Annotated in this window: 102 protein-coding genes and 1 other RNA gene (2 of these 103 only partly in view); 35 read left to right on the top strand and 68 right to left on the bottom strand. The window is 39.9% G+C overall.

What is annotated here, in order from left to right; all coding sequences use genetic code 11:
- Positions 1 to 62, top strand: partial view of a DUF3301 domain-containing protein gene (locus PAARA_RS15780; protein WP_062569953.1) — the final stretch only. The gene continues 238 nt to the left of window position 1, outside the view; 62 of the gene's 300 nt are visible here — the last part of the coding sequence; its start codon lies off the left edge, out of view; its stop codon occupies positions 60 to 62.
- Between the two features lie 656 nt (positions 63 to 718).
- Here PAARA_RS15780 and PAARA_RS15775 read toward each other — a convergent pair.
- Positions 719 to 1,366, bottom strand: a complete 648-nt coding sequence (locus tag PAARA_RS15775; protein WP_405128024.1) for a GNAT family N-acetyltransferase — start codon at positions 1,364 to 1,366, stop codon at positions 719 to 721.
- A gap of 146 nt (positions 1,367 to 1,512) precedes the next feature.
- Here PAARA_RS15775 and PAARA_RS15770 point away from each other — a divergent pair, with 146 nt between their 5' ends.
- The 3 genes from PAARA_RS15770 to PAARA_RS15760 all read left to right on the top strand — a co-directional run bounded on the left by PAARA_RS15770 (position 1,513) and on the right by PAARA_RS15760 (position 2,936).
- Positions 1,513 to 1,743, top strand: coding sequence for a DUF2789 domain-containing protein (locus tag PAARA_RS15770; protein WP_062569951.1), 231 nt, complete (start codon positions 1,513 to 1,515; stop codon positions 1,741 to 1,743).
- Between the two features lie 153 nt (positions 1,744 to 1,896).
- Positions 1,897 to 2,163 carry a hypothetical protein gene (locus PAARA_RS15765; protein ID WP_062569950.1) on the top strand — a complete coding sequence of 89 codons (267 nt, stop codon included), beginning with the start codon at positions 1,897 to 1,899 and terminating at the stop codon, positions 2,161 to 2,163.
- Entirely contained in the window at positions 2,163 to 2,936 is a 774-nt protein-coding gene (locus PAARA_RS15760; protein ID WP_062569949.1) for a Zn-ribbon-containing protein, read from the top strand. The genes PAARA_RS15765 and PAARA_RS15760 overlap by 1 nt, the downstream gene beginning before the upstream one ends.
- 61 nt (positions 2,937 to 2,997) lie before the next feature.
- Here PAARA_RS15760 and syd read toward each other — a convergent pair whose 3' ends face one another.
- On the bottom strand, positions 2,998 to 3,537 hold the full coding sequence (gene syd, locus PAARA_RS15755; protein WP_062569948.1) for a SecY-interacting protein: 540 nt from the start codon (positions 3,535 to 3,537) through the stop codon (positions 2,998 to 3,000).
- A gap of 59 nt (positions 3,538 to 3,596) precedes the next feature.
- Between syd and queF the strand changes: the two genes are divergently transcribed.
- Positions 3,597 to 4,442 (top strand): NADPH-dependent 7-cyano-7-deazaguanine reductase QueF, encoded by an 846-nt coding sequence (queF, locus tag PAARA_RS15750; RefSeq protein WP_062569947.1) that lies wholly within the window; start codon positions 3,597 to 3,599, stop codon positions 4,440 to 4,442.
- Positions 4,443 to 4,498: 56 nt separating this feature from the next.
- Here queF and PAARA_RS15745 read toward each other — a convergent pair whose 3' ends face one another.
- Together PAARA_RS15745 and PAARA_RS15740 are read right to left on the bottom strand one after the other, a co-directional pair.
- Positions 4,499 to 5,533, bottom strand: a complete 1,035-nt coding sequence (locus PAARA_RS15745; RefSeq protein WP_062569946.1) for an isoaspartyl peptidase/L-asparaginase family protein — start codon at positions 5,531 to 5,533, stop codon at positions 4,499 to 4,501.
- Positions 5,534 to 5,658: 125 nt separating this feature from the next.
- Positions 5,659 to 6,363 (bottom strand): SapC family protein, encoded by a 705-nt coding sequence (locus PAARA_RS15740; protein ID WP_062569945.1) that lies wholly within the window; start codon positions 6,361 to 6,363, stop codon positions 5,659 to 5,661.
- A 246-nt stretch (positions 6,364 to 6,609) separates the two neighbouring features.
- On the opposite strand from PAARA_RS15740, the gene PAARA_RS15735 reads away from it, so the two are divergent.
- Entirely contained in the window at positions 6,610 to 7,320 is a 711-nt protein-coding gene (locus PAARA_RS15735; RefSeq protein WP_062569944.1) for a DUF6445 family protein, read from the top strand.
- 34 nt (positions 7,321 to 7,354) lie between these two features.
- Here the strand turns inward: PAARA_RS15735 and PAARA_RS15730 are convergent, their stop codons facing one another.
- The 5 genes from PAARA_RS15730 to pgi form a co-directional block, all read right to left on the bottom strand.
- Positions 7,355 to 8,869, bottom strand: a complete 1,515-nt coding sequence (locus PAARA_RS15730) for a tryptophan halogenase family protein (RefSeq protein ID WP_405128028.1) — start codon at positions 8,867 to 8,869, stop codon at positions 7,355 to 7,357.
- A gap of 76 nt (positions 8,870 to 8,945) precedes the next feature.
- Positions 8,946 to 11,540 carry a TonB-dependent receptor gene (locus PAARA_RS15725; protein WP_157066218.1) on the bottom strand — a complete coding sequence of 865 codons (2,595 nt, stop codon included), beginning with the start codon at positions 11,538 to 11,540 and terminating at the stop codon, positions 8,946 to 8,948.
- Positions 11,541 to 12,146: 606 nt separating this feature from the next.
- A complete protein-coding gene (pgl, locus tag PAARA_RS15720; protein ID WP_062569942.1) occupies positions 12,147 to 12,857 on the bottom strand; it encodes a 6-phosphogluconolactonase in 711 nt (236 codons plus the stop codon).
- Positions 12,858 to 12,862: 5 nt separating this feature from the next.
- A complete protein-coding gene (gene zwf, locus PAARA_RS15715) occupies positions 12,863 to 14,335 on the bottom strand; it encodes a glucose-6-phosphate dehydrogenase (RefSeq protein ID WP_062569941.1) in 1,473 nt (490 codons plus the stop codon).
- 262 nt (positions 14,336 to 14,597) lie between these two features.
- Positions 14,598 to 16,244, bottom strand: coding sequence for a glucose-6-phosphate isomerase (gene pgi, locus PAARA_RS15710; protein ID WP_062569940.1), 1,647 nt, complete (start codon positions 16,242 to 16,244; stop codon positions 14,598 to 14,600).
- A gap of 353 nt (positions 16,245 to 16,597) precedes the next feature.
- Here pgi and PAARA_RS15705 point away from each other — a divergent pair, with 353 nt between their 5' ends.
- Positions 16,598 to 17,626 (top strand): LacI family DNA-binding transcriptional regulator, encoded by a 1,029-nt coding sequence (locus tag PAARA_RS15705; protein ID WP_062569939.1) that lies wholly within the window; start codon positions 16,598 to 16,600, stop codon positions 17,624 to 17,626.
- A gap of 101 nt (positions 17,627 to 17,727) precedes the next feature.
- On the opposite strand, the gene PAARA_RS15700 is transcribed toward PAARA_RS15705, so the two are convergent.
- Positions 17,728 to 19,983, bottom strand: coding sequence for an aminotransferase class V-fold PLP-dependent enzyme (locus tag PAARA_RS15700; protein ID WP_062569938.1), 2,256 nt, complete (start codon positions 19,981 to 19,983; stop codon positions 17,728 to 17,730).
- Between the two features lie 129 nt (positions 19,984 to 20,112).
- Positions 20,113 to 21,183 carry an AI-2E family transporter gene (locus PAARA_RS15695; RefSeq protein WP_062569937.1) on the bottom strand — a complete coding sequence of 357 codons (1,071 nt, stop codon included), beginning with the start codon at positions 21,181 to 21,183 and terminating at the stop codon, positions 20,113 to 20,115.
- 366 nt (positions 21,184 to 21,549) lie between these two features.
- Between PAARA_RS15695 and PAARA_RS15685 the strand changes: the two genes are divergently transcribed.
- The 5 genes from PAARA_RS15685 to PAARA_RS15665 are packed head-to-tail and all read left to right on the top strand — an operon-like array spanning position 21,550 to position 25,085.
- A complete protein-coding gene (locus tag PAARA_RS15685) occupies positions 21,550 to 22,215 on the top strand; it encodes a hypothetical protein (protein ID WP_062569935.1) in 666 nt (221 codons plus the stop codon).
- Between the two features lies 1 nt (position 22,216).
- Positions 22,217 to 23,677, top strand: a complete 1,461-nt coding sequence (gene bepA, locus PAARA_RS15680; protein ID WP_062569934.1) for a beta-barrel assembly-enhancing protease — start codon at positions 22,217 to 22,219, stop codon at positions 23,675 to 23,677.
- Positions 23,678 to 23,731: 54 nt separating this feature from the next.
- A complete protein-coding gene (arsC, locus tag PAARA_RS15675) occupies positions 23,732 to 24,079 on the top strand; it encodes an arsenate reductase (glutaredoxin) (RefSeq protein ID WP_062569933.1) in 348 nt (115 codons plus the stop codon).
- The gene (gene wrbA / locus PAARA_RS15670; protein WP_062569932.1) at positions 24,079 to 24,633 is read left to right on the top strand and encodes an NAD(P)H:quinone oxidoreductase; all 555 of its coding nucleotides are present in this window, start codon (positions 24,079 to 24,081) and stop codon (positions 24,631 to 24,633) included. Before arsC ends, wrbA begins: the two co-directional genes overlap by 1 nt.
- Positions 24,630 to 25,085 (top strand): DUF2069 domain-containing protein, encoded by a 456-nt coding sequence (locus PAARA_RS15665; RefSeq protein ID WP_062569931.1) that lies wholly within the window; start codon positions 24,630 to 24,632, stop codon positions 25,083 to 25,085. Before wrbA ends, PAARA_RS15665 begins: the two co-directional genes overlap by 4 nt.
- A gap of 61 nt (positions 25,086 to 25,146) precedes the next feature.
- Here PAARA_RS15665 and PAARA_RS15660 read toward each other — a convergent pair whose 3' ends face one another.
- Positions 25,147 to 26,484 (bottom strand): ankyrin repeat domain-containing protein, encoded by a 1,338-nt coding sequence (locus PAARA_RS15660; protein ID WP_062569930.1) that lies wholly within the window; start codon positions 26,482 to 26,484, stop codon positions 25,147 to 25,149.
- Between the two features lie 298 nt (positions 26,485 to 26,782).
- On the bottom strand, positions 26,783 to 27,376 hold the full coding sequence (locus PAARA_RS15655) for an MlaC/ttg2D family ABC transporter substrate-binding protein (RefSeq protein ID WP_062569929.1): 594 nt from the start codon (positions 27,374 to 27,376) through the stop codon (positions 26,783 to 26,785).
- Positions 27,377 to 27,611: 235 nt separating this feature from the next.
- Between PAARA_RS15655 and PAARA_RS15650 the strand changes: the two genes are divergently transcribed.
- Positions 27,612 to 28,148, top strand: a complete 537-nt coding sequence (locus PAARA_RS15650; protein ID WP_062569928.1) for an acyloxyacyl hydrolase — start codon at positions 27,612 to 27,614, stop codon at positions 28,146 to 28,148.
- Positions 28,149 to 28,187: 39 nt separating this feature from the next.
- Positions 28,188 to 28,331, top strand: coding sequence for a DUF2897 family protein (locus PAARA_RS20440; protein WP_083515332.1), 144 nt, complete (start codon positions 28,188 to 28,190; stop codon positions 28,329 to 28,331).
- 35 nt (positions 28,332 to 28,366) lie between these two features.
- Here the strand turns inward: PAARA_RS20440 and PAARA_RS15645 are convergent, their stop codons facing one another.
- Both PAARA_RS15645 and bamC read right to left on the bottom strand, forming a co-directional pair.
- On the bottom strand, positions 28,367 to 29,734 hold the full coding sequence (locus PAARA_RS15645; RefSeq protein ID WP_062569927.1) for a YjiH family protein: 1,368 nt from the start codon (positions 29,732 to 29,734) through the stop codon (positions 28,367 to 28,369).
- A gap of 71 nt (positions 29,735 to 29,805) precedes the next feature.
- Positions 29,806 to 30,867, bottom strand: a complete 1,062-nt coding sequence (gene bamC / locus PAARA_RS15640; RefSeq protein ID WP_062569926.1) for an outer membrane protein assembly factor BamC — start codon at positions 30,865 to 30,867, stop codon at positions 29,806 to 29,808.
- Between the two features lie 371 nt (positions 30,868 to 31,238).
- On the opposite strand from bamC, the gene PAARA_RS15635 reads away from it, so the two are divergent.
- Positions 31,239 to 31,772: a glycine cleavage system transcriptional repressor gene (locus PAARA_RS15635; RefSeq protein ID WP_062569925.1), complete on the top strand. Its 534-nt coding sequence runs from the start codon at positions 31,239 to 31,241 to the stop codon at positions 31,770 to 31,772.
- 10 nt (positions 31,773 to 31,782) lie between these two features.
- Positions 31,783 to 32,262, top strand: coding sequence for a thioredoxin-dependent thiol peroxidase (gene bcp, locus PAARA_RS15630; protein WP_062569924.1), 480 nt, complete (start codon positions 31,783 to 31,785; stop codon positions 32,260 to 32,262).
- A gap of 71 nt (positions 32,263 to 32,333) precedes the next feature.
- Here the strand turns inward: bcp and queE are convergent, their stop codons facing one another.
- Positions 32,334 to 32,999, bottom strand: a complete 666-nt coding sequence (queE, locus tag PAARA_RS15625; RefSeq protein WP_062569923.1) for a 7-carboxy-7-deazaguanine synthase QueE — start codon at positions 32,997 to 32,999, stop codon at positions 32,334 to 32,336.
- A gap of 121 nt (positions 33,000 to 33,120) precedes the next feature.
- On the opposite strand from queE, the gene queC reads away from it, so the two are divergent.
- Entirely contained in the window at positions 33,121 to 33,801 is a 681-nt protein-coding gene (gene queC / locus PAARA_RS15620; RefSeq protein ID WP_228074481.1) for a 7-cyano-7-deazaguanine synthase QueC, read from the top strand.
- A gap of 41 nt (positions 33,802 to 33,842) precedes the next feature.
- Here queC and PAARA_RS15615 read toward each other — a convergent pair whose 3' ends face one another.
- From PAARA_RS15615 to PAARA_RS15600, 4 genes are all read right to left on the bottom strand, one after another.
- Entirely contained in the window at positions 33,843 to 36,017 is a 2,175-nt protein-coding gene (locus tag PAARA_RS15615; protein ID WP_062569922.1) for an exonuclease domain-containing protein, read from the bottom strand.
- A 64-nt stretch (positions 36,018 to 36,081) separates the two neighbouring features.
- Positions 36,082 to 36,270 (bottom strand): DUF3185 family protein, encoded by a 189-nt coding sequence (locus PAARA_RS15610; RefSeq protein WP_062569921.1) that lies wholly within the window; start codon positions 36,268 to 36,270, stop codon positions 36,082 to 36,084.
- A gap of 63 nt (positions 36,271 to 36,333) precedes the next feature.
- Positions 36,334 to 37,740: a sensor histidine kinase gene (locus tag PAARA_RS15605; protein WP_062569920.1), complete on the bottom strand. Its 1,407-nt coding sequence runs from the start codon at positions 37,738 to 37,740 to the stop codon at positions 36,334 to 36,336.
- Positions 37,740 to 38,414, bottom strand: a complete 675-nt coding sequence (locus PAARA_RS15600) for a response regulator transcription factor (RefSeq protein WP_062569919.1) — start codon at positions 38,412 to 38,414, stop codon at positions 37,740 to 37,742. Before PAARA_RS15600 ends, PAARA_RS15605 begins: the two co-directional genes overlap by 1 nt.
- Before the next feature lie 167 nt (positions 38,415 to 38,581).
- Here PAARA_RS15600 and PAARA_RS15595 point away from each other — a divergent pair, with 167 nt between their 5' ends.
- Genes PAARA_RS15595 through PAARA_RS15585 form a run of 3 tightly spaced genes read left to right on the top strand, consistent with a single transcriptional unit; the run spans position 38,582 to position 42,567 of the window.
- Entirely contained in the window at positions 38,582 to 40,525 is a 1,944-nt protein-coding gene (locus PAARA_RS15595) for an LTA synthase family protein (RefSeq protein ID WP_062569918.1), read from the top strand.
- Between the two features lie 15 nt (positions 40,526 to 40,540).
- Positions 40,541 to 42,166: a phosphoethanolamine transferase gene (locus tag PAARA_RS15590; RefSeq protein ID WP_245219974.1), complete on the top strand. Its 1,626-nt coding sequence runs from the start codon at positions 40,541 to 40,543 to the stop codon at positions 42,164 to 42,166.
- Between the two features lie 20 nt (positions 42,167 to 42,186).
- Positions 42,187 to 42,567, top strand: a complete 381-nt coding sequence (locus PAARA_RS15585) for a diacylglycerol kinase (protein WP_062569917.1) — start codon at positions 42,187 to 42,189, stop codon at positions 42,565 to 42,567.
- On the opposite strand, the gene PAARA_RS15580 is transcribed toward PAARA_RS15585, so the two are convergent.
- The 11 genes from PAARA_RS15580 to PAARA_RS15535 all read right to left on the bottom strand — a co-directional run bounded on the left by PAARA_RS15580 (position 42,564) and on the right by PAARA_RS15535 (position 52,380).
- Positions 42,564 to 42,797 (bottom strand): hypothetical protein, encoded by a 234-nt coding sequence (locus tag PAARA_RS15580; RefSeq protein WP_062569916.1) that lies wholly within the window; start codon positions 42,795 to 42,797, stop codon positions 42,564 to 42,566. The genes PAARA_RS15585 and PAARA_RS15580 overlap by 4 nt on opposite strands.
- 64 nt (positions 42,798 to 42,861) lie before the next feature.
- Positions 42,862 to 43,611 (bottom strand): hypothetical protein, encoded by a 750-nt coding sequence (locus tag PAARA_RS15575; protein WP_157066217.1) that lies wholly within the window; start codon positions 43,609 to 43,611, stop codon positions 42,862 to 42,864.
- Between the two features lie 3 nt (positions 43,612 to 43,614).
- Positions 43,615 to 44,334, bottom strand: a complete 720-nt coding sequence (locus tag PAARA_RS15570; protein ID WP_062569914.1) for an SIMPL domain-containing protein — start codon at positions 44,332 to 44,334, stop codon at positions 43,615 to 43,617.
- 136 nt (positions 44,335 to 44,470) lie between these two features.
- Entirely contained in the window at positions 44,471 to 45,316 is an 846-nt protein-coding gene (locus PAARA_RS15565; RefSeq protein WP_062569913.1) for an HDOD domain-containing protein, read from the bottom strand.
- A gap of 244 nt (positions 45,317 to 45,560) precedes the next feature.
- A complete protein-coding gene (locus PAARA_RS15560) occupies positions 45,561 to 47,714 on the bottom strand; it encodes a TonB-dependent siderophore receptor (RefSeq protein WP_062569912.1) in 2,154 nt (717 codons plus the stop codon).
- 227 nt (positions 47,715 to 47,941) lie between these two features.
- On the bottom strand, positions 47,942 to 48,436 hold the full coding sequence (locus PAARA_RS15555; RefSeq protein WP_062569911.1) for a zinc-ribbon domain-containing protein: 495 nt from the start codon (positions 48,434 to 48,436) through the stop codon (positions 47,942 to 47,944).
- Positions 48,437 to 48,891: 455 nt separating this feature from the next.
- Positions 48,892 to 49,344, bottom strand: coding sequence for a hypothetical protein (locus PAARA_RS15550; protein WP_245219973.1), 453 nt, complete (start codon positions 49,342 to 49,344; stop codon positions 48,892 to 48,894).
- A gap of 184 nt (positions 49,345 to 49,528) precedes the next feature.
- Complete coding sequence (locus PAARA_RS20575) at positions 49,529 to 49,678, bottom strand: hypothetical protein (RefSeq protein WP_157066216.1); 150 nt, start codon at positions 49,676 to 49,678, stop codon at positions 49,529 to 49,531.
- Between the two features lie 372 nt (positions 49,679 to 50,050).
- Positions 50,051 to 50,503: a HEAT repeat domain-containing protein gene (locus PAARA_RS15545; protein ID WP_157066215.1), complete on the bottom strand. Its 453-nt coding sequence runs from the start codon at positions 50,501 to 50,503 to the stop codon at positions 50,051 to 50,053.
- A 78-nt stretch (positions 50,504 to 50,581) separates the two neighbouring features.
- Positions 50,582 to 51,247 carry a hypothetical protein gene (locus PAARA_RS15540; protein ID WP_062569909.1) on the bottom strand — a complete coding sequence of 222 codons (666 nt, stop codon included), beginning with the start codon at positions 51,245 to 51,247 and terminating at the stop codon, positions 50,582 to 50,584.
- Between the two features lie 89 nt (positions 51,248 to 51,336).
- Positions 51,337 to 52,380 (bottom strand): hypothetical protein, encoded by a 1,044-nt coding sequence (locus PAARA_RS15535; protein WP_062569908.1) that lies wholly within the window; start codon positions 52,378 to 52,380, stop codon positions 51,337 to 51,339.
- Between the two features lie 331 nt (positions 52,381 to 52,711).
- Here PAARA_RS15535 and PAARA_RS15530 point away from each other — a divergent pair, with 331 nt between their 5' ends.
- On the top strand, positions 52,712 to 52,975 hold the full coding sequence (locus tag PAARA_RS15530) for a hypothetical protein (protein ID WP_062569907.1): 264 nt from the start codon (positions 52,712 to 52,714) through the stop codon (positions 52,973 to 52,975).
- Positions 52,976 to 53,338: 363 nt separating this feature from the next.
- Here the strand turns inward: PAARA_RS15530 and cas6f are convergent, their stop codons facing one another.
- The 7 genes from cas6f to PAARA_RS15500 all read right to left on the bottom strand — a co-directional run bounded on the left by cas6f (position 53,339) and on the right by PAARA_RS15500 (position 62,668).
- Positions 53,339 to 53,941 (bottom strand): type I-F CRISPR-associated endoribonuclease Cas6/Csy4, encoded by a 603-nt coding sequence (gene cas6f, locus PAARA_RS15525; protein ID WP_062569906.1) that lies wholly within the window; start codon positions 53,939 to 53,941, stop codon positions 53,339 to 53,341.
- Complete coding sequence (csy3, locus tag PAARA_RS15520) at positions 53,938 to 54,966, bottom strand: type I-F CRISPR-associated protein Csy3 (protein WP_062569905.1); 1,029 nt, start codon at positions 54,964 to 54,966, stop codon at positions 53,938 to 53,940. The genes cas6f and csy3 overlap by 4 nt, the downstream gene beginning before the upstream one ends.
- Entirely contained in the window at positions 54,966 to 57,017 is a 2,052-nt protein-coding gene (locus PAARA_RS15515) for a type I-F CRISPR-associated protein Csy2 (protein WP_062569904.1), read from the bottom strand. The genes csy3 and PAARA_RS15515 overlap by 1 nt, the downstream gene beginning before the upstream one ends.
- Positions 57,018 to 57,020: 3 nt before the next feature.
- The gene (locus tag PAARA_RS15510) at positions 57,021 to 58,196 is read right to left on the bottom strand and encodes a TniQ family protein (protein ID WP_062569903.1); all 1,176 of its coding nucleotides are present in this window, start codon (positions 58,194 to 58,196) and stop codon (positions 57,021 to 57,023) included.
- Positions 58,197 to 58,270: 74 nt separating this feature from the next.
- Positions 58,271 to 59,866: a hypothetical protein gene (locus PAARA_RS20850; RefSeq protein ID WP_245219971.1), complete on the bottom strand. Its 1,596-nt coding sequence runs from the start codon at positions 59,864 to 59,866 to the stop codon at positions 58,271 to 58,273.
- Between the two features lie 6 nt (positions 59,867 to 59,872).
- The gene (locus tag PAARA_RS20845; protein ID WP_245219969.1) at positions 59,873 to 62,305 is read right to left on the bottom strand and encodes an NACHT domain-containing protein; all 2,433 of its coding nucleotides are present in this window, start codon (positions 62,303 to 62,305) and stop codon (positions 59,873 to 59,875) included.
- Between the two features lie 36 nt (positions 62,306 to 62,341).
- The gene (locus PAARA_RS15500) at positions 62,342 to 62,668 is read right to left on the bottom strand and encodes a helix-turn-helix domain-containing protein (RefSeq protein ID WP_010388182.1); all 327 of its coding nucleotides are present in this window, start codon (positions 62,666 to 62,668) and stop codon (positions 62,342 to 62,344) included.
- A 141-nt stretch (positions 62,669 to 62,809) separates the two neighbouring features.
- Between PAARA_RS15500 and PAARA_RS15495 the strand changes: the two genes are divergently transcribed.
- The 3 genes from PAARA_RS15495 (at position 62,810) to PAARA_RS15485 (ending at position 67,104) form a co-directional block, all read left to right on the top strand.
- Positions 62,810 to 64,399, top strand: coding sequence for a hypothetical protein (locus tag PAARA_RS15495; RefSeq protein WP_062569902.1), 1,590 nt, complete (start codon positions 62,810 to 62,812; stop codon positions 64,397 to 64,399).
- 123 nt (positions 64,400 to 64,522) lie between these two features.
- A complete protein-coding gene (locus tag PAARA_RS15490) occupies positions 64,523 to 66,088 on the top strand; it encodes an ATP-dependent nuclease (protein WP_010388178.1) in 1,566 nt (521 codons plus the stop codon).
- A complete protein-coding gene (locus PAARA_RS15485; protein WP_010388176.1) occupies positions 66,073 to 67,104 on the top strand; it encodes a DEAD/DEAH box helicase family protein in 1,032 nt (343 codons plus the stop codon). Before PAARA_RS15490 ends, PAARA_RS15485 begins: the two co-directional genes overlap by 16 nt.
- A 35-nt stretch (positions 67,105 to 67,139) precedes the next feature.
- On the opposite strand, the gene PAARA_RS15480 is transcribed toward PAARA_RS15485, so the two are convergent.
- The 5 genes from PAARA_RS15480 to PAARA_RS15460 form a co-directional block, all read right to left on the bottom strand.
- Positions 67,140 to 68,141: a TniB family NTP-binding protein gene (locus PAARA_RS15480; RefSeq protein WP_062569901.1), complete on the bottom strand. Its 1,002-nt coding sequence runs from the start codon at positions 68,139 to 68,141 to the stop codon at positions 67,140 to 67,142.
- 2 nt (positions 68,142 to 68,143) lie between these two features.
- A complete protein-coding gene (locus tag PAARA_RS15475) occupies positions 68,144 to 69,964 on the bottom strand; it encodes a Mu transposase C-terminal domain-containing protein (RefSeq protein ID WP_062569900.1) in 1,821 nt (606 codons plus the stop codon).
- On the bottom strand, positions 69,957 to 70,586 hold the full coding sequence (locus tag PAARA_RS15470; protein WP_062569899.1) for a TnsA endonuclease N-terminal domain-containing protein: 630 nt from the start codon (positions 70,584 to 70,586) through the stop codon (positions 69,957 to 69,959). Before PAARA_RS15470 ends, PAARA_RS15475 begins: the two co-directional genes overlap by 8 nt.
- A 132-nt stretch (positions 70,587 to 70,718) precedes the next feature.
- Positions 70,719 to 70,815, bottom strand: an RNA gene (ffs, locus tag PAARA_RS15465) — signal recognition particle sRNA small type.
- A 136-nt stretch (positions 70,816 to 70,951) separates the two neighbouring features.
- A complete protein-coding gene (locus tag PAARA_RS15460) occupies positions 70,952 to 71,824 on the bottom strand; it encodes a DUF3014 domain-containing protein (RefSeq protein ID WP_062569898.1) in 873 nt (290 codons plus the stop codon).
- A gap of 132 nt (positions 71,825 to 71,956) precedes the next feature.
- Between PAARA_RS15460 and PAARA_RS15455 the strand changes: the two genes are divergently transcribed.
- A complete protein-coding gene (locus PAARA_RS15455; protein WP_062569897.1) occupies positions 71,957 to 73,102 on the top strand; it encodes a patatin-like phospholipase family protein in 1,146 nt (381 codons plus the stop codon).
- On the opposite strand, the gene PAARA_RS15450 is transcribed toward PAARA_RS15455, so the two are convergent.
- Positions 73,103 to 75,076 carry a monovalent cation:proton antiporter family protein gene (locus PAARA_RS15450; protein ID WP_062569896.1) on the bottom strand — a complete coding sequence of 658 codons (1,974 nt, stop codon included), beginning with the start codon at positions 75,074 to 75,076 and terminating at the stop codon, positions 73,103 to 73,105.
- Between the two features lie 138 nt (positions 75,077 to 75,214).
- Between PAARA_RS15450 and PAARA_RS15445 the strand changes: the two genes are divergently transcribed.
- Complete coding sequence (locus PAARA_RS15445) at positions 75,215 to 76,111, top strand: GGDEF domain-containing protein (protein WP_062569895.1); 897 nt, start codon at positions 75,215 to 75,217, stop codon at positions 76,109 to 76,111.
- A gap of 26 nt (positions 76,112 to 76,137) precedes the next feature.
- On the opposite strand, the gene PAARA_RS15440 is transcribed toward PAARA_RS15445, so the two are convergent.
- The 6 genes from PAARA_RS15440 to lpxB all read right to left on the bottom strand — a co-directional run bounded on the left by PAARA_RS15440 (position 76,138) and on the right by lpxB (position 84,095).
- Positions 76,138 to 76,482: a hypothetical protein gene (locus tag PAARA_RS15440; RefSeq protein ID WP_062569894.1), complete on the bottom strand. Its 345-nt coding sequence runs from the start codon at positions 76,480 to 76,482 to the stop codon at positions 76,138 to 76,140.
- Positions 76,479 to 77,786 carry a tRNA lysidine(34) synthetase TilS gene (tilS, locus tag PAARA_RS15435; RefSeq protein ID WP_062569893.1) on the bottom strand — a complete coding sequence of 436 codons (1,308 nt, stop codon included), beginning with the start codon at positions 77,784 to 77,786 and terminating at the stop codon, positions 76,479 to 76,481. Before tilS ends, PAARA_RS15440 begins: the two co-directional genes overlap by 4 nt.
- A 92-nt stretch (positions 77,787 to 77,878) precedes the next feature.
- Positions 77,879 to 78,835, bottom strand: a complete 957-nt coding sequence (accA, locus tag PAARA_RS15430) for an acetyl-CoA carboxylase carboxyl transferase subunit alpha (RefSeq protein WP_054553102.1) — start codon at positions 78,833 to 78,835, stop codon at positions 77,879 to 77,881.
- A gap of 16 nt (positions 78,836 to 78,851) precedes the next feature.
- Positions 78,852 to 82,343 carry a DNA polymerase III subunit alpha gene (gene dnaE, locus PAARA_RS15425; RefSeq protein WP_062569892.1) on the bottom strand — a complete coding sequence of 1,164 codons (3,492 nt, stop codon included), beginning with the start codon at positions 82,341 to 82,343 and terminating at the stop codon, positions 78,852 to 78,854.
- The gene (gene rnhB / locus PAARA_RS15420; RefSeq protein WP_062569891.1) at positions 82,343 to 82,948 is read right to left on the bottom strand and encodes a ribonuclease HII; all 606 of its coding nucleotides are present in this window, start codon (positions 82,946 to 82,948) and stop codon (positions 82,343 to 82,345) included. Before rnhB ends, dnaE begins: the two co-directional genes overlap by 1 nt.
- Positions 82,938 to 84,095, bottom strand: coding sequence for a lipid-A-disaccharide synthase (gene lpxB, locus PAARA_RS15415; RefSeq protein WP_062569890.1), 1,158 nt, complete (start codon positions 84,093 to 84,095; stop codon positions 82,938 to 82,940). The genes rnhB and lpxB overlap by 11 nt, the downstream gene beginning before the upstream one ends.
- Before the next feature lie 422 nt (positions 84,096 to 84,517).
- Between lpxB and PAARA_RS15410 the strand changes: the two genes are divergently transcribed.
- Genes PAARA_RS15410 through cydC form a run of 5 tightly spaced genes read left to right on the top strand, consistent with a single transcriptional unit; the run spans position 84,518 to position 90,878 of the window.
- Positions 84,518 to 86,095 (top strand): cytochrome ubiquinol oxidase subunit I, encoded by a 1,578-nt coding sequence (locus PAARA_RS15410; protein ID WP_062569889.1) that lies wholly within the window; start codon positions 84,518 to 84,520, stop codon positions 86,093 to 86,095.
- Positions 86,092 to 87,231: a cytochrome d ubiquinol oxidase subunit II gene (gene cydB, locus PAARA_RS15405; RefSeq protein ID WP_062569888.1), complete on the top strand. Its 1,140-nt coding sequence runs from the start codon at positions 86,092 to 86,094 to the stop codon at positions 87,229 to 87,231. Before PAARA_RS15410 ends, cydB begins: the two co-directional genes overlap by 4 nt.
- A 12-nt stretch (positions 87,232 to 87,243) precedes the next feature.
- Complete coding sequence (gene cydX, locus PAARA_RS15400) at positions 87,244 to 87,396, top strand: cytochrome bd-I oxidase subunit CydX (RefSeq protein ID WP_036969707.1); 153 nt, start codon at positions 87,244 to 87,246, stop codon at positions 87,394 to 87,396.
- Positions 87,386 to 89,146 carry a thiol reductant ABC exporter subunit CydD gene (gene cydD, locus PAARA_RS15395; protein ID WP_062569887.1) on the top strand — a complete coding sequence of 587 codons (1,761 nt, stop codon included), beginning with the start codon at positions 87,386 to 87,388 and terminating at the stop codon, positions 89,144 to 89,146. Before cydX ends, cydD begins: the two co-directional genes overlap by 11 nt.
- On the top strand, positions 89,139 to 90,878 hold the full coding sequence (cydC, locus tag PAARA_RS15390; RefSeq protein WP_062569886.1) for a thiol reductant ABC exporter subunit CydC: 1,740 nt from the start codon (positions 89,139 to 89,141) through the stop codon (positions 90,876 to 90,878). The genes cydD and cydC overlap by 8 nt, the downstream gene beginning before the upstream one ends.
- Here the strand turns inward: cydC and PAARA_RS15385 are convergent.
- From PAARA_RS15385 to rpsB, 14 genes are all read right to left on the bottom strand, one after another.
- Positions 90,875 to 91,246: a septal ring lytic transglycosylase RlpA family protein gene (locus tag PAARA_RS15385; RefSeq protein WP_062569885.1), complete on the bottom strand. Its 372-nt coding sequence runs from the start codon at positions 91,244 to 91,246 to the stop codon at positions 90,875 to 90,877. The two genes, cydC and PAARA_RS15385, sit on opposite strands and share 4 nt — an antisense overlap.
- A gap of 111 nt (positions 91,247 to 91,357) precedes the next feature.
- Positions 91,358 to 92,128 carry an acyl-ACP--UDP-N-acetylglucosamine O-acyltransferase gene (gene lpxA, locus PAARA_RS15380; protein ID WP_062569884.1) on the bottom strand — a complete coding sequence of 257 codons (771 nt, stop codon included), beginning with the start codon at positions 92,126 to 92,128 and terminating at the stop codon, positions 91,358 to 91,360.
- Positions 92,129 to 92,130: 2 nt separating this feature from the next.
- Positions 92,131 to 92,583: a 3-hydroxyacyl-ACP dehydratase FabZ gene (fabZ, locus tag PAARA_RS15375; protein ID WP_062569883.1), complete on the bottom strand. Its 453-nt coding sequence runs from the start codon at positions 92,581 to 92,583 to the stop codon at positions 92,131 to 92,133.
- Positions 92,584 to 92,593: 10 nt separating this feature from the next.
- Positions 92,594 to 93,634: a UDP-3-O-(3-hydroxymyristoyl)glucosamine N-acyltransferase gene (gene lpxD, locus PAARA_RS15370; protein ID WP_062569882.1), complete on the bottom strand. Its 1,041-nt coding sequence runs from the start codon at positions 93,632 to 93,634 to the stop codon at positions 92,594 to 92,596.
- A gap of 9 nt (positions 93,635 to 93,643) precedes the next feature.
- On the bottom strand, positions 93,644 to 94,162 hold the full coding sequence (locus PAARA_RS15365) for an OmpH/Skp family outer membrane protein (protein ID WP_062569881.1): 519 nt from the start codon (positions 94,160 to 94,162) through the stop codon (positions 93,644 to 93,646).
- Positions 94,163 to 94,173: 11 nt separating this feature from the next.
- A complete protein-coding gene (gene bamA / locus PAARA_RS15360) occupies positions 94,174 to 96,645 on the bottom strand; it encodes an outer membrane protein assembly factor BamA (protein WP_062569880.1) in 2,472 nt (823 codons plus the stop codon).
- A 107-nt stretch (positions 96,646 to 96,752) separates the two neighbouring features.
- On the bottom strand, positions 96,753 to 98,105 hold the full coding sequence (gene rseP, locus PAARA_RS15355) for a sigma E protease regulator RseP (protein ID WP_062569879.1): 1,353 nt from the start codon (positions 98,103 to 98,105) through the stop codon (positions 96,753 to 96,755).
- A gap of 1 nt (position 98,106) precedes the next feature.
- Complete coding sequence (gene ispC, locus PAARA_RS15350) at positions 98,107 to 99,306, bottom strand: 1-deoxy-D-xylulose-5-phosphate reductoisomerase (protein WP_062569878.1); 1,200 nt, start codon at positions 99,304 to 99,306, stop codon at positions 98,107 to 98,109.
- Positions 99,303 to 100,169 carry a phosphatidate cytidylyltransferase gene (locus tag PAARA_RS15345; RefSeq protein WP_062569877.1) on the bottom strand — a complete coding sequence of 289 codons (867 nt, stop codon included), beginning with the start codon at positions 100,167 to 100,169 and terminating at the stop codon, positions 99,303 to 99,305. The genes ispC and PAARA_RS15345 overlap by 4 nt, the downstream gene beginning before the upstream one ends.
- A 22-nt stretch (positions 100,170 to 100,191) precedes the next feature.
- Positions 100,192 to 100,971 carry an isoprenyl transferase gene (locus tag PAARA_RS15340; protein ID WP_062569876.1) on the bottom strand — a complete coding sequence of 260 codons (780 nt, stop codon included), beginning with the start codon at positions 100,969 to 100,971 and terminating at the stop codon, positions 100,192 to 100,194.
- A gap of 105 nt (positions 100,972 to 101,076) precedes the next feature.
- Complete coding sequence (gene frr / locus PAARA_RS15335) at positions 101,077 to 101,634, bottom strand: ribosome recycling factor (RefSeq protein ID WP_062569875.1); 558 nt, start codon at positions 101,632 to 101,634, stop codon at positions 101,077 to 101,079.
- A gap of 17 nt (positions 101,635 to 101,651) precedes the next feature.
- A complete protein-coding gene (gene pyrH, locus PAARA_RS15330) occupies positions 101,652 to 102,401 on the bottom strand; it encodes a UMP kinase (protein WP_062570043.1) in 750 nt (249 codons plus the stop codon).
- Between the two features lie 152 nt (positions 102,402 to 102,553).
- Positions 102,554 to 103,405, bottom strand: a complete 852-nt coding sequence (tsf, locus tag PAARA_RS15325) for a translation elongation factor Ts (RefSeq protein WP_062569874.1) — start codon at positions 103,403 to 103,405, stop codon at positions 102,554 to 102,556.
- A 105-nt stretch (positions 103,406 to 103,510) separates the two neighbouring features.
- Positions 103,511 to 104,239, bottom strand: coding sequence for a 30S ribosomal protein S2 (gene rpsB, locus PAARA_RS15320; protein WP_062569873.1), 729 nt, complete (start codon positions 104,237 to 104,239; stop codon positions 103,511 to 103,513).
- Positions 104,240 to 104,487: 248 nt separating this feature from the next.
- On the opposite strand from rpsB, the gene map reads away from it, so the two are divergent.
- From map to PAARA_RS15300, 4 genes are all read left to right on the top strand, one after another.
- Positions 104,488 to 105,297, top strand: a complete 810-nt coding sequence (gene map / locus PAARA_RS15315) for a type I methionyl aminopeptidase (protein WP_228074483.1) — start codon at positions 104,488 to 104,490, stop codon at positions 105,295 to 105,297.
- 12 nt (positions 105,298 to 105,309) lie between these two features.
- Positions 105,310 to 107,928: a [protein-PII] uridylyltransferase gene (gene glnD / locus PAARA_RS15310; RefSeq protein ID WP_062569871.1), complete on the top strand. Its 2,619-nt coding sequence runs from the start codon at positions 105,310 to 105,312 to the stop codon at positions 107,926 to 107,928.
- 9 nt (positions 107,929 to 107,937) lie between these two features.
- Entirely contained in the window at positions 107,938 to 108,765 is an 828-nt protein-coding gene (gene dapD, locus PAARA_RS15305; protein WP_062569870.1) for a 2,3,4,5-tetrahydropyridine-2,6-dicarboxylate N-succinyltransferase, read from the top strand.
- A gap of 544 nt (positions 108,766 to 109,309) precedes the next feature.
- Positions 109,310 to 111,340: a BCCT family transporter gene (locus tag PAARA_RS15300; protein ID WP_062569869.1), complete on the top strand. Its 2,031-nt coding sequence runs from the start codon at positions 109,310 to 109,312 to the stop codon at positions 111,338 to 111,340.
- An 82-nt stretch (positions 111,341 to 111,422) separates the two neighbouring features.
- On the opposite strand, the gene PAARA_RS15295 is transcribed toward PAARA_RS15300, so the two are convergent.
- From PAARA_RS15295 to phhA, 4 genes are all read right to left on the bottom strand, one after another.
- On the bottom strand, positions 111,423 to 113,378 hold the full coding sequence (locus PAARA_RS15295; protein ID WP_062569868.1) for a methyl-accepting chemotaxis protein: 1,956 nt from the start codon (positions 113,376 to 113,378) through the stop codon (positions 111,423 to 111,425).
- A 154-nt stretch (positions 113,379 to 113,532) separates the two neighbouring features.
- Complete coding sequence (locus PAARA_RS15290) at positions 113,533 to 114,099, bottom strand: hypothetical protein (RefSeq protein WP_062569867.1); 567 nt, start codon at positions 114,097 to 114,099, stop codon at positions 113,533 to 113,535.
- Positions 114,100 to 114,197: 98 nt separating this feature from the next.
- On the bottom strand, positions 114,198 to 114,542 hold the full coding sequence (locus PAARA_RS15285) for a 4a-hydroxytetrahydrobiopterin dehydratase (protein ID WP_036969771.1): 345 nt from the start codon (positions 114,540 to 114,542) through the stop codon (positions 114,198 to 114,200).
- A 9-nt stretch (positions 114,543 to 114,551) separates the two neighbouring features.
- Positions 114,552 to 115,343, bottom strand: partial view of a phenylalanine 4-monooxygenase gene (gene phhA, locus PAARA_RS15280; RefSeq protein ID WP_228074484.1) — the 3' portion only. 42 nt of this gene lie beyond the right edge of the window; 792 of the gene's 834 nt are visible here — the last part of the coding sequence; its start codon lies beyond the right edge, outside the window; it ends in the stop codon at positions 114,552 to 114,554.

The raw sequence follows: 115,343 nt of genomic DNA, 5'->3' as shown, positions 1-115,343 counted from the left end.
GCGTTTTGATCATGGAAAATGAATTGCTTAAGAGTGTAGTGATACCACCGCACAAAATTTAAGCTGCGTCTAAACGCAGTAATTTTGATTGCGAAAAATGCAAAGCCCAGAAAGAACTAAGGCGTAGCTACTAGCCACGCCCCAATCTTGCTACTTCCATGATAAAGTGTCCCTACTCTTGCCGAAGCTGCCGTTTTTTTCTATCCCCTGAACGGGTATACATCCAGATACACCCACCATGCAACATCATGTCGCATTTAACACATCCCAGTGCCGTCCTCTTGCCATCAATGGCTATCCACTTCGTTTTCCAAACGCTCCTTTAGCTTCCTGCTAAATAATCCTTTGTTCAATCCTTTTCAACCGCTCCGCGATTGTACTGCATCCTAGCAGTTTCCTTATTCGTCCTTGCTTCCCTTTTAAATTGTCCTTTTGCTTCCTGCTAAGCATCTTTGCCAAATTGCCAGCGTCCTAATCCTTGGCATCAGTTCACTCATTGAACCTGTGTCGTCTTGACATGATTAAGTTTAGAGGAATAAGGAAATCAGGATAGGTACAAAAAGCAATTTTTTTGCGTTCATATTAAAGTAAGATAAGAGAATTCTTTTAAAAACATTAAGATAAGTAAAATTGGGTACAAAATTTGAGTGTTTATTCTGATAATACTTACAGCAATGTGAGATAAATCTCACATTGCAATTTCCAAAACGTCCGTTGGTTATTTTGCGCTCTTAAACATAAGGTCACCATTAACCTGATTAAAGCTTAGTGACTTAAATACTTCAAAGCTCTCTGAGGTAAAAAACTCGCGCTGTTCTGGGCGTGTCACAAATACAGCAAGACCCGATGTATTAGGACTGCTTTGTAGTAAATCATCAAGCCCTCTTAGTAAATATCGCCCAAGGCCCTGCCCCTGAAAGTGCGGGTCCACAGCAATAAAGGCTAAAAATAAATAAGGTGCTTTTTGCGATAATGCTTCTCGTATTGTGCGCTCTTTTTCAATCAATTGATTGGTTTGCAAATACCCTGCACTAAGCATTAATTTCAAGCGCCAGTGCCAGTAACGTTCGGCTTGAAGTTCACTGTTTGAGTCAAAAACACACGCAACGGCTTTCAATCTTTTTTGAGAGTACAATCCAATTAACGGCTGCTTTTCTTGCCAAAAGCTGGCTAGTTCTTCACGCACAAGGGCTCTGAGCTTACTTTCGTATTTAGTGGGGTTATCTGGTTGGTATCCAAGTACATTCTTTAACACAGGGTCATCATAATAAGCTTGGTAAATAAGACTTGCAGCTATACTGATATCTTCAGCACTGAGGTATTGCACACTGAATGTGTCGTGTTCGGCTATCGTTGTCATACTCATCCTTTATTTGGCTTTATTATTTTTACCACTAGACTATATATATACCTAAGCAAAGCTAAAAACAAATTCAGCGTAAGTTAAACTGACATTCTCCATTATTAATTTTAAGCAGTAATAAATTATCACCATACACAAGGAGCAGAACTATGGATACGACAAAACATGATATTTCAACCCTCTTTGCACAACTTGGTTTACCCTGTAAAGAGAGCGAAATAGACGCTTTTATAGCCTCACATCAATTGTCAGATACAACTTTGTTACAGGAAGCTCCGTTTTGGGATGAAGCACAGCAACATTTTCTAGCCGAGTCATTAGCTGAAGATGGTGCATGGAGCGAGGTGATTGACGAATTAGACGCAAGGTTACGCCAGTAGCTTTCGCTCCTTATTTACACACTAATATACCTAGTTTTAGCGTGTAAATAAGGAAATTAATTTCACTCCACCTCTATTATTGCTACCATACACGCGCACTGTGGCCCATATGCTACGGTGCTTTTTAGTCTTTATTAAAGAGTTTATACAAAAATGAATGCCGTTGTATTTGATGCAATTAAAACCCTTCTTGATGAAGGTAAAACCCCAACAGTTGCCCTAACAAAAAGTAAGCTAGCAGAACCTATGCCGATGCCAGTGATCATTGCAGCTGTAAGCCAATATAAAAACAATCCGGATTCAATAAAAAATTTCATTAATAACCCATCAAATGAGAAACTAAGTACACCAAAAGAAAGTCAATTGGATCGTATTGAAGCAAAATTAGATAGGTTATTAGCACTGCTTGAGAAAAAATAATGTTTGTTGTCGATCTGACTTTTGATTGCTACCAAGATACCACCTTAGAGCTTGCCGAGCAGGCAATAAACCGCTTAGTCAATGCGCTTCGTTTTAACGGCCAGATTATTGGTGATGAATTTCCTACTGTTCTAAAAGATGGATTTTTTATCACCCGCGTGATGTGCCCAACCGAAGATGCAATGCATCCTCTTAATAACAGCCCATTTGTAAAACACAGTATTGAGCAATTACACACTGCGGGCTTACTTGCTCCAAAAGTTAAAGTGATTGGCCAAGACATTCACTCAAATGGCGCAGATATGTGTGATGATCCGTCGTGCTATATTTTATACACCACCTACGTGCATACCTGTAGTCCTGTTTATTGTGGTGATGACTTTTTACCTGTGCCGTTATTTCGTATTCCTGCGATTGCCAATGGTGATTACAAAACACTGATAAAATGGCAAGAAGACTGGCAAGCATGCGATCAAATTCAGATCAATGGTGCAACCCGTTGTGAGTTTCCTGCTCTTGAGGAACTAACCAGTATCAACAGTGATTTATACCGCCGTGGGCGAGATATCACTAAGCGTATTAGCTATCTAACAAAGAAGCCAGTTTATTACTATTTGTATCGCGTTGGCGGCGTCGATAAAGAATCAGAGCTTGAACGTCGTTGCCCTAGCTGTAATGGAGATTGGAGGCTGCCCGAACCATGGTTTGGCTTATTTGATTTTCGTTGCGAGCCTTGTGGCATTGTTTCGAATATCTCTTGGGACTTTCAATAACTTAATAAAGGCAATAACCAGATACATGAAAGGGGCAATCGCCCCTTTTTACTTATTAAGTTTACACCGTTACTTTATCTAAAAACTCACTGATGCTGTTTGCTAGTACATGATGTGGCTTTTTACCCACATACTCTAAGCAAACCTCCCCGCTTTCAACCAGTACAGTAATAAGTAAGTCATCTTGCTCTGTAAGACCCATAAACACCGTTTCTGGCTGCTTTAACTTACGTTTCATGAGTACATGGCCAGTAATATTCTGCTGCAAACGGCTAAAATCGTCTTCATTCCATGCTTGCAGCAACTCAATATGATGATCGTCGATGCGAACTAGCAAGTTTCCTGCATACAGGTGGCCAAATAACACACTCAGCTCTTCAGGAAAATTAAGCGCTAAAGCATTTGCTAAATCATTTAAAGATCCCTTGGGCTGTTGCGGTGCTGCTCGCCATTGAATAAGGCCTTGCTCATCAACATCACCTTGCTCACACGGGCTAGGCCATGCTTCATCATGCTCAATAACAGGTAACCTTCCCGTGCGCTCTAGGCATTTTTCACTAAATGCTTGGTGTAGTTTTTCTAGTTTTAAAGAAACGGACATACTGCGAAACTCATTAGCTTTGGGTATAATGTCGCCATTGTAACCACAAAAGTGTAAAGATGACAGATTACAGCAACTCTCCCGAATTAAAAGACAGTGTGCTTGGTAAATCAACTGAGTATATAGACACCTACACACCTAACTTATTGTTTCCTATTGCCCGTAAACTTAATCGTGACGCGTTAGGTGTTAGCGAAAATAACTTACCATTCAAAGGGCAAGATATTTGGACTGGCTATGAGTTATCGTGGCTCAATAATAAGGGTAAACCAATGGTTGCTGTAGCGACATTTGTGTTTCCTTGTCAAAGCAGTCACATCATTGAGTCAAAATCATTCAAGCTGTATCTGAATAGTTTTAACCAGACACGCTTTGCAGCTATTGAAGACGTACAGCAAGCTCTTACTAGCGATTTATCTGCCGCCGTGAATGCGCCTGTCGTCGTCACTTTATATAAAGCTGACGATTATAACTGCTTGCCATTTACCGCGTTACCAGGCGAGTGTATTGATGATCTTGATATCGAAATCACCAGTTATGATATCGACTCAAGCTCGCTTCGTCACAGTGGCGATGACGTTATCTCAGAAACACTACACAGCCACTTGCTAAAATCGAACTGTTTAATTACCTCACAGCCAGATTGGGCAAGCGTGATTATTCGCTACAAAGGTCAAACAATCTGCCATGAAGCCTTATTAAAATATTTGATTTCGTTTCGTACTCATAACGAGTTCCATGAGCAGTGTGTAGAGCGTATTTACTGTGATTTAATGCAGCAATTAAACCTTGAAGAGCTTGAAGTGTATGCCCGCTATACACGCCGAGGTGGTTTAGACATCAACCCTTATCGCTCAACGAATCAAGATGAAACACCCTTTCAAGTGAAAATTAATCGCCAATAACTTTGATGACAATAAAAAACCGAGTTGAACTCGGTTTTTTATTGTCTGAAGATTAATTATTCGTCTTTAAAAATACCCACATACGTTGGTGATGTATTTGATTTACTCGCACGATACATACCCGCAGTATTAAACGGTAAGCTGATATTGCCTTTAGCATCAATGATGATCACGCCACCAGTACCGCCAACAGGCATTAAAACATCGTGGATTACCTCGTTACCCGCTTCAACTATCGTTTTACCTTGGTATTTTACACGCGCGCAAATGTCAGCAGCCACATTGTAACGAATAAAGTACTCACCATGCCCTGTCGCCGATACTGCACATGACTCGTTTTCAGCAAAGGTACCTGCACCAATTACTGGTGCATCACCAACGCGGCCAAAGCGTTTCGCCGTCATGCCACCGGTTGAAGTGCCTGCGGCGATATTGCCGTTTTTATCAAGCGCAACGGCACCGACGGTGCCCATTTTATAATTAACTGGCAAGGCTTGATGTGCTGCTTGATAATCTTTACTGGTTACTTGTTGCTTATCTAGTTTTTCTTTAGCTTTTAAAAGTGCTTCATAGCGACTTTCTGTATCAAACAGATTATTTTCAACCAAAGGAACACCTTGCGTTTTTGCAAAGTCTTCAGCCCCTTGACCGCTCAGCATCACGTGCACTGACTTTTCCATCACTAAACGAGCAAGGTTGATTGGGTTTTCAATGTGTTTAATGCCTGCAACTGCGCCAGCTTGTCGATTACGGCCATCCATTATCGAAGCATCTAATTCATGCGCGCCATCATAGGTATACACAGCACCACGACCAGCATTAAAAAATGGCGAGTTTTCAAGTACATTGATAGCTGCTGTAATTGCATCTAAGCTCTCACCGCCCTTCTCTAGCACTGTGTAGCCAGTTTCTACTGCCTCTTTTAATTTTGCCCGATAGGCTTTTTCTTGTTCTGCTGTAAAGCGGCTTTTTTCTATGGTGCCAGCACCACCATGAATGGCAATAGCAAACGGCTGCTCTGCGCTGTAAGTTGGAACACTGAGTGACAATGCGCTAAGCGCAATGGCTGAGGTGAGTAATGTTTTTAACATAATGGGCACTTATATTTATTTTGGTGATAAGCCCAATGTGAATAATTCATCGGCAATTTTCAAGTATTACCCGATGAAAGAAATAAAAAAAGCGCCAAATGGCGCTTTTCTTTAGCTGTTTAAAATTATGCTTTAGCAGCTTTTAAACGTGCCAGACGTGCTACTTGATGAGTAGACGTTAAGAATGAGTAGATAGGCGCTAAATAGCCACGCTTACGAAGCTCAAGGAACTCTTCATCGCTTAATGCGTTTAACTTTTTCTCATCTACAAGGTAAATACCACTGATGTCCTTTTTCTCACCTTTGATATCTACAGTTAATGTTTGCGCAACTAAAAGCTCTTTATCAGCTAAGAACTTAGTGAATGCGTCTGTTACTTGAGAAAACTCGATGAAAGAAACAAGTGCTTCTTTACGACGTTTAAGGTATTCAGTCTCTTCACCATTTTCGAAAAGTGCATTACCCGTTTCTTCACTTACAAGTGGGCTTGCTTCGTCAATAACGATACCAAATTGGTCACCCTCAGGGTGTTTTACTAGACCAAGAGGATAACGTGTCATCGCCATAGGTGCGAAAGCGGCTGTCCACTTGTCATCTTCGATAAATAAGTTTTCGCCTGGCTCTAGACCAAAGATCGCAACAGCTTGGAATTGACCTGATTCATTGTTTTTAACAAAAGCCATTGGAAATTCATTTGCGATACGTGCAAATTCGTGGGCAACCACAGGAACTAAATGCTGAGATTTCATGAACTCGACATGGATGCCGTTTTGAATTTTAGTGTTGGCATGTTTTTCGTTATGTAAAGGCTGTACTTGTTGCTCCGCCATGATACTGCTCCATTATAATTTTATATATGTTTTGCTGTTAGTGCCCAAAGCCTATCGGTTTTAGACACAAAAAGGAAGTGAAAATTTTGTGGCAGATTGTACATTATTTTTTAACACAAATAATTACTCAACAACGGTTAAAAAACAGCCTAGAAAAGCGGTAAATTAAGGCAAAATCCCCTCGCCTCTAACTAATTATTTTTGTTAGTATATTCATTAATGATGAGGAATTTACTGAGCATTTAAATGGAAAGTTATCAATTAAATAAAAACTATAAAGTGCAGGTAATCAATATTGAAAGTATTGATGAAAACATCATTATTATTGATGATTTTTTAAGCCATCTTCAAGGTGTTTATCATTTCGCATCAAACGTCGCATACTTTCAACCTATCGGCACAGATGGCACCTTGTACCCTGGTAAACGCGACGAAATGCCAGCCCCTTATTACCGAGTGTTTGAACAACTACTGCAAAGCTTAATAACGGAAGGTGTTATAGATTCTGGAAATAACAATCTCTATTTGCATAAATGTAAGCTCTCGGTTGTAACGCAATCTGCTAATGAATTACATGTCATGCAGCGCATGCCACATATTGATTCAACAGATGATAAAACCTATGCTGCTGTACATTATTTATCAAGTAAAGAATGGGGTGGTACAGGTATTTATAAATACAAACCAACAAATACAATTAAAATTACCGCTGAAAATCAAAATATCGTCCACGATATAATCAAAAACGTACAACAACATGAAAGTACACATCAAGGCTATTTAGATGAAAGTACTGAGCTATTTGAAAAAATTATTGATATAGAGGCAAAACCAAACCGTGTGGTACTTTATAAAAGCAACCTGCTTCATAGTGCGGCCTTAAAAAACAACCTACCATATAGCCAAGATATTAAAAATAGTCGACTCTCTATTTCATCGTTTTTTAGAATTGAATAAGTGGCTTGTTAATTAAAAGCCACTTATTTGCTGTTTACTGTTTTTGCATTCCAAACTTTTTAATTTTCTCGAGCAGCGCTCTGTGTGTTGGAAGCTCACCTAACAACTGATTAACTCGCTGTTGCTTTAACGACGTTAATTGCTCAAAACCGCGCACAGTATTTAGTGTGTCTGATGCAGGAAGGTAACGCATGCCAAACAATACATACAAGTAATTCTCAAGGTCGAACAAATCAAATTTACTTGCAAAGTCTTCTCTATTTGGCGCAAATCTTTGCCAACGCGCTAAGTTATTTTTCAATTGCTGTGATAATTGCTCATCTTTACGGTTATCAATCCAGAACTCAGAATCAGTTCTGTCTGAAATACAGTAATGCATTTTTATAAAATCAAACGTCTGCTCCCACACGTAATTAACATGGCGATTGTAGTCATCAATCACTAATGCAATATCCGCTTTACAGCGAGGAAAACGCTTTGCTAGTAGGTTTGCAGAAAAGTCAGCGATTAAAATTGCAGTGGCTTCGAGTGGTTCTACAAATCCTTGCGATAGACCAATGGCGACACAGTTTTTATGCCACATTTTTTCCCTTCGCCCTACTTTCATGGGGATTTTTCTGGGAGTTAGATGGTTAAACTTTTCACCTAAATATGTGTGTAATTTGTCTAACGCTTGTTGTTCAGTCATATATTTAGATGAATACACAAAACCAACACCTCTTCGCTGTGTGAGGGCAATATCCCAAATCCAGCCTGCTTGGTGCGCGGTTGCAATTGTATAGGGAGGAATTTCATCATCTGGCGAGGTAGGAACTTGTAGAGTGATCGCAGTGTCTGTTAGTAGGCAATCTGACTTATCTAAGAACTCAACTCCCAGCTTGTTGCCAAGAATTGCTGCAGAAAAACCGGTGCAATCAATAACAAAGTCAAATGCCATTGCCACATCATCTTCATCAACTAAGTGTGTTATGTAGCCTGCATCATCTACTACAACATCTTTTATATCTGCAAAATGATGTTTTACAGAAAAAGATTGCTCTGCATGACGACTTAAAAATGCAGCAAATTTTTTGGCGTCAAAATGATAAGCATAGCCATTAACACCCATAAATTCTGGGGTAGTAATCGTCTTGGGTGCTAAGTTTTTTTCACAACATAAGTGCTGCTTTGAAACAAACGAAGCATAGTCAGACGACTCATTTGCAGCAAGCCAAGCATCTGTTAGTTGCTCACCGAAAATATGAGGATGATCAAACAAATGATGATAAAAATTACTGCCATGTTTTGTTTTATCCAACCAATTAACAAACTTAATTGATTGCTTAAATGTCACATCACATTCATTAATAAAATCGCTTTCGCTAATACCAAACTTTTGTAATGAGTTACGCATTGAAGGCACTGTACCTTCGCCAACACCGATTGTAGGAATAGTCGGTGATTCTATTAAAGTAATCTCAATGTTACTTCCTTGCAGAGACTGCCCTAAATGGTTAGCAGCTAACCAGCCTGCGGTTCCGCCACCAACAATTGCGATTTTCTTTATCATTATTAACTCGCTTTCATTTACTCACAAAAAAGCCCAGTACAAACTGGGCTTTAATAGATTCGTTATCTAATTAAAATTAGAAACGAAGCGTAACACCTAGCTTGTAGCGTGCTTCACCTTCAAAGCTCCATGCTGGGTAGCCATTACGAAGTTCTGGAACCACTTCAGCATCGCTTGGTGCAACACCAATTTGAATGCTGTCTTCTTCAGTTAAGTTAACAGCTTCAAATGTTACATCAATATTCTCAGTTACACTGTAGTTCGCGCTGAAATCTAATGTACCGTATGATTGGTGCTCACGGTTACCATAGAAACCAGGAAGCTCACGAATCATGTACTCTGAACGCCAGTTATAAGCTAAACGCGCTGAGTAAGTATCTGTTTCATAGTAACCCACTAAGTTTACTGTATGCTCAGATGAATCAGAGAATAGAGGAATTTGATCTGGGTAATTTTCAGCCTCAGACGGTGCATCTACAAACGTATAGTTAACTGAGTAACCAAAACCACTGTCAAAACCATCTTGAATTTGTAGCTCGATACCTTCAATTTGACCGCCTGTTGCATTCAACTTAGTTGAAAGAGTCCAGTTATCACCTTGCGTATCAGGGTCAAATACACCAATCTGTTGGTTTAAGATTTGACTAGATGTAACAAATGAAGTGATGTCTTTAAAGAAGTACGTCGCACTTACCATGCCATCACCATCAAAGTACCACTCGATGCCTAAATCGGCCTGAGTTGCTTTGAATGGGTTAAGACCCACATTACCTTTTGTTAATACTTCGTTACCTGCTGTGCCATCTGAATAACCTGCAAATGAAGACGCAGAGAACATATCGGTATAGTTAGGACGTGCAATAACCTGTGCTGCAGAAGTACGTAGAATCACATCTTCAGCGATATCAAAAGCAATGTTAATGCTTGGTAGAATATCGTTATAGCTCGCTTTATCTGTGCTTAATGTGCTTTCATAAGTACCGTTGGCAAAGCCATAGTAGTCAGATTCAGCATCTGTAGAAATATAGCGTAAGCCAAAGTTACCACGAATAGATTCTGCAGAGAATTCTGCCATTGCATACACAGCAAAGTTTTCTTCTTCAATTGTACCATAGCCTGAACGATACACATCTGAGTCGTTATCAAAGCTTACAATTGCGGCACGAGCATCTGTAATCATTCTATCAAAGTCTGGCTCAGGTAGAGTAAAACCTGCACCTGAAGACATAGTACCTGAGAAGTATGTTTCACCATCACCTGTAGGTAATACATCTGTTAGTGTCGTTGAGTAAGTTTCTTGTTTAACTTCGTGATCAGCCCAGCGGAAACCTGTTTTGATAGCTGTAATCGCACCAAAATCTACTGGGAAGGTAAGGTCTAACTGTGCATAGGTTTCTTCATCTGTATTAGGCTGTTTCTTAAGTGACCAACCAGCTGGAGAAAGTGGACCTGTAAAATCTGATGGTTCAAAGTATTTATTATTGATATCAATTTTAATTACTTCGCCAGTTGCATCATACGTACCCGCATAATCAGAGGGTAAACCAATGAAGTTACCGTAGTTCGCTGTTAAGTCTGTACCACCTTCTGATTCAGTAGTACCGAAACGACCTTTTAATGTGAAGTTTTCACCTTCATATTTAAGGCTAAAATCAGCTGTATCTGATGTCATGCTCGCAATACGCGCCCATGTTTGTACCCAACCTGGATTTGCACCTTCGCCAGTACGACGGTAGAAAGTACACGTTCCTGATGCATTCGTTTGCTCACACGCTGCATCTTTATCATCAGGGAACATCACGAAGTTTGAGGTATTTGCGTTGTTTGCATCTAACTCTAGGCTCATGATATTCAAGCCTAATTCTAGATTTTCAGTTGGGCGATACTGGAATGTAGCATTTAATGCTGTACGCTCACGCTCTTGTTGGAAAGTGGTTGGAACAATGTCACCCCAGCCAATTAGTGACTCAATACCATTACGTTGATAGTTCGTTTCTGCCCATGAAACTGAACCTAGAACACCGAATGTTTCTTCATCATTTTTCCAGCTAAATAAACCTGAAATTTGCGGGTCAGTTTCTTCAGAAATAGTACCGTAATCTGCTTTAGCACTTAAGAAAGTAGTACCAGCATCAAGGTCTAGTGGTTTGCGTGTATTAACAATAACAGTACCACCTACACCACCTTCAACGATGTCAGCTTGTGACGATTTATAAACCTGGATTTCACCTACAAGCTCAGGTGGTAATAGAGTGTAGTTAAAGCTACGGTCGATAGACTGTTGGTCGTACCAACCAGTTGATGCCACTGTTTGACCGTTTAAAAGAGTACGTGTAAGTTGGCTAGATGCACCACGGATCGATACTTGCTGGCCTTGACCAAACTGACGGTTAACTGCAACGCCCGAAATACGGCCAAGCGCTTCACCTACGTCACCATCAGGAAACTTACCTACATCTTCTGCAGAAACAGCATCGACAACGCTGTCAGCAAAGCGTTTAGTATTCATTGACGCTTCAAGTGAACGGCGAATACCGCGAACTTCAATAACTTCAACGTCCTCTTGAACTTTTGTTTCATCTGCTGCATAGGCAGCACCAGTGAATCCGGCACTCATTACAAGACCGATATTAACTGCTAATAAGCTTTTCTTAAAATTTTTAGCTAACACAGGATTCCCCTTGAATCATTTTGTTGGTTTTATATCACTTCTGCCCAGTGATGATGACAACGCTGTCATCTAGTAACAAACCATACACTCTAAATTACATTTGTGCTACATCTTTTTGGCTGTTTTGTGCAAAAAATTTACAACAAAATAATTAAGATATTGAAATTAATGAAATTTAATATTGAGCATTTAAGAATTGTTACATTTAAACGGCGCAAATATAACATGAGATTTAAAGTATATGAAAAGCATAGTTGAGAGTTTTTAGGTACAAAGCACCTATTTTAAGCAATTTTTGTAAGCTTTACTTTCCAGAGGTTAATTATTAGCCATAACCAAAAGTTATAAAAAAAGGCTTAACTAACAATCAATTAGTTTTGAATTAAGGTGTATTTTTATAACCACGCCAACATTGATAAATTTTATTTAACTTTTTCTGGGCAGAAAGCGTCAAGGGGTTGAGAATAAAAATCAATACCAATGACAGCGTTGTCATTTTTAAATTATAACGAGCATATTATTTAATGTCTAATGCTTTTTGTTCCTTATTTAAATAAAAAAGCGAGCCTCAAGCTCGCTTTCGTTTAATGTTTTTAAAACAAGTAATTATGGAGCCCAATAAACTTCAATATTAATTGTTGGGTGATTCAAAACAGCGCGTAAAGGCATGTCTGCAACAGCCCCGCCCTGCTTTGCTTGTTTATACACTTCAAGCTTTTCTTCGCCACTGATTAATAACTTGACCACTTTAGAATCAGCAATTGCAGCAAGTGTTAATGTCATACGCTCAGTTATCTTACCTGTAACATCACTTTCAATAGCATTAATAGCGCAAACTAAATCATTTGTAGCTAAACCATGCTCTAAACCTTCAGCATGTGGAAAAAGAGAAGCAGTATGGCCATCTGGCCCCATACCTAAAATTGTTACATCAAAAGGACGCTTTAAAGATTGGTATGCTGCTTCACATTCAGCAACGCCCTTTTTTGCAGTCGCTGCGCTATTTTTCATCGTAATGAAGTTAGCTGCCGCGCCTTGGTTTTGTAATAACGTACTTTTGATAAATGCTTCATTACTTTTTTCATGTGATGCATCAACCCAACGCTCATCAACCATAGCAACATCAATATTTGCCCAATCAAGCTCAAGGTTAGATAAGTGTTCATACGCAGGTGCCGGTGACGAACCACCAGATACCATTAATACTGCACGGCCATCTTGTTTAATGCCTGATACTAAACTTTGCTCTAAACTTGAAGAAAGCTCAGCTGTTAACTCATCTTTAGTCGCAAAGAATTTTTCAACAATTGTTGCCATCGTATTTACGCCTTATCGCCAGTGTTAAACCATACATGGTTATTTTCATCTAGTAATTCATCAGCATCTTCGGGACCCCAGCTACCTGCACGGTATAACGAGGGAGCGCCTTTTTCTTGCCAACGTTCGATAATTGGATCAATCCACTTCCAAGCTTGGCGAACTTCATCGCGGTGGATAAATAGTGATGGGTTATTAGCAGCCGCATCAAGCATTAAACGTTTGTATGCATCAGAATGGAAACCATTACTGTATGCTTGAGACAACTCAATATTCATTGTCACAGGCTCTAACTGCATTTCTAAATTATCAAGACGCTTTGACATAAGCGTTAATTGAATTGTTTCTTCTGGTTGCAGGCGGATCACTAAGCGGTTTGGCTCAATATTGCCAACGTTATCGCTGTATACATTGTGAGAAACTTTTTTATACTCAACAACAATTTCAGCACAACGCTTTTTCATACGTTTACCAGTACGAAGATAGAAAGGAACACCTGCCCAACGCCAGTTATCAATGTGTGCACGAATAGCAACAAATGTTTCTGTTTTACTTGCGCCCTCGTTTAATTCTTCTAAGTAGCCTGGCACGATTTTGCCATCTAAATTACCAGGTACATATTGGCCTCGAACAATATTTGCATCAACGTCTTCCGCAACAAGCGGACGCAGTGATTCAAGCACTTTTAGTTTTTCTGTGCGAATACTATTGGCTGTTAATTTGTTTGGCGACTCCATTGCAACAAGACAAAGCAGCTGTAATAAGTGGTTTTGCACCATATCACGAAGTGCACCCGCTTTATCGTAGAAGCCAGCACGGCTTTCAAGGCCCACTGTCTCTGATAGACTGATTTGGATATTATCAATCGACTTAGCATCCCAAAGATTTTCAAACAATGAGTTTGAAAAACGCAGTGCCATTAAGTTTTGTACCGTCTCTTTACCAAGGTAATGGTCGATTCGGAAAATCTGTTCCTCAGTAAAATACTCGGCAATTTTTGCATTAATTTCTTCTGCGGATTTTCCACAGTAACCAATCGGCTTTTCAACAACCACACGCGATGTGTCTGTGATCAGGCCTTTCGATGATAAAATCTCACAACAACTACCGTACACTGCTGGCGGTAATGACAGGTAAAATACACGAGACTTGTCCGCTTCATGCTCATCTAAAATGTCTTTTAACTTATCCCAATCAGCATCCGCTTCTGTAACATTAGTCACAACAGGCACTAAGTAAGCAGAAAACGCTTTCCAGTCTTTGGCGTTATATTCACCCTTGCCAAGAAACTCTTGTAACGCTTTATCTGCTGTTTCGATGTACTCTTCTCGCTTACTTTGGTCACGTACCGTAGGGAGAATGCGAGAACCTTGAGGCAGGTTGCCTTCTTGATAAGCGCGATACATTGCAGGTAGTAATTTGCGTAACGCAAGATCGCCACCGCCCCCAAAAATTACGATATCAAATGGATTTAGCATATATCACTCTCTACATTGGCAATGCCATGTCTTCACTTCATGCAGTGTGGCAATGCGAATTGTTGTTTGGATGATTGGCGATGTTTAAAACATTTAACAAAGCCTATTGAATTTATGTAAGTAGCTTACTCATTGTTCTTATTTTGGCTGAAGTAAATGAGTCTTAGGGGCTCTGTAAATCCTCTCACAAAAATACAGGCCCTAAGAACTCCAGCGCTACCCGTTCAAAGGTATTTGGTTTACAGCTAATGCTGCGAATCTTTTACTGCTTACGATGTGCTTTATAGTAAGCGATCAGTCCATTGGTTGAGCTATCGTGTGGGTGACTCACTGCGTCATCAAATAGTTCAGCTTCAATTTTAGAGGCAAGTCCTTTACCTAGTTCAACACCCCATTGGTCGAATGAGCAAATCTCTAAGATAATCCCTTGGCAGAAGATCTTGTGCTCATAAAGTGCAATTAAACGACCCACTGTTTTTGCATCCACTTTGTCCAGTAGCATTGACGTGGTTGGGCGGTTGCCTTGGTGAATCTTATGATTCAGTAATTCTGCAATTTCGGCTTCCGATTTACCTTTCGCGGTTAAATCAGCCGTTACTTGCTCTGCATCAACGCCTGCCATCATGGCTTCTGTTTGAGCAAAAAAGTTTGATAATAAAATATCATGATGCTTGCCAACATTCACTTGCGGCTCAATAGACGCAATAAAATCAGCAGGCACAATTACATTACCTTGGTGCAAACATTGATAAAATGCGTGCTGACCATTTATACCAGTCATACCCCAAATAATAGGCACTGTCGTATAAGGTACTGTTTCGCCAGCAAAGTTTACATGTTTACCGTTACTTTCCATTTCACCTTGCTGTAAATAAGCAGGTAACATATGCAATGCTTGGTCGTACGGTAAGATTGCTTGCGATGTATGACCTAAAAAGCTGGTATTCCAAACACTTAATAGCGCCATTAATAGCGGTACGTTTTGTTCAAATTTAGCCGACTTGAAATGTTCATCAACTTCAAACGCACCTTCAAGGATCTCTTCAAACGCTTCGAAGCCTAAATACAATGCGATTGGTAATCCTATCGCACTCCACAGCGAAAAGCGACCACCGACCCAATCCCACATTGTGAATACGTTTTCATCTGCAATTCCAAACGCGGCTGTCTTTTCTAAATTAGTGCTCACAGCTACAAAGTGTTTGGCAATGTACTCTTGTGCTTGCGCCGATTGTAAAAACCATTCAACCGCTGACTTTGCATTGGTCATGGTTTCAGATGTTGTAAATGTTTTTGATGAAATAACAAAAAGCGTTGTTTCAGCACTTAACTCTTTTAATACAGAGGCAATCTGTACGCCATCAACATTTGAAACATAATGAACTTTCAATGTGTCATCGGCATAGGCTGCAAGTGCCTCAGTGGCCATTTGTGGGCCTAAGTTTGAGCCGCCAACACCAATGGCCACAACATCTTTTACGGCCTTACCTGTGTAACCTAACCACTCACCACTGCGAACCTTATTAACGAACTGCTTCATTTTTGCGAGTTCGTTGTTAACGTCATTCGTTACATTATCGCCATCAACCATAACAGGTGTATTAGCGCGGTTACGCAATGCAGTATGAAGTACGGCGCGATCTTCGGTGATATTAATTTTTTCACCGGTGAACATTTTTTCACGCCATGAGCTGATATCACATTCATTCGCTAGTGCAATCAGCTGCTCGAATACTGTTTTATCTATATGTTGCTTTGAATAATCAAATAAAACACCTGGGATTTGAGCGGAAAACTGCTCGAAGCGCGAGCTGTCATTGGCGAATAAATCTTTAAGATGAATTTGTTTCATCTTTTTTGCACTGTCACTCAATGCTTGCCAACTAGCTAACTGCGAACGGTTGCTCATAAATGAAATCCCCTAAAAAACTTGCAACAATTTGATATGTAACTATCTTTTTAATTAAAAATGAATAAAGACAGCAATTAAAAACACGAAGTTGGTTAACACTAAGTTAAAATGACAACGCTGTCAATGTCCTACTTTTACATTTTATAGTCGAGATAATAGCGCAATTTTTCTCTTTTGACACCGGTATCATAAAAATTATCTCAATTATTTTACTGCTAATTTGTTTGAACATTCGATACACTAAACAACTTATATTAAATATTAATGTATTTATTAAGAATTAAAGTGCATGGGCTAACCATCTTTCAGTATTATTATAATACAATTTAAACTAACTATAAAGTAACAGTATGAAAGTAACAATAAATGATGTAGCTAAGCTTGCGGGGGTTTCCATGAAAACCGTGTCGCGAGTCATAAATAAAGAGCCATCGGTTAGAAAAAAAACCTACGATATCGTCATGGACGCTGTTAATACGCTTAACTACCAACCGAACTTAGCAGCTCGTAACCTTGCCGGAACATCTTCTTTCACTGTAGGCTTAGTCTATGACAACCCTAATGCATATTATGTTATCGATATGCAAAATGGTGTTTTATCACGCTGCAAGGAAGAAGGCTATGAGCTGGTTATCCATCCATGTAATTACCTAGACAGCAACATGGAAGATGATTTTAAAACCATGATTAAGCGTTCTCGCTTGGCTGGTTTAGTCTTGACCCCTCCTTTATCTGAACAAAGTAGTATTATTGATATGCTCGATGAAATGGGGATTCATTATGTTCGTGTGTTATCTGGCCGTCCTACTGATGAAGAGCAAGATACCTGCATCTTTGTTAATGACTACGAGGCCGCTTACGAAATTACCTCTCACCTATTATCACTAGGCCATACTCATATTGGCTTTTTATGTGGTGACAAAGAGCATAAATCAACAACTGAACGTTTAGAAGGGTATCAAGCAGCATTAAAAGATCACAATATTGCCCTAAATGATGAGTTAATCTACGAAGGCCAATATTCGTTCGAGTCAGGTGTTGAAGGTGCGAAAGCACTCTTGGGAACCGATAACCCGCTACAAATAACGGCTCTTTTAGGCGGAAACGATGAAATGGCAGCTGGTGCTTTATTTGCTTCACGTTTAATGGGAATTGAAATCCCTGAGCAATTGTCTATTACAGGATTCGAAGACTCGCCTTTCTCGCGTCAAACATGGCCAAAGCTGACAACAGCTCATCAAGCCAATGATGTTATATCTCAGCACGCTGCTCGCCTATTATTTAGAAAGACACGAGGAGCACGGAACCAAGACAAAGAGATCATCACGACATTTACCCCGTCATTAGTTGTTCGTGAAAGTTCAGGGCCAAAAACCTAACGATTCAATACTGTTACGAAAAAGCCGCATTAACATGCGGCTTTCTTATACCAACTTGCTTAATTAAATGATTAAGTATTATTGGAAGTTGGTATTGTTCGCTACAATAAAGCTAACCCACCATCAAGGTTATAGACATTCTCAAAACCTAACTGAGATAGGTTCTTAGCAGCTTGTTTTGAGCGATTCCCACTACGACATATTAAGATATAACAATTACATTTATTTAGATGCCCCTGCATAATCTCATTAGCCATGCGGCTAAGTGGAATATTAATAACGTGAGAATCATCAATCTTAAACTGCTCTGCGATATCAACCACACTATGCTCATAAGGCTCGCGCGTATCGATTAGATAGGTGTCCTTTTGGCAAAGCATTGCTTTTGCTTCTGTTGATGTTAACTGCTTCGTGGGCGGGCTTTCTAATGTATCTACATAGCCGCACAAGCTATGATTTACAGCTTGTTTTTGCTGATCGTTTTGTTGCTTTAGTTCAATAAACTCGGCGTCAGAAATCTGCTCATTGAGCAACCGGCTTAATAGCGGATTTGTCGCCTGCTGTGCATGCCAATCCATTGCAAAGCACTGCTGATAATCATGGCCAGAGCAAATCACTGTTTTATCATCTATGGTATTTGCAATATACTTTAATGACTGAGCCATCTGAGCGGCATCACCACCTTCAAGTGAAGTATTACCTAACCCACCGGGTAAAATTAAGTCTCCACAAAAACAATAACTAATGGCCTTAGTTTTGTTATCTTTGAGCAAATAACTAACACTGTCTTGGCTGTGCCCTGGTGTTGCAACTTTGCTCAAACACATATCGGTTAGTTCAATCTGTTCCGCCTTAATCGGCCAGCCTAGTTCATCGACTTCACCAGCAATACAGTGTTCAGCCAATTCTTTACTTAATAAACATCGTGCAGAAAGTCGTTCTTGATGTTGATGGGTGTCTAAAATAGCGAGAACTGTTAATCCTTGTGTCGCAACCATTTTTGCTAAACGCGGAATAAGTTCAATAATAGGATCGATAATCACCGCATGCTTGTTACTATCAACATATAACCAGCAGCACGCAGCTTGATGTCTTAATTGAGTTAGACCAATCGCACACACCTCATGTTGGGGTGTTGTACTGTCTGAAACAACTAAACAGTTTGCTTCAAGAATCGGTTTTAATGAACGAATTTTCTCGCATGCATAATCAATTTCTTGCTGGCTTGCTGCTGGACCAAACGACATACGAATGGCATTCTCACTTTGCCAATCAGATGCACCCATAGAATCAAGAACAAAACTACGATTCGCTCCCGAGCTACATGCAGACCCACCACTGACACGAATACCCGCGGCATCAAATAAATCCATCACCTCTTTGCTTGTTAACTCATTAACTGCAAAGTTTAGTGTTGTGGGTACTGAGCATGAAAAGCGATGGTTAAATGTAATGTCACCAAAAGTATCCACTAATGCTGCATGTAACTGCTTACGATAAGCATCTAGCAGCTCAATAGGTTTAAAAACATCGTCTTCTTTATCTAACAACAATGAAAAAAGTTTATTTAATCCTGCAATACCTGGTAAGTTTTCTGTGCCTGAGCGCATGCCACTTTCTTGGCCACCTCCAGCAATAAATGGCGTATATGCACTGCCCTTGCGAATATACAAAACACCTATCCCTTTTGGTGCATATAGCTTGTGACCTGAGAATGGTGCGTAATCAATTGTCGTTTTACTGAGTGATAAGTCCGTTTTTCCTAGTGCTTGTACACAATCTACCATCCAAGCAACATCCGTATTTTTACTGCGGATCACTTTTTCAATTGCTGTTAGGTCTTGGAACACACCGGTTTCATTATTCACTGCCATAGTGCAAATCATTAACGCTCGCGAGGCATGACTAGCAATAAACTCATGATCTAAAATGCCATTTTTATCAACGGGGATAGCAAGAACTTCAGCATTGATATCTAGCACTGTATTCCAGTGCTTAAGCGTATTAGGAACTGCTTTATGCTCTGTTGCACCATAGAGCAATACAGGGTTATCTATTTTATGATGTTTTGCGGCAATTAAAGTCGATACGACAGCCGTCTGAATACCTTCTGTTGCACCTGAAGTAAACAAAATGTCGCCATCGGTCGCCCCAATTACATCACGGGCTTTACGGCGAGTCTGTTCCAGCAAATGCTTAGCTTGAATACCAGTAATGTGAGAACTTGACGGATTTCCAAAGCAAACTTGCATTGTATGAGAGACAACATCAGCAATTTCAGGAAGTACAGGTGTCGTTGCATTTGCATCTAAATAGATTTGCTGATTTATATCATCGGAGAAAAAAAAGTTAGCCATTAAACGCACCATATTACTAAAAGATATATCTTATAACGTATTTTACATTTTTACCGTGTATAAGAGTAATAATCAATTAAGCAGTAAAGTGCGTTTTCTATACTTTTTAATGCTAAAGAATTGGCTGAGCTATTGGCTTTCGATCAAATTCTCTTGCTTGCTCGACCAAGCATTTATCAGAGCTTTAACAAGTGATGCTAAAGGAATAGCAAAGAATACTCCCCAAAACCCCCAAAGCCCACCAAAGAACAGCACTGCAACAATGATAAACACAGGGTTTAAGTCAACGGCTTCAGAGAACAATAAAGGGACCAGCACATTGCCATCGAGCGCTTGAATAATGCCGTAGATTATCAATATGGTCCAAAATTGGGTCTCTAATCCAAATTGAAACAAGGCCACAGCCGCCACAGGAATGGTTACCAATGCAGCGCCCACAAACGGAATAAGCACCGATAGACCAACTAATACACTGAGTAATGCCGCGTAGCGTAAATCAAGCACAGCAAAAGCAATAAAGGAGGCCGTACCTACAATTAGAATTTCGAACACTTTTCCACGAATATAATTCATAATCTGCTGATTCATCTCTTGCCATACTTGCAGGATTAAACGACGTTGCTTAGGGATTAAACGCTCAGCACTTTTGATAAGATCTTGTTTATCTTTAAGCATAAAGAAAACTAACAGTGGTACTAAAATAAGATAGATCAACCATGCCGCCACATCTTTTAAAGAAGTAAGCGAGGCAGATAAAACAACTTGGCCAAATTCAATCACCTTGGTCTCTACACTACTGACAATAGACTTAACTTGATCTGTTGTAATCAAATTGGGGTAGTCATCAGGTAAATGCATTAAGAAGGCCTTTCCTTGCTCGACCATGTACGGGGCTTCTTGCACTAAATTACTTGTTTGCTGCCATAAAACAGGGCCCATACCAATAATGATCATCAACATTAAGCCACTAAACACCAGCATCACCAGCACAGTGGCCGTAAAACGTTTTAAGCCGAACTTTTCTAAATGCACAACAGGCCAATCAAGCAAATATGCAATCACCAATGCTACAAGTACAGGAACAATTAATGAACCAAAGAAATAAAACAGTGCAACTGTTGCTATTAAAAGTAATAACAGCGTCACTGAGTGAGGATCAGAAAACTTATTTTCGTACCAAGCTTTAACGTATTCAAACACAAACAGGCTCCACTGTTAATTCGCCTAAATTTAGGTCAAGTCTATATTGATAATGATGTTTATCTAAAAAACGCAGCATATCATGATTTGAATGGGCAACATCAAATGCAAAAATGACTGTTTGTTTCGCTAATTGTGCCTTTTTTAGTCCTAATTTAAACTGAACAAATTGTTGCGGGCACTTAAACGGCCTCAAATCACATCTCAACATAACGAGACTATCCCGTAATAACTATGAACAATTGGTATAAGCCCTATGCATATACCAAAATCAGATCAATAGAATGAATCTAAATTCATTTTTTTCTTAAAACACGCAAAACAATAGTTTATCCTTATTTAATAACTGGTAGTAAAGGAAACCTAATGCCTGGCACGCATAATAAAGCGCAATTACCTGCTAATCCAACTCTTAAAGAAATAAATTGGTATAAAAAGCAGATTAACTGGGGGGAGCTACCTCCGTTTTATCACATGATTGCATCCTCTGTGAGTGAATCTGAGGGGATTTTAAACCATGGTTTTGATAATGCAGTGAAGCGCCTTATTGATACAAGCAATTGGAATCTTGATACACTTGATGGGCACGTAACCAATTTAGGTGAAATTGTTTGCGAAAACAAACCCAGAATAGCGTTACATCAAAGCTTTACTGAGCGTGGTTTTGAGTTATGGGCTTCGCCATATGCCAAAGATTCACTTGTTGATCAATATGTCAAAGGTAACCGCTTTATGGAGTTTAAGGTATGGGATCCGATCACAATGAAAAACCTTATTCGCATAAATCAGCTACACAAATTCATTGCCTTTTACTTTGAGCGTGGCGATAAAGCCGACAAAGCCCTTATTCTTCACGCGCATAAGGTTGTGCATAAAATCATAACTTTTTTACAACGAGAGTTGAACGTTGTTAAGCTAGGTGGAGTCACAATAAAAGATTTCTATCAATTATGTGAAAAAGATAGCCGTGCATGTAGCGACGAAATAGACCTTGCTAAAATCATGCTTGGTGAGCAGATCAAAAAGGAATAAAATGCGATTTAAATCAGCCTTTATAACACTGTGCAGTGCGTTACTCACACTCGTGGTTTTGCACAGTGAGCCGTTAAAGGCACAAACAAATTTTAAACTTCCCGATTTAGGCACCTCGGCACTGCAAGCACTTCCGATTGAAAAAGAGCAAGCAATTGGTGAAGTAATGATGATGCAAATTCGAGGATCATCACCTGTTGTTAATGATCCTGTACTTGACGAGTATCTCACAACTTTAGGTCGTCGCTTAGTTGCAAATGCCAACGATGTACGTTTTCCGTTTTCTTTTTTCTGGATTAATAACTCTGAGATTAATGCATTTGCATTCTATGGTGGCCATGTTGGTGTTCACACTGGACTTATTGCGCAAGCTGATAACGAAAGCCAATTTGCGTCAGTGTTGGGCCATGAGATAGCGCACGTAACACAACGTCATTTAGCGCGTCGACTCCAACAACAACAAGACAATAGCGCTTTAACAATTGCAGGTATGATTGCTGGTATTCTGGCAACGGTTGTCTCACCTGATGCAGGTATTGCGATTATTTCGGCAAACCAAACACAAGCCGCATTTAGCCAACTCACTCACAGTCGTGCTGCAGAGCAAGAAGCTGACCGCATTGGCATGCAGACCCTTAACAATGCCGGCTTTGATCCACGCCAATCAAGCGAGTTTTTAACTAAACTAGCTGCGCAAATCCGTTACAAATACAAGCCCCCTGCTTTTTTGCTTACTCACCCATTACCCGAAAGCCGTGTCTCTGATGTACGCTTAAGAGCTGAGCAATACCCTAAAAAGCATTTCTCAGATAGCTTAGAATTCAATTTAGCAAAAAGTCGTGTTATTGCTCGCTATTATCAAAAGTCTGAAGCTGCTGAGGACCTCTTTCGAAAATTAATGCGTGAAAACACCGCGTATGGCGATACTGCTCTAAAATATGGTTTAGGGATTAGCTTATTAGATCAGAAAAAACTCGACGAAGCTGCCAGTGTACTTGAGCCATTACGCAAAAAAGATCCTAAAAACTTATTTTATATCGATACCCACACTGATCTGCTTATTGCGCAAGGCAAAGCTGATGAAGCCGTAGACTATTTAGCAAAATTAAATATTGATAGACCAAATAATCAAGTTATAACCCTCAACTATGCAAATGCGGCTATTGAGGCTGAGCAATACGATGTTGCGGAGCAAGTTTTAAAGACTTTTTTACTTGCTAAGCCTGACCATAATTTAGGTAAAGAATTGATTGCTAACGTTTATAAAAAGCAAAAAAACTTAGCGGCGTATCATGAAGCACATGCTGATGTTTTAGCGCAATACGGTGCCTACTTAAAAGCAGCTGACGAAATTCAAAAAGCATTAAATTTCGTCGAGCCAGAAGAGCTAGTGAAGCAGCAACGTTTAAAAGCATTGCTTACACAATATCGTCAACTACAAAAAGAGCTAGCGAGACTTTAAGTCTCGCCTTGCTTACCCTAAAATAAGCTAAATTATTAAATTAGAGAACACTCCATGTCTGTGACTATTTATCATAATCCGCGTTGTTCAAAATCACGTGAAACGCTTGCCCTTTTAGAAAGTAATAACGTCCAACCTAATGTGGTTGAGTATTTAAAAACACCTCTTGATGAGCAACAGATTGCCACGTTAGTAACGCAACTTGGCTTCACCTCTGCACGTGAATTAATGCGCACAAAAGAAGACATCTACAAAGAGCTTGAGCTTAAAAACGAACAAGACGAAGGCAAGCTAATTGCGGCGATGGCGGCAAACCCTAAATTAATCGAGCGTCCTATTGTAGAGCACAATAATAAAGCTGCGCTTGGTCGTCCACCTGAAAACGTATTAAGCGTACTTTAATGTCACTTAACATTGTTGTGTTATACCACTCAAGTCATGGCTCTGTAGAAGCCATGGCCCACGAAATTGCAGAGTCAATTGAACAGCAAGGTGCAACAGCCTTACTGCGCACCTTTGTTAAACGCCAAGCTCACGATATTGTCATAAGCAAAGACGACCTTATTCACTGTGATGGTCTCGCCTTTGGCACCCCTACCCGTTTTGGTATGATGGCATCGCAAGCGAAAAGCTTCTGGGAAACCACCAGTGATCTGTGGCTAAAAGGACAACTGATCGATAAACCAGCCTGCGTTTTTTCGTCATCAAGCAGTATGCATGGTGGTAACGAAGCAACCTTACTTAACTTATCATTACCTTTATTACACCATGGCATGATGTTACTAGGCGTTCCATATGATGTGCCCGAATTACTGAGCACAGAGACAGGCGGAACCCCATACGGTGCAACACATGTTGCTGGCACTAACAATAGTAATGTTCTCAGTAAAGATGAAATGAAAATTTGCCACAGTGTTGGAAAACGTTTGGCGCAGATTGCGAGTAAACTACAATGAGCACAAACTCAGAAGTAAACCCCCCTATTGCCAAAAAACCGATTACAAAACGTTTTCAGCGATTTGCATTAACAGGTTACATTGGCTTATTAATTTTAATGCCTATTTGGTTATTTCTAATTGCTCCTAGGGAAGGCCATAGTAATGCCTTTATATTTGTTGTTTATATAGTGCCATTACTCCTACCATTAAAAGGGATTATTCAAGACAAACCCTACACATATGCGTGGGCTAATTTTATTGTCATGTTCTATTTTATTCATGGCTTTACACTACTGTGGGTCGCCCAAGATCAGCTCATTTGGGTGCTGTTAGAGTTAACTTTTGCTAGCCTCATGTTTATTGGTTGCACATATTATGCACGCCATCGTGGGCAGGAGTTAGGGTTAAAAATACGTAAACTCAAAGAAGAGCTTGCTGAGGAAAAAGCAGCCCACGAGCACGACAAATAATCACACTATGTGTTTAACACAGTTACAAATAAAAACGGCAACTATAAGTTGCCGTTTTTATTTAAACCAGTTCGGATAAAGTTGCTAACGCAACGATACTGGCTAAGCCCACTTGAGCAATCAAGCTAAACAATGAGAATAACCTCAGTAAGAATAAGCCCCAAGGGTGACGTAAATGTGGATAAAGCGCACAACGCTTTAAGCTAGTTGCAAAAAAGAAACACAAAATAGCCACCAAAGTAAAGCTCAGTGTTAATTCACTTTTTATTGCAATACTGTCGTCAAAAAAGAAGAATAACTGCATTGGCAGCAACAAGGTAACAATTGCGTGGAGTAAGTGCACTTTCTTAACACGATCAAATTGCCCCTCAGGTGATAGTTCTTTAATGCCAAATTCACGCTCAAGACATTTTACAAGACTATCTGCTTTTATACTCACCGCGAGACGATAACAGCTTAAACCATCGTTATTGCGTACGCGATAATCAAAGCCTTGTTTGAGGAGTAAGACCAATAATGGTTCATTCTCAGCAAGCACTGCATAATGTAATGCCGTATTGCCTTTTATATCTTGAATCGTTTTATCTTGATGCTCCAGTAAAGTCTCAACAACATTGACATAGCCCTTCTCTGTAGCCCACATAAATGCTGTTTTGCCGTTGTCATCTGCTAAAGTGCCCGTTGCTCCTTGCTCAATAAAGCGTTTCGCCATTGTTTGCTTAGCATTCTCATGGCTTAAGTGAGCTAACAATGCTTGTTCAAGAAGCGAAGCTGAATCAACATCCGGCGAGACTAATTTTAATAACGTGAAATAATCTTCACCTAGGGCGACTTTTTCTGCGGCAAGCTCTGTTAACTGTTCAAGATCAGTGACTGAATCAGGTATAAAACCACTGAAACGCTCTCTGAAATCAACTTCCGTCCACAGAACTAGTACATCGTCCGCGGACATTTTCGCACCTTGACTTAAAACATGTTCAATAACAGTAAAATAGCGGCGGTTAAATAATTGGCGAATGAGTGTAATTGGGGTTTTAACCGCAGATTGCGCAAATGCACTCGCATACTGCTCTAAACGTTGGCAAAGCATCAATACAAGCGTTTCAGGGGTGTAATCATTTTCATAAAAGTGCGACTTCATCGCATTAATATAATGCTGCGCAGCTTCATCAAACTCAGAAATATGCTGAAAATAACACTCCTCAAATGGCTCAAGAGGTGTAAGCCAAGAGAGATAATAAATAGGAGGTAATACAGTGGTGCATACACCATCGTCTTCATTGGTAGAATGGCATGCAGGCCAAGCTTCTAAAGCATCTAAAATATAGGCCCCATTTTGTTCAACTAATCCTTTGATCAGTAACGGGTATTCCTTTGGCCAAATCAGTACATTTTCCATTAAAAAAACACAACTCCGCTGCACATTATTAGATGTCTTATTAAGCTGCAAATTATGCCAAAATTTAACTGACACTGCGCTTAATATCACGACCAATAAAAACAGTATCTAATGATACTAAGGTAAGAAGAAAAGTGTCTTAATTCTACCACAGAGGTTAACAGGTGCTAGCGTAAAGTCAGTGATTTTTAAAGAAAATAGAAAAGCAGCAGCACATGGATATACTGACTGCTTGGTTGGAGACTAAATAAACCTAGACTTACTAACATATGCCTTGAATGTAAGTCTAGGTCTAAGCCTATTTGCTGGCTAATTCTTGAGTAACTTCGTCAATACCAACTTGGCTGATACGTTGCAAAACCTCTTTTTGCTTAGCACTCAGTAAAGAAATCCCTTCAGCAACGATATCGTACACTTTCCATTGCTTATTCTTACTCTGGCGTAGCTTAAAATGAAGGTCTATAGTTGGCGCATTCTCATCCACAATTTGTGTTTTAACGGTCGCGTAGTCACCATCTACTAATTGGGCTTGATCAAAGATAACTTTTTGACCTGTGTATTTCATTAACGCACCAGCATAAGTAACAGTTAAATAATGCTCAACCGCTGAAATAAAGCTAACAGCTTGTTCACGGCGCAACCCTTTAATATGCTTGCCAAGTAACTTATATGAAACAAACTTAATATCCATATGCGGTAGCAAACGTTTCTCAACAATGTCCGCCATGGCTTGTGAGCTTGCATCACCTTTTGCGTTTACACTTGCAATGTCTACAAATAAGTCAGCGGTCACTGACTCTAACAACTGTTTTGGAGAATTCAGTTGGCTAGCAAAGACACTTGAAGCAAATAGCGCAGTAACAAGTAAAAAGGCGTTAATTAATTTGGTCATGATGTGCACTTACCGTTGAAAATTTGAGCCAATATACCGATATTAGCCCCAAATAAAAAGAAACAATCCGACACCTTTTTAATGCCAAATCCGCACCAATCGATTTTTGTTTTAGTTTTCAGTTAATTGCTAAAAAAACTAAGTAAGTGCACAGTAGGTGTGTATTTTTGCACATTGAAAAGCCCCCTTGGCCACCCCTATTTACATGCTCATAGTCACTATGAGAAGTCCCGATATGAAAACTACACACATTTTAAACGCCCTAACATTCGTTATAACAGCTAGTTTAACAGCGCCTGCTTTTGCAAATTCAAATCATGGTTATGCCATAGACTATATTCAAGGCGAAGGAGATGTAAAAGGGGTAAAACTTGCCTATCAATATCACATCCCCCAAGAGAAACTCCCTTTTCAACATGCACGCCTCTACTTCGAATCAAGCTTTAATATTTGGCAATATGGTAAAGAAAACAACCATCAAACTAACCTTGTTTTAGCCATGTCTCCTGTTATTCAATATCCTGTTTTTAATGTTAAAAACATCCCTATTTCAGTGGAGTTCGGGATTGGCGTCTCTTTGTTAGATGACACCCATTTTGCAGGTAAGAACGTTAGCACTCACTACCAATTTGAAGATAGGTTAGGGCTCGTCGCAGACTTAGGTGATAATACTAGTTTAGCACTAAGATACTTACATTATTCTAATGCAGGCTTCAAAAGCCCAAACCCTGGCCTTGATTTTATATCTCTGTCTTATGCCAAACGCTTTTAAGTGCTACTATTGATCAAAATTAACTAGTTGGGTTTGAGCATGGAAACATGGCAAAAAATTGCAATTGTTGTTGCGGTTTTCGGCGTTGTTATTGGTAACCTCGCCTTATTAAAACACGCTGCAAAAATGGATTTTAAAAAACCACAAAACGATGATGATTCAGATCAAAAAAGCCCTGATTAACTATCAGGGCTTTATAATAATACCTAAAGACTCAATCAGACTAACCAATGAGCCATTAAAACGATAACAGGCAGTGTCACTAAGGTTCTTAAAATAAATATTAAGAACAGCTCAACGATATTCACAGGAATTTTGCTACCTAGTAGTAAGGCACCTACTTCAGACATATAGATTAATTGTGTCACACTCATTGCCGCAATAATGAAACGCGTTACATCACTTTCAATACTACCCGCGGCTAAAATAGACGGAATAAACATATCAGCAAACCCCACCATGATAGTCTGTGCAGCGGCTTCTGCCTCTGGCACTTGCAATAACTCTAAAAATGGCACAAATGGTTTACCCATATACTCAAAAATTGGCGTATATTCCGCAATAATAAGCGCAAATGTACCTACTGCCATCACCACAGGTAACACAGCAAACACCATATCAAGGGCATTATGAATCCCCTCTTTTAAAGTACCAACGAAACCAGGTGCTGTTCTTGCCTTTGCAAGTGCAACATCAAGCGAGTGAGTTATCAGTGTTTTTCCTTCTGGCACTGCTTCTGCGTGCTCATCAGGTTGAGTACCATCAACATATAAATCTTTCTTAAAACGCAAAGGCGGCAAGCGAGGCACGATAAGTGCAGCAACAAAACCTGCTAAACACACAGTCAAATAGAACGGGGCAAATAAATGCTCTAATTTAACTTGGCCAATAACAACTAAACAAAAAGTGATTGATACGGCAGAAAAGGTGGTGCCGATAATCGCCGCTTCACGTTGAGTGTAATGTTTATCTTCATATTGGCGTGCGGTCATCAAAATCCCCACGCTACCATCGCCTAGCCAAGACGCTACACAATTAACCGCACTGCGTCCTGGCACGCCAAATAATGGTCGCATCACTTTAGTCAATAACGTGCCGACAAGCTCTAACAGACCAAAATTTAATAACAAAGGAAGTAACAATCCTGCCAATATAAACACAGAAAACAACACAGGAAGTAGATCATTTAGAACTAGAGCTCCCGTATTTTTAGAAGTAATCATTTCGGGCCCATACTGGGTATAGGTCAGTAGAATGAACACCATTCCGAATAGACGCACACTGAGCCACAGCCAACTCACATCAAACAAATGCTTGATTACAAACACCTTTAAAAGCACTTTAGGCTGAAATAGTTTAATAGTTAAAGAAAGCATACCCGTTATACATACAATGGTGGTTATTAAACCTAATGCGAATGGTGCTATCCATTGCTGAACTCCCTTTGCCATTACAGCAATAGGAATAGTCATTGCTTCACCTATAGGCACTGGCGTCATAAACAAAAAGACACCGATAAGTGAAGGAACGAAAAAGGTAAACAAAGTTCGCAAGTTACTGCGATTTGCAGTGTTTAAGTTAGACATATTTTCAACCTGTAAAAACCACAAAAAGAGCGGTAAGGCTCTTTCTGTGGTGGTTTTAACTTTTATAATTATTAAATATTGATACCGCGCTGGCGCAGCGCATTTTCTAGTGCTTGTTGTAGGTCATTCATTGTACCTGGCTCTAATGTAGTCCCTTCAGAGTCCATCCATGTCAAACTCGTACCACCTTCATTTGTGCGGCTTACAAGTATTTGGTATTGGCCATCCTCGATTGGTAGCTCTGCTAATTCTTCACCCCAAATTGAATCCCAAACGCTTGACTCAGGCTTCTTATAATCAGCCGTAATCAAACCTCTTTCTTGGTCAATTTCAACTATAGTGAAAGATAAACGCTCTAAGAAGCCAGAAAAACGGTCGAACACCACAAAGTAATCTTGTTCAGTCACTAATGCAGCATTGCCTTTGTTATCAAAACCCATCTCAAGAGAAATAATACCTTGTTGCTTACGCATTTCGACTTCAAGCTGGCGATAACGGTAATCAAACTCAGCAATCACTTGATTAAGTGCTCGCACTTCAAGCTGTTGCTTTAAAAGTGGTGTCAGTTCTTGCGAATCACTTTTAAAATCAATCAATTTGCTGCTTAATGATGCTGTGCGCTGGTGAGACTTTTCTTCAATTGTAAACAAGAATCGCTGCTGTGAAACATCCGCTTCGTCTTCCCAAAACCAAACATCTTCTGGTTTTATAATGCTATACCAATCCGTTTCTATCTTGCCAAGCAACTTATCTTCCTTTGTTGCGCTGGCATTTTCTTCATGTAATACAGCGTTAATTGAGTCCCAAATAAACTCGTCTAAATCAACAATGCCATCGTTTTTATCAAAGTAAACGCGTGCATCTTTATCACCTTCTTCTACCCAGCTACCTTGAGCAATAGTGATAACTTGTGCGGGTGGACGATAATTTTTTGCTTCAGGATCGTTGTCATATTGAGCAACATCCATTTTATAAGTCAGATCTTGAGCTGGCTGCGCAAGTCCTTCAGGCGCTTTAACCGGTTCGTTAGCACGATAATTACGTTTGTGATGTGCCTCGTCGGTAAAAACACCGCACCCTGTTAAACTAACCATTACGCTTACTGCAAGCGCCTTTGAGATCCAATACTGCACAGATATTTCTCCTTAGCAAACCCTTAATTTTTTTAACAAATGTATGAGTGGGTAATGCCGATTTGGTTCACTGTAAAATCACTTTTGACTTTACATTTTTTGTTTTTATGCAAAAAACCCTAATAATATGGGTTAGCGCGTAACCACTATGTTTGCTTATCGCCTTGCAAAATTTTAACTATGGTACTTTCAGATGCCCCTAAAAACAAGAAAGAGCGCACTTTATTAATGGCTTAATTAATCACCGCTATCCTCTATTAGGTTAATTATGTTAAACTTCGCCGCCGTGCGGTATTAAACTCACGTGAGATCAAAGCTTATTCTGGCTTATATCCGTTGGTATTTATTAATTACTAGGTACTTAAAATTCCATGACTGCTTTTACGAATCATCAGATAGTGCTCACTGCGATCGGTGAAGATAGACCCGGTATCGTTAGCGAACTAACTCAATTAGTGAGTGATTGTCATTGCAATATAATCGACAGTCGAATTGCTATTTTAGGCAACGAATTTACCTTCATCATGTTATTAGCTGGTGACATGTCAGCCATTAGCCGAATTGAACATACACTGCCAACTAAAGGGATGGAGCTAGGCTTATTAACCATGATGAAGCGCACAGCAAGCCATGTTGCAAGCGAGTTTTGTGCAGGTTATACACTCGAATACACAGGTATCGACACACCAGGAACACTCAGTAAAGTGACACGCTTTTTTGCTGATAACAATATCAGTATTTGCTCATTAAAATCAGATACATTTGATGAAGATGAAGATGTGAAAATGCGTTGTGAGCTAGAGTTTAATATTCCAGTAGAAGTTGATATTGATAAATTTAAAGTTAGTTTTGAAGATCTTTCTCGTAGTTTGAACGTAGACTATATTTTCAGACGCATTCGCTAAGGAGCTAAGCATGAACAAAATTAATCCTCTTCAAGCAGGTGATACAGCCCCAGCTTTTAGTTTACAAAACCAAAACGATGAAACAGTCGTACTCGCTGAGCTATTAAAAGAGCAGCAAGTGCTTGTTTACTTTTACCCAAAAGCATCAACCCCAGGATGTACAGTACAAGCTGAAAACTTACGTGATGAAAAAGCTGAGCTTGCTAAATTCAATACACGTGTTGTTGGTATTAGCCCCGACCCTATTAAACGTTTAAAGAACTTTGAAACCAAAAAAGAGCTTAACTTTGATTTATTAGCCGACGAAGATCACGCAATTGCTGATGCATTTGGTATTTGGGGTTACAAGAAGTTTATGGGTAAAGAGTATGAGGGTATTCACCGAATTAGCTTCCTTGTAGGCCAAGACGGTAAAATCAAACACGTATTTGATAAGTTTAAAACTAAAGACCATCATCAAGTCGTGCTTGATTATTTAGCTCAGAACTAATAATTGAACTGAGTATGAAATATAAAAGCGTTGCCAATGGGCAACGCTTTTTTGTTCTACAGAGTAATAAACTAACTAATTCCCAAATACTTGTGCACTTGCACTGACAGGCGCCAGTTTTTAGCGATACAGGTCTCAATAGCCAGTTTGGTCGCTGAGGTTTTTTGGCTAATTGGTTGCAGGTACACTAAACGTGGGTTCACACCTGTTTTCAAGAATAAGTCTTCAAGTTCTTCAACGTGCTTTTGCATCGCAACTGGGTGTTTAATTTCGTCTGCACGTTGCATGGCGCTGCGCAGTACTGTGTAACCGCCGCGCATATTAATTTTTGGTGATACAGTAACCCATGTTTGCTCGGGTGCTAGCACTTCAAATGTACCGCTGGTTTCAATTTGAGTCGAATAGCCATTTGCGTGTAATAATTCACACACTGGGTTTAAGTCGTACATGCAAGGCTCACCACCTGTGATCACCACATGTTTTGCGTTATAACCACGCTCTTTAAATAATGCGAAAACTTGCTCAGCCGTTGCTTCTGCCCAATGATCTGAGTCGGCTTTTTTCTCAACCGTGTCATCTAAGGACACTTTATATACATTATCAACATCCCATGTTTGCTTTGTATCACACCAAGCACAACCCACTGGGCAGCCTTGTAAACGTAAAAAGATTGAAGGTGTGCCTGTAAAACTTGCTTCACCTTGAATTGTTTCAAACACTTCGTTAATTTTGTACAAAAGACATCTCACTTACGACGCAACGGTATAAAATATATACCATCAAAAAACCAAAAACACGCGCAAAAATTGTTATTTAGGCCCGAGCCGTGTAGTATATCGCGCCCTGAAGTAAACCTCTATCAAAAGTAAGAGCAAAACAGATATGACGCAAAAAGTAGTTGTGATTTATTCCGGCGGTATGGACTCATTTACCGTATTAAATAAAGCCCTGCAACAAGGCCATGAAGTATATGCCCTGTCGTTCGACTACGGCCAGCGTCATGTTAAAGAGCTTAAAGTAGCTGCTCAAGTGTGTGAAAATTTAGGTGTTTCTCACAAGATTGTTGATATTTCAGCTATTAACCAGTTAATTGGTGGCTCATCTTTAACTGATGATATCGAAGTACCAGAAGGTCACTACGAAGAAGAAAGCATGAAAAGCACAATTGTGCCTAACCGTAATATGATCTTACTTTCACTTGCAGTGGGTTATGCGGTGTCTTTAAAAGCAAGCAAAGTCTATTACGGCGCGCATTCAGGTGACCATGCAATTTACCCTGACTGTCGTCCAGAGTTCGTACAAAAAATGGATGATGTTTGCCGTATTGCCAACTATGACGCTGTGGAAATTTTCAGCCCGTATTTAAATAATACCAAAATCGATATTTTGACAGACGGTTTAAAAATGGGTCTTGATTATAGCCAAACGTGGACATGTTATAACGGCCGTGACAAAGCTTGTGGCAAATGTGGTGCCTGCCAAGAGCGTTTAGAAGCTTTTGCATTAAATAACGTTACCGACCCTATCGAATACGAATAACCTTATTTTGGATGGGGACAGATTAAGTTTGAAAGGCGAGTTTAACTCGCCTTTTTTGATTGTGTTTGTTGAATCAAATTTAACAGCTCGGCTGTGGCAGTTGCATCAGCTAATGCTCTATGGTGGTTAGTTAAATTCAGTTCAAAATGAGCCGCTAAGTTACCGAGCGAATAAGACTTGAGCTTTGGAAATGCTCTTCGTGATTCAACAACAGTACATAGCTTGGGCATTTTAAAGCCTTGCCCAAGTGCAGCGTATTCTTTACGAATAAAGCCATAGTCAAAATTCACATTGTGAGCAACAAACACACTGCCTTTTAATAGTGAGCGCAGTGTAGCAGCTATCTCCTCAAAGCGTGGGGCATCACGAACCATGGCAGCATTGATACCGGTAAGTTTAGTAATAAACGGTGGAATGCTGCGCTCAGGGTTAATTAAGCTTGCCCATTGATTTATCACCTCGCCGGCTTGCACTTGCACAACGGCTATTTCCGTAATTTTGTTATTACCTTGTAAGCCACCTGTGGTTTCTATATCAACCACGCTGTAAATGCGATTCGGATCATTAAACCAATTTACCGCAACAATATTCACAGTAAAGCCATGCTGTTTTAACACATCAATACTGACAAGTTGGTTGCGTCTGAGTTTGTCGCCTGGGGCTTTTACTTCTTCAAAGGTGAGCTCGCCCTCTTTGAGCACCATTAAATCTGGGTAACCATCTTTTAGCTGCTTAAATGTTTTTGTCATTTGCAAAACATGTGACTTTAAACTTTGTAACTCGCTGTATTTTATAAGCAACTTTAACGGTTCTAAAATATCACTGTGCCATTGAAATAAACCTGTCGGTGTATCGTAAAACTGCCCTGCCGCTTTACACACATGCTTAAACCAAGCATCACTTGATGTTAAAAATGCTAACTTTTGTTCTATTTGTTTTTGCTGTGAGTCGTAAAAGTTATCAGCAAGAAGAACTTTGGGATAAATATCAAATTCGTTGCATGGTGGGTGTGGCGTATCAATAAAAAGCTCTTGCCAAAATGTCAGTGTAAATAAGCTCAACCAAAGGTTATTTTCACTAAAAAAGACAGTGCATTCCTGTTGCTGGTAATGCTCGCTCACTCCTTGCTCTACGTCACCACGATAAATGTCATCAATGTTTAATTGATGCTCTGTATCAACAAGCATTTGCGTTAGACGCGAGCGTTGTTGTTTATTGTATTTGCGTTGTAAGAAATCCTCAGCAAAATACAAAATGCCATCATCAAGTGGATCATGAATTATTTGCTCAAGCTTTTGCTCAACCCACTCTTTATCCCCCTCTTTATAGCGCTGGCGAATTGCTAGCTCTTGCGCTTCACTGCTGCCTTCACAGTGTTCGAGTAACTCACATGCAAACGCTAAGTCATGCTCCTTCAGCTGCTTATGTAAGCGAATAAGTAATTTGTTTTTGATACTCTGGGCTAATTCATCCTCACAGCTAATGGCTAAAAGTGCCTTTGCTAAGTTTTGATACTGCGCTGCTGACTCGCTTTGCTTAAACTGCATGCGCAATTGGTTTAATTGATAATGTGTTTGTGCTTCAGCCAAGGTTTGAAAACGCGACAGCGCTCCGCTGACATCACCACGTACTTTGGCTATTCCTAAATCACGCATCACAAAGCGATTTTGGTGGTTTATATCACCACCACTCAAGCGACCACTATATAAAAACTCAAAGTACTCGTAATACTGGCTTCGGCTATTCACCACAAATTGACTAAAAAGCGTTTCTAACTGGTTACTCGTACGATCGATGTGATCTTTGCATAGTTGAATTAATGCCCCTTTGCTTGCTGACTTTTTAAAAACAACAGTAGATGACATTAGCTCATCATTCGCTAAAAGGGTCACCAACTCCGGCTTAGTTAAATGTTCAAGTACTAAATCTAAATCTTCACCTGTGGGGTGTGCCACCAGCGCTTGTTGCTTAAGCTTAAAAATAGCACCATGGAGATTGGGGATCTCTTCATAATTAAGTGAAGATATTGCTACAAGCCTAGGCTTACGCGAGTAAATGCGCAATAAGGTACACAAGCTTTGCTCATCAAGTTGAATTAACCTTGATAGAAATAACTGCTGCTTAGCCGTTAACAGGCATGTACACTGAGTTTGGATAAACTCTGCAAGTTCAAAAAAGTGACTTAAATAGTATTTTGCTGGTAATTGTTTCTGCATAGCTAACACCAAAACTGTATATACATACAGTATCAGGTATTAGCTTGCTAATTTCAATGTTTGATTACTTAACTTTTAATATGCCTACAACCGCACAGATTGCACCACCTACCATACCTAACCACGCTTCAATCGGTGTATCACCACTTAGCGTACGACTTACTTGCGCACTGGCAGAGTCATATACGTTATATCCCCACACAGCAAGTGCAACACCAATGACGATAAGTGCAATGCCAATTATTTTACCCATAGTTTTTATTCCTTATTGTTGTTCATAATCAGTGTTGCACATAAACACGAAGGCTGCAAAATTTCACTTTAATATCAAACTAAAGGTAATTGTTTGCTCACTTTGCTCAACCAATAGTTCTGCATCAATAGCTTTCGTTAATGCATTTGCTATCGATAACCCCAGTCCAAAGTTATCATTTGACGTTCGCGCGGTGTCTTTTTGCCAAAGAGGGTGAAATAACTGGCTCATTTCTTCTTTACTTAAAGCCGTTGCAAGCGTATTTCTAACAGTTAAAATGATTAAACGCCCTTTTCTTTTAGTTTTAATCAACACATGCGTGCCTTCAGGGCTATATTGCTTAGCATTATTCACCAAGTTGGTAATAATAGACTCAAGGGCAAATATATTACTGACTAGAGCCGGCAGGGTTTTATCGAGTTCAAATTCGAGTCTCGATTTATCACCGTTTTCCAACACTCGCATAGTCACCTGATTTAAATCACACGCCTCATTTTTTGGCAAAACCTGATCACTGTATTTATGCAGTAGCAACAAGTTAGAAACAATGCTTTTTAGACGCTGGCCAATGTTTAGCACTTCCGGCTTAAAGTCTTCATTGAGTTGTTGTTCTTTGGGAAAACGAATGGCCACTTCTGCCATATTAATTAACTCTGCTATGGGTGTTTTAAGTTCATGGGCAATATCTGACGTTAACCGTTTCTCACGAAAATAAAGCTGCCTGTTTTCTTGTATGAACGCATTAAGACTCTCAACAATAGGCTGCAACTCTTTTACAGGCTCTTTAATTACAATTTGAGCACTTTTATCGGCAATGCTGAGTAGGCTAATATCTTTATTGAGTTGATTTAATGGCGCAAGCGATGAATCAACTGACTTACGGACAAAAAGTCGAATAAATACAATGACGGTGACGGTCGTGACAACAAAAATAATATCAATGAGCCAAAGAATAAAATCCACTTCCTCTGATGAGGCTGCGTACGCTAGGGTAAGAGGCATTTGCACAGCAGACTTATTACTTTCGTAGTTACCGGCTCTTACATGCAATTCAGCCTGAGGAAAAAAGCGAGTATAAATGATTCTACCGTCACGGCCATCGGGCAGTTTAGCAGCAATAATTTTCGATTCGCCAACATCTAAACTCTGTAATGTAAGGGTCTTTACTTTAAATAGATTAAGGCTTTTAGAGCGTGTAAATACGCCTGCTTCTGTCCAGATTTGAAAATATTCCGGTTCAACCTTACCATCAAACTCTGGCATAAATTCACTTGAGAAGTTAAATGCCAGTCCTTGCTCATCTTCATGTACCAAGGTCATTAACATCCCTGCTTTTGACTGCAGGCCGCGATTAAATTCGTTATCAATCCAACTATCAACCGCAATATCGGTGGCTAATAAAATACTTAAAACAAGCCCAGTAATAGCAATTGATAAAGTGACAACCAGCTTACTTCGAATTGATTTCATCACTTACCTTGTACTATGTAACCAAAACCACGTTTAGTTTGAATGGGAAGTTCTCCACCAGCCGCTCTTACTTTTTTACGGGCAGATGATAAATGTGCTTCGATTGAATTCTTTGATACTAAATCGTATTGACCTGCAATATAACTACTCAGTTTTTCTGCAGTGATGACTTTATTTTGATTACTAAACAAGCACTCGACTATTTTATACTCGTTAGGTGTTAAGTCGATGACGGTATCGCCCACTTGTAATAATTTAAGCTGCAAGTTAAGCGCCAAACTATTTATATAAATCACATCACTTTTTGCTTTCAAATGCCCACGACGCGTTAAGTTTAATAACCGTGCATGTAATTCATCAAACGAAAAAGGCTTTGTTAAGTAATCATCAGCGCCTGTAAGCAGCCCTTTAACTCTATCTTCTGGCTCTTGTTTAGCCGATAAAATAAGTACTCGCACATCAAGCTGCTTTGCTCTGATGGTTTGCAGTAAAGTAATGCCATCAATACTAGGCAGCATTAAGTCAAGAACAATCAATTCATACTCTCCTGACATAGCCATACTGAGCCCTTCGGCACCATCTCCTGTTTCGTCAATGGTAAAACCTAAGTTTTCAAGACCTATTCGTAAACTGCGTCGCAAAGACGCCGAATCTTCAATGAGTAATAGCTTCATAGCTCTCTCTTATAAAACATTCTAAGCGCAGCTTACGCTGTAAAACTTAAGATTTACTTAAGGTTTGCTGAATTTTAGCTAACCCAGTAAACATTAAGTTTTCCATAAGTATTTCTTAAGCTTTGCTTCCTAGTATTGCGGTACTTTTCGATTAAATAAGTACAACTATGCAAGCAATCACATCCGTTCTAAAGCCACTATTTCGTTTTACGCTACTCATTATGTCAGTTTTTATATTGTCGAGAGTGGGCTTGCTAGTATGGCAACAACAAAGGTTAGCTGATGGCGACAGCCTTGCGGTTTTATTTGGCGGCTTAAGAGTCGACTTGAGCAGCTTAGGCTACTTGTCAGCCTTGGCTGTTTTAGTGTTACTCGCTCATGTATTTTTACGCAGTAAGACTGATTTATTTCGCCGTGCGTTTACTCTTTATAGCAGCGTAGTTGTGACTTTAATCGTGGTTGTTGAGGCTTCGACCCCCGCGTTTATTACTCAGTACGATGTGCGACCAAATCGCTTATTTGTTGAATATCTTGATTACCCTCAAGAAGTCTTTTCTATGTTAATACATGGCCACCTACTTGCCATAATAAGCACCTTAATTATTGCAACGCTTAGTTGTGTAATTGCATATCGCTATATCAATGCAGCATTTAGCAAACAGCAAAACGTTAAAATGGTTAGCCAAGTGGTGATACTCGTTACCACCTTATTCGTTTGCTTAATTAGCGCAAGGGGCACTGTAAGCCACCGCCCTTTAAACCCTGCATTAGTGTACTTTTCAAGTGACTCACTGGTTAACTCCTTGGCCCTAAATTCAACTTACAGTGTTGCGTTTGCTATTAAAAATATGGGCAATGAAAAAAATGCCAGTAGTTTATACGGCACCATGCCACGTAATGAGATTTTACAAACAGTAAAGCAATCAGCCTACAGGCCGCAGTTTTTAACTGAGCGTATTCCTACTCTAGCCAACAACACACCTTTTAACACAGGCAAACAAAAGAATTTAGTGATTATTTTAGAAGAAAGCTTAGGTGCTCGCTTTGTTGGTGAACTGGGTGGCATTGGTGTGACTCCTGAGCTTGATAAGCTTTATCAACAAGGCTGGAGCTTTGATAACTTATACGCAACGGGCACGCGCTCTGTTCGAGGTATTGAAGCGGTTACAACTGGGTTTACCCCGTCTCCTTCTCGCTCGGTGGTCAAACTTTCTAAATCTCAGCGTAACTTTTTCTCACTGGCTGATGTATTAGCCCGTACAGGCTATACCACCCAGTTTATTTACGGCGGTGAAAGTCATTTCGATAATATGAAAAGCTTTTTCTTAGGGAATGGCTTTAGTGATATTGTAGATATTAATGACATGCAAAACCCTGAGTTTATTTCGTCGTGGGGAGTAAGCGACGAAGACTTGTTCAATCAAGCTGATAACGAGCTGAGCGAGTTAAATAAATCAGGCAAACCTTTTTTCAGCTTGGTGTTTACGTCAAGTAACCACGACCCATTCGATATTCCAGAAGGTAAAGTAACACTACCTGAAGACCACGACCCAGAAAACGTCAAACGCGATCTAGCAATTAAATATGCTGACTACGCACTCGGTAAATTCATCGCCAAGGCAAAAACGCAAGATTACTGGCAAGACACCGTTTTTTTAGTGGTTGCAGATCATGATGTGCGCGTGTTTGGCTCTGAACCCGTGCCGCTTAAATCTTTCCACATCCCTGCTGTAATCCTAAATAGCGATATAAATACAAAGCGCGATACTCGCTTAGTCAGCCAAATTGATTTACCAGTTACTTTGTTGTCGTTATTAGGTGTTGAGCAAGCAACCCCGATGCTTGGTTATGATTTAACGAAACACTACCCCGTTGAGCGCGCCATGATGCAGTACTACGACAACTTTGCTTACGTAGAAAATGGTGAAGCCGTAATACTCATGCCAAATCAAAAAGTGAGTTATTGGCGCTATGACCCTGCAAGTAAAACCCAAGTTGCCGTTGATAAAGCTGGCAGCAACCTTGAACTTGCCAAAAAAGCCTTGGCGCACGTCTTATTTAGCAATTTAGCGTATACCGAACAGTTGTATCGCTTACCAAATAAATCGTAGCGATGAGGAATGATTATGATCATGCAAATTAAACAACTCTTTGCTAAAAAATGGCACGTTAGCTACAGCCAATTTGTCTGGCTGGTGTCGTTGTACTTGGTTATTGCATTTAATGGCCTGTTTTTATTTAACATGCTTGAAGCAGCCAGCAAACCTGAACATGTCGATTGGTTATTTATAGCAAGCGTACCGTTTTTCTTATTAGCAATGACGGCAATGGTATTAAGTTGGTTATCGTTAATCACCTTTGTAAAACCCGTGCTTTTAACAAGCATCGTGGTTTCATCATTGTTGTTTTATGCAACCTTAAATTACGGTGTTATCTTTGATAAAAGCATGCTGCAAAATATCTTAGAGACAAATTCAGGGGAGGCATTTTCATACCTCAATGTACAGGTTGTCGCCTTCATTAGTGTGCTTGGTGTACTGCCTGCTTACGTATTTTCTCGTTTTAATATTGTCGGAAACTTTCGTGTTCGCCTTAAAAGCTTTGCGTTTCTTAACGTTACAGCGTTTATTGCTGTAGCTGTTATTGCCGTCCCATTTTATAAAGATTACGCCTCCGTAGGACGTAATAATCGTCAACTAACCAGCTATATTACCCCTTTTGCATTTTACACTGCGGGCTATAAGTACCTGCGCGATAATTATTTTTATCCTCCTTTACCATTTAAAGTATTAGATAAAACACCGCACTTAATAGCACAACAACAAAGTTCACTGACAATTATGGTGGTAGGTGAAACTGCTCGCGCAGCAAACTTTTCGCTGCAAGGTTACAACAAGCCGACTAATCAATATACCCCTAAGCTTGGCGTTAAATATTTCAGTGATGTCAGTTCATGTGGCACGGCGACTGCCATTTCTGTGCCTTGCATGTTCTCGCGCTTGGACCGCAATCACTATGATTCGCGCATAGCGCAAAGCCAAGAAAATGCTCTAGATATTATTCAACGAAGTGGTGTCGAAGTGACGTGGATTGATAACAATAGCAGCTGTAAAGGGGTTTGCGTGCGAGTAAACTCCCAGACAATAGAACCAACAAAGACAAACCCACTTTGTGACGGACGTTATTGTTTTGATGAAGTACTGGTTGCAGAGTTAACTGCCAAACTTGCCAAGAGTCATGCGAAGCACCAACTAGTGGTGCTACATATGATTGGTTCACATGGGCCAACCTACTATCGCCGCTATCCAGAAAAAGACAGTAAGTTTTTGCCTGACTGCCCACGGAGCGATATCCAAAATTGTAGCAGTGAGCAACTGATAAACACCTATGACAATACCATTGCTTATACCGACTTAGTGCTGAGTAAACTTATTAATTTACTGCAAAACAGTCAGGCGGATGATAAAGCTCTGCTGTATGTCTCTGATCATGGTGAATCATTAGGTGAAAAAGGCTTGTACTTACATGGCTTCCCATACGCATTAGCGCCTAAAGAGCAAACCCAAGTGCCTATGCTGTTTTGGAGTAACAAACTGGCCGATACCGGTTTTAATCAATGTATCGAACAACAGCGTAATCAGGCTTTTTCTCACGATAATATATTTGACACCCTACTTGGCTTAACCCATGTACAAAGCACTGAATACCACCCAGAGCAAGATATCTTTAATACTTGCTCAACACAAAGCTAACGTAAAAGAGACTTCATACTATGCAATTTGATAGCACTAACAAGCCCATCGGCATTAAACGTATTCGCCTAGCATTTAAAAATTCCCAACGTGCATTTTCGTGGTTAGCAAAACATGAGTCTGCTTTTAAGCAAGAGCTGATACTGTTGGCCCTTTCCATAGCCGTGGTTTTTGTGTGGCAAATTAGTCTTTATGAGAAAGTTATGCTGCTTGTCTCTGTGCTATTTGTGATATTTGCTGAAGTCGTCAATACAGCAATTGAAGCCACAATAGACCGTATAGGCCTTGAAATTCATCCACTCTCAGGCCTAGCTAAAGACTTAGGCTCAGCAGCCGTACTGATTGCTCTAACGATTTGTACATTGGTATGGGGCGGCGTATTTGTTAACAACCTAAGCTAACTTGCTTTTTTATCATCTGGGGTGTCGTTACACAGTGAACAATGGCGCCCTTTTGATGAATGGTATAAACGGGTTGCGATAAAAATTGCTGTAACAATAAAAGACCAAAGTAACGCAAAAGCCAATGCGCTTGATGGCTCATGGCCTTTCAAGATTTCTACCATAAATAATAAAATAGCCACCAGCGTAAAAACTTTAGTGGCTCTTAATACCCAAAATTTTGTGCCCATAACTTACTCCTTTAAAAGAGACTCCTTTGAAAAAGTAAGTGTAGTTCAAAATAAGAAAAATACCTTACAAACTTAAAACAGGCTCAGATAATATCTGTACGTTATTTTTAAATACCTCTAAAAGCCCTGGTGGTGACTGTTCAGTACCCAGCACTATTACATGACATACATAACGATAACCGTTATTAGTAAAGGTATAAAAATGATTGCCCCCACTGCCATCAAAACTCAATGTGCCCCCTGTGATCACAAGGCTTGGCTCATCTTGCATAGATTGATCAATTTCCCATGCGGCATAACGGTACTGATTATCAGCCAGTTCATCGATACGAATTAAATGCTTTTTTGTTTGCCACGTTAATATCGGTTTTCTAAATTCACGAAGGCTTTTGTGCAACGCTTGTTTTTGCTCATCAATCAGCGCTTCGCGTCGTGCTTTTTCAGCCTCTGATTCATAAGGCACAGCCCAAATAGAGCCATCAAAGTCTAACCACAATTTGCCTGAATCAAACATAATGCCGCGCCAGCCCATCATTTCCCAGTCATGGCGAATGTTTGAGCTAGCTATTTGTTCAATAAATTCTTTATCAAAAATTTGCTCAAAGTTTTCTATAAACATTTGCTCATTTTCAATTGCTTGCAGCGGCGCTTTACGCTGCAGTGGATAATGCACTCGCCCAGCAATGGCGGCTTTATCACCTGCCTTAAACGCCGCAACCACAGGTTTGACGATATTTATGTGCTTTGTTGCGGCAAAACTACTGAATGCCATCAACAAAAGAAATAGATAAACGCCATGCTTTAAAAATCTCATCAATTACTCTACTACCAAATCAAACACGACATTGACACTTGCTCTGAAGGTAATCGATTCTTGTAAATACTTACCTTCTGGGACTGTATTAATACGTGAGCCCACGACCATAATTCGTTCAATATTTGTGTTGCTACCATAGCCGAAGTGACTACTTACCTCTTGCGATTGAATACTATACACTCGACCAAGTTTCGCTTCGAATGCGCTAGCAAGGCTACTTCCCTGCTGTTTGGCATTCGCTACTGCTTTATCAAGAGCGGCTTGCTCGTAATCTGAGGCTTTGGTTGATAAAAGTTGAATTTGCTCGATTTGATTGACGCCTACTTTAAGCGCAAAATTTAAAAATCCGTCCAAAAGGGAGAGTTTTTTAAGGCTGACTTTGACCTTACGCGTGGCTCGAAAACCATCTTTAACTTGGCTATCGTTTTCGTCATAGCGCATGTTCGGCTCTACGAAAATTCGCCCCGCAGAGATACTTTTTTCGTCTATAGAGAAATTATTTAAGCCCGCAAGGAGTTCATTTACTTGCTCATCGACTTGCTGCTTAGCCTGCACGCTTTCGGTTTTTACAGCTTCAAACTCTAACATGATATCAGCCCTATCGGGGGCAGTACGCACAACAGTCTCACCTTTAACAACAATATGGCGATTATCCGGCAGACTTGTTGCAGCCATCGCAGAACTGGTACATAAAACCAGTGACAACAAAGATTTAAGCATTATAGCCTCTCCTTAGAAAAAAGTTATGATGCCTTGCTATGGCTTGAAAGTATAGTAATGCATGCTTTCTTTAGATGTAAAAAAGCGAGCAGTGAATTAACACCACCCGATTGCTTATCGAAGGTTTTTATTAACTTTAACTCGCCATTGAATTGTCGAGGTAATCTTCTAGAAGATCGGCGTATTCCTGTTCAATAACTCCTAACTCGATAAAGCACTGCTCTTTAATTTTTAGCCACTCGCTTGAATGTTGCCTGTGTCTGGCATAGTCAATCATACTTTCTGCACATTTTAAAATAGCAAAGGCCATTCGCTGGTGGTCATTATCACTTAGCTGTAAAAAATGACTATTATGATGGTTCAAAATAACATTACATAACGGCTTAGGTAAGTGCCACGATGTGGCAATAAAATAACCTATAACAGCATGGTCGCACTGATAACGAGCTTGTTCAAGTTCGGTTATTACTTGCTCTTTTGCATGATTTTCGTGTTGTAATACGTCAATATAGTCACGGTATTTTAGGGCCATTGCTGCAATGCCAACATTGTGGAAAAGACCTAACGAGTAAAGCTCATCAACTGGCATCAGCGACTTGTAACTGTGCCCAAGCCAGACACAAGCGTTTGCCACTTCAACAGACTCATCCCAGAATCGCTCTAAACTGATGCAGGCATCACCAACAAAGTTGTTCTTGAGTAATGCGAGTGTAACTAAGCGATTTAGTTGCTCTAAACCCAAAAACATAGCCGCTTGTTTTATATCACTGATCGTTCTTTGTAAGCCAAAAAAAGGGCTGTTGATGGTTTTTAATAATAAAGCAGAGAGGCTAATATCTTTAGAGATCATGCTGGCAATTCTATCTAAGCAAGCATCGTCTAATTCCATTTCACTTGCAATTTCATCGAGCAGTTCAGGCTTAGGTGGTATATGAAAACCACGTTTTAACGATGTTAAACGCTGCTCATCTAACGTAATCATTTATCTAAAATCCCTCAAACAAGCGAGTAGCTCGTTACTTAATTTGGCAACAGAGTAAGCCAGTTTATTTAAAAGGGTATTATTTAAGATCAATAAGATTAAAGAAGGAAATGAGTTGTCATAAAATGAAACAGCTCGTCGCTGTTTAAAGCTAGAATAGCGAAGAAGCCCTGATAATCATAAAACTAAAGGTGCAAATGCACCTTTAGTTGCAACTCGATATGAGCCTATCCCGAGTAATCAATTAAAAGTTATAGCTAAAGCTCAGTGATGCATTACGTGGCGCACCATAGCGGTAAAGGTCATAGTAGCCTGCTGTCATGTAGTTATAGTATTTCTTATCGAATAGATTATTAACATTTAACTGTAAATCCATTGATTCATTAATATTATAACGTGCCATCAAGTTTACAATTGTATAAGCATCTTGCTCAACATTACGTGTTGTGCCTTGCGCATACGACTTGCTTTGCCAGTTAAGACCACCACCAACTGTAAGCGCTGGTAATTGCTTTACAAATTGGTAGGTCGTAAATAACTTAAATTGCTTACGTGGTGAATCTGTATTTACCTTGTTGTTATCGGCATCCTCAGCTTTAAACTGTGAGTAGCCGGCAGAGATATTCCAACCATCTACAGGCTCCCCCATCACTTCAAACTCAAAGCCGCGACTTTGTGTTCCTTCAGCGCCATAATATGCTGACATTTGTTCAGCGGTTGGCAAAAAGTTGGGATCTTCTGCTGCTAAGTTATCTTGTTGAATATCAAAAATAGCCAAAGATGTTTGCAAACGCTCATCAAAATAAGCACTCTTTAAGCCAATTTCACTTGCTTTACCATCAACAGGGTCTAAATACTCCCCGTTCGCATCTAAGCTATTTTGCGGACGAAAAATTTCTGTGTAGCTGGCATACATTCGATGCTGATCATTTAAATCAAAGAGTGCGCCAAAGTAAGGCACAAAAACCCCTGAATCGCCGTAATCTTGTTGATCGCCATAATAGTAGCGCTCTCGCTCCCATGACGAAACACGCCCACCAGCAATCACTTTAAACGCATCAGTTAACGAAACTCGGGTAGCTGCGTAAAAGCCTTTTTGTACTGTGTCGTTATCATCTTGTAGTGTCACTTCTTCAGTCCAATTAGGTTCTGCAATATCATCCCCTTGGAAATCAAAAAAGTTATCAATAGGAACCGCATCCCATGCGCTACCACCAATGATAGGATCGGGATCGCGAGTACTTGTTTCACCAGTTTGCTTAGAGTAAAGCGCACCAACCACAAAGTCATGACTCTGTTCAAACAAAGTGTATTGACCTTTAAGCTGCACATCGACACTGTCTTGCTCTGTTGAGCCAAACGCAAAATAACGTTGCCCTGTTAAGCCTGCCCCTGTTTCTTTATCTAATGCACCAGAAACATAAAATAAGCGGCTTTCTTTATAATATTTTGAGTGATTATAATTCGCTGTTAACTGCCAACCATTTGAAAATAAATGCTCAACGGTTGCAAAATAGTTTTTGTGCGTTGTTTCCCAACGAGTCCAATCAAGGGCCGTGGTTTTAGAGTCATCCCACTCAGCTGCTGTGCCGTCTGTATAGTATGCAGGTAAAGCGCCCCACACAGGACCATGCGGATCACTGTTCTGGTAACTCGCCCCTACACGCAGGGTAGTATCAGGTGTTAGGTCAGTCTCTAATACACCGTAGAAGATATTTTTATTCTCTTCGTATAAGTCGATATATGATTCACTATCAACCACTTTTGCAACCACCCGACCGCGCACTGTACCGCTATCATTTAAGCCATTCGCGATATCAAGGGTTAACTCTTTTTTATTCCAACTTCCTATTGAAGCATCAACATAACCAGTTAGGTCGGTGTTACGCGCGCGTTTGCGAACAAGATTAATTGATGCAGATGGGTCGCCCGCCCCTGTTAATAAACCCGTGGCGCCTCGTACAAACTCTACTCGTTCATAAATCGCAACATCCGCTGACGTTTCACCAGAATCCCCTGCCAAACTCCATGATAAAGGCACACCATCAATTTGATAGTTAGACACATTAAACCCGCGTGATTGCATGGTGTTACGTACGTTATCCATTTTTGAAGATGACAAACCAACCGTATTATCAACTGCGTCAATAATCGTGTCTAAATCTTGATCTCGAATACGCTCAGCAGTAAAGACCGTTACAGACTGTGGAGTCTCACGAATAGATAAACCAAGGCCTGTCGCTGTATCGATATTTTCGTTAACGATGTACTTACCATTTACAGTAATTTTTTCTATGGGGTCTGTGTCTTTTTTATTAGTTTGTTCTGCTGCAAAAGCACTGTTTGACAGAAGCGCTAAGCTCACCGCTGTGGCTGTAGGAAGTAGAGAAAAATTCATAATAACCCTTGTTATTGAAATAGCACAAAGATGCTATCACGAACAATTCCCATTTGCATTACATTTAATGTTAATATAGTACAATTCACACTAAATAATAACTATCCCCCCTAATGCTAATTTAAAAAGCTAATTCTATTAATTTGAAAATATTGAGTTTAGCGGTAACTCACCACTTTCAATTCCATACCTCTTAGGTCTAGACGACAAATTAGTGACTTAACTCGTTAGATTCCGATGTCAATATTCAGCTTATTTGGATTTCGTATATACCCCAATTTATAAAGCTTTATTGCTATTTGCTTGAGTTCTTTACTCTGTGGATTCGTTCGCTCCTTTAAAACGATAAGTTCTTGATATCGTTTGTGCATAAAGCGAGTGCCTTGATCTTTTTTTCTGCATTCAACACATCTAGTGCAGTGTGCATCAATCCAAAAGCCTAAGTCTTCAAACCAATGTTTCTGCTCTTGTGCATAGAAGATAAAAGGCCTGCCACATATTTCACACATTTCTTCGATATCTACATAAATCTTGCGGGGGTAAATAGCAAAATTCTGCTTAGAAGTATCTGCAAAAATCGCCGTTTCAGGAAAATATTTAAGGCTTGAGTAATGCCAGTGTGCACTGTCTATTGTGCATGCTGGCACTTCATCTTTGGAAACCAATGGAGCACTGCCATACCTTGGGTGAGTTACATAGTTCGGAATATTTTTTCTCGCCATATGCTTTGAAAAGTGCCGTTTAAAATTTTAATGATATCGTCATTTTAATCACCCAAGAAACTTTTTCTTATTGATACTGCACCGCAGTAATTAACACAGAGTAAGCTTGGCATTTTCATGCACATAAAAAGCTGATTAAACAAGTAGATCTATTCTTAGCTTACAGATTTATGGAAGGTTTATAAGAGAGTGTTTAGCTTTGAGTGGAAATAGGTTGATTTGTCTTTTGGAAGAAATGTCATCTTATACTTCAAACGACAACCCATGTTGTTTGAAGTATAAGTTGGCATAAGAACATATGCTTTTACTGAGCTACAGCGTAGCAAGTGAAGTGTAAGCTGGCATAATATTGAAGCTTATAATGGCATAAAGTTACCAAATACAGGCTTTATGAAGCCAACCACATAAAAATACTGCCAATTATAGTCTTTGGCAACCCCATTATTAACAGCTTGTTAACTATGTGCTGAATACGGAACCACTGTAATTATTTCATCAAGTCGACTGACAACTAAATCACCAAGCGAAGCGGTTGAAGTACACTCAGCTATAAAACTATCAACGGCGGTGCAAACATCGATAACCAATGACTTAGTAGAGATAACCAATGACTTAGTAGAGATAACAACCGTATTTTCTTCTGCGTATAATTGATGCATAAGATGATTACAATCATGATATAAGAACTTCATGATATCAGATTTATCATGTAATTCAGCTGTTGTGCCATAAGTATGAAGTAACGCACATCTAGCAGCATATACATCTTTCCCCGAATATTGATACTGTTGTTGAGTATTCGACTTTAAGTACTTATCGCACCAGCCAATAAAGTCTGCGCGCGTAACTCTACTTTTACCTGATGGCCTAGCAAGACTAGCCATTGCATCGATACAAATAAAACTCATAGCAATACTTGGAGTAACTAATCCTTGAGCATCGCATTGCTTTATTTGTTCAGTAAGACCTATCAAAACTGACCAATCTTCTTTTTTATTCATAGTTGCCTTTATTATCGCTCAAGTAGTTTATGCGCTTGTGATTTGTAAAATGAGGGCGGCGCGCCAGCCTAACTGAATACGCACCTAAGCATTACAGCTTGGCTAGTACAATTGATGCTACTAGTGTCAACGCGAACGCAACAGCTGGTACGAATGCCACAGACAAAGCTGTAAACAATACACCAAAAGCACCTAACCGAAGATGCAAGCTTGCTGAACCCGCCAAAGTAGGTTTTGTCATAGACTCACTCCTTTAACAATGCCTCAGTCTCATGTTGGATCGGGAAAGAGACGGCTCAGACTTTGCTACCATATTTAGGTTTAAAACCGGTCATGCTTTGGTGGTAGCAACCCGACCGGACGGTTGTTGGGAGGAGTATGACTCTACTCCCAAGCATTCTTTACAAATAACGAGACTGTAGAATAACTCCAACAGCCAAACTCAATTAAAAAACGGGCTCCTATAATTAACTCTAAGCGTTTTTAAAGCATTAGGTAATGTATTTGTTGCATTTGGCCCCATAAAACAGGCGATTTTTCTTAAAAATGAGTAATTCTACAGCCTCAACGCCACTAAAACGGGGTTAGCCGTTTGAAGTACTTATTAGCATACCTACTTTTTGGGTAACCCTTTAAATGTATTTTCAACCCATGCGTCAAACTTACTTTCTTTGTGAGTGCTAAGTACGTCATACATTTCAGGGTTTATGTCTTTAAACCCTGTTTTGAATTGTTCAAGGTCAAACTCTTCTATATTTTTCTCACGCTTAACTCTAAGAAATAGTTTAGTGATATCTTTAGGTTTAAATCCGATATCTTTTTTGCCTAAGCTGATTGCTTTTCCATTTTTAGTAATACCCAACGCTTGAGCAGCTCGAACAGCTTCTTCTTTAACTTTGAAAACTTTATCGTGTAAAGCCAATCTAGTTATAACATCTCGGGATTTTTGACAATCATACTTTTTTAGTTCTTCTAACGCTGAGAATCGAGTTTTCCAATCATGTTTACAATTGGCATTTTTAACAAGCTCATCGATATTAGCTGGCGTTTCCATAATTAGTGACATTGATTTTCCTTAGTGATGAATGATGCATAGTGGACAGCGTACTTAAACCTTGCGTCCTTTCGTTGAAGCGTTGTATGTTTAATTACCTATTTCGAAATTACCATCTCGAAAATGTAATTTTTTTTCTTGTACATTAGTAACATCAGAAAGCCCTGTGCTTTCTATTCTAAATGTTATAAAACCATTATCATTAACAAGCTTAGGGTCTAGATGTAGAACGAAATCAAAACTTTCATCAGGTGCCAACTCAGATAAGGTCTCCCAATATCCTATTTTCTTTTCACCTTTTCGATGAGCAACTGGCTTTATATTTTTAATCGTTTTCACTAACTCAACATTAACTTTCCGAGCATAATTTTTACTCACATTTTTTATAGTTACAATGGCAACTCCATATGGCTCCCACTGACTTACACTTCTCTTAGAGCAATCAAAAAAACGTTCGGAAGAATGATTTTCCATATAAACAACTGACAAATAGGTTTCCGATTCTTTTTCCGAGCAGTTCTTCTCAATATGCCATGTGAGCCAACATCTTTCAGATAGTGATTTTTGTTTTATAAATAAAACATAAGCGGAAATGAACGCCAAAAAACCACCTGAAAAACCACCTGAAAAACCAAGCCAACCATCAATAGAGCCTACTTGATACCCAGGCACATAAGTAATATATAAATTTATGAAAAGAGGAGTAGCTAATGGAATAGCTATCGCTATTCCAATTAAAATTAACAACTTACGCATCAACCCTCCCTTTAAATATAACGCCTTGCTCACCGGAAATCATGAGCGTAGCGAATGACTTTTCCGAATGCAGCAACTTGTTATACCTTTTAAATTAATAAATTAATGGTCTCACTAACTTTTATGCTTTTCTGAAAGTCAGTATAAAAACCACCAAAAAACCAATTACCGCTGGGGTTTAATGAGTTATCTGAGAAAAAAGATGCTGAAATTATCCTAGGTCTGTCAAACTCCCAAGAAGGAATCAAGATCTCCTTGATTTTTTCCAACCATGCAGGATTTTCCGTATCTAAAAAACCCATAAATTGAACATTGTAAGTAGGCTGAAAATATTTAATCAGGGATGCCTCTAATACCTCAGCCCAAGGTTTCATGCCGCACTGGGTTTCAATTATTTGGCTATTTATTATAAAGTGACCAGGAAATGGCTCTATTGAATACTGAGATTGGTAGCCAAAAATGTAAACCTGACGATTAGGGTAGTCTCTTTGAATATAACCGCTTATTTCTCTTACTTTTTCATGATTCCAAAGCCTGTCCGCAAAGTCTCTATTTCCATCTTTACCTGTAGAAATTCCAATATATTCAATTCGAAAGTTTAGATCTTCGTTACTTAAGTCATTCTCAAACTCGATGAAGTGTAAAAGATCAGGCTCAAGAAAAAAACCATACATATTTCCGCTACTTGATGTAAACAACAAACGATTAGGATAACCCTCTTCACTAGATTCTACGCGGCAACATTCTATGTCTTTATGACTTTTGAAGTCTTCTCCTTGAGCAGGGAAAGGATAGGGAGATTTACCATTTAGAGAAATCTTAAATGGAATTTTTAGGTACTTTTTGTATCCGGTTTCAAACTCAATTTCACCAGCCCCAACTCCTTTTTCTACATCCCAACCAAAAGTGTCATTTACAAACATGCAGCGTGGTCTTGTGGCTATAAAATAATGATGGTATCCAGCTGTCACGCCAAAGTTTGTGATCTTTTCTCCATTAGCTTTTGTAACAGAAACTTTATCATCGGGGCTTGCGACTCGGACTTTTTTCAAGCTCTCAAAATGCTGAAGTCCAAGCATTAATGGAAACCCGGTGGTGTAATTTAGAACAGAAGGTATTTTTTCAAATGACATTAGTCGACTTCTCAGTACTAGGTATAACAGCTTATTGAACACCACTTTGGTGGTTTATAACACACCAGAACGACGTATATTACAACCCTAATAATTTCACCAATAATTACCTTTGTAAACAAGTAATTAAAATAGCTAGGAATTAAGCTTGTTATTTTGCACCAAAGCGGCGATTAATAATGTTATTGGACAAAATTAGACTCCAACTCAAAAAAGCGGGAATTAATTTAACTTTTTCAATGTCCGGACTTCGCTCATAGCCGAACTTCGCAAATTTTTAGAATTACGTTATGGTTAGATAACATCATCTTTTATATTTTGGGAGTTTAATATGGCTAAAACAATAAAAACCAGCAACACCAAAGATAAATCGGCGAATTTCGATTGCGAAAATGTAAAAACTGCATTAGATGGTCGACTTTCGGTAGATGATCTTAGCGCCGCTGAACAAGCTGTATTTATGAATAATTTTGATGAAGCTATAAACTCTAACCTAGAACAGGATTTTTCTAAGCATTTTGAAAAACTGAGCGGTAACGAAAAATTTTATGGCTTAGATGATAAGGGTAAAATTATCTGTGATAACAAAAAATAGCTCATACCTTAATTAAAGTTAAATAAAAAGACCCCAGCGTTTGCTGGGGTCTTTTTATTTAGCCTCTGCCTTTTCGGCAGTTAAAAGTCACAATTTGTGGTTGTTCAATTCCTGGCCTAATTTCAGCTGCCTACTCGGCAGTTCACATCCACATAACAACTATTGCCAATGCGCTTGAATTTCCAGCTGCCTACTCGGCAGTTCACGCTGTCTGCACTGTGTATGATTTCAGTAATAGATTTCCAACTGCCTACTCGGCAGTTCACTATAAAAAATAGTTTAAATTTCTATAAATACCAAACTGTTAAACGAATTTAAATTATTTACCCTTATTTTTAATCAATCAAATAACTCATTAAAAAATTAAAAAAGGGGATTCAAAGAGGGCACCGTGCCTTGAAATGTTTGATTTGTAGCAAAGCCATAATTGTTGAATTGATTTTTTATGGATTCAGCATTTTCAATTTTTTGTATATGAAGTATAAAATTTTCTCCGTTGTCTTTGCTTGATAAGGGTATTGAATGAAAGTGGCCTATGGCTTTTGCCTCAAATTGATATTCAGGGTTGTAAACTTCACCTCTAGCTTCAGCTCGTTTTTTAGCTCGCTTTAATCGCCTTCGCTTTTCACCAACAAATGCTTTGGCTACTGATTGGTTGCGAATAAACATAACCTCATTTTGCTCTGTTGGTACTTCGAGTATTGTTGATAAGCCAAATAACTTATCATGAGCCATCATCTCAAAATAGCTTTGCTGAGATAGGTTGGTTAATTGTTTTTTATCTGTCGATACAAACGCTATTTGATTACCTATGGTTTGCTCGTTCCATTCAGGAAAACACACACCAATATTACTAATTTCGCGTGAACTCATAAACCCATGCAAAATGCCAATACACCGGCCAGCAAGAAGGTTTACATCACAATTTTTGGGTAAATAAGTAATATTAAAATAATAGCGCTTCAACCTTTGCTCCTTTGAAATAAGCCACCTTTGATCAGCACTGCCGCAATAAAGTGAACTGCGTCTGATTCTTCACCTTGCTCTAAACCATGCTTTTCCATGTGTTTAATATGCAAAGCAATGCGCGGGAGTAATGAATAAAAGTCTGAATGGCTCTTAGGTGTTCTGTGTGCAACTAATATTTGCTTATCTGCGCCATACTCGTGAGTGCGTAAAGGTTTGTAGCCTCCCTCATACCAATCATCAATAGTTTGGATAGCCGCCCCTACTTTTTGTGAGTTTAAACTTGCTGCTTTTTTATCGCCCACTTGGGTGTACGCAAGTTGTTTAGATGACATGCCCTGTTCAACAGCATCTACAAACTTTTGACTTGGGTGAACCTCTTGGCTAAATGCATTTTTAATTTTTGCGGTTATATCTAAATAACAATAATTTTGAGGGTTACTAAGCCCTTCTTGAATAACTTCTGATAATGTTATTAGTGCTGTTTGATTATTTTGCCAATTGCCCTGCCACTTTAGCTTTTGTATACCTTCAACGATGATCGGGGCTGCATGTTCAGTAAGTATTTCAATATCAACATTCGGTGATTGACGATTACGCCAAAGCCAGTTGCCCATCAGTATATTTTTAGCATAGCGAGTTGCAACTTCATTAAGGCCATTGTGTTTTTTGTAGGTTTCAAAAAAACGTTTTAACCAATAAATAACTTTAGGATCATCACAAACATGTGGCTCAATACCATTAGCCTCAACTCTTAGTGAAAAACGGCAAAATAGCTCATTTACTATTGGAGGCACGTAGCACACATCAATTGTTTGTGGGTTACCAAAAGCGAGATCTTGTGGCGCTAAATTTTTAGCCACATTTTGCTTTTGATACGCATCGCCAAACCCTGACTTTTGCCCAACTAATTTATTTTGCTCTATTTGTAACGGTTCAAAATCAGACTCTGGTGTTTTATAAAAAAAAACCGCTTTACTTGGTGAGAGCGAACGCGTGTAACTTAAGTGCCGAGGTAATTGCATTATTCATACTCAAACTTAGACTTTTTCATAAGCATAGACTCTTTTTGAACATCCATAACCCAAAATGCGTCATGAAAGAACTGCTTAGCCCCTGCGTACTTAACTGACGTATTGCTAGTACACTCTAACAACCCAATTACGGGCTCAGCATAACAATGGTTCTCATGTAATGCTCCACCTCGCTTTATGGGTTCTTCAAGCGCAGCAAAGCCAATTGCAGCGGGTCGTAAATTAAAGTTACCGTTAAGGGCATCAATTAATTGTTCAAAACTTTTAACTACTTTTTTTGAAGGATATAACCAACTACCATTTGACGATTTTGCTTTAAGGTTTTTAAAGAGCTCACTCGGTTTACTATACACATGACACCAGTCTATATTTTGATATAACGAAGGTGGATGCATAGTGCCACCTGCAAACGAAGATGGTAGTGCGGGCTTTATAAGCTGACTATTTAACTTATCTAACAGCTCAGTATTTGGTACAAAAAGCCTAAATATTAAATCGAGTGTTATGTCGCATTTAGGTTTATCGATAATTCCTGATCTTATTACATGACTACGCCCTGCAACTTGTTTTAACTTGCTTGGCTCAGGTAATGGTTTACCTGTATGTAATTGATAACTTTCAATGTAAATGGCACTGCCGATACACTTTATTGAAGGGTCTATAAAGCTTTTTAGCTTACGCTCAAAGTTATGAGCAAGTCCATTTAAAGCAGTAAGTGACGGCATACCTTGAATATACGGGTTAGCCATTGCTTCAGCATCGAACACTCGCATATCTTGGCAATGTACATATACTACCTGCTCATCATTTAATGTTTCTTCTTCTGCTACACAATGAGTAAACACATAGTTTAACTGCGCTTTAAACAGCTCCATTAAATTAGGGTGATACGCAAAGCGTTTGAGCTTACTTAAATTACCAAGGCTCTCATTTAGTACGTTACTAAATTGGCTAATGCAGTTAGTAATACTCTGATCTAAGTAATGCTTTGTCCACTCAGGGTAAGCTTGCCCTTGAGTGTTATTTTTAGCTTCAAGAATGTTATCAAGCCATAACTGCAAGCTAACACGTACTTGCCTAATAGCCGCTACTCGCGCTAATCGCTTTTGCCTTAACGTATTAAACTGTTTAATACCAACCAATACCAAAAGCGCCTGTTGAAATTGACTACTTAATAGCGCACGAATTTTAAATGCTTTCTCAATATCATTATTGGCTACTTTGGATCGGTTAATAGCCTTTGAATATGTTTTAGGAAAGTAACGCAGCACTCTTATATTGCCGCCTACTGAGCTTGCTAAATCGCCAACATTGGCAGGTCTTGAGTGCTCAACTAAAGCAAAATTTAACTTACGTTCTGTTGTTAATTGCTGAATTTTAGCCAGCATTGCGTGGCTTACTACAGGCGTAACCGCAAGGTAGCTTTGCTGAAATGGCATTTGTAATTGTGGTGAAAAAGAGCTTACTTCTAATGGGAACTCTGCCACTGGCAACAGCTGTTTCATTTTGCCCGCGATGTCTAAAACCGCCTTTTTAGCAAACCCATATGCTCTTATTAAATTAATCCAAACAGGCTCTTCATTAATTAACAGCCTTGCTAAACAAGTCACTTCATCTTGCCAAGTAAATGAGGTTAAAAATAGCTTTGCATGATTAATTTCAGCACTGTTGTGCGACCAGCCAAAACTAAAAGGTAATGACCGACTGCAAATACCCGCAATATCTTCACTTACAACTGCACTAATTAAACGTTGATGGCTTACTCGTATATCTGGGTATTTTAAATTATGAGTATGAAACCATTTGACTTCGTTAATACACTTACTCAATAACACTTCATCGCATAATACACTTTTAGCAGTTCTTACACTTGTTAAATCATCAATCTCACTTCGCTTATAAACAAGATTAATGAGCACAACGAGAGCTTGTTCTTCAAAGCCATCTACCGCAACATGAGGCATGTATGGAGCAAACAACTTTCTAAGGGCTGTGGTTTTTTCTTTTAGTGATTCAATTGCAAATGCATCTTGTAAGTCCATAAGTTACCACGGCGCTATAAATTGTTTTTTTGTTTGAGGCTTTTCAGCTGCGAATGCTTGCTGTAGCTCAATTACCTGGCGTAAATAAAATACATGGCTATCAGCTCTGAGCTGTTCGTGCTTTTTTTGTGGATAAGCACAGTTTAAAAAGCCTTCTTGATGAAGCCTGTAAACTTGCTCTATGGTAGTGTTTAATAATACTGCGGCATCAAAAGTACAAAACAGTAAATCTGCAATATTTGGATGTTTAGCTTTAGGGTTACTATCAACTAATTCGACAAAGTAATTAATAATCTCATCAATTACTCTGTTTTTACGGTTGCTTGTTGCAGCAATTTGACCATCACGGATTAAATCGCCATACACAGAGTTGAACTTAGTTTTATTAAAAGGGTTAAGCTGTTTGAGCCGCGCATTATTTGTGAGTAAATCTAATTCAACGGTAAAGCCATCAGGCCAAGTACTAAAGTAATCAACAAAAGCGCAGTTAAAGTCTGCATCGCTTACATCAAGTTGTTTAGCCTTCGCAAACCACGATACCAACCCCACTATTTTTTGGCTGTTACTACTTGCAAGCGCAGATGCAATTTTAAAGTCTGCATCGTTTAACTGTTCACTACTGGTTAGTTTACAACCACAGCCACACTCTAAAAACGCCTCAGAAGCTCTATAATCAATTAATTTATGGCATTCCCTATATTGTGAGGTTAATTGCATTTTATGCTTGTGGCATGCTTTATAGGGCTTTAAATGCCAATAAAAAGGAATATATGGAGACTCAGACAAGCATTCAATGCAAACAGGTATGTTATCAGTATGAAGTAGCTCAAGGGGAATTGTCAGTTCATTTCGGCTTACTGCGGCCAGGTTGCCAAATTTAAAATTACTGCGCCGCCAAGCAAGTGCAAGAATGTCACCAGCATTTACATCTGCTAATTGAGCAACCAACTTAAGCGCTCTTATTCTAAAGCTACTCGCTTGCCTAGCATGATAAACATCAACCTTGCTAAGCTCTAACGGCAACGCACCTTCAAGATCATGATCTTGCTCTGCAAGCCATTGCCACAAAATATCAGCAAGCTCACTATAGCCATTGTATGAGTTATCACTTGCAAGCCTTAGCAAATAGCTTTCAAGCGCCTCATCAGGATAAGGTTTTGTTTGAACTAAAAAATGCATCGCCAACCTAAACTAAGAAAATCTTAGTTTAGGTTTAGATTAAAAGTAATACTTAGGTCAAGCTTAAAGAGAAATTAATCTTTTGAAACATCTAAAACAAATATATCAATCAGCCCTACAAGATTTTTAGGTAAGTCATTTTCTAATTTTACTTTAAGTTCATCTGCGCTTTTCAAGCCATGCTGCTTTCTATTCGCTACCTTTTCTTCAGCCCCAAACCAAATAACAAGATAAATACCTTGTCCTTCAGCGTCAGGATGAATTGAATATCTTTCTGCCAGTTGGTTTCCTGCTGCTGAAAACAGTTCTGTATGCCACTGCCCTTTAGCTTCAATCACAAGTAATCTTCGAATACCATCCATTACTTTGGAAGCAGTAATATCAATTCTATTTTTATCTTTTGTTTGATGCTCTGCATTGATAACTATGCTGTCTGCTTCTAAGCGAGGCTTCAAATACTCTGCAATAATTTCTACTGAGCTAACTTCATCAAGGCGAACTCCTCCTTGTGAATAAAAACGATTTCCTGGGTTAAACTCCCCACCCTTAATATCTTTTTGATATTTATCTAGCTCATACAAAACTCTATCTCTAAGTCCTTCAACAGTAACAACATCACAATTATCCAAAAGGTCTATAACCTTTGAGATATTCGGAGGAATAAAGTTTCTCAAAGCTAAAGCACGAATTTGATTTGCTCTCATACTTTTAAGATTTTGGCGCATAACTTGAAAACGAGAGTCCTCAATTAACTGTTCAATAATATGAATTGTTCTCTCAGAAGCGTCCAATTCAATTTGCCTAGATATATCAACCAGAAATCGATATGCTCTTTCTCCGTCAGGACTAGAGGTGCCATAAAAGGAAGGCAAGTTAACTTGTGGCCAATCTTCAATAAAGCGATCTAATAATAGATATATTTTATCGCTAGATAAACTTGGAAAAGTATCGCGACTTCCTGAGTTTAAACTACTTGATATTCCCTCGAATAAAAATATTGAGCTTTTCTTCTGAGTAAGGAAATAAAAAAGCTTTTGGGAATCGCATAAATTCAAAAAATAAAAAGCTCTTAAAAACCAGAATTGTATGATTTTCTCTTCAGGCTTATCAATATGAGGTGATTCAATTCGACCCAGCCATTCATCGCAACGAATTAAGATCAAATCTTTAAGCTGTTCTTCATCACCATAATGAACGGCTAAATCAAATAAAATATCCAACACATAATAGCTCAGGCCAGAATACTTGTTTAACCACTCTAAGGGTAAATTGGCTTTAAAATCACTAAATATTTCATCGTCTCTTAGTACTTCTACTTCGGGGTGTTCGCATTTAAACCTGTCTAATTGAGGCTCAACATACTCTTTTAAGTAACTCTCTTTGGAAGTTACATCAGGAAATAACAAACGATCAATTTCACACTTAAGAAGATCACGTTCATCTTCAGTTACTGCGTCATAATAAGTATTACATCTAGTTTTCACAGCAGAAAGTATTTGCTTACTAATATTGTCTAGAGTTCCCTCCATACGTATTGTTTCTAAGCACAAAGCATACAAAACTGTTTCAACATGTAACCTCTGCGATTGACTCCTCAACTCCGCAAGTTTCTGTAAGTTAGGTACATCGGGAGCAATCAGGCTAGTGCAGTTTTTTAATGAAGTTCTCATTAGTTCTTAATCACCAAACTCTTTTTGTATATTTTCAGGTTCAAATAACAAACACTCTGAAAAATTAACTAACCACCCGAAATGCCCTCCAGATTCGATTAAAGCGCGGTTTCTCTGGATAAAGCTAATGTTGTCTGCACGATTTTGGCTCTCACATTTTTTGTTCTTTCTATCTAGTCTATTAAACTTCGAATTTCGTTTTCGTATCTGTAATCCAATAGAGTAATCTGTATTATTTGCTTTTGCCCACTCTCGCATAAATTCTAGCTTTTGATTAGCTTGTTTACGCATGATACTGCGTATCTGATTATTCAACTTGAGCTTATTATGCTGGAAGTAATAATGCCTCGTAATAAAAGTTGACCACAGTTCTAAATTGTTTTCTTCAAATGCTAAATTGATTAGGTATTCAATATCTTCAACGGAAAAACATAATCCAGAATGCGCACCGCAATGTGGTTCAAACCTACTTTGTTTAAGATTGTAGATTTTTTTACGTTCAGTTATACCAGAAAAAGCGGTTTTAAAAAGTCCTTGTCTTAAGTCTTTATTTTCTCTAATTGCTTTTACAGACTTACAGAAGTTTTCACTTTCGTCCCTGTGATAATTTAAGTTTTTTAGCCACCCCCATATCTGTTCTGGGTTATAAGGGAGGCTAGTAATATCAAAGTAATGATTGAGCAATTTACCTACAAGCTTGCTTATCCCGTCTCTACAAAAACATTCATAGTACTCTTTACCACAACTGCAAGTTAACTCATCGGTTAAAAAATTTAATAATCGTTCTGTATTTTCAGCACTTAAAGTCCATACCAATTTATTGATGAAATATCGATTGCCTTGTAACCGTCTATCATCTAGTGAGGTTTTTTCAGTAGGGTAGAGATTTGAACATGCTCGAAAGAAGCGTTTTAGTATGCCTAAATCAATAGAATTAGCACCTAAGAATTCAATCCCTTTAGCTGCGATGTTTAGAGAGGTATTACTAGACTCAGATATTAATGTTTCGAGTATTTTAATATCATCAACAAGCGAAAACAAACATTCCATAGCAAGCCTTCGAGTATCTAATCTCTCATTAGGTTCGAATAGTATGTTTATGAGATTGGGGGTTAAGTGCTCAATAACCTGAGATTCTTTGATTATAGTTAATACTAAGTCTCGTAAATGCCCATCACTTTTATTTTCTAAAATTGGCTTAATATCTTCAGCCATATTTTTATCAAAAAAACTAACTGTACTGTATCGCCGCCAAAAATCACCTCTTCTAAAATACGGGTCATTTTTTTCAATTTGTGTTAACTGTGATAAAAGCAACCTTTTAGATGAGCGATCAAGTTGTGAGGGGTCTCCATTAGCTAGCACAGCATAAGGATCAAGCTTTATAATTTCATGTTGTAGCGCTAACCCGCCGAGAGTAGCCATCCAACCAAGCATTCCTCTCAATTCATCACGAACAATATTATTTGAAGCTATTACTGTTTTACAAACTCTTAAAGTTAGTGGATCTTGATTACTCTGTATTCGCTTTACTAAATACTGGGCGGCACAATATTCAGCAATAATCTTGTGAACAGCTCGATGCTGATCAACATCATCTGCAAGTTTAAATAAGCGAGAATCTATAATGCTCGATAGATCTAAGCCCTCTCTTATTAGTGCATTGATATTGGGGTATAAGTATTCCTCTGATAAATCACTAACACTTACTCCTTCAGCACCTGATAAAAGAGTTTTAGAAAATACTTCTGAAGCGAGCTCTATTTTTTTCTTATACGGGAAATCTATTCCAGTTCTTCTTTTTGCCGAAGGGTTAAGCTCTTTAGCTAAGTGCTCAACTGCTTTTTCAAAGATAGAGCTTTTACTTTTAAATTTTCGATTACTTTCAATGTAGGCATCTGCAAACATTTTCAAAAACTGGGGGTTCGGAAGCAAAACATCTAAATTAAAGCGTGATACTTCTGTATAAAAATTATCAAAATCTTCATCAGGCAAGTGGTGATCAAAAATCTTCCTTTGTTCTAATTCATTAAACTCCCTCAGCCTTAATACCAAAGGATCACATTCTAAATACTCTATAACTGCTTGTGTTGAGTCACTGCTCCATTCACTTGAGCGACTTGATATTATTAAAGTTTCAGGTTTTGACTCTATGACTTTAGCTAATAATTTGTGTATACCACAGTTGTCAATCTTGGATAGTTCATCCAAGGCATCTATAACAAGAAAATCCCTAAATAATTTACTAGAATACAAGTACTTGCTAGCAGTGACTGGGTTAGTATTAGCCTTACTTGCTAAGCTTTTAAGAAACTCAGTCTTACCTGCTCCTGGTTCTGCTAAAATAATTACGCACTTAGAGACACTCAAGAGTTCATCTTCAGCATAAATTTGCTCATCATTTTCAAGAGTACGCTGAAGATAAATATTTGAGGTCATAGATTCTCTGTATATTCACAAATTAAAGTAAGGTATTTACTCTTTAATTAAGCCTAAAGATATTTTGGAAGTTTTCATACTATTAAGTAATTTCGCCTTATCATGCTGGTCTGCTTTACCCCATGCGCAAATTAGTTCAGCTAAATCATCTTCTTCACAATAAAAGTAAGCTACTGGCACATCTAGCTCTTTAGCAATGCGTTTCATGGTTAAAAAATCAGGGGCATGTTTGCCTTTTTCATATTGGTTCATGCGTGCACTAGCCGTATTTGGCTCCATTCCTAATGCCATACCTAGCTGTTGCTGAGTAAGGCCAGCTGCTTTTCTTGCAAATTTTAGGCGTGAAGGTGTTGGAGTTTCCATGTGAACCTTAGCTATAAAACATATCTTGCTAAGATTCTCTTAGTATCTAACCCATAAGTGTACTAAGGATATTTTAGTTTTTAAATATACACTTAATTAGTAATGTCTTAAACTATACATTTATGAGTTAAAAGGGATTTTATGCTTGTTTTTGCTAGCGATGCTTCTGGTAAGGTTGTTTCAATAAATAATGTCAAAAATGGTAAAGCATGTAATTGTTTTTGTATCGCGTGTAATGACCCTTTAGTGGCACGCAATGGCGGCACTATAAATGCTCATTCATTTGCTCATACTACAAAAGAAGAATCTAGAACATGCTTAATGACCGCTTTGCATCGGTACGCTCAAGAATATTTTTTAACGGCTAAAACAATAAACCTCCCAGCGATTACTATTTCCCATAGAGGTTACAGCAAAACTGAACCTAGTAGAAAAGCCTTAATAAACTCTGCCAAACTTGAATATAGCATTCATAACAAATACATAGCCGATGTGAAGTTAGAAACTGATGTCGGTGATTTATTAGTTGAAATTAAGGTAACATCGCCTTGCTCAGCAGAGAAAATTAACTTTTATCGTGAAAAGAAAATCGCTTCCTTAGAGTATGATTTATCAGTTTATATTGATTCGGATTATGCTGATGTAAATTGTGCTCTTAAGCATAATGATGATACGTCTAGTTGGTTATTTGGTTGGTGTGAGGATCAATTTAGAGAAGAAATAAATCAAAAAGTTGAACTCAACCAAATAGAAATGAATAAAAAAATTCGACAACAAATTGAAGAATCAAGACAGCGAGCACTTCGTAAATTTAATAACTTAAAAAAGCGACAGCAACTAAAAATCCCCAGTCACAGCATTGAATTTAATCATGATATCAATGGTAAAAATTACGATTTATCAGCCCAAGTAGTAAAAAGTAAAAGTATAAAGTTCGAAAAAGTGTCACTTGAAGTAGAGCATGAACATTTTTTACTTTTAAAATGCATTGCTTTCAATAAATCTAACCAAGAACGAGTGCTAAATATTGCTCTTTTATTTCAACATGATATTCCCGATATCCTCAAAAAAGAATCAGGCCAGATCATCGTAGGTCGAATAAAAAAATCAAAACATTTTAAATTCGAATGGCTTAACTTTACACCTCCACGTTCGGCTTTAGAAAGAGCAAAATTTACAGCTATTACTGAAAAAGAAAAGCAACTAGAAAAATATAAGTTTATAGAGCAGGTAACAAACTATGCTGACATTTATGCATTAGAACAAGATAGATATTTTTCAAATGATTACCCTAAATGGAAAATATGGCTAGCTTCACAAAGCGATATGGCTCCCAACGAAAACTTTAATGTTAAAAATCCCAAGTATCCAGCTTTATTAAAAACAAATAATTCACACCCTCAGCTTTGGATGTTTGATCGCTGGTATATATTAATATTTAGTAAGTTAGCAGAGTTTATTGACAGCTACCCAATCAATACCCCCATAGATACAAAATACATATTTGAGCTGTTAAAAAACGAATTTCCACCTTCCCATAATTACAATTTTTTTGTCGAGCAAGCAGATAAAATGAATGTTTCATATAAATTAGAGCACTTACTAAAGCCTGAAAGCATTATAAATACTTGCTTATCATTTTTTGAGGAAAAGCTAGCAGTAGTAAAAGAATCCAATTACTTTGTACGCAAGTACGATTTAAAGATACAAATGCTACCTGCGGGAAACTAACTATATGAAAATGATTTGTGGATATTTAAATTTATAGGCTTAAAACCTACCACTTGCTAATTAGCTGGCTATTTTGCACAATGATTTAGTACTTCTTATGAAATGAATAGAAACAGGGATGCTATGAAGATCATTGAAAAAATTAAGCTATTTAACTTTAAGAGATTCTCAAATTTTGAAGTTCAATTTACTGAAGAAATTAATTTATTAATAGGCGATAATGAAGCTGGAAAAAGTAGTCTACTCACAGCTATTGAGCTTGTTTTAAGTGGTAGTAAATCCAAAATCGACTCAATAGGGATTGATAACTTATTTAATAAGCAAATTATTAATGAATTTTTAGTTTCAGATAAAAGCATTGCAAACCTTCCCACGTTACGTATAGAGCTATACTTAAATGAACAAAATAACCCTCACTTAAATGGCAAAGTTAATTCCGAAGGTGTTGCTTGCGACGGGCTGGTTTTAACATGTGAGCCAAATGAAGAGTTAACACATGAAATATCAGAAGTTTTAGCTCAAGAAGAAAGTAACTTCCCTTATGAATATTACGTTGTTAATTTTGCAACTTTTTCAGGTCAAGCATATTCGGGCTATCGAAAATTCTTAAAATTTCTAGCATTAGATAGCTCACAGATAAACAATGACTATGCAACCAAAGAATATATAAAAGCAGTATATGACAACTTTGTCGAGCAAACAGCCAGAATAAAGTTGAAAAATGAGTACCGCCAACAAAAAGTAGCTTTTAAAGAAACAAACCTTAAGTCAATTAATGACAAACTTGATGAATACCAGTTTTCGATTAGATCTAGTACTAAATCAAACCTAGAGACAGATCTAAATATTGTTGAAGATGACGTTCCCATCGAAAATAAAGGAAAAGGCAGACAGTGCTTTATCAAAACAGAGTTTGCATTAAGAGAGCATGATGCAGATAAACCACTAGACGTATTATTGTTAGAAGAGCCAGAAAACCATCTTAGTCATACGAATATGAAAAGGTTGGTCCATAGAATATCAGAGTCACATGCTAAACAAATTTTTGTTGCTACTCACAATAGCTTAATAAGTACGAGATTAAATTTACGTAACTCAATACTCCTCAATAGTTCTTCTCCTGAGCCTCTTACAATGAGGGACTTGCCAGAAGATACAGCTAAATTTTTTATGAAAGCACCTGATAATAATGTTTTAGAATTCATACTATCAGCGAAAGTCATATTAGTAGAGGGCGATGCTGAATACATTCTTTTGGACTCATTTTATTCATTGGTAACAGGCTCTTCATTAGAAGCCGATGACATTCATGTTATCTCAGTTGGTGGTACAAGTTTTAAAAGGTATTTAGACATAGCAAAAGTTTTGGGAATAAGAACCGCTGTGATACGTGACAATGATGGCGACTATCAAACGAATTGTATTGATAATTATCTCGGCTATGTGGCAGATAACATTGGTATTTTTTATGATGCTGTTAATACCAGCACTACATTTGAGATCTGCCTTTACGACTTAAATCGAGAAGTTTGTGATGAGCTTTGGCTCGCTGATCGAAAAACACTGTCAGTACAAGAGTATATGCTGAAAAATAAAGCTGACTGTGCATTTGAATTACTAGATAAAAAAGCAGACCAAATTATAATACCTGACTATATAGAAAGAGCTTTCCAATGGATAAACGAGTAGTTTTTGCTGTCGCTGGCTCAGGTAAAACAAGCCACATAATAAATGGGTTAGAAAGTGACTCCAAAACTCTGATACTAACTTATACAGATAACAATTTATCGAACCTGAAGCATAGGATATTGCAAAAGTTTGGGGAAATTCCTTCCGGAATTAAAGTGTATTCATATTTTCAATTCGTATATTCATTTTGTTTTAGGCCTCTATATGGTCACGAGCTAAAAACTAAAGGTATCAATTGGCATGTCCCTCCATTTAATACATTAAAGATGAAACGGAATGATCCTAGGTTCTATATCGATAGCCATAGTAGATTGTACTCCAATCGCATTGCAAAACTAATAGAACAGCTTGGTATCAATGATGAAGTTATCAAGCGCATAGAAAAGTATTTTGATAGTATTTGCGTTGATGAAGTCCAAGATTTTGCAGGGCACGATTTCAACTTTTTATTAAGCATTTTTCCAGCAAATATAAACCAATTATTTGTTGGGGACTTTTATCAGCATACATTTGATACGTCTAGGGATGGAAACGTTAATAAGTCGCTCCATGATTGCTATGACAAATATAAAGCAAAATTTACTAACGTTGGTTACGTAGTCGATGAAGAGTTACTTTCTAAGAGCCACCGTTGTAGCCCTATAGTGTGTAGTTTTGTTAGTGAGAATCTATCTATACACATCGATTCTCATCGAAGTGACAAGACCAACATTGAGTTTATTGAATGTAAAAATCAAGCTATCGAAATAATGAGTTGCCCAGACACTGCTAAACTTTTTTACCAAGATAGTAGAAAATATAAGGGATACACAGAAAATTGGGGAGCTACTAAAGGGCTAGATTGTTTCGAAAATATTTGCATCATTTTGAATCCAACAACACTAAAATTGTTTGAAAATGGGAAGCTCGAAGAGTTAAAACCTCAGACCAAGAACAAGCTTTATGTCGCATGTACTAGGGCTAAGCATAATATTTATTTTATTCCTGAAAAACTTATTAAGTATATGAAAAATTAGTATCCGAATAACTATGAGCTCTGTAAGTCAACACTTCACTTTCTCAACAGCTGACTAATCGGCATCCGGTCAGTAAACTTTGTTGTTATAAACGGATCTTCATCTTGGGCGCTTTCAGGTTTATAGAGTGAATAGCGCTCGACTTCACTTGCTGTAATTTTTGCAACTGGCAAGGTAAATGAATTTGCTAAATCAGGGAATAGTACATCAAATGCTTTAACCAAGTGTTTGGTCGTGAGGGTTTTTGCGTTATCCATTAATGCATAAAGTACGGCATCATCTAAAAAGTATTTTAATGTTCTAAAGCAGCCTTTTGATAGTGAGAACAAGGCAAATACTGTTGCTTGCTCACTTAAACTTGGCTTTTCGGTAAATGGCATACGGTTGGCTAGGCCAATTATCAGTTGTACAAAATGCTTTGGATTTTCTGATAACTTAAAATAAGGCAGCTGCCGCCTTACTAATAAACGCGATGACCACTGTGGTTCGTCTGCTATTTTTTCTGCCCACGGCATACCTACCAATACAATTGATACACCCGCTTCGTCGTTAATGTATTTTAATCGATTAGCAATCTCGCGGCGCTTTTTACCTTGGTTGTGCTCAATCAGTTCTTGAAACTCATCAATAATTATAAGTTCTGTACCACACGTTTTTAGGCATTTTATTAATGATGTCGTTAACCGAGTACCATTTACTCGCAGTTTGCGCTCTGTGCTACCTACTTGCCCTAAGTCTTTAAGAAGCTCGGCTAAAGTAGATTCTAGTGTCGGGTTACTAGGTATGCGGCTTACTAATACGGGGTGGTTCATCACTCCATTAATAAATTGCGGTAAATGTCGTTCTTTGTATTGCTTGATCAGTGCTGTTTTGCCTGTGCCTGTATCACCATTTAAAAGCATGCAGGGCTTTTCGCCCGCTAACCCTTTACCAAGTCTTAATCTGTCGAAGTCGTTAAATACAGTGGTTATTATTGGGTATTCAATAAATACATCGCGAAATTCATTCAGTTTTTCTTTTTGTTTGTCGGTCAGCATAATTAAAATCCATCTAGGTCTGAGATAAAGTCATCCCAGCTATCAGTTACTTGCTCTTTAGGTGTAACCTTTTTGGGTTCTACTGGCTCGCTCTGAGCTATTGATTTTTGTGAGTCACTACTTACATTTTGATGCTTAGCTAACGCTTTCCCCCCTTTTACCTTTGAGTTTTTTGGCGCATTTTTTAACTCTTCAAACTCGTTTTGAATTTTATTATGAATAAACATCCGCGCTTTTGCTAAGCCTACATTATCGATAGAGCCCGAAATAAAATCACGATGAATGCGCATATTTATTTTATGCTGATTCAAACTCAAGCCTTGAGTATATTCTTGATCTTTACATGGCACTTTGATGTAGTGCTCTAGCTTATCGAGGTAAACGTATATATAAGAAATATCATCGGGATTTAATTTAATTAAAACTTCTTGAGATACTTTATGGCTAAATTGCTTCCTATAGTTGGCTAATTCAGTACTGTCATAGCTTGAATTTTCTAACTGTATACCTCCTTTTCGAAGTACCCGATGATATGAAATACTGAGCACAACATCTAATTGTTGAAGATCATCATTACTCAGCACTGTTGGTGGTAACGTATTAAAGCCTTGATCCCATAATTGGCTAGGTATGTACTTAAAGCGGCTGTCGGCATCTTGGTGGTAAACGTCTACTACCCACTTATGAAATAGCTGCATAAAGGTCGTAAAACGCATGATTGCATCTTTTTTGGGGTTATATTCATGTTTTTGCAAAATATTAGAAAAGGTTTTACCTGGAATCGGATCTAATAACTCAGTGTTAATTGTGCCAAACATACGTTCTACAAACGGTTTTAACCACGGCTTTGCAACAGGGTTATATTGAGTATTAATGCCTATTTCTTCACAAGCTAACTCAAGGCTGTTACTCCAAAATTCAGCGCCGTTATCAACAACAAGTGTTTCAATTTTACCTGCACACTTCCACTCATTAATCGTATCTGGGTATCGTTTTGCCACTTCATTTTTAGGTTTCATCGCATTTAGCATTGCTCGCCTTACTGCATCATAGCTAGGCTCACTGAAGCTAAAGTAATAGCCAACAATACAATGGCTATACACATCGACTAACATGGTGAGTGTTGGCCGACCAAGTGGGATATGCAGCTCATCATCTAATAGAATAAGATCAAGCGGTGTATGGTCAATTTCAACTTTTTCGAGTACTCGGGTTGGCCGTGTATGCCCTTCTACTTTATTAAAAGCAATATCAGCAAGGCGCTTACCATAACGAGCAATCATTACTTCGTATTGCGGTAAGTTATCTATTCTGTTTTTAAACGCTTTGTATGTTAAAGGCTTTAAAACACTGCCCACAACACTGTCGTTTTCAATAATAACTAAGTCTGCATAATACTTGTAAGCCGAAGCCACTGATGGCTTTTCTTTTACTAAGTAACGTTCAAGCGCTTTTTCAAAAAACTTGTCGGTGGCTGTATCGCGCTCCCTGTTACCCTTTTTTTGGTGGCTTGGTATTAGCGCCATGATGTTTTTGTCTGCATTTGTATAAGCGCTATACCATCGTGCGGCGGTTCTCCAGCTGGGCTTTTTTTCTCCCTCAACTTCGGGCATTACTTTTAATAAAGGCTCAAGGTTTTTTTGTGTCCAACCGCCTTGAATATTAGCCTCAAGCCATTGAATATATTTAAGCTTAGCAAATGTTGTTGTTTTTATTTTTTCAGGAAGGGCTTGTAAATCTTTGGCGTAATTTTGAGGTAGTTTGGTTTCTACTTTTGGTAATGGCTGGTTAAATTCATCATCAAACAAACCGCCATTAAACATTATTAGACCAAATGGCTGTTTCTATTGATATTTCATTTGTAGTTAAATCAGCAAATAACTGCCCTAATGATAATAAGCGTAGCACCGTAGCAAGTAGCTCACCGGCAGTTACTCTTAAAAAGCTAACTAACTGACCCACTTTGATAGAGCCGTATTGCTGAACAAGCTTTAGCACAGATAATTGCAGGTCTGTTAAAGACTGAAAGCCAGAGTAGCGATGCAAAAGCTTTAAGTTATTAAGTGTTGGGTATACACGAATTTGCTTATCAGTAACCAGTATTAAGTCACGTCCATCTTGCTTGGCTATGGCTTGCTTTTCAATAAAACGAGCACGAAAGTCTTCATCGGCAATTTTGCTTTGTGGTTTTACTTCGATAAATTTTTGCGTGCCGTCTGTGTGGGTAAGTAAAAAGTCAGGTGTGTAACGGCAAATACGGTTATCAAACTCATATTCGTAACCGAGTGGTTGTGCTTCAAATGCGGCTATTGATGGTGAAAATTCAAAATGGAAACAGGCATCAAATTCTAAAGAGGATTCAACTAAACAGGTAGATTTATTTTTTTGACTAGCAAATTTATGGAGGTTTTTAACACGGGAGTGTTTGAGTTTTCTTCTGTACATGTGAGTCAACCATCTAACCATTTGGTTAAATACTAGACTATGCCACCTTATACTTCCAATTTATGCCATCTTTTAGTACAAATATGTCAACTTATACTTCAAACAACAACCCAAAAAGAATTTGGGTGGCAGTCTTACCAGCCACATCTCGGCACACACGTCACACGCTGTGGCTGCTCCCTTCCGGGCCTGACCAGGTTCACCTGCTAGTGTTGCGAGAGGACCAATAAGACTACCATTGAGGGCCTTGTTTGGCGCGGGAGGGATTATCTCTAGTTTTGGCCTGTTATTCAAGGGGTATTCGAAAAAGAAAGTGCGATTGCATACTTGCTGTACAATCGCACTGTATTTAATGGTTTAAAAGCTTACTTTTCTAGTTCAGCTTTTATGTTACGTAATGCCGCTTTTACCTTTTTCATATTTTCAGGGCCCATACGTAAAAGCTGCTTTTGTGCTTGTGGGAGGTTTTCCCACTCTGAATAAGCATATTGATAAGTCACTGAGTTGCGCACTAATGGCATGTCACCTTTTGGTTCTGGTGTATCAAGTAAAACGTCAATCGCTTCTTCAAGAGTTTGATTAAAGGCATCGCCTTCGTAGCCAATCTCAGCGTATGCTTCGTTTATCAGTGGTTTATATTCATCATAAATGCGAATAGCCTGAGCAGCACTTAAACTAGTAAATAGTTTCACATAAGGGGTGTAACGCTCGTAACTGTTCGGATCAATCGTTAAAATATCACCTTCAATAACTTTAAATGACTCTTTTGGACGTTCAACAGGTGCATGGCTAGCTGCTACTTTGCCTTTTGCAATGTTATCTACATACACGACACCGCGACGAATAAGGTCATCGGTCACCATTAAACTCATAACCTGATCGCTCAACACTTCGTCCATGCGAGCAACAACCACCTCATCGCTTTCGTTTAATGTAGGTAATGGTTCTACCTCTGGCACTGGCTCTTCTTCACGTGCTACAGGCTGCTCAACAACAACGGGCTCTGGTTCTGGCTCTGCAACTGGTTCGGGTTCAGGCTCTGGTTCGGGCTCTTGAAACTCCGCCATAGGTACTTCTTCAGTTACAATATCCTCTACGGTTTGCGTCGGCTTATCGTCTGGTTGGAGTAAAATATACGCTGCAACACAGGCAACAATAATTAAAATAACAACACCAAAAATAAGGTTGTTATTAACTGGACGCTTTTGTACTTCGGTCTCTGACGAATGCTCTGACATACAGACTCCTTTAAAAAACAGACATAAAACTCGACAAAATAACGTGAGCAATTAGGTAAACTTTGCTTCTTCTAGCTTAAAGACTTACAGTTGATAAATAAAGTAAAGACGCACAACAATTTAAATGCAACTATGAGCAGTAAGTTAAAAAAAACACAGCACTCTAAAATCGCCTTATTATTAACAGGTGGTGGCGCGCGTGCCGCTTATCAAGTCGGCGTGTTGAAAGCAATAACACAAAGTATGCCTCGCACTGCCCCATTACCTTTTACTATTATTAATGGGACATCAGCGGGGGCAATTAATTCCGCCGCACTTGCATGTTATGCGTCGTGCGCCCATTTGGCGAGTAAAAAGCTCGAATGGGTCTGGAAAAACTTTTCCACCTCTCAAGTGTACAAAAGTGATTTTTTAAGCGTGTTTTTACATCTAACACGCAATATTTTAACGAGCTTCCAGTCTGAACACATTAATCACCCACCAGCAAGCTTGCTAAATAATAAACCGCTGAGAAAACTCCTCAACGAGATTTTAGATTTATCACGCATAGAACGTAACCTACATAAAAACTACCTAGATGCTGTGTCTATTACTGCGTCAAGTTACACAACCGGTGATTCTGTGGCTTTTTTTCAATCGCTTACGCAAAAACCATGGCAACGGGCGAAACGCGAAGGTCAAGCAGCGCGTATTAATGTAGAACATTTAATGGCATCAAGTGCTATTCCCATGGTGTTTCCAAGTGTTAATGTACATAACCATTATTTTGGCGATGGGTCTATACATCAGTTGTCACCATTGAGCCCTTCTGTGCATTTAGGCGCTGAAAAAATCTTTATTATTGGTGTTGATGAACCTAAAGAAATGCATCCACCTGGGTATCAACCCCATTACCCTGGGCTTTCAAATATTGCAGGTCACCTGCTTGATAGTGTTTTTACCGACACGCTGCAATCTGATTTAGAGCGATTAGAACGCATAAACAGAACACTTGGCTTGTTACCTGCGCGTGACAAACATCAAGAACTTAAACAGATTGATACCTGTATAATTAACCCCTCACAAAATTTTAATATGATTGCAGCACAATTTTATGACGATATGCCAATCGCGATTAAAGTGCTACTGCGTATGATAGGTGTAAAAAAACGCTCACAATCGAGTTTAACCAGTTACTTACTGTTCGAAAAACGCTATACCCAAAAGCTGATTGAAATAGGTTACCAAGACGGGCTCAATAAACTACCCGAAATTCGTAAATTCCTAGAGCTTGACTGATTACTCTGTTCCGTCGAGTAAGTAATGCTCTACACGCTCTACTCGACGCGGTTTACCTTGTAAAACAAGAATATCGCCAGCCATTAATACTGTTTGCGATGATGGGGCTTCTATTTCCCTGTCTTGTCGGCGCAGCGCTCTAACCGATACTCGGCGCTGTTCAAGCTTTAGCTCACTGATTTTTTGATTCACAGCAAACGCATATTCAGGCAATGCAATAACATGTAAATATTCTAATCGATCAGAACTGGTTTCTTCGCTATCAAGCTTATCCCCTGTAAAAAAGCCATTTAAAAATTGATAGCGGTTACGGCGCTCTTTACTCACTCTGCGAATAATTCGTGTCATGGGTACACCAGACATATAAAGCACATGCGAGACTAGCATTAAACTCGCTTCTAGGGTCTCTGGCACAACTTCTGTAACGCCTAACTCTTTGAGTGTTTCCAGCTCAGAATCATCTCGCATTCGGACTAAAATTTTTACTTTGGGCGCTATTTGTTTTATAGCATCAACAACGACTTGCGTTTGTTCAAAGTCTGCGAATGTAATAATAACAAGCCGTGCTCGCTCTACCCCTGCTGATTTTAAAATATCTTTTTGTTTTACATGACCAAAAATAATCGGTTCACCCGCAGCTTTTGCTTCTTGCAATAAAATAGGGTTACTTTCAATAGCCACGTACTCAATGGCCTCAGGCTTAAGAAAGCGAGCAACAGTTTGCCCTACACGCGAAAAACCACAAATCACCACATGATTATGATAAAGGGGACTACTTGTTGCAGGCTGTTGCCAGTACTGACCTGCATGGGAAAGTAAACCAAAGCGCTTTAAAAGTACGGGAGTTTTCTCTATCAAATAAGGAGTGAGTGCCATTGATAAGACGCCCACGGCAATAAGAAATGATGCTTGCTCTGTGCTGATCAGCAAATGCTGCGATGCCAGTGCGATTAATACAAAACCAAACTCCCCCATTTGCCATAGCATAATACCAGCAGCCACGGCATCTTGTTTACGCTCACCAATCACTTGCGCTGAAATTGCTAATACGGCAATTTTAAAAAAGAGCAGCCCAACTAATACGGCTAAAATCCAATACCAACTATTTAGCACATATAACACATCAAGCTGCATGCCGACCGTAACAAAAAATAGCCCCATTAAAATATCGCGAAACGGTCTAATATCAGCTTCTAATTGATGACGATACTGGCTCTCGCCTAGCATCATCCCTGCTAAAAATGCACCCAGTGCCATAGAAAGGCCAAATAAATACGTAAGGCCAGCTGCAAATAGCGCGACCAATAAGGTTGTTAAAACAAATAACTCATCGGTACGAACCAGTGCTATCTCACTGAATACCTTAGGTAAGATCCATTTCCCAATTGCCCACAATAAAGCGCATACAAATGCCCCTTTAGTTAATGCAAAAGCCAGTGCGCCGGCAATGGCATCTGAGCCACTTTGCGCTAAAAGCGGGTAAACAATTAACAACGGCACAACGGCAATATCTTGAAACAGTAATACACCCACAGCCAGCTGACCGCGTCGTTGATTCAGCTCACCAGACTCCTTTAACAGCTTAACCACAACGGCTGTAGAAGATAGCGCCATAAGTGTTGCAATCGTAAAGCTGTTTAACAGGCTATGCTCAAGCAATAGCAAAATAATGATAAAGACAATGCTAGTGACAACGACTTGCAATGATCCCAGCCCAAATACGATATTGCGCATTGCCATCAAGCGTGGAATCGAAAACTCAAGCCCAAGGCTAAAGAGCAAAAATACAATACCGAGTTCTGCGACAAAGTGCATTTCATGACTTTGTGCCATCCAGCCAATACCGTGACTGCCCGCCAACACGCCCGTTGCCAAGTAGGCAAGAATAGGAGGTAAACCAATTCGTTTGAAGAACCAAACGAACACAACGGCAGCAACAAGCAAGCCAAACACTTGAATCAGTACGTTTTGCAAGCAATAAACTCCTTTCAACTTGATGACCAGCTATATCTTTCTTTAAATATAGCAACCATTTGTTTTTCAGCCAGTTTAAAAAAATGGCACAAATCTCGCTTACTCACAGTATCTAAACACTCCGGGGGGAGAATTATCGTGGAAAATGTCCATATTTTGACGCAGCGAGTGTCTGCACGTGGCGAATTCATGCCATTTTCGGCAGAATATTACCGAAATAATGAATTAAACAATGCGCATAGCCTTGTAGCGAAATTACAGACAACGTTATCAATTGAGGAAATTCTTACAATTTTTGCTGAGCATGCTAAACAGTTAATCAATTTATCAGGTTTGCAATTTCAGTCTTCCCTTGGTGTTTGCCAAAGTGCAGAAAGCGATACCAGTCAGACGCCTTATTCATTTGATTTAGATATCGAAAATGAGCGCCTTGGCCAGCTAATATACTTTAGTAAGTTTCCTATGGGACAAGCTATAAAAAGCAAACTACAACAGCTGCACGGCGCACTTATTTACCCATTACGTAATGCGGTTATGTATAACCGTGTATTACGACTTGCAACTAAAGATGCCTTAACCGGTCTCAATAATCGCAGTCAATTTAATGACAGCTTGGCACAAAGGCTTGAGCGCTGTCGCAGGCAGCACCGCCCGTTTAGCTTGATGTTGCTGGATTTAGATAACTTCAAACAAGTTAACGATAATTTTGGTCACAAAATTGGCGATGATGTACTGCAAGAGTTTTCTAAGGTGCTGGGCAAAAGTGTACGCGGCACTGATTCAATCTTTCGTTTTGGAGGTGATGAGTTTGCTTTGCTTATCGATGACCCTGAGTTTACAACCAACAAAGTCATTGCCGATCGCATTATGCACTTAGTTGCTCAGTCTGATTTAATGGCACAATACAAGGTTACATCTAGCATAGGTTTTACACTTGCTAATAACCAAGATTGCGAAAACGAAGTATTTGCCCGTGCTGACAAAGGTCTTTATAAGGCGAAAGCAGCAGGCAGAAATTGTGCCAGAGCCTACTAATTAAAAAGAAAGCCTAACATCCCCCGTTAGGCTTTTTTAACCATCAGCTTATAGCCCAGTAATAGCAACCAAAAGCCAGAGAAGAAACCACTCAATAAATAAAGTAATGCAGCCATCGTGGCAAGGGGCGATATCACTACTAACGCCAGTGGTGTAAGCACGCCGAAAATAAAGAAAATACCGCCTTTACCTGACCAATAAGCTAATAACAACAACGAGCACACGACTCCGCCCACTAGCGCATAAAAGAGCGTATTTAAAGTCAACTGTGTGAAAACTAAACTCGTAATTACTGCAACTAACACCGACAACACAAATCCAAGCGGTGCCTTGTTAACTAGTGATAAACCAGCATGTGGTTGTTCACTCATACATCTATCTCCCAAAAAATTCCATCATCAGCACTGTGCTGAGCACTAACAAAATAGCCAACCACCTGAACTAGCTCATCGTTATAATAGATAAGCGGCACTTGCGCACGTAACCAAGGAGCTACTTTGGCATCTTTAAACCAATGCTTTAAGGTATTTGAACCTGGTTTATGCAAAGGCTTTATTTGCGCTTGTGGCTTATTAAATTCAACCCTTACTTGCTCATTCGGCTTTGGTTTTCTAATACCCTTGCCCAATTTCACTGTTAGCTTTCGGCCATCTGTCAGTTCAATACTCTGCAAAGCAATTTCCATCGCCTCAGGTATTGCCTGCTCCTTCACAAAATACCAATGCTGCTGGTGACGACGCACATCACCGCTTTGTAAACTAATTTTTAATTGTGCATCAGCTTTTGCTGTTAAGCCTTGTTCAATAATTTGCCGCAGCTGATTTTCAGAAGGCAATTGGTGAGTAAATTGATTAAGCCACGCACGCACAAGGTTGGCTTGACGAGCTTCACTAAACTTTGCAACAGACTCACAACTTAAGCCCCCGCGCAGATTTTGACACTGTTCTAAGTCACTTTGAGTGTATTCATCGAGTAGCGACTGTTGCTTCTGTAGCAACCGAATACTACGCGCTGCACTTTTTTCAAAGCCTTGAAAGCGCATCGTTAATAACGGCATCACTTGATGACGTAAAAAGTTACGATCAAAACGCTCATCGCTATTTGAATCATCGGTGATATGAGTAATGGCAAATTCATCGGCAAACTGTTCAATTTGCTCACGAGTAATATTAATGAGTGGTCTAAAACATACCCGTTCTGACGCGAGTAATCGCAGCTGTTGCATTGATGCTAAGCCTTGCAAGCCTGAGCCACGTTTGAGTCGCAACAAGAAGGTTTCAAGCTGATCATTTAAATGCTGACCAAGCAGTAACACACTGCCTGCTAAACAGTTTTCATCAAGTGCTTGGTATCTTGCTTCTCGGGCTTGTGCTTCAAGAGAGGTGCGCGAACGCTTAACAATTTCAACGTGCACCGCTTTAAATGCTACATCAAGCTCTTCACATAGCGATTGGCAGAACCTTTGCCACTCACCAGCATGTTGACTCAAACCATGATTGACATACACCGCTTCGATTTCAAGTTCAGGATACTGTTTTCGCACAGTCGTCATTAAATGTAATAACACAACCGAATCAACACCACCTGATAAAGCCACACTAAAGCGCCTTTGCTGATTATTCAGTAAAGGCTGTAATTGAGCTAAAAAATGATGATATAAATCTGATGTTTGCATTAAAAACCAATCAATATACAAGCTTAGTAGTTACAGGCATTATAAAACAAAAAAAAGCCGCAAAAAGCGGCTTTTTCGATTATAAGCTGTGTTTAGCAATAACCAAACGACATTAAACGTTTGTAACGCTGATCAAGCATTTCATCAAGTGAAAGGCCTTGTAGGTCAGCAAGGTCACGCTTAAGTTGGTTTTTAAGGTTACGTGCCATCGCATCGTAATTACGATGTGCGCCACCTAGTGGCTCATCAATAACGTTGTTGATTAAATCAAGCTCTTTAACACGTGCAGCAGTTACACCCATTGCTTCTGCAGCTAATGGTGCTTTATCTGCGCTTTTCCAAAGGATTGATGCACAACCTTCTGGTGAAATTACAGAGTAAGTACTGTATTGCAGCATGTTTACACGGTCGCCCACACCAATGGCTAATGCGCCACCTGAACCACCCTCACCGATTACGGTACAGATGGTTGGTACTTTTAACGCCGCCATTACTTTTAGGTTACGTGCAATCGCTTCACTTTGACCACGCTCTTCAGCACCAACTCCTGGGTACGCACCAGGGGTGTCGATAAAAGTCATGATTGGCATTTTGAAACGCTCAGCCATTTCCATTAAGCGCAATGCTTTACGGTAACCTTCAGGCTTTGGCATACCAAAGTTGCGTTTGATTTTTTCAGCCGTGTCACGCCCTTTTTGCTGGCCAATAACCATAACTGGTTGACCTTCAAAGCGTGCAACACCACCTAAAATAGCAGGGTCGTTAGCAAAAGTACGGTCGCCTGCTAGTTCGTCAAACTCCGTGAAAATGCGCTCGATGTAATCACGAGTATAAGGACGCAACGGATGACGGGCTAACTGAGAAACCTGCCAAGCACCTAATTCAGAGAAAATTTTCTCTTTCATTTCAGCGCTTTTCTCTTTTAATCGACTGACTTCCTCTTCTAATCCAAGGTCTAATTCGCCAGCGCGGCTTACATTTTGTAATTCTTCAATTTTTGCTTCTAATTCTGCGATTGGAAGCTCAAAATCAAGATAATTGAGGCTCATGCTCTAAACTACCTAATTAATTAAATTCTAGTTCTACATCTTGCGCCGCCATCAGTGATAACTTATGAATTAAGTCATCACTAGGCGTAACACACCATTCGGTTCCTAAGGTAATCTCAGCCAACGCATCCGGACGTTGATAGAATACTTTTATAGGACAAGTACCAAACTTATAAGGTTCCAGTACTTTTTGTAAATTATCGAAGAAGTTCGCCTCGATTTGCACCATATTCAACGTCATTTTAATCGCTTTAATACGTTTTTCTCGCGCTTGAGCAATGGTGCATATGTCTCTAGCGGTCATTGTAATGCCACCGGAGAAGTTATCAAAGCTGACCTGTCCAGATATCACCAAGATATTATTAACTTGTAGCATATCTTGGTACATTTCAAACTGTTCTGGGAATAAGCGTACATCAATACGGGCACTCTTGTCATCTAAAGTTACAAGACCCCACCGATTTCCTTTTTTATTAATAAGGGTTCGTGCATTAATAACAAGGCCAGCAGCCGTTGACTGCACATCGCGGTTTGTTGGTTGTAAGTCAACCAGACGGCCCGATGTGTAGTGTCTTAGCTCTTTTCTATACTGATTTATAGGATGACCAGTTAAATAAAGGCCCAATGTTTCTTTTTCGCCATCAAGCCATTCGTTATCAGTTAAACCTGTTGCTTTTATAAATGCTTGTTCAACTTCATCAGGCTCTGTGGCTAATAACCCAAATAAATCGGCCTGCCCTAGTGACTCAGCCTTATGATGCTGATCCGCTGCTCGCATGGCATCTTTTAAGCTGGCTAATAAAGTCGCACGACCTGGCTGGGTTTTATCTGGTCCTAATTGGTCAAGTGCACCGGCATAAATAAGTTTTTCAACCACGCGTTTATTTAAGCGTTTTAAATCTACTCGCGCACAAAAATCAAATAAGTCTTTGAAAGCCCCACCTTCACTTCGCGCTTCTAAAATGGCTTCAACAGGCGCTTCACCTACTCCTTTAATGGCGCCAATACCGTATACAATCTCACCTTGTCGGTTAACCGTAAACTTGTACTCACCCGCATTCACATCAGGCGGTAACAAGGTTAGTTTCATGTTTTCACATTCATCAACCAAGGTAACGATTTTATCGGTGTTATCCATATCCGCCGACATTACCGCAGCCATAAACTCTGCTGGGTAATGAGTTTTCATCCACAGCGTTTGATACGACACTAAAGCATATGCAGCAGAGTGAGATTTGTTGAAACCGTAACCTGCGAACTTCTCTACCAAGTCGAAGATTTTCATTGCAAGTTCGCCGTCAACTCCGTTATTAACAGCTCCTTCTTCGAAGGTTGAACGTTGCTTTGCCATCTCCTCTGGCTTTTTCTTACCCATCGCACGACGCAGCATGTCAGCGCCACCTAGCGTATAGCCAGCCAGTACCTGCGCAATCTGCATTACCTGCTCTTGATAAAGAATGATACCGTAGGTCGGTTCTAGAATCGGTATCAAGCTATCGTGTTGCCACTGCACATCTGGATAAGATAACTCTTCTCGACCATGCTTACGGTCGATAAAGTTATCTACCATGCCTGATTGCAATGGACCTGGGCGGAATAGTGCTACCAGTGCGATCATATCTTCGAAGCAGTCGGGCTTTAGACGACGAATAAGATCTTTCATACCACGAGATTCTAACTGGAATACCGCGGTGGTTTCGGCGCGTAGCAATAACTCAATACTTGGCTTATCATCAAGTGGAATGGCGTTGATATCAACCGGCTCTTTACCCTCACGGGCAAGGCGCTCGTTGGTCATATCAAGCGCCCACTGCAAGATAGTAAGTGTTCTTAGACCTAAGAAGTCAAACTTAACTAAACCCGCCGTCTCAACGTCGTTTTTATCAAATTGAGTGACTGGGAATTTACCCTCATCATCACAATAAAGGGCGGCAAAATCAGTAATCGTTGTTGGCGATATTACAACACCACCAGCGTGCTTACCGGCATTACGTGTACACCCTTCAAGGATGCGACACATATCAATAAGTTCTTTTACTTCCTCATCACCGTCGTAGGCTTCTTGTAACCGCGGCTCAACATCAAAGGCTTTAGCCAAGGTCATACCCGGATCGCCCGGTACTAATTTCGAAATACGATCAACAAAGCCGTAAGGGTGACCAAGTACACGGCCTACGTCACGGATAACCGCTTTTGCAGCCATGGTACCAAAGGTAATAATCTGAGATACCGCGTCACGACCATAAAGCGCCGCTACGTGATCTATTACCTCATCGCGCCTATCCATACAGAAATCAACGTCGAAATCGGGCATTGAAATACGTTCAGGGTTCAAGAAACGTTCGAATAGTAAGTCAAATTCGAGCGGATCAAGGTCGGTAATTTTCAGCGCGTAAGCCACCAATGAGCCGGCACCTGAACCACGCCCAGGACCTACCGGAATATTATTATCTTTACTCCACTGAATGAACTCCATTACGATCAAGAAGTAACCAGGGAAACCCATTTGGTTGATTACGTCGAGCTCTATTTTCAGACGCTCGTCATACTCACCACGTTTTTCTTTTCGCTCTTGCTCATCTGGGAATAAAAACTGTAAACGCTCTTCAAGGCCATCTTCAGAGACCTTAACCAAGAAGTCTTCAATTTTCAGCGAACCGGTTGGGTAATCTGGTAAGAAGTAAGTCCCGAGCTGCACGGTTACATTACAGCGTTTGGCAATTTCCACAGTGTTTTCCAACGCTTCAGGAATATCACTAAATAGCTCAGCCATTTGCTCCGCTGTTTTTAGATATTGCTGATCTGAAAAGCGTTTAGGTCTGCGCTTATCTTCAAGCGTGTAACCATCATGAATTGCTACGCGAATTTCGTGAGCTTCAAAGTTTTCTGGTTTTAAAAACACCACTTCGTTTGTTGCCACCACAGGTAACTGCTCTTGTGCGGCAAGCTCTACGGCTAGGTGTAAATAATCTTCTTCTAATGGGCGCTCTGTTCGAATTAATTCAAGGTAGTAATGATCTCTGAAATGCTGTTTATAAAAGCTTACTACTGACTCAATAAGCCCTGCATTACCTTTAAGCAGTGCTTTACCTAAATCGCCGTCTTTCGCGCCAGAGAGAATAATCAAGCCGTCTTTTAGTTCAACTAACCATTCACGATCAATAACTGGGCGATGAAATAAATGCCCGCGTTGATACGCCTTAGAAATCAATAATGTGAGATTTTTATAGCCGTCATTATCTTTCGCTAATATGGTTATACGACATGGTTCATCTTCAAACTCAGGGCTTCTTAGCCAAAAATCAGCGCCAACAATAGGTTTAATACCCGCGCCATGGGCAGCACCATAAAAACGCACCAAACCACATAAGTTCATTTGATCGGTGATTGCCAGCGCAGGCATTTGTAACTCTTCAGCCTTTGCAACTATTGGTTTAGTTTTAGCAAGACCATCCACCATTGAGAAGTCGGAGTGAACACGTAAGTGGACAAATTGCGGCGTTGGCATTAGCGTTGCTCTCCTTTTAACGCCAAAATGCGCTGCACAGGTTTAAAGCTTTTACGATGCTCTGCAATTGCACCATATTGTTCAAGTGCCGCAAAATGTGCTTTCGTCGGGTACCCCTTATGGCCTGCAAAACCATAATCTGGATAACGTTTATCAAGCTCGATCATTTCATCATCGCGGGCAACTTTAGCCAAAATGGACGCTGCTGAAATTTCAGCCACTAAACTATCACCTTTTACAACAGCTTGAGCGGGGACCGTTAATTGAGTTGGCACACGATTACCATCAATAAATACAAACTCAGGCTTTACACTCAAGCCTTCAACAGCACGACTCATTGCCAGCATAGTGGCATGTAAAATATTTAATTCGTCAATTTCACTTGGGCTACAACGGCCAATAGCATAGCAAAGTGCTTTTTCTTTTATTTCGGTTGCAAGCAATTGACGCTTTTTATCGGAAAGCTTTTTTGAGTCGGTTAAGCCTGCAATAGGTTTTGCAGGGTCTAAAATAACCGCGGCTGTGACTACATCACCGACTAATGGACCACGACCAACTTCGTCGACACCCGCAATAAAGTTAACATTGGGTCGTTCAATCTGCATCTAGTAACTCCGCAACTGCAGCCGCAGCTTGTTCATTGGCATTTAATCTAATTTCTTTGTGAATAGCTAAAAAGCGTGCTTTGAGTTTTGCATTATCGGAATTTAACATGGGGGTTAATGCAGCAACTAAGTTCTCAACATTACACTCTGTTTGCAAATATTCAGGTACCAGTTCTTCATCTGCCAATAAATTTGGCAATGAAAAATATTTAATATTGAAAGTGAATAATGTTTTGAAAATCCAATAACTCATTGGCTTTATTTTATATCCAACAACCATGGGCTTTTTATAAAGCATGCCTTCAAGTGTTGCCGTACCTGATGCCAGTAAAATAGCATCCGCCGCTTGCATAGCGAGGTTTGATTTACCGTCTAGTAACTTTAACTTTAACGTGGGTGCTGTTTTTTCTAACACATCGCAAAATTGAGCTTTTCGTTTTTCATTAACTAACGGCACCACAATTTTCAGCTCAGGGTTCGCAGCTTGTAGCTTTGCAGCAGTTTGAATATAAGTTTCGCTTAACAGGCCAACCTCTGAGCCACGACTGCCTGGTAATAACGCAAGCACCTTATCCATTTGAGCTAAACCTAACTGATGGCGTGCATCATTTTGGTCATGTTCAAGCGCAATATCATCTGCAAGCGTATGCCCAACAAATGTACAAGGGACATTATGCTTATCATAAAATGCTTTTTCGAACGGTAACAGTGCTAACACTAAGTTAGTTGCAGCACTAATTTTGTGAATACGTTTTTCACGCCATGCCCACACCGACGGACTAACATATTGAACCGTTTTAATACCTGCCTCTTTTAAAGGTTTTTCAACACGCAAGTTAAAGTCTGGTGCATCAATACCAATAAATACATCAGGCGGGTTCTCGATAAAATGCTGTACAAGCTGTTTACGAATTTTAAGTAAACGCGGTAAGCGGCCTAAAACTTCGACGAGCCCCATAACCGATAATTCATCCATATCAAATAGTGTTTTGCAGCCAGCCGCTTGCATACGTGGGCCTGCAATGCCTTCAAATATGGCATCTGGAAAACGGACTTTAAGTGCTTTTACCAGCCCTTCACCTAAAATATCACCCGATAACTCCCCTGCCACCAAGGCAATACGTAACGGCGTTTTTTGTTCTTTCATTCGTTGATAATTCGCAACTCAAAGGCACATATAAAAATTAGTTTACCGTGTTTTAGCAACAGGATAAATGTCACGCGCTGAATAAATACTAGAAATTGAAATAACGCTCAAAGGTTAATCATTTAGGTCACTCTACATCACTTCAAAGTTCAGCATACTAAAGGCTGATACCTCAAATGAAGTAATCGCTACCCATTAAGTAATAACTGAATATCTTATTCTTTAAAGTAATTAATCATTTGAAACTTTAGAGCTTTATCTCTAACCTGTAGAAATGGTGAGCAGTGATTTCACCTTATTTTCTTATTTAACTATTGACTAAAATGAATACAAGGTTACTATTTACGAAGTTTCAATAAATACTGAAACTTTGATAATTTAAATTTGTCGTGTCTACCGCACCGTTTACAAGGAGCTAACCAATGATAGATGAAACGTTTGTGGATCTATCGCGATTGCAATTTGCAATCACTGCCCTATTTCACTTCCTATTTGTTCCTCTTACCTTAGGTATGACGTGGATTTTAGTGATCATGGAGTCCGTTTATGTGATGACTGGTCGCGAAATTTATCGTGATATGACTAAGTTTTGGGGTAAGTTGTTTGGTATAAACTTTGCTATTGGTGTGGCTACAGGTCTAACCATGGAGTTTGAGTTTGGTACCAATTGGTCTTATTACTCTCACTATGTGGGCGATATTTTCGGCGCACCTCTTGCCATTGAAGGTCTGATGGCCTTTTTCCTCGAATCGACGTTCGTAGGTATGTTCTTTTTAGGCTGGGAACGACTAACAAAGCGCCAGCACCTTGCTGCAACCTTTTTAATGGCACTGGGAACAAACCTATCTGCACTGTGGATTTTAATTGCTAACGGTTGGATGCAAAACCCTGTGGGCGCAGAATTTAACTATCAAACCATGCGTATGGAAATGACCAGCTTTGCTGAGCTTGTGTTCAACCCTGTTGCACAGGTTAAATTTATTCATACGGTATCTGCAGGTTATGTTGCTGCCTCGATGTTTGTATTAGGCATTAGTAGCTGGTACATCTTAAAAGGTCGTGACCTCGCTTTTGCTAAGCGCTCATTCTCGGTGGCTTCCGGTTTTGGTCTTGCCTCTATTTTGTGTGTTATTTTACTTGGGGATGAATCTGGCTATGAAGTGGGTGAAGTTCAAAAGGTAAAACTCGCCACCATTGAAGCTGAGTGGCATACCGAAGAAGCGCCTGCGGCATTCACCTTAGTCGGTATTCCTGACTCGGAAGAACAAGTCACGCATGCTGCGGTTAAAATCCCTTATGTTATGGGTATTATTGCAACACGCTCAATAGATGAGCAAGTAACCGGTATCAAAGAGCTTGAAGAACAACATGAAGTACGTATTCGCAATGGTATGCTTGCCTATGAATACCTTGAAAAGCTTCGTAGCGGTAATGATACAGCTGAAAATATTGCCAAGTTTGACACGCTAAAAGATGATTTAGGCTACGGTTTACTTCTGAAGCGTTATACGCCAAATGTCGTTGATGCTACAGAAGAACATATTCAAAAAGCAGTTAAAGACTCCTTTCCTAAAGTAGGCCCAATGTTTTGGTCATTTAGAATCATGGTGGGCTGCGGTGTACTTATGCTTGGGGTATTTGTTCTGGCATTTTATTACAATGCACACCGTGTGATTGAACAAAAACGCTGGTTACTATGGGCTGCGGTATGGAGTATTCCACTTCCTTGGATTGCCATTGAGTTTGGTTGGATTGTCGCTGAATACGGCCGTCAACCTTGGGCTATATCAGAAATTTTACCAACCTTTTTAGCAACATCGTCACTGACCGTTAATGATCTTTTAATTAGTATTACAGGCTTTATCGTATTTTATACTGGGCTTGCTGCGGTAGAAGGCTGGTTAATGCTGCGCTTTATTAAGCAAGGCCCAAGCTCGCTTCATACAGGTAAATATCATCATGAACTTGCTAAAGTAGATAGCCAAGGAGCTCAGTCATGATTTTTGATTACGAAACACTTAAATTTATCTGGTGGCTACTAATCGGTGTATTACTGATTGGTTTTGCCGTGACCGACGGCATGGATATGGGTGTAGCAATTTTGCTTCGCCTAGTAGGTAAAACAGATGTAGAACGCAGAACAGTTATTAACACCATTGGTGCTCACTGGGATGGTAACCAAGTGTGGTTTATCACCGCTGGCGGCGCACTATTTGCAGCATGGCCAATGGTCTATGCTGCGGCCTTCTCAGGCTTTTACTTTGCCATGATGCTGGTGTTATTCGCACTCTTTTTTAGACCGCTAGGTTTCGATTACCGCTCTAAAATTGAGTCAACCCGTTGGCGTAACAATTGGGATTGGGGGCTTTTTGCTGGCAGCTTTATTCCTGCGCTCGTTTTTGGGGTCGCATTTGGTAACTTATTACTAGGTGTGCCTTACCATATTGATGAGCTATTGCGTGTAAGCTATCAAGGCTCATTCTTTGCCTTACTCAATCCTTTTGCGATTGTTGCAGGCTTGATCAGTGTATTGATGTTAGTTGGACATGCTGGTATGTGGTTACAACTTCGAACAGATGCTGAGGTTGCAAAACGCTCAGCACAGTATGGACGATACGCACTCATGGCATTTATTGTGTTATTCGCTATTGCTGGTGTGTGGATATCACAAATTGAAGGCTATCGAATTGTTAGCATGGGTGATACACAAGGTTATGCAAACCCACTTGCAAAAACCGTAACTCAAGCGCCTGGAGCATGGCTTGATAATTACAGCAAAATGCCACTAACCATGTTGTTCCCTGCTCTTGCATTTGTAATGGCTATTCTGGCGCTGGTGTTTTCAAAATTACACAAGCCTGCACTAGCACTTGTGTCCTCAAGTCTAATGCTTGCAGGGGTTATTCTTACAGCAGGTATGTCAATGTTCCCGTTTGTGATGCCATCGAGCAATAACCCTAATATTAGTTTAACGATGTGGGATGCGGTTTCGAGCCATATGACATTAAATGTGATGTTTGTTGTTGCCATTATTTTTGTTCCTTTAATTTTAACTTACACGACCTGGTGTTATGTGAAGATGTGGCGCAAAGTAACGATTAGTGAAATTGAAAACAACACGCACGGTAGCTATTAAGGAGGTTTAATTATGTGGTATTTCGCCTGGATATTAGGTGTTCTATTAGCCTGTACACTTGGGGTTATCAACGTCATGTGGTACGAATTTCACCAACATAAAGATTCCATCGCTGATGATGAGCTAGAGCTGTACGCGAGACTCAAAAACAACGATGACAACTAAACCCCGACCAAATCGCGCGCAGCAGCAAACGCTGCGCGCGTTCTTAAAGCAGTATAGCCAGTCCGCTTCAGGGCTTCTGAAACTAAGCATTAGTCTGGGCACACTCAATGCCCTGTTAATGATTGCCTCTTGCTATTTACTGGCAAACGCAGTTCATCAAGTTATGTTTGAACAAGCAAGTTTGCAAACTGTCACTCCTTTACTATGGCCCCTTGCAAGCCTTATTGTGCTTCGCGCCCTATTAGTTGCATTGAGTGAGCGAGTGAGTAGCCTTGCCGCATTAAAAATAAAAACGGTGATGCGCAATACATTACTTGCGAAGTTAACTAAACTAGGCCCTGCTTACAGTGAACACAAAGGGTACGGCGCAACGCTTAATACCTTACATAATGGTGTTGAAGCACTTCATCAATATTACGCAAACTACATTCCAAGCGTGGCGTACAGCGCACTTATTCCACTCGCTATTTTAGTGGTCATTTTTCCAACCGATTACAAAGCAGGGCTTATTTTCCTATTAACGGCCCCGCTTATTCCATTTTTTATGATTTTAGTTGGTCACAAAGCGGAGCAACTCAACCAAGAACGCTGGCAACAGCTCGCGGTACTTGGCAATTACTTTTTTGATCGTTTGCAAGGACTGACTCAGCTTAAGCTATTTAATGCGACCAAACGCGAGCTAAATAATATTAGCCAGATTTCTGATGACTACCGTGGTGCAACCATGGGGGTGTTGAAAGTCGCCTTTTTATCCTCTTTCGCCTTGGAGTTTTTAGCTACCATTAGTGTTGCGCTTGTTGCAGTAATTATCGGCTTTAGACTGTTTTTTGGTACCCTCGATTTTGCCACTGGATTTGTGGTGTTACTACTGGCCCCTGAGTTTTACTTACCACTTCGACAAATGGGCACTCACTATCATGCAAAGTTAGAAGGGATCAGCGCCGCTGCTGATATGGTTGATATAATTAATCACAGCGAAGCACATGAGCATACGGGTTCATCACAATTATCAACACCGCTAAAAGACATACACGTGCATGGACTCACTTATCATTACCCTGACACAAACGAAGGGGTCACCGACATTAGTTTAAGTCTGCCGAATAAAGGGTTAATTGCATTTGTTGGAGAGAGTGGCTCAGGTAAAAGTACCCTCTTTGATTGCCTTTTAGGTTTTCACCATCAAGCTAACAGTGCCATCAATATTAACGGACAAGCACTCAGTGATATCGCACTACATAATTGGCAGGCGCAACTTGCGTGGATCCCACAACAAGCCACACTATTTTATCGAAGTGTTGCCGACAATCTACGCCTTGCCAAACCAGATGCAAGCCATGATGAACTTATTGCGGCCACTCGAAAAGCAGGCGCACTTGAGTTTATTAACGCCTTACCAAATGGCTTTGATACTATGCTGGGTGAACAAGGGGAAGGCCTCTCTGGCGGCCAAAAGCAGCGTATTGCTCTTGCTCGTGCATTTTTAAAGAATGCACCAATTCTAATGCTTGATGAGCCAACAGCACACTTAGACAGCCAAACAGAGCAGCTAATCAATCAAGCAATCCGAGATTATGCAAACGATCATTTAGTGCTGGTTATTGCTCATAGGCTTAATACGGTAAAACACGCGGACAATATTTACGTTATGCAGCAAGGTAAAATTATCGAGTCGGGTCATTATCAGCAACTCACTGAACAAGCGGGTCTGTTTGCTAAACTTGTGAGTCGAGGTGAAGCGCATGTATAACTTCATTCGCTTATTAAAACTGTGCAAACCTCATGCTGGCATGTTGCTACTGGGCGCTTTTTTAGCAAGCTTGACTGTGCTTGCTAATGTTGGCTTGCTTGCAATATCTGGCTGGTTTTTAGCCGCAATGGCAGCCGCTGGCATTGCAGGTGTACATATGAATTATTTTACACCTGCAGGAGTTATTCGCTTTTTAGCCATTGTAAGAACTGCATCACGGTACGGCGAACGAATGATCACTCACAATGCTACATTTTTATTGTTAAGCGAAGTTCGTGTAAAAATGTTTGCAACACTGAGCCGACTCAACAACGTTGATTTGGCAATGAGTCGCAGTGCCGACCTTGTGAATCGTTTGCAAAATGATGTGGATGCCCTTGATAAATTTTACTTAAATATCTTACTTCCCATCATAATAGCCTTATTCACTATTCCAATTGTCATGGCATTTATGAGCGCATACAACGCGAAGGTAGCTTTGATTTGTTTTATATCGTTGATGATAATTGGTGTACTACTACCAGTCTTATTAAGTCATAAACTACACAAACAAGCAGATACCGAGACCAGACTTTCAGCTGAGCTAAGAGCTGAGCTTGCCGATACGTTAAAAGGAAACCGTGAACTTGCAATTTATCAAGCGCATGATGCTCAGTTAACACGCTGCGATACACTTAGTCAGCAATATAATTCGCAACTTTATACTCGCCATAAAGCCATCGCGAACAGCAATGGTTTAAGCATTTTTGTTATACAATTAACCATGCTTGCAAGCGTTTTTGTGATTATTCCTTTGGTTGCAACGGGCGCTATGAAAAATGTTGAATTGGCAATGCTCGCACTATTTGTCTTGGCTAGTTTTGAAACTGTACTTACCCTGCCCGCTGCTTTTATCGAGCTCCCTGTCGCTTTAAGTGCAGCAGAGCGGTTATTTTCGCTAGCGGACAAACAAACACCAGCGCCTTACAAAAAGCACGACCAAGTAAATAATCAACACGCGCTCGGCTTACAATTAACTAATGTGAGTTATCAATACTCTGGGGCGCATAATTACGCTTTGAGGGATATTAATCTATCCATTGCAGCTGGCAACAAAGTAGCACTGGTTGGTGCAAGTGGCAGCGGTAAAACAACATTAGTAAATTTACTCACCGGACTTTGGCCTTTACAGTCTGGCTCATTAAAACTGTTAGCGGCAGAACACAGTATTGAACTTAGTAGCCTAGACGCTAACGAACGCTTTATGCAGCTCACGATTGTCGCCCAACAGCATCATATTTTTGATGGCACACTAAGGGAAAACCTACGCTATGCGGCACCGGATGCAACGGATGAAATGCTATTACAAGCTTGCAAACAGGCAGAACTTGGCTCATGGCTGAATAACTTAAAAAACGGCCTCAATACCCGTTTAGGCACCGCAGGAAGAAAACTCTCCCATGGTCAGTCACGTCGTATTGCTATTGCGCAAGCATTATTAAGACAAGGTCATTTTGTGGTTCTTGATGAACCAACGGAAAGCTTAGATAATCACACTAAGCACAGTTTACTTAATACACTCGAAAAGGTCTGGGCTGATAAAACCGTGCTAACAATCAGTCATGATCCTGTTATGTTGAATCGTGTTGATAAAGTCATTTGGTTAGAACAAGGGCAAATAAGAGCAATGGCAAGCCATGCTGAGCTGGTTGAGAATCAGCCAGATTATGTCGAGCTCATCACTCGTTTTTAATCAAGTTGCTCAACGGTAACGTCAATAACGCCTTGCTGCAAAGAAGCTATTTGTGAAAATGCCTTTTTAGACAAATCAATAATTCGACCGTGAACAAACGGACCACGGTCGTTAATGCTAACAATCACACTTTTATTATTTGCGATATTAGTCACTTTTACGCGGGTACCAAAAGCGAGATCTAGGTGGGCTGCACTTAATGCTTGTTGATTAAACACTGTACCGCTGGCCGTTGTACGGCCATGGTATTTGTCCGCATAAAAGCTGGCTTTACCACTTTGTACATCGGCACTTGAGTTGATTGAAGGCGAGCTACTGCAGCCACTTAAAATTAAGCTTAACAATGCAAAGACGATGAGTTTGTTCATATTACTAGATCCTTTTTTGCTGTGAAGATAGCAAGCGCTGACTTAGCAAAACCTGAACTATAAAAACAACAAAGCCACCTTACGGTGGCTTTTGTAGGAGTTCGCTTATGATTAGCGAATAATTCCGCGCTCAGAGCTTTTCACAAAGTCGATCATCAGCTGAACAGCTGGGTATTTCGCTGCGTCTTCGCTCAGCTCAGCAATTGCTTCCTCAACACCTAAGCTCTTACGATAAAGTGTTTTGTAAGCGCGTCGAGTCGCCATTACTTCATCACTTTCAAAGCCACGACGTTTCATACCTTCAGTATTGATTGCGACTGGGCCTGCTGGCGTACCAATGGTTGTAACAAACGGCGGTACGTCTTTATTAACGCCTGAGTACATACCAACAAAAGCATGTGCACCAATCTTACAAAACTGGTGAACACCCGAGTTACCCGCAAGGATCACCCAGTCACCGACGTGTACATGACCAGCAACAGAGGCGTTGTTAGCAAAAATCACGTTATCACCCACGACTGCATCATGAGCAACGTGCGTGTAAGCCATAAACAAGTTGTTACTACCAATTTTAGTCACACCTTGATCTTGAATCGTGCCACGGTGAATTGTTGCACATTCACGAATGACATTGTTGTCACCCATAATCAAAGTAGTTGGCTCATTCGCGTATTTTTTGTCTTGGCAAGCTTCACCAACCGATGCAAACTGAAAAATATGGTTACCAGAACCAATTGTCGATGGGCCTTTGACAACCACATGAGACTCAATGATACAGTTATCACCAATCGTTACATCGTTGCCAATATAGCTATAAGGGCCAACTGAGACATTTTTTCCAAGCTTCGCACCTGGTTCGATTATTGCCGTAGGATGGATCACTATTAAAACTCTCTTCTCGCACACATGATTTCGGCAGTACACACAACTTTGCCGTCAACTTTTGCTTCTGCTGCAAACTTCCATATATTGCGGCGCTCTTTAACAAACTCTACATGCAAATGCATCGTATCGCCAGGTAATACTGGTTGCTTAAATCGTGCATTGTCAATGGCAGCAAATAAGTAAAGCTCATTATCGCTACGATTTTCAACTGTTTTAAAACCTAATAAGCCAGTTGCTTGAGCCATTGCTTCTAATATCAACACCCCTGGAAAAATTGGTTGATTTGGAAAGTGGCCTGTAAAAATAGGTTCATTCACTGTTACATTTTTAATAGCATGTAACGACTTGCCTGGCGTGTAATCTAAAACACGGTCAACAAGTAACATCGGATAACGATGCGGAAGTAAATTCAAGATATCTTGAATATCAAGACTATTTAATTCATTTGCCAAAATAGCATCCTTATTTGTCTTCAATATTGAGTGACTTAGTCAGTGACTCAAGTGCTTTTAAGCGGTCTTTCATATCACCAAGGTTTCGGATATGGGCAATACTACGACGCCATTCTTTGTTGTTTTGATGAGGCAAACCTGATGAGTAAATCCCAGGTTCAGTGATTGCTTTTGTCACCATACTCATGCCCGTGATTATAGCACCATCACAGACACTGATGTGACCATTAATTGCAACCATGCCGCCAATTTGACAATGTTTACCAACAACAACACTGCCAGCAAAAACAGTGCAACCAGCAACAGCTGTTCCCGAACCGATCTCGACATTATGCGCTATTTGACATTGATTATCGATAATTACGTTACTATGGATAAGTGTGTCATCGAGTGCGCCACGATCAATCGTTGTTGAGGCACCGACTTCAACTTTATCACCAATAATTACACGCCCTAATTGCGGTATTTTAATCCATTCACCACGCTCATTGGCGTAACCAAACCCATCGCTTCCTACGACTGTATTTGCTTGAAACAGACAATCACTGCCAATTTCAACTTCATGGTAAATACTGACATTAGCCCAAAGCTTTGTTCCTTGGCCTATTTTTACCTGCTCACCAATAAAGCAACCTGGACCAATCTGCACATCGTTTGCAATGACCGCATTAGCTTCTATCACCACATTGGCAGCGATCGAGACATTATCTCCAATTGATGCTGAATCATGGATGACTGCACTAGGGTGTATCCCTACTGATGCGCTGCGGGGTGTTGTATCCATTAACTGGGCAAGCTTGGCGTAGCATACATAAGGATTAGCAATAATGAGCTTATTGCCACTAAAATAGTCGGCGTCTGCCGGTGATAAAATCACCGCACTGGCATTGGTGCTCTCTAACTGAGAACGATATTTTTTATTCGCCAAAAATGCAATATGCCCAGATTGGGCATTTGCAAGTGTTGATATTTTTTTAATCTCTTGAGTGCCATCGCCGTGTAGCTCAGCACCCAAAAGATCCGCAATCTGCGAAAGCGTGTAGTTTTGCATATGTAATTTCTATTGCTTACTTACTTTTTCAACAACTTTATCTGATAAGTCAGACACTGTTTTCGGGTTAACGTAGATTGTTGTTTCTTTAACTTTTACTTCGTCGTACTTACCAGCTTTAGCCACTTCTTCAATCGCATCGAGAATTAGCTTTTGAACTTTTGCTAACTCTTGGTTTTGACGCATTTTGATTTCTTGCTCTAACGGACGACCCTTTTCAGCCAGCTGTTGTTGCATACCTTGAATCTTAGTACGTAATTCTTCTTTTTGCTTGTCACTCATTGTTGTTGCTTCACGCTTGAACTTTTCAGCTTCAAAACGGATATCACCCTGCAATTTTTCAAGCTCTTGACGGCGTTCAGCAAACTCAGCTTCAAGTGTTTGCTCTACTTTTGCCATTTGAGGGATTTGTTTATAGATTTCTTGCATGTCAACAATAGCGACTTTATGTGCAAATGCACTGGTAGACAGACCCATTGATAAAGTAGCAAGTAGTGCAAACGCTGTTGATTTAATTGATTTTTTCACAAAAAACTCCTTTAGAATGTATTACTAATATTAAAGCTGATGGTCTTCGTATCGTCATCTTCTTCTTTTTGCAATGGATACGCAAAACTGATCAGCATCGGACCCATTGGAGAGATCCATTGTAGTGAAAGACCGGTTGATACCCTAAAGCGCATCGGATCTGAATAATCCTCTAGTTTTGCGCGTTGATCAGGGGCTAAGTTTTGGTAACGGTCAACGTTAAACTCTGTGTCCCATACGTTCGCAGCATCTACGAAGAAGCTTGTACGTACAGAACTCGTGTTTTCTTCATCCAAGAATGGAGTTGGTACAATCAGCTCCATACCTGCAACCGCTTTAGCGTTACCACCAATTCGGCCTTGCAATCTTAATACGTCAAATTCTGACGCCCCACCAATACTGCCGGTTGTTGTACCATCGTCTTGTGGCGTACCTGGGATTGTTTGCGGTGTACGTGATACAGCACGTGGTAAAATGGTATTTCTATCAAAACCACGTAATTCCATCTCAGTAATACGGAAGTACTCTTGGAACGGTAATGTTTGATCAAACCCATTGGTTGAACCGTAACCATTACCATAAGCAAGCGCTGCACGTGTTGAGAATACCCAACGATGGTCATTACTAATCGGCCAGTAAAAACGTGAGTCATAATTTAACTTAAAGTAAGTTAAATCTGAGTTCGGTGTTGTTGCCGTTAGATTAAGTGATTGACGCGAACCCGCTGATGGGAATAAACCACGGTTTACTGTCACTCGCGACCAACCTGTGCTCAACTCGTATTTAGTAAAGTTAAAGCCAGCATCTGGGTTTTCAGGGTCTAAGAAGGTTTCTCGCATTACGCGTGTTTGCTCGTATTCTGCGATATCCGATAACTCTTCTTCAATCCAACGGATACCGAAATTTATACGGTTTACAGCATCAATTGGGAAACCAATATTGGTACCGATACCATAGCTTTTCGATTTATAGTCGATGAGGCTAAATTTACTTGCATCATAGTTACTATAGAAAATGCTACTGCCCTGCGAAACACCATCTGGGGTGAAGTACGGGTCAGTATACGATAAGCTAATACGCTCTGAACCGCGTGACGTATTGATATTAAAACCAATTTGGTTACCAGTACCTAAGAAGTTCGACTCACTGACACCAATGTTAAATTGCAGACCTAAGTAAGAACCATAGGCAAGACCTGCATTAAAGCTACCTGCTGACTGTTCTTTCACGGTAAAATCGACGTCTACTTGGTCATCAACACCAGGGACAGGAACAACATTGAAGTCAACGCTTTCCATATACGGCAAACGTTGGATTTGCAATTTAGAGCGTTCAAGGTTTTGATTAGAAAGCCACGCACCTTCAAGCTGGGTCATTTCACGACGAACAACTTCGTCTGAAGTATTTTGGTTACCGCCAACGATAATACGACGCACATATACACGCTTGCCAGGGTCTACCGACAGCGTTAACTGCACTTCTTTATTTTCATCATCGATTTCAGGAATCGTGCGTACTTCAGCATTCGCATAGCCAAATCGGGCTAGGTAGCTCTTAATAAACTCTTCTGATGAGGTAACCACAGAACCGTTATACAATTCACCCGCTTTAAGTGGAATAACACTTTTAATAAGCTCTTCGCGGCCAAGTAAGTCACCGATAAAGTCAAACCCTTTTACAGTGTATTTAACACCCTCAGTCATGTTTGCAGTCACATATACTGAATCTCGCTCAGGGCTCACAGACACTTGTGTGGAATCAATATTAAAGCGTAAGTAACCACGGTCTAGATAGTAACTGCGGATTTTTTCAAGATCGCCTTCAATCGTTTGTTTCTGATAGCGGTCACTTGACATGAACTTCCACCATGGCAAATCTTGTTGAGATTCAGCCAATTTGAGCAGCTCTTCATCTGAGAAAAGTTCATTACCAACAAGGTTTATTTGACGAATTGACGCAGCGTCACCTTCATCAAACTTAAATAATAACTTTACACGGTTACGAGGTAGCTTGGTGATGCTTACTTCAACTTTAGCATTGTATTTACCAATACTATGGAAGAACTCAACAAGCCCTTTTTCAATATTATCAAGGACGGTTTTATCAAGAGGCTCACCGGTACGAATATCTTGTTGATCAAGTGATTCGTTTAACTGCTCATCTTTAATATCTTTATTGCCGTCGAATTCAATCAAACTGATTGTTGGGCGCTCAGTGACACGGAAAATAACATTATTGCCGTCACGCAACGCTTTAATATTATCAAAGTGACCTGAACGATAGAGTGACTTTATGGTTCTTGAAATTGTGTACTCATCAATATTATCGCCCACGTTGATCGGAATATGCGTCAGTGCAGCACCTAATGCAACACGTTGTAAACCTTCAACTTTTAAATCTTCTACAATAAAGGAGTTTTGGCCTAGGGCTGCAAAGCTTGCACCTAATAAACTTGAAACTGCCAAATGTTTTTTTATAGCCATTTTGTTATCTTTATCCTTTACAACTGTATTACCGCTCAACACCTTGTAAATTTAACTTTTTGCAGTGTTTTACAATCGTGTTCAAATTGGAATTTTCCGCTTACTTGTTATAAACGTGATACATCATTGAACAAAGCGAAACATGTTAAAAATATGAGCAGTAAGGCGCCCAATTTAAAACCAAACTCTTGTGTCTTTTCAGAGACAGGCTTCTTACGAAAAAGTTCAATTATGTAATACATTAAGTGCCCACCATCAAGCACTGGCAACGGCAATAAGTTAAATACGCCAAGGTTAACACTGATTAATGCTAAAAAGCTTAAAAATGCAACCAAGCCATAGCTTACGCTAGTCCCCGCCCCCACTGCAATGCCTACGGGCCCACTTAAGTTTTTAACTGACACTTGACCCGTAATGAGGTTGCCAATCATATCAAAACTTAAGGTTATTAAACGCCATGTTTCTTTTATGCCCAGCACAATACTATCGACAGGGCCATAATGTCTAGTTTCAATGTAGTTTTCTGGCCAAGGCTCGACCTTTGGTGCAACTCCTAAAAACCCTTGCAACACGCCAGCATCGTTATCACGGCCATCGGGTGTGACAGTAAGTGACTCAATGCTACCTTGTCTTTTTACACTAAATTGTAAGGATTTGTTAGGTGATTGTTGAATTATAGAGACTAACTGGGTCCAATCGCTGATATTTTCGCCATTTACTGCTGCGATTGTATCATTTACCTGAAGACCAGCCCGCTCAGCTGCAGAACCTTTATTGATTTGCGCGACCGTTAATGTCGCTTTAGGTCTAAATGGAACAATACCAATCGACGTTAGCGGAGGCACATCTTGTTGATCTAACTTCCACCCATCTAGGTTCAATGTACGAACATGCTTTTGGTAATTTTGGTCGCGTAATGTCACCACAACACTTTGCTCACCTAAACGACTCATTAATGAGAAAGTAGCATCTTGCCAAGTGCTAATATCATCTTCACCTATTTTGATAATTTGTTGGTTTGCTTCGATATTTGCTGACTCTGCACGGCTACCTTGCGTGACCTCACCAACGACAGGTTTTAATGACTGGACGCCCACCATATACATTACCGCAAGGGCAAAAATAGCAAATAAGAAGTTCGCCATGGGACCCGCTGCAACAATGGCAATACGGGCTTTTACAGACTTGGCATTAAATGATAGATGGCGCTGCTCCGGCGGGACTTCGTCAACTCGTTCATCCAGCATTTTAACATAGCCACCCAATGGGATAGCAGCAATGACGTATTCTGTTTTATGCTTGTCGTACCATTTTATAAGTGGTTTGCCAAAGCCAATTGAAAAGCGTAAAACCTTTACACCGGCTTTACGCGCCACCCAAAAATGACCATATTCATGCACGGTCACTAAAATTCCCAGTGCAAGAATGAATGAGCCTAAATTCCAGAAAAAATCAAACATCTTAATTCATGCCCTTTTTAACAAGTTCAAGCGCTTTAATACGTGCAGCTTTATCGCACGCTAATATTTCTTCAAGTGTTTGTACATTAACATTCAAGGTTGACTCTAATGTCTGCGCATTAACACGGAAAATATCTGTAAAGCCAATTTGCCCATTTAAAAATGCCGCAACAGCGACTTCATTGGCAGCGTTGACTGTCGTTGTTGCACCTTGCCCCATTTCACTGGCGTCGATTGCTAATTTTAAATTTGGATAACGTGCATAATCAGGTTTAGTAAACGTAAAATCAGCTAGCTCTGAAAAGTCGAGGGGCTTCACACCTGCATCAACACGATCTGGAAAAGCAAGTGCATGTGCGATAGGTGTGCGCATATCTGGATTTCCCATTTGCGCAAGCACAGAGCCATCTTGATACTGTACCATTGAGTGAATAATACTTTGCGGATGAATGACCACTTCAATATCACTGGCGTGACAGTTAAATAACCATTTCGCTTCAATGAATTCGAGGCCTTTGTTCATCATGGTCGCTGAATCAACAGAAATCTTTTGTCCCATAGACCAGTTAGGGTGAGCCACCGCCTCAGCGACTGTAACAGATGATAATGTGGCTAAATCACGGGTTAAAAATGGCCCACCAGAGCCTGTTAACAAGATTTTGCTCACGCCGTTATCACCAAGTAACCCTGATGTGTTCTGTAATGATGCAGGCATGCATTGAAAAATAGCATTATGTTCGCTATCAATTGGCAGTAGTGTTGCGCCATGTTGCTTTACTTTGTCAATAAACAACTGACCTGACATCACCAACGATTCTTTATTAGCAAGCAGTACTTTCTTACCGGCTTCAACGGCACTCAAGGTGGGTAGTAAGCCTGCTGCTCCCACAATAGCCGACATCACTGTATTAACGTCGGGGTGAGCCGCAAGCTCGCTCATTGCTTCTACGCCTGCAAGCACTTCGGTCGTACAGGGTGTATTTGCAAGTAAGCTTGATAACGCCTTTGCTGCCGCACTATTAGCCATAACAGCAAATTTCGGTTGATGCGCTAAACAAAGTTCAGCCATTTTTTCAGCGTTCTGCCCTGCGGTTAACGCAAAAATAGCGAAGCGATCCGTATTTCGAGCGACAACATCTAACGTACTTAGGCCGATTGACCCCGTTGCACCAAGCACTACCAGTTGTTCAGTCTTGCTCATAAACTTAATGTCCATGCATAACAAAGCACGAAAATAGGTGCTGCTGCAGTGAGACTGTCAATACGGTCTAAGATACCGCCATGACCTGGTAAACATGAACCGCTGTCTTTTAAACCCGCTTCACGTTTAAACATACTTTCAAGTAAGTCACCCACCGCAGAAAACAGTGCTATAAATGCAGTCATAATGGCATAAACAGGCCAAACAGCCATATCAACGTCGCTAAAGTGACAAAAAGCCAACACGAAGATAACCGATGCGACGACCCCACCAAGTAACCCTTCAATGGTTTTATTAGGGCTGACTTTAGGCATTAATTTACGTTTACCTAAGTTCTTACCTGTGAAATAAGCGCCGATGTCTGCACTCCAAACAATACCTAAAACCACTAAAATCAGCATTGAACCAAAGTGAGTCGATTCGTTATAGCCCGCACTTCTTAAGGTATTTAACGCCAACCATAATGGCACGAGGGTTAGAAAGCCTGCTATCGCTCGCATCACAAGGCCTTCATTCCAAGCTTTCGCCATGGCGGGGTAGCGCCATACTAAATAAGTGGCAACAATCCACCACGCGAATGACAAGGTAAACAAATAATTAGCATCGCCCACCAGCTTACCATTTTGCCAAAGCGACTCTATCGGCCAATGCCAATTTAGAAGAGCAAGAATGACAGCGGTCGCAGCGACAAAGCCTAGCCGTTTGAATTTATCGCATAGGCCCATAAAAGCAGACCATTCCCACGCACCGAGTAAAACAATACCGGCAGCGATATAACTAAATAAAGTAAGTGGGGTATAAAAAACCAATACAAGTGCAAGTGGCGCAAGTACAAGTGAGGTTAAAATTCGTTGTTTAAGCAATGTGTGTACCTTCAACTAGTAATTAGGTTTCGGCGAGTAATTGTTTTATTTGTTCACCGGTACAACCAAATCGTCGCTCTCTGGCAACGTAACAAGCGATAGCGTCAGCAAAAGCAGCTTCATCAAAATCTGGCCAAAGCGTATCTGTAAAGTAAAGCTCAGCATAAGCAGCTTGCCACAAAAGAAAGTTACTAATGCGTAAATCACCACCGGTACGGATCATCAAATCAAGTTCCACCTGTCCTGCCATACTCATGTGGTCGTTCATATGCTGCTCAGTGATTTCATCTGCGTCTAACTCACCCGCAGCGACTTTCTTGGCAAGCTGTGTTGCGGCATTGGTAATATCCCAACGACCACCATAATTAGCCGCGACATTTAATTCTAACCCAGTGTTGTTGCGAGTAAGTTCGTGCGCAGCATCTACTTTGTGTCGTAAACCTTCAGAAAAACGTGATAAATCACCAATGATATTTAGTTTTACATTATTTTTATGAAGTTTTTTTACTTCTTTGCCCAGTACGAATAAAAACAACTCCATAAGTGTATTTACTTCGTCCTCTGGGCGGCGCCAATTTTCACTACTAAACGCAAATAGTGTTAATGACTGAATACCTAAGCGAGTACAAAATTGCACTGATTGACGCACCGCATCAACGCCCTTTTTGTGCCCGTAAACACGTGGGCGATTTTTAGCTTGCGCCCATCGACCGTTACCATCCATGATTATAGCGACATGCTTAGGCAAACTTTGCTGGGAAATTTTATCAGCGTTAAGAACCATAAATATCGAGTATTCCATAAAAAAACGCCGTCTAGTATACCCTAGACGGCGTTTCAAAACTAATAAATTTAGTTATGCCAATTACCTATTCAGGATGAATGCCTGAAAGATAAACAGGACGTATTAGATTTCCATCAATTCAGCTTCTTTCGCTGTTAATTGTGTATCCATTTCTTTAATGAACTTATCAGTAAGCTTTTGAATTTCATCTTCAGCTTGACGTGCTTCATCTTCCGAAATGTCTTTATCTTTCAATAAGCTCTTAATGTCGCCATTCGCATCACGACGGATGTTACGTACCGCAACACGACCACTTTCAACTTCACCACGTACAATTTTAATAAGGTCTTTACGACGCTCTTCAGTAAGTGGAGGAAGTGGAACACGAATAACCGTACCTGCAGACATAGGGTTTAAACCTAAGTCTGAAGCCATGATCGCTTTTTCTACAGCTTGTGCTAATGACTTGTCAAACACGCTAATAGCCAGTGTACGCGAGTCTTCAATTGTGACGTTTGCAACTTGGTTTAACGGCGTATCAGCACCATAGTAAGATACTTGAATACCATCAAGTAACGCAGGGTGAGCACGGCCTGTGCGAATTTTAGATAATTGGCTGCCTAGTGCCGCAACACTTTTTTGCATGCGCTCTGACGCATCTTTTTTGATATCGTTAATCACGGTTCAATCCTAATAATCTATTTATTTATTTCATCTGAGGCTTGTGAAGAAATAAGTGTTCCTTCATCTTCACCCATAATAACACGTTTCAGCGCGCCAGATTTGTTCATATTAAAGACGCTTAAAGGCATTTTATGATCTCGTGCAAGAGTGAATGCAGCTAAGTCCATAACCTTTAATTCTTTTTCAATGATTTCATTGTAGCTCAAGTGGCGATATAGTGTAGCTTCTGGATTTTTAACTGGGTCATCAGAATAAACACCGTCCACTTTTGTCGCTTTGATAACTGTGTCAGCTTCAATTTCGATACCACGTAAACACGCGGCAGAATCTGTAGTAAAGAACGGATTACCCGTACCCGCTGAGAAAATCACTACACGGCCAGATTTTAATAAGCTGATTGCTTCAGCCCAGTTATAAGCATCACACACGCCATTTAGTGGGATAGCTGACATTAAGCGGCAATTTACAAATGCACGGTGTAGTGCATCGCGCATTGCCAAGCCATTCATTACTGTTGCTAGCATTCCCATGTGGTCACCCACTACGCGGTTCATGCCAGCTTCTGCTAATGAACCACCACGTAAGAAGTTACCGCCACCGATAACCAAACCTACTTCTACGTCGAGCTCTACAAGTTCTTTAATTTCTTGAGCCATACGGTCAAGTACTTTCGGGTCGATGCCGAAGCCTTCGTCTCCCATTAATGCTTCACCGCTAAGTTTAAGAAGAACACGTCTAAAAATAGGTTTACGATTGATAGTCATAATATTTGGGCCAGCCTTAGTAATGAGATAAAAAATAACCGCGCTATGGTTACACATAAAACGCGGTTATTTTAAAGAATTTTCATCAGTGACGCAAAAGCTAATAGCAGATTAATTTCATCTAATTTCGCCCACATCACTCAAGCAGAAAATTACTCGCCTTTAGCAGCAGCAATTTGTGCAGCTACTTCAGCAGCGAAATCTTCTTCTTTACGCTCGATACCTTCACCAACTTCTAAACGGATGAAGTTAGAAACAGTTGCGCCTTTCTCTTTAAGAATTTCGCCAACAGTCTTCTTAGGCTCCATGATGAAAGCTTGACCAGTAAGCGAGATCTCACCAGTGAATTTCTTCATACGGCCAACAACCATCTTCTCAGCGATTTCAGCAGGCTTGCCTTCGTTCATCGCGATATCGATTTGAACTGCTTTTTCTTTCTCAACAACGTCAGCTGGTACGTCTTCTGGGTTAACGAACTCAGGCTTAGACGCAGCTACGTGCATAGCAACTTGCTTAAGTGTTTCTTCGTCAGCTTCACCAACTACAACAACACCGATACGGTCGCCGTGACGGTATGAAGAAAGTTTGTCACCATCGATGTACTCAACGCGACGAACATTGATGTTTTCACCAATTTTAGCAACTAGTGCAACACGCGTTTCTTCGAACTGTGCTTTAAGCGCATCGATGTCTGCTTTAGATTCTGCAGCAGCGTCAAGAACTTGGTTAGCGAAACCAAGGAAGTTACCGTCTTTAGCAACGAAGTCAGTTTGACAGTTAACTTCAAGAAGCGCAGCGAAACCGTTACCTTCTTTGATTAAGATTGTACCTTCAGCAGCGATATTACCTGCTTTTTTAGCAGCCTTTGCAGCACCGCTCTTACGCATGTTTTCGATCGCTAACTCGATGTCACCGTTCGTTTCAGTTAACGCTTTTTTACAATCCATCATGCCAGCGCCAGTACGCTCGCGTAATTCTTTAACTAGGGCAGCAGTTACAGCCATTAGAATATCCTCAATTGAATTCTGTTATTAGGGAAGCGGTATGGGCCGCTTAACAAGAATAACAAGTCTTCACCTTAATTAAGATGAAGACTTGATGACAGCTAATTACTCAGCTTCTACGAAATCGTCTTTCTCAGCTTGAGCAACGATGTTGTTCTCACGACCTTCAGTGATCGCAGCTGACACAGCGCCAGTGTAAAGTTGGATAGCACGGATCGCATCATCGTTACCAGGAACAACGTAATCAACGCCGTCTGGGTTAGAGTTAGTATCAACGATAGCAACAACTGGAATACCTAGGTTGTTAGCTTCACGGATAGCGATGTGCTCGTGGTCTGCATCGATAACGAAAAGTGCGTCAGGAAGACCACCCATGTCTTTGATACCACCAAGGCTCTTTTCAAGCTTTTCCATTTCACGAGTTAGCATTAACGCTTCTTTCTTAGTTAACTTCTCGAAAGTACCGTCTTGGCTTTGCGCTTCAAGATCTTTAAGACGCTTGATTGATTGACGAACTGTTTTCCAGTTAGTCAACATACCACCTAACCAACGGTGGTTTACGTAGAACTGCTCGCTTTGAAGAGCTGCTTCTTTAACTGCTTCGCTTGCTGCGCGCTTAGTACCAACGAAAAGTACTTTACCTTTGTTAGAAGCTGCGTTCGATAAGAACTTAAGTGCTTCGTTGAACATTGGTACAGTTTGCTCTAGGTTGATGATATGAACTCGGTTACGAGCGCCGAAGATGAAAGGCTTCATCTTAGGATTCCAGTAACGTGCTTGGTGACCAAAGTGAACACCAGCTTGAAGCATATCGCGCATTGAAACGTTTGCCATTTGTAAATTCCTCTAATAGTTTAGGGTTAGGCCTCCACATATCCCATAGCACCAACACCTAAGTTAATTTGTAACTTATGTGCACCCAAGTGTATGTGACGATACGTGTGTGTGTTAAAATAAAATTGTGTTTGCCTTAAATACAAAAAATCAGTTAAGAATTTATTTGTAAAAAGACGGCGCGCTTTATACCATATTAAAATTGAAAACTCAACATTCAGTGCAAAATTTGTGCACTGAAAAATGACCTGAAAAACAACTTTGGAGCCTCAATGAGTGCTGTGATCAAGACCCCTGAAGAAATCGAAAAAATGCGTGTTGCCGGGCGCTTAGCCGCCGAGGTACTTGAAATGATTGAACCGCATGTGGTGCCAGGTGTAACCACAGATGAACTAAATACAATTTGTCACGATTATATTGTTAACGTTCAAGATGCTATTCCAGCACCGCTTAACTATCACGGTTTCCCAAAATCAATTTGCACCTCAGTGAACCATGTAATTTGTCACGGTATCCCAAATGACAAACCACTTAAAGAAGGTGACAGCGTCAATATTGATGTAACTGTAATCAAAGACGGTTACCATGGCGATACATCTAAAATGTTCCATGTTGGTACACCAAATATCCAAGGTAAGCGCCTTGCTGAAGTAACACAAGAGAGCCTGTACCTTGCCATTAAAATGGTGAAACCTGGCGTTCGCTTAGGTGACATTGGTGCTGCGATTCAAAAATACGCTGAAAGCTTTAGCTATTCGATTGTACGTGAATACTGTGGTCACGGTATTGGTGCAGAGTTCCACGAAGAGCCACAAGTTATGCACTACGGCAAAGCAGGTACTGGTGAAGTATTAAAAGCGGGCATGTGCTTAACAATCGAACCTATGGTTAATGCGGGTAAACGCCAATGTAAGTTGCTTAAAGATGACTGGACCGTAGTAACAAAAGACCGTTCATTGTCTGCGCAGTGGGAACATACGCTGTTAGTGACTGAAAATGGTGTTGAAATTTTAACGCTCCGATCAGATGATACTATTGACAGGATCATCGAACACTAGGAGCCAGCCCCTGTGGCATTACCCAATAAAGTAAAGAAGTTGCTTAGCCAAGCTGAGCAACTTAGCGACTATCGCGACTGTTCAAGTTATTTTTACAAATGGCTTCAGAACGAATTTTCTAAACAACCCGTCAGCAACTTAATCAATGCCCGCGCTGAGTTTATCGATCGCTTATTGATTAAACTGTTCCATGATTACGACCTTGCACACGAAAGTGATTTAGCCCTTATCGCGGTAGGTGGTTATGGCCGTGGCGAATTACACCCCTACTCCGACATCGACTTTATGTTGCTAGTTAGTGAGCAACCAAGTGATGCGGTGTGTGAAAAGATTGGTCAGTTCGTCACTATGCTTTGGGATCTCAACTTAGAAATTGGTCACAGCGTTCGCACCATAGAACAAGCATTAGAACAAAAGCGCGAAGACGTGACATTTGCCACCAGCTTACTCGAGAGCCGACTCATTTTCGGTAATCATATTGAGTTTGAAAAACTCAAAAGACATTTAGTCGATACACCCATTTGGCGCTCTGATGAATTCTTTTTGGCGAAAGTGCAAGAACAGAATTTACGTCATAAAAAGTGTCACGGCACAGCCTATAACCTTGAGCCAAATATTAAAGAAAACCCCGGTGGTTTACGTGATTTACAAACCATTATATGGGTGGCAAAAAAACACTTTAGAGCAGAAACATTACAAGAGCTCATTAATCACGGCTATCTTACTCACGAAGAATATCAAGAGCTCTCTGAATGCTTAGAAAACTTATGGAATATTCGATTTGCATTGCATATAGCCGCAGGACGCTCTGAAAACCGCTTATTGTTTGATCATCAACCTCACGCTGCTGAAATACTTGGTTTTGGTAGTGATGGTAAAGCTTCTGTTGAGCGCATGATGAAACGCTTATTCCGAATTATGAGCCGCGTACGTGAGCTTAATCAAATGCTGCTTTCATACTTTGAGCAAAGCATTTTACCAGGCGCTGGTGAGTTACCTGTCGTTGAGCTCGATCGTAACTTTGAGCGTATTGGTCATCAAATTCGGGTAAAAAACCCATCGGTGTTTTTCCGCCGTGATCAACTATTTGTGTTGTTCGAGCATATTGCTGACAATCCTGAAATCACCCATATTTACCCAAGTACCATACGTACAATGCGCCAAGTACGACGCCGTTTACTCGGTGATTTACAAGATTACGCAGCCTGCCGCGAAGCATTTTTACGACTTGTAAAGCATCCAAACGGCATGGGTCGTGCATTCACGCTTATGCACAAGCACGGCATGATTGCAGCCTATTTACCGCAATGGCGAAATATTTTTGGACAAATGCAGTTTGACCTCTTTCATGCTTACACCGTGGATGAGCACACGCATAAATTAATCAACAATATTTACAAGTATTTTGATAAATCAAAAGTCAGCGAGTTTCCGCTATGTAGTGAAATTGTCACGCGCATGGATAAACCTGAGCTACTTTATTTAGCAGGTATTTTCCATGATATTGCCAAAGGTCGTGGTGGCGATCACTCAGAGCTTGGCTCTGTAGACGCCCTTGCCTTTGCTAAGCTTCATCGCTTTCCAGCATCCGATGGAAAACTCATTTCGTGGCTTGTTGCTAATCATTTACTCATGTCGGTCACGGCGCAGCGTAAAGATATCAATGACCCTGATGTCATTAAAGACTTTGCCAGTAAAGTAAAAACAGAGCGTCAACTCGATTACTTATATTGCTTAACATTAGCCGATATTCGTGCCACCAATGATAACTTGTGGAACGATTGGAAAAATACCCTACTACGAGAGCTTTATTTACACACCCAGCGCGCACTTCGTTTAGGGCTTGAAAACCCGATGGACCAACGTGACCAAATTCGTGATAAAAAACAACAAGCTAAACAACGCTTATTGAACCACGGCTGTAACGAAGATCAAATCGACTTAATTTGGAGTCGCTTTAAAGCTAATTACTTTACCGCTTTTAGTGAACAACAAATTTCATGGCACACCGAACATTTACTCAATTGTGAGGACTTAAGCCAGCCCAGTGTGATGGTGTCTGATACCGCCATGCATGGGGGAACGCAAGTATTTGCTTATAGTCCATACTCAGGCGGGCTGTTCGCTCGTTTAGTCAGTGTCATCGGCTCTAAAAAAGCACAAATTCAACATGCACAAGTCCTCACGACAAAAGACGGTTATGTGCTATTTAGTTTTGTTATTCTGGAAGTGAATGGCGACCCAATTGCCAGTAATCGTGCGCAAGGTATTAAACGCGCACTTGATGCCGCAATTAGTGATCCTAAAAAGAAAATTCGTTTTAAAAAGAACCGCTCACAGCGTTTTAAAGACTTTAATATTAAACCCAAAATTGTGCTTAGACCGCATGCCCGAAAAGATCGCAGTTTAATCGAAATTCAGGCAGTGGATATTCCTGGGTTACTCACGAAAATTGCCGAAGTGTTTCAAGCACACTTATTACATATTCATGCCGCACGGATCACCACTGTCGGTGAACGTGCAGAAGATTTCTTCGTGGTATCAAATAACGAATACCAAGCATTAACAGACGAAGAACAAGCAAAAATTCATCAAGCATTGCGTAAAAAACTCAACGCAGAAACCGAATAAGAGGACCTTATGTCAGATTTAAAAACCATGATCGAAAACGCTTGGGACAACCGCGATAGCATCAGCCCAAGCACGGTATCAAGCGACGTGAAACAAGCTATTGTCGACGCACTTGAACTACTTGATAGCGGCGCTGCGCGTGTTGCTGAAAAAATCAGTGGTGAGTGGGTTGTACATCAATGGTTGAAAAAAGCGGTGCTATTATCTTTTCGTATTCGTGATAACCAGCCAATGAACGATGGTGTTAATCAATTCTACGACAAAGTACCACTTAAATTTAGCGACTACACACCAGAGCAATTCCAACAAGGTGGCATGCGTGTTGTGCCTAATGCGGTTGCTCGTAAAGGGAGTTTCGTAGGCAAAAACGTGGTACTCATGCCATCTTATGTCAACATCGGCGCTTACGTTGATGAAGGCACCATGGTTGATACATGGGCAACCGTTGGCTCGTGTGCTCAAATTGGTAAAAACGTACACTTATCTGGTGGTGTAGGCATAGGTGGCGTACTTGAACCACTGCAAGCAAACCCTACGATTATCGAAGACAACTGCTTTATTGGCGCACGCTCTGAGATTGTTGAAGGTGTTGTTGTTGAAGAAGGCGCCGTTATCTCAATGGGTGTATACATCAGCCAAAGTACGCGCATTTATGACCGTGAAACAGGTGAGATCCATTACGGTCGCGTACCTGCCGGTGCAGTTGTTGTGCCAGGCTCATTGCCTTCAAAAGATGGTTCACACAGCCTTTACGCTGCCATCATCGTAAAAAAAGTAGATCAACAAACTCGTGAAAAAGTGGGTATTAATGCCCTCCTTCGTTCAATTGACGAGTAACTGCTTGCAATAGCAGGTTTTCATAACAGCGCTAGCCATAATGGTTGGCGCTTTTTTATACTCGTCTATTTAAGTTTTTGCTTAAATTGTGACACCTTATTTCACATATATGTTTCATCGTGTATCTGCTTTGCTATTATTTGGCGTTACTTCTGACCCACTGCTTACCTCACTGAAGTGATTTTTAGTGCTGGCGATATAGTTATTATCCGAGGTGCCGAACAATTACAAACAGGTTAAGAAGTTGAGGTGCAAGGTAAACTTTAAATTCTCCCCTTAAAAGAAGGCTTAAAATAGTAAATTAGGAGCTACTTTATTTATACTATCTAGTACGAGTTGTGTACTCCTAAATTAGAGTCTACCAGTTAACGTTAATGCACTTATTTTTGATGCGCTTAGTACATCTTTATTAACTCCCCCTTAATATTGGAAAAGCAATCAATATATTTAAAAACAATCCTTTATAACTAGCTATTAATGGTTTGATCCAATAAGGTAGTTGGTAAGTACGCTTAAAGTTAGCTTTAAAATAAAGGATTTATTTATGGCAAGAAAAACCTTACGCTCAACTATTTTACTACCCGTATTTTTACCGGCAGTCTCTATTATCTTTTTACTTGTGCTTGGTACAATCAGTGATCCTGAACAAGCAGGTAAAGCATTTTCAGTAACGCTATCTTGGATAACAGAAACCTTCGGCTGGTTTTATATGTTATCTGTTGCGGTATTCTTAGTATTTATAGTGTCCATAGCAGCCTCTAGCTGGGGTAATATAAAGTTAGGCCCCGCTCACGCAGAACCCGAATATAGCTCTTTAGAGTGGTTTGCTATGCTCTTCTCGGCAGGCTATGGTGTGGCACTTCTTTACTTCGGTGTTGCAGAGCCTGTGCTTCACTATTCCTCACCGCCTAGTGGCGCAGCAGAAACTATTGATGCAGCAAAGCAAGCGATGCAAATCGCATTTTTTCACTGGGGCTTTCACATTTGGGCAATTTATGGCGTCGTCGGTCTTGTTCTTGCCTACTTTGCATTTCGCCATGGTCTTCCATTATCCATTCGCTCAGCCTTATACCCGCTAATTGGTGATAAGATCCATGGCCCTATTGGTCATTGCGTCGATATATTTGCAATTTTGGGAACCTTGTTCGGGATTGCAACCACATTAGGCTTATCTGTTACGCAAATTAATGCTGGCTTACATTATTTGTGGGAAGATATTCCCATTAGTACTACAGTGCAAATTGTCACCATAGCCGTCATAACCGGTGCTGCAACTTTATCGGTAGTAGCGGGGTTAGATAAGGGAGTAAAACGCCTATCTATACTCAATATGGCTATCGCTATAACGTTAATGTTGTTTGTATTTTTTGTTGGTTCAAGTATCCATATCTTAGAATCATTTTTACAAAATACAGGTAGCTACTTAAGTGGAATTGTAGAAAGAACCTTTAACTTACAAGCATATACCCGCAGTGACTGGATAGGAAATTGGACACTATTTATCTTTGGCTGGACTATCGCTTGGGCCCCTTTTGTTGGCATGTTTATAGCAAAAATAAGCCGTGGTAGAACAATCAGGCAATTTGTTGTGGGTGTCATGTTAGTGCCTAGTTTATTTACTTTTTTATGGTTTTCCATTTTTGGTGACACAGCATTAAACTTGATAATGAACGAAGGGTTAAATTCACTTATTACTGATGTTGAAGCAAATCACGCTGTTGCTTTATTTCAATTATTCAATGCGTTACCGCTTTCATCATTTGCCTCTTTCTTAACTGTTATTTTGATTATCACGTTCTTCGTGACGTCATCTGATTCGGGTTCATTAGTTATTGATTCATTAGCATCAGGCGGCAGTATTCATACCCCTGCTTGGCAGCGAGTTTTTTGGGCTGTACTCGAAGGTGCTGTTGCTGCGGTATTACTTTTAGCAGGTGGCCTTAAAGCACTTCAAACAATGACCATAGCCAGTGCCCTGCCCTTTGCTATTATTATGCTACTAGCCTGTGCGGGGCTATGGCGTGCTCTTCGTATTGAGGGCCACCGAGATATGAGTTTACAAGCTCATACGCTCATTAATAAAAATTTAGACCTTTCTCTGTGGAAACATCGCTTAAAAGCAATGATTGATTACCCTAATAAGCAAGAGGTGCATGCATTTATAAACGAGATTGTTGTAACTGCTATGAAAGAAGTTCAAAGCGAGCTAATTAACCGTAATTGGCAAGCCACTGTTGATATTGACAGTGATATTGGCCGAGCATATCTAACAGTAACACGCCATCACCATGTCGACTTTGTATATGATATTAGGCTTACCGAACATGTTAAACCGGGCTTCGCATATGCCGAGCCCGCCGCTGCAGATAGTGAATCGCAACTGTATTATCGTGCAGAAGTGTTTTTACGTCGCGGTGGGTTGTCATACGATATTTATGGCTTTGAAGAAAATGATGTTGTGAAAGATATTCTCGACCAATTTGAAAACTATTTACACTTTTTAGATAACAGTCCAGGCGATCTTCCTTGGGATTTAGAAAAACATGATGATATGTTAGACACACGTAAAGATTAACAAGTAAAGCTAGCTTGTATCTCTGTGATTTAATCGATGTGGCATTATTCAAGCCAGCAATAGCTGGCTTGAATAAGTGCTTTTAAGCAACTTTAAATTGCTTCACAATCTGATCAAGTTCCAGCGCTGTTTGCGCCAGCCCATCAGCAATAGCAGCAGCTTGCTCTGCTCCATCCATTGTTTCATGAGCTTTCTCATTCACATGCTGCACACTTTCACTAATTTGCTGACTGACAACATTTTGCTCTTCAGAAGCACTCGCTATTTGTACATTCATATCTTTAATGGTCCCTACTGATTGCGATATTTGTTCAAGCACGCTGCCTGTTTGCTCTGTTTTTTCTGCTGTTTGCTCAACACTGACCATATTTTCTTTCATTGAGTCTACTGATTTCTTCGCTTCATTTTGTAAGTTTGAAATCATTACTTGTATTTCTTCGGTGCTCTGTTGAGTACGACTAGCTAATGATCTAACCTCATCAGCAACAACTGCGAACCCGCGCCCTTGCTCTCCTGCTCTTGCAGCTTCAATTGCTGCATTCAAAGCAAGTAGATTAGTTTGATCCGCTATCCCTCTGATCACATCCAGTATTGAGCCAACAGACTCTGTCTCAGCCTCTAAATTAGCAATAGTTTTACTAACATGAAGCATGGTTTCTACAAGTTCTCCCATCGCAGCATGCGTTTGCGAGACCACTTGTGTGCCTGTTAAAACCTCGTTATCTGCTTTTGTAGCTGCCTCTGCCGCTAATTGCGCACTTTGGGTTATTTCATTGATTGTTGCAGACATTTCATGCATTGCTGTGGCTGTTTGCGTCAGTTGGTCTGATTGGTGTTCAGCACCTGTCTTAGAATTTGTTGTGATGGTAGTTAACTCTTGCGAAGTTTGCGAAACTTGAGTCGTTGAGTCACTGATTTGAGTGAGCATTTCATTAAGTTTAGCCACCATGTCCCGCATCGCTAAATAGATACCCGTTTCATTACCCTGCTGACTAAAACGATAGGTTAAATCTCCTTGTGCTATTGATTGAACAATACGAGCTATTTCGCTTGGCTCGCCACCAATAGGTGCTTTTATGAGCCGAGATATAAAAATACTTAAGAAAATCCCTACAGCAATAATAATTAGCGAAAACACTAAAATCGTATTAATCGCATTTTTGCTGCTAGCTTGTAGCATCGGACCGATTTCATCTTGACGATTTTGACTTGCTAATTTTATTTGCTCTATTTGCTCGGCAATTGCAGGGCCTATTTTATCTAAGGTACCTGATATCACTTTATTACGTTCGCTAATTGCTTCGTTAACGAGCACTAAGCCTTCAATGTATTCATTGTTTCTGAGTTTTATATCTGCGAGTAACGTTTGCTCTTTATTGCCATTCACTGTTTTTGCCAAACTCTCTAGTTTGTCCAATAAAACTGTAAACTCTTGTTTCGCCCTATTAAGTTCTTCTTGCGTGTTATTGACAAGAAACTTAGCGGCATATAAACGACCTAATAAGAGTGACTCTTGTACTTGTGAGCTGTAAAACAAAGCTGAAACATCATTTTTTTGCATACTTAATTGAATTATTTCACTGATCCCCTCTCGCATATATTTACCATTGGCATCAAGCATGTTGGATACGATTTCATTTCGCTTATTAATGAGGTTAACAATTTTTTCAAAGGCTGATTTATAAGTTAACGCCTCTTGCTCTATGGTTGTGATCGCTTTAACTTTGTTTGCATCATTAAACTGCCGCTTTCCAGATTGGATGAGATCATTTAGTAATTGATAGCGATTAGTAAATTCATTAATACTTGCTTGGTTCTGATCCTTTAAGTACTTAAGAGCACTTAAGCGAAGACTTAAAACATTTGATTGGATTCGACCTGAAATATTACTATCACGTGCATTTGCACGATAATCTACAAAATTTTCGTATCCAGAATTAAGTGCGATAAGTGCAACAACACTAACAACACCAAGAAGAAGGACCATTGCACCAAAGGCTAGGTACAGCTGGGTATTTAACTTTAACTTAGTAAACATAACGTTCTCTCTGTTTAACGTTGCGTCCACTGCATTAAGAGTCCTTGATAGGATGCTTAAACAAAGTATAGAAACAATGTATGTAAATGAAATGTTTAATACGAAAAAAGATTAATTTACGAAATATCTGATAAGAGCAAAGGTGTTAATTGCATTAAGAACAATTAAAACCTTGCAGTGAAATATGTTTGCTGTGCTCACCCAAGCTATCTTCATGATGAATAATTAATTCATCTTGATTCACAGTAAAACTAAATTCCCCTAGCCATTGTAAAGAAGCTATTGGTTCTTGATGATAAAAACCCTGTTTGTCATAACAAAGATAAGTAAAGTGATGGTAAACATCAGCAAAAACACCATAATCTGCGGTAAAAACATTAATATGTTGTTGCTGCTTAAAATGCTTTGCCTGAGTGCCTGCCACTAAATACCAAAAACAAACAGATGCCATTATCACCACTTGCAACCCTGCGAAGATAAAAGATAACAGCCGAATCAAACGAATAGGTTTTGTATCTTGATAGAGTAATCTTTCATGTTTAAGAAGGATAAAAATACCCACTATCACCATAAGTAATTTTATAAACATCAGATAAACCCCTATCTGATACATCATTTTGGGGCTATGCCATTGAATACCAAACACTTGAGGAACAAACAAACTATCGATAAGCGGTAAAAAAATAAACAGAGTAGAAATTAATAAATTTTTATTTTTCATCGTATTCCTTAAAACTCTCATCATGTTACTTTTCCCCTTTGCAAAAGCAAAAAGGCGTAATCTTGCGATTACGCCTTTAAAAGTTTTAGAGATACTTTTTATAATGCAGCAAATACGTCATCTGTTTTAGCAGCACAAATAAAATCGTTTTTGTGTAAGCCTTTAATTGAATGACTCCACCAAGTAACGGTTACTTTACCCCACTCGGTTAAAAGACCTGGGTGGTGACCTTCCTCTTCGGCCATATCACCCACTTTATTTGTGAACTCAAGTGCTTGCTTGAAGTTTTTAAACTTGTAAACACGCTCTAATTGCATAATGCCGTCGCGCACTTCAGGAACCCAATCAGGGATCATTTTAATCAATTCTGCTAATTCAGCATCAGATACTTTCGGCGCATCCGCACGACACGCTTCACACTTTTGTGTGCTTAATGAAGACATTGTAAATCCTTAACTTGCTAATTTTTCTTTAGGTGGAAACTTTGGCTCATGTAGCCCTAATTCTTTTGCTTTACTCACCAGCGACATGATATCCATTTGTGAAATATCGAATAAGTCATTGATTGAGCTTATGGTGTAGTACACAGGTTGCATTATATCAATACGATAAGGTGTACGAAGCACATCTAATACATCCATTGCATTGATTTCTGGCTTATCTGAATATACATACTGTGTTTCGCCAGGGCTCGATAAAATACCGCCACCATAGATACGCAGGCCTTGCTCAGTTTGCATCAAACCAAACTCAACAGTAAACCAGTAAAGACGCGCTAAATAAACACGATCTTTCTTTTCAGCGGCATAGCCTAACTGGCCGTATTTGTGAGTAAACTCAGCAAATGCAGGGTTAGTTAGCATGGCGCAGTGACCAAAAATCTCATGGAAGATATCTGGCTCTTGTAAGTAGTCAAACTCTTCACGACTACGAATAAACGTCGCAACTGGGAACTGCTTGTTTGCTAATAAACGAAAGAACTCATCAAAATCAATCAGTGCCGGAACAGGCGCAACTTGCCAGCCCGTAGTTTCGAGTAGCACTTCGTTGAGTTCGCTAAGTTGTGGAATACGATCTGTTGGTAAATTGATTTTCTTGAGACCTGCTAAATATTCATCACAGGCTTTACCTTCGATGCAAGCGAGTTGGCGAGCAACGAGCTCAGACCATATTTTATTTTCTTCTTCGCTCCAATGGATAACCCCATTTTCATCAGGTTGCTTGGAGGTGTAATTACTTGCTTT

The sequence above is a fragment of the Pseudoalteromonas arabiensis genome (assembly GCF_001550155.1).
In the GTDB taxonomy this organism is placed as follows: Bacteria; Pseudomonadota; Gammaproteobacteria; order Enterobacterales; family Alteromonadaceae; genus Pseudoalteromonas; species Pseudoalteromonas arabiensis.
The sequence above is the reverse complement of the archived record's forward strand: the minus strand, read 5'-3'. Positions and strand labels throughout refer to the sequence as shown.

Excerpts from the sequence above, each read along its gene's own strand:
- PAARA_RS15775 (WP_405128024.1), bottom strand. The coding sequence starts at position 1,366 with ATGAGTATGACAACGATAGCCGAACACGACACATTCAGTGTGCAATAC.
- PAARA_RS15770 (WP_062569951.1), top strand. The coding sequence starts at position 1,513 with ATGGATACGACAAAACATGATATTTCAACCCTCTTTGCACAACTTGGT.
- PAARA_RS15765 (WP_062569950.1), top strand. The coding sequence starts at position 1,897 with ATGAATGCCGTTGTATTTGATGCAATTAAAACCCTTCTTGATGAAGGT.
- PAARA_RS15760 (WP_062569949.1), top strand. The coding sequence starts at position 2,163 with ATGTTTGTTGTCGATCTGACTTTTGATTGCTACCAAGATACCACCTTA.
- syd (WP_062569948.1), bottom strand. The coding sequence starts at position 3,537 with ATGTCCGTTTCTTTAAAACTAGAAAAACTACACCAAGCATTTAGTGAA.
- queF (WP_062569947.1), top strand. The coding sequence starts at position 3,597 with ATGACAGATTACAGCAACTCTCCCGAATTAAAAGACAGTGTGCTTGGT.
- PAARA_RS15745 (WP_062569946.1), bottom strand. The coding sequence starts at position 5,533 with ATGTTAAAAACATTACTCACCTCAGCCATTGCGCTTAGCGCATTGTCA.
- PAARA_RS15740 (WP_062569945.1), bottom strand. The coding sequence starts at position 6,363 with ATGGCGGAGCAACAAGTACAGCCTTTACATAACGAAAAACATGCCAAC.
- PAARA_RS15735 (WP_062569944.1), top strand. The coding sequence starts at position 6,610 with ATGGAAAGTTATCAATTAAATAAAAACTATAAAGTGCAGGTAATCAAT.
- PAARA_RS15730 (WP_405128028.1), bottom strand. The coding sequence starts at position 8,869 with ATGATAAAGAAAATCGCAATTGTTGGTGGCGGAACCGCAGGCTGGTTA.
- pgl (WP_062569942.1), bottom strand. The coding sequence starts at position 12,857 with ATGGCAACAATTGTTGAAAAATTCTTTGCGACTAAAGATGAGTTAACA.
- zwf (WP_062569941.1), bottom strand. The coding sequence starts at position 14,335 with ATGCTAAATCCATTTGATATCGTAATTTTTGGGGGCGGTGGCGATCTT.
- pgi (WP_062569940.1), bottom strand. The coding sequence starts at position 16,244 with ATGAGCAACCGTTCGCAGTTAGCTAGTTGGCAAGCATTGAGTGACAGT.
- PAARA_RS15705 (WP_062569939.1), top strand. The coding sequence starts at position 16,598 with ATGAAAGTAACAATAAATGATGTAGCTAAGCTTGCGGGGGTTTCCATG.
- PAARA_RS15700 (WP_062569938.1), bottom strand. The coding sequence starts at position 19,983 with ATGGCTAACTTTTTTTTCTCCGATGATATAAATCAGCAAATCTATTTA.
- PAARA_RS15685 (WP_062569935.1), top strand. The coding sequence starts at position 21,550 with ATGCCTGGCACGCATAATAAAGCGCAATTACCTGCTAATCCAACTCTT.
- bepA (WP_062569934.1), top strand. The coding sequence starts at position 22,217 with ATGCGATTTAAATCAGCCTTTATAACACTGTGCAGTGCGTTACTCACA.
- arsC (WP_062569933.1), top strand. The coding sequence starts at position 23,732 with ATGTCTGTGACTATTTATCATAATCCGCGTTGTTCAAAATCACGTGAA.
- wrbA (WP_062569932.1), top strand. The coding sequence starts at position 24,079 with ATGTCACTTAACATTGTTGTGTTATACCACTCAAGTCATGGCTCTGTA.
- PAARA_RS15665 (WP_062569931.1), top strand. The coding sequence starts at position 24,630 with ATGAGCACAAACTCAGAAGTAAACCCCCCTATTGCCAAAAAACCGATT.
- PAARA_RS15660 (WP_062569930.1), bottom strand. The coding sequence starts at position 26,484 with ATGGAAAATGTACTGATTTGGCCAAAGGAATACCCGTTACTGATCAAA.
- PAARA_RS15655 (WP_062569929.1), bottom strand. The coding sequence starts at position 27,376 with ATGACCAAATTAATTAACGCCTTTTTACTTGTTACTGCGCTATTTGCT.
- PAARA_RS15650 (WP_062569928.1), top strand. The coding sequence starts at position 27,612 with ATGAAAACTACACACATTTTAAACGCCCTAACATTCGTTATAACAGCT.
- PAARA_RS20440 (WP_083515332.1), top strand. The coding sequence starts at position 28,188 with ATGGAAACATGGCAAAAAATTGCAATTGTTGTTGCGGTTTTCGGCGTT.
- PAARA_RS15645 (WP_062569927.1), bottom strand. The coding sequence starts at position 29,734 with ATGTCTAACTTAAACACTGCAAATCGCAGTAACTTGCGAACTTTGTTT.
- PAARA_RS15635 (WP_062569925.1), top strand. The coding sequence starts at position 31,239 with ATGACTGCTTTTACGAATCATCAGATAGTGCTCACTGCGATCGGTGAA.
- bcp (WP_062569924.1), top strand. The coding sequence starts at position 31,783 with ATGAACAAAATTAATCCTCTTCAAGCAGGTGATACAGCCCCAGCTTTT.
- PAARA_RS15615 (WP_062569922.1), bottom strand. The coding sequence starts at position 36,017 with ATGCAGAAACAATTACCAGCAAAATACTATTTAAGTCACTTTTTTGAA.
- PAARA_RS15610 (WP_062569921.1), bottom strand. The coding sequence starts at position 36,270 with ATGGGTAAAATAATTGGCATTGCACTTATCGTCATTGGTGTTGCACTT.
- PAARA_RS15605 (WP_062569920.1), bottom strand. The coding sequence starts at position 37,740 with ATGAAATCAATTCGAAGTAAGCTGGTTGTCACTTTATCAATTGCTATT.
- PAARA_RS15600 (WP_062569919.1), bottom strand. The coding sequence starts at position 38,414 with ATGAAGCTATTACTCATTGAAGATTCGGCGTCTTTGCGACGCAGTTTA.
- PAARA_RS15595 (WP_062569918.1), top strand. The coding sequence starts at position 38,582 with ATGCAAGCAATCACATCCGTTCTAAAGCCACTATTTCGTTTTACGCTA.
- PAARA_RS15590 (WP_245219974.1), top strand. The coding sequence starts at position 40,541 with ATGATCATGCAAATTAAACAACTCTTTGCTAAAAAATGGCACGTTAGC.
- PAARA_RS15585 (WP_062569917.1), top strand. The coding sequence starts at position 42,187 with ATGCAATTTGATAGCACTAACAAGCCCATCGGCATTAAACGTATTCGC.
- PAARA_RS15580 (WP_062569916.1), bottom strand. The coding sequence starts at position 42,797 with ATGGGCACAAAATTTTGGGTATTAAGAGCCACTAAAGTTTTTACGCTG.
- PAARA_RS15575 (WP_157066217.1), bottom strand. The coding sequence starts at position 43,611 with ATGAGATTTTTAAAGCATGGCGTTTATCTATTTCTTTTGTTGATGGCA.
- PAARA_RS15570 (WP_062569914.1), bottom strand. The coding sequence starts at position 44,334 with ATGCTTAAATCTTTGTTGTCACTGGTTTTATGTACCAGTTCTGCGATG.
- PAARA_RS15565 (WP_062569913.1), bottom strand. The coding sequence starts at position 45,316 with ATGATTACGTTAGATGAGCAGCGTTTAACATCGTTAAAACGTGGTTTT.
- PAARA_RS15560 (WP_062569912.1), bottom strand. The coding sequence starts at position 47,714 with ATGAATTTTTCTCTACTTCCTACAGCCACAGCGGTGAGCTTAGCGCTT.
- PAARA_RS15555 (WP_062569911.1), bottom strand. The coding sequence starts at position 48,436 with ATGGCGAGAAAAAATATTCCGAACTATGTAACTCACCCAAGGTATGGC.
- PAARA_RS15550 (WP_245219973.1), bottom strand. The coding sequence starts at position 49,344 with ATGAGTTTTATTTGTATCGATGCAATGGCTAGTCTTGCTAGGCCATCA.
- PAARA_RS20575 (WP_157066216.1), bottom strand. The coding sequence starts at position 49,678 with ATGACAAAACCTACTTTGGCGGGTTCAGCAAGCTTGCATCTTCGGTTA.
- PAARA_RS15545 (WP_157066215.1), bottom strand. The coding sequence starts at position 50,503 with ATGTCACTAATTATGGAAACGCCAGCTAATATCGATGAGCTTGTTAAA.
- PAARA_RS15540 (WP_062569909.1), bottom strand. The coding sequence starts at position 51,247 with ATGCGTAAGTTGTTAATTTTAATTGGAATAGCGATAGCTATTCCATTA.
- PAARA_RS15535 (WP_062569908.1), bottom strand. The coding sequence starts at position 52,380 with ATGTCATTTGAAAAAATACCTTCTGTTCTAAATTACACCACCGGGTTT.
- PAARA_RS15530 (WP_062569907.1), top strand. The coding sequence starts at position 52,712 with ATGGCTAAAACAATAAAAACCAGCAACACCAAAGATAAATCGGCGAAT.
- csy3 (WP_062569905.1), bottom strand. The coding sequence starts at position 54,966 with ATGCAATTACCTCGGCACTTAAGTTACACGCGTTCGCTCTCACCAAGT.
- PAARA_RS15515 (WP_062569904.1), bottom strand. The coding sequence starts at position 57,017 with ATGGACTTACAAGATGCATTTGCAATTGAATCACTAAAAGAAAAAACC.
- PAARA_RS15510 (WP_062569903.1), bottom strand. The coding sequence starts at position 58,196 with ATGCATTTTTTAGTTCAAACAAAACCTTATCCTGATGAGGCGCTTGAA.
- PAARA_RS20850 (WP_245219971.1), bottom strand. The coding sequence starts at position 59,866 with ATGAGAACTTCATTAAAAAACTGCACTAGCCTGATTGCTCCCGATGTA.
- PAARA_RS20845 (WP_245219969.1), bottom strand. The coding sequence starts at position 62,305 with ATGACCTCAAATATTTATCTTCAGCGTACTCTTGAAAATGATGAGCAA.
- PAARA_RS15500 (WP_010388182.1), bottom strand. The coding sequence starts at position 62,668 with ATGGAAACTCCAACACCTTCACGCCTAAAATTTGCAAGAAAAGCAGCT.
- PAARA_RS15495 (WP_062569902.1), top strand. The coding sequence starts at position 62,810 with ATGCTTGTTTTTGCTAGCGATGCTTCTGGTAAGGTTGTTTCAATAAAT.
- PAARA_RS15490 (WP_010388178.1), top strand. The coding sequence starts at position 64,523 with ATGAAGATCATTGAAAAAATTAAGCTATTTAACTTTAAGAGATTCTCA.
- PAARA_RS15485 (WP_010388176.1), top strand. The coding sequence starts at position 66,073 with ATGGATAAACGAGTAGTTTTTGCTGTCGCTGGCTCAGGTAAAACAAGC.
- PAARA_RS15480 (WP_062569901.1), bottom strand. The coding sequence starts at position 68,141 with ATGCTGACCGACAAACAAAAAGAAAAACTGAATGAATTTCGCGATGTA.
- PAARA_RS15475 (WP_062569900.1), bottom strand. The coding sequence starts at position 69,964 with ATGTTTAATGGCGGTTTGTTTGATGATGAATTTAACCAGCCATTACCA.
- PAARA_RS15470 (WP_062569899.1), bottom strand. The coding sequence starts at position 70,586 with ATGTACAGAAGAAAACTCAAACACTCCCGTGTTAAAAACCTCCATAAA.
- PAARA_RS15460 (WP_062569898.1), bottom strand. The coding sequence starts at position 71,824 with ATGTCAGAGCATTCGTCAGAGACCGAAGTACAAAAGCGTCCAGTTAAT.
- PAARA_RS15455 (WP_062569897.1), top strand. The coding sequence starts at position 71,957 with ATGAGCAGTAAGTTAAAAAAAACACAGCACTCTAAAATCGCCTTATTA.
- PAARA_RS15440 (WP_062569894.1), bottom strand. The coding sequence starts at position 76,482 with ATGAGTGAACAACCACATGCTGGTTTATCACTAGTTAACAAGGCACCG.
- tilS (WP_062569893.1), bottom strand. The coding sequence starts at position 77,786 with ATGCAAACATCAGATTTATATCATCATTTTTTAGCTCAATTACAGCCT.
- accA (WP_054553102.1), bottom strand. The coding sequence starts at position 78,835 with ATGAGCCTCAATTATCTTGATTTTGAGCTTCCAATCGCAGAATTAGAA.
- dnaE (WP_062569892.1), bottom strand. The coding sequence starts at position 82,343 with ATGCCAACGCCGCAATTTGTCCACTTACGTGTTCACTCCGACTTCTCA.
- rnhB (WP_062569891.1), bottom strand. The coding sequence starts at position 82,948 with ATGCAGATTGAACGACCCAATGTTAACTTTATTGCGGGTGTCGACGAA.
- lpxB (WP_062569890.1), bottom strand. The coding sequence starts at position 84,095 with ATGAAAGAACAAAAAACGCCGTTACGTATTGCCTTGGTGGCAGGGGAG.
- PAARA_RS15410 (WP_062569889.1), top strand. The coding sequence starts at position 84,518 with ATGATAGATGAAACGTTTGTGGATCTATCGCGATTGCAATTTGCAATC.
- cydB (WP_062569888.1), top strand. The coding sequence starts at position 86,092 with ATGATTTTTGATTACGAAACACTTAAATTTATCTGGTGGCTACTAATC.
- cydX (WP_036969707.1), top strand. The coding sequence starts at position 87,244 with ATGTGGTATTTCGCCTGGATATTAGGTGTTCTATTAGCCTGTACACTT.
- cydD (WP_062569887.1), top strand. The coding sequence starts at position 87,386 with ATGACAACTAAACCCCGACCAAATCGCGCGCAGCAGCAAACGCTGCGC.
- cydC (WP_062569886.1), top strand. The coding sequence starts at position 89,139 with ATGTATAACTTCATTCGCTTATTAAAACTGTGCAAACCTCATGCTGGC.
- PAARA_RS15385 (WP_062569885.1), bottom strand. The coding sequence starts at position 91,246 with ATGAACAAACTCATCGTCTTTGCATTGTTAAGCTTAATTTTAAGTGGC.
- lpxD (WP_062569882.1), bottom strand. The coding sequence starts at position 93,634 with ATGCAAAACTACACGCTTTCGCAGATTGCGGATCTTTTGGGTGCTGAG.
- bamA (WP_062569880.1), bottom strand. The coding sequence starts at position 96,645 with ATGGCTATAAAAAAACATTTGGCAGTTTCAAGTTTATTAGGTGCAAGC.
- rseP (WP_062569879.1), bottom strand. The coding sequence starts at position 98,105 with ATGTTTGATTTTTTCTGGAATTTAGGCTCATTCATTCTTGCACTGGGA.
- ispC (WP_062569878.1), bottom strand. The coding sequence starts at position 99,306 with ATGAGCAAGACTGAACAACTGGTAGTGCTTGGTGCAACGGGGTCAATC.
- PAARA_RS15340 (WP_062569876.1), bottom strand. The coding sequence starts at position 100,971 with ATGGAATACTCGATATTTATGGTTCTTAACGCTGATAAAATTTCCCAG.
- pyrH (WP_062570043.1), bottom strand. The coding sequence starts at position 102,401 with ATGACTATCAATCGTAAACCTATTTTTAGACGTGTTCTTCTTAAACTT.
- tsf (WP_062569874.1), bottom strand. The coding sequence starts at position 103,405 with ATGGCTGTAACTGCTGCCCTAGTTAAAGAATTACGCGAGCGTACTGGC.
- rpsB (WP_062569873.1), bottom strand. The coding sequence starts at position 104,239 with ATGGCAAACGTTTCAATGCGCGATATGCTTCAAGCTGGTGTTCACTTT.
- dapD (WP_062569870.1), top strand. The coding sequence starts at position 107,938 with ATGTCAGATTTAAAAACCATGATCGAAAACGCTTGGGACAACCGCGAT.
- PAARA_RS15300 (WP_062569869.1), top strand. The coding sequence starts at position 109,310 with ATGGCAAGAAAAACCTTACGCTCAACTATTTTACTACCCGTATTTTTA.
- PAARA_RS15295 (WP_062569868.1), bottom strand. The coding sequence starts at position 113,378 with ATGTTTACTAAGTTAAAGTTAAATACCCAGCTGTACCTAGCCTTTGGT.
- PAARA_RS15290 (WP_062569867.1), bottom strand. The coding sequence starts at position 114,099 with ATGAAAAATAAAAATTTATTAATTTCTACTCTGTTTATTTTTTTACCG.
- PAARA_RS15285 (WP_036969771.1), bottom strand. The coding sequence starts at position 114,542 with ATGTCTTCATTAAGCACACAAAAGTGTGAAGCGTGTCGTGCGGATGCG.